General features: G+C 70.4%; 100 protein-coding genes (2 of these 100 cut by a window edge). 42 read left to right on the forward strand and 58 right to left on the reverse strand.

The features are described 5' to 3' along the window. From ACMW4R_RS07550 to ACMW4R_RS07560, 3 genes are all read right to left on the reverse strand, one after another. A protein-coding gene (locus ACMW4R_RS07550) for an FAD-binding oxidoreductase (RefSeq protein ID WP_418299572.1) crosses the window boundary here: on the reverse strand, positions 1-1,037 show its 5' portion. The gene continues 394 nt to the left of window position 1, outside the view; the window shows 1,037 of its 1,431 coding nt (coding positions 1-1,037); its start codon is at positions 1,035-1,037; the stop codon falls past the left edge of the window. Further along, positions 1,034-2,686 carry a thiamine pyrophosphate-binding protein gene (locus tag ACMW4R_RS07555; RefSeq protein WP_058614676.1) on the reverse strand — a complete coding sequence of 551 codons (1,653 nt, stop codon included), beginning with the start codon at positions 2,684-2,686 and terminating at the stop codon, positions 1,034-1,036. Before ACMW4R_RS07555 ends, ACMW4R_RS07550 begins: the two co-directional genes overlap by 4 nt. A 248-nt stretch (positions 2,687-2,934) precedes the next feature. Further along, complete coding sequence (locus ACMW4R_RS07560) at positions 2,935-3,372, reverse strand: GNAT family N-acetyltransferase (RefSeq protein WP_058630271.1); 438 nt, start codon at positions 3,370-3,372, stop codon at positions 2,935-2,937. A gap of 83 nt (positions 3,373-3,455) precedes the next feature. Here ACMW4R_RS07560 and ACMW4R_RS07565 point away from each other — a divergent pair, with 83 nt between their 5' ends. The 7 genes from ACMW4R_RS07565 to ACMW4R_RS07595 all read left to right on the forward strand — a co-directional run bounded on the left by ACMW4R_RS07565 (position 3,456) and on the right by ACMW4R_RS07595 (position 12,269). Then, positions 3,456-4,151, forward strand: coding sequence for a hypothetical protein (locus ACMW4R_RS07565; protein WP_058630272.1), 696 nt, complete (start codon positions 3,456-3,458; stop codon positions 4,149-4,151). Beyond that, positions 4,148-4,666, forward strand: coding sequence for an RNA polymerase sigma factor (locus tag ACMW4R_RS07570; RefSeq protein WP_418299573.1), 519 nt, complete (start codon positions 4,148-4,150; stop codon positions 4,664-4,666). Before ACMW4R_RS07565 ends, ACMW4R_RS07570 begins: the two co-directional genes overlap by 4 nt. Positions 4,667-4,900: 234 nt before the next feature. After that, positions 4,901-6,370, forward strand: a complete 1,470-nt coding sequence (locus ACMW4R_RS07575) for an aldehyde dehydrogenase family protein (protein WP_418299574.1) — start codon at positions 4,901-4,903, stop codon at positions 6,368-6,370. Positions 6,371-6,888: 518 nt separating this feature from the next. Further along, the gene (locus ACMW4R_RS07580; RefSeq protein WP_418299575.1) at positions 6,889-8,538 is read left to right on the forward strand and encodes an amidohydrolase; all 1,650 of its coding nucleotides are present in this window, start codon (positions 6,889-6,891) and stop codon (positions 8,536-8,538) included. Between the two features lie 105 nt (positions 8,539-8,643). Beyond that, positions 8,644-9,645, forward strand: a complete 1,002-nt coding sequence (locus tag ACMW4R_RS07585; protein ID WP_418299576.1) for a sugar ABC transporter substrate-binding protein — start codon at positions 8,644-8,646, stop codon at positions 9,643-9,645. Between the two features lie 66 nt (positions 9,646-9,711). Next, complete coding sequence (locus ACMW4R_RS07590) at positions 9,712-11,238, forward strand: sugar ABC transporter ATP-binding protein (RefSeq protein ID WP_418299577.1); 1,527 nt, start codon at positions 9,712-9,714, stop codon at positions 11,236-11,238. Continuing rightward, on the forward strand, positions 11,235-12,269 hold the full coding sequence (locus tag ACMW4R_RS07595) for an ABC transporter permease (protein WP_363337757.1): 1,035 nt from the start codon (positions 11,235-11,237) through the stop codon (positions 12,267-12,269). Before ACMW4R_RS07590 ends, ACMW4R_RS07595 begins: the two co-directional genes overlap by 4 nt. A 235-nt stretch (positions 12,270-12,504) precedes the next feature. Here ACMW4R_RS07595 and ACMW4R_RS07600 read toward each other — a convergent pair whose 3' ends face one another. Both ACMW4R_RS07600 and ACMW4R_RS07605 read right to left on the reverse strand, forming a co-directional pair. Further along, positions 12,505-13,323: a molybdenum cofactor biosynthesis F family protein gene (locus tag ACMW4R_RS07600; protein WP_418299578.1), complete on the reverse strand. Its 819-nt coding sequence runs from the start codon at positions 13,321-13,323 to the stop codon at positions 12,505-12,507. Between the two features lie 95 nt (positions 13,324-13,418). Further along, positions 13,419-14,900, reverse strand: a complete 1,482-nt coding sequence (locus ACMW4R_RS07605; RefSeq protein ID WP_418299579.1) for an APC family permease — start codon at positions 14,898-14,900, stop codon at positions 13,419-13,421. 157 nt (positions 14,901-15,057) lie between these two features. On the opposite strand from ACMW4R_RS07605, the gene ACMW4R_RS07610 reads away from it, so the two are divergent. Both ACMW4R_RS07610 and ACMW4R_RS07615 read left to right on the forward strand, forming a co-directional pair. Continuing rightward, a complete protein-coding gene (locus ACMW4R_RS07610; RefSeq protein ID WP_418299580.1) occupies positions 15,058-15,789 on the forward strand; it encodes an SDR family NAD(P)-dependent oxidoreductase in 732 nt (243 codons plus the stop codon). A gap of 31 nt (positions 15,790-15,820) precedes the next feature. Beyond that, the gene (locus tag ACMW4R_RS07615; protein WP_058628625.1) at positions 15,821-16,624 is read left to right on the forward strand and encodes an SDR family NAD(P)-dependent oxidoreductase; all 804 of its coding nucleotides are present in this window, start codon (positions 15,821-15,823) and stop codon (positions 16,622-16,624) included. Positions 16,625-16,753: 129 nt separating this feature from the next. On the opposite strand, the gene ACMW4R_RS07620 is transcribed toward ACMW4R_RS07615, so the two are convergent. The 7 genes from ACMW4R_RS07620 to ACMW4R_RS07650 form a co-directional block, all read right to left on the reverse strand. After that, positions 16,754-17,710, reverse strand: coding sequence for a helix-turn-helix domain-containing protein (locus tag ACMW4R_RS07620; RefSeq protein ID WP_058628626.1), 957 nt, complete (start codon positions 17,708-17,710; stop codon positions 16,754-16,756). 114 nt (positions 17,711-17,824) lie between these two features. Beyond that, positions 17,825-18,418 (reverse strand): TetR/AcrR family transcriptional regulator, encoded by a 594-nt coding sequence (locus ACMW4R_RS07625; RefSeq protein ID WP_418299581.1) that lies wholly within the window; start codon positions 18,416-18,418, stop codon positions 17,825-17,827. A 155-nt stretch (positions 18,419-18,573) separates the two neighbouring features. Then, positions 18,574-20,595 (reverse strand): primary-amine oxidase, encoded by a 2,022-nt coding sequence (locus ACMW4R_RS07630; protein ID WP_418299582.1) that lies wholly within the window; start codon positions 20,593-20,595, stop codon positions 18,574-18,576. A gap of 75 nt (positions 20,596-20,670) precedes the next feature. Continuing rightward, positions 20,671-21,492 carry an SGNH/GDSL hydrolase family protein gene (locus tag ACMW4R_RS07635; RefSeq protein WP_418299583.1) on the reverse strand — a complete coding sequence of 274 codons (822 nt, stop codon included), beginning with the start codon at positions 21,490-21,492 and terminating at the stop codon, positions 20,671-20,673. A gap of 60 nt (positions 21,493-21,552) precedes the next feature. Continuing rightward, complete coding sequence (locus tag ACMW4R_RS07640) at positions 21,553-22,518, reverse strand: ABC transporter permease (protein WP_058630322.1); 966 nt, start codon at positions 22,516-22,518, stop codon at positions 21,553-21,555. A gap of 57 nt (positions 22,519-22,575) precedes the next feature. Further along, positions 22,576-23,559: a sugar ABC transporter substrate-binding protein gene (locus ACMW4R_RS07645; protein ID WP_418299584.1), complete on the reverse strand. Its 984-nt coding sequence runs from the start codon at positions 23,557-23,559 to the stop codon at positions 22,576-22,578. Between the two features lie 44 nt (positions 23,560-23,603). Continuing rightward, a complete protein-coding gene (locus ACMW4R_RS07650; RefSeq protein ID WP_058630320.1) occupies positions 23,604-24,371 on the reverse strand; it encodes an ATP-binding cassette domain-containing protein in 768 nt (255 codons plus the stop codon). Positions 24,372-24,565: 194 nt separating this feature from the next. Between ACMW4R_RS07650 and ACMW4R_RS07655 the strand changes: the two genes are divergently transcribed. Genes ACMW4R_RS07655 through ACMW4R_RS07665 form a run of 3 tightly spaced genes read left to right on the forward strand, consistent with a single transcriptional unit; the run spans position 24,566 to position 27,021 of the window. Further along, positions 24,566-25,738, forward strand: a complete 1,173-nt coding sequence (locus tag ACMW4R_RS07655; RefSeq protein ID WP_418299585.1) for an ROK family protein — start codon at positions 24,566-24,568, stop codon at positions 25,736-25,738. 46 nt (positions 25,739-25,784) lie between these two features. Continuing rightward, entirely contained in the window at positions 25,785-26,378 is a 594-nt protein-coding gene (locus ACMW4R_RS07660; protein ID WP_418299586.1) for a TetR/AcrR family transcriptional regulator, read from the forward strand. 1 nt (position 26,379) lies between these two features. After that, positions 26,380-27,021 (forward strand): zinc ribbon domain-containing protein, encoded by a 642-nt coding sequence (locus tag ACMW4R_RS07665; RefSeq protein ID WP_058597789.1) that lies wholly within the window; start codon positions 26,380-26,382, stop codon positions 27,019-27,021. An 82-nt stretch (positions 27,022-27,103) separates the two neighbouring features. Here the strand turns inward: ACMW4R_RS07665 and ACMW4R_RS07670 are convergent, their stop codons facing one another. Then, entirely contained in the window at positions 27,104-27,808 is a 705-nt protein-coding gene (locus ACMW4R_RS07670; protein WP_058597790.1) for an IclR family transcriptional regulator, read from the reverse strand. A 97-nt stretch (positions 27,809-27,905) separates the two neighbouring features. Here ACMW4R_RS07670 and ACMW4R_RS07675 point away from each other — a divergent pair, with 97 nt between their 5' ends. Both ACMW4R_RS07675 and ACMW4R_RS07680 read left to right on the forward strand, forming a co-directional pair. Continuing rightward, positions 27,906-29,753 (forward strand): FAD-dependent monooxygenase, encoded by a 1,848-nt coding sequence (locus ACMW4R_RS07675; protein ID WP_418299587.1) that lies wholly within the window; start codon positions 27,906-27,908, stop codon positions 29,751-29,753. 269 nt (positions 29,754-30,022) lie between these two features. After that, positions 30,023-31,495, forward strand: a complete 1,473-nt coding sequence (locus ACMW4R_RS07680; RefSeq protein ID WP_418299588.1) for an NAD-dependent succinate-semialdehyde dehydrogenase — start codon at positions 30,023-30,025, stop codon at positions 31,493-31,495. A 207-nt stretch (positions 31,496-31,702) separates the two neighbouring features. Here ACMW4R_RS07680 and ACMW4R_RS07685 read toward each other — a convergent pair whose 3' ends face one another. The 8 genes from ACMW4R_RS07685 to ACMW4R_RS07720 all read right to left on the reverse strand — a co-directional run bounded on the left by ACMW4R_RS07685 (position 31,703) and on the right by ACMW4R_RS07720 (position 39,551). Beyond that, on the reverse strand, positions 31,703-32,704 hold the full coding sequence (locus ACMW4R_RS07685) for a LacI family DNA-binding transcriptional regulator (RefSeq protein ID WP_058597793.1): 1,002 nt from the start codon (positions 32,702-32,704) through the stop codon (positions 31,703-31,705). Beyond that, a complete protein-coding gene (locus ACMW4R_RS07690) occupies positions 32,701-33,495 on the reverse strand; it encodes a creatininase family protein (RefSeq protein WP_418299589.1) in 795 nt (264 codons plus the stop codon). Before ACMW4R_RS07690 ends, ACMW4R_RS07685 begins: the two co-directional genes overlap by 4 nt. 1 nt (position 33,496) lies before the next feature. Next, positions 33,497-34,099, reverse strand: a complete 603-nt coding sequence (gene folE, locus ACMW4R_RS07695) for a GTP cyclohydrolase I (RefSeq protein WP_058597795.1) — start codon at positions 34,097-34,099, stop codon at positions 33,497-33,499. Between the two features lie 21 nt (positions 34,100-34,120). Next, positions 34,121-34,894 carry an ABC transporter ATP-binding protein gene (locus ACMW4R_RS07700; protein WP_418299590.1) on the reverse strand — a complete coding sequence of 258 codons (774 nt, stop codon included), beginning with the start codon at positions 34,892-34,894 and terminating at the stop codon, positions 34,121-34,123. After that, positions 34,891-35,721 carry an ABC transporter permease gene (locus tag ACMW4R_RS07705; RefSeq protein ID WP_058597796.1) on the reverse strand — a complete coding sequence of 277 codons (831 nt, stop codon included), beginning with the start codon at positions 35,719-35,721 and terminating at the stop codon, positions 34,891-34,893. Before ACMW4R_RS07705 ends, ACMW4R_RS07700 begins: the two co-directional genes overlap by 4 nt. Continuing rightward, a complete protein-coding gene (locus ACMW4R_RS07710; protein ID WP_058597797.1) occupies positions 35,718-36,515 on the reverse strand; it encodes an ABC transporter permease subunit in 798 nt (265 codons plus the stop codon). Before ACMW4R_RS07710 ends, ACMW4R_RS07705 begins: the two co-directional genes overlap by 4 nt. Positions 36,516-36,556: 41 nt before the next feature. After that, complete coding sequence (locus ACMW4R_RS07715; RefSeq protein ID WP_418299591.1) at positions 36,557-37,672, reverse strand: ABC transporter substrate-binding protein; 1,116 nt, start codon at positions 37,670-37,672, stop codon at positions 36,557-36,559. Positions 37,673-38,111: 439 nt separating this feature from the next. Further along, positions 38,112-39,551, reverse strand: a complete 1,440-nt coding sequence (locus ACMW4R_RS07720) for an XRE family transcriptional regulator (protein ID WP_058595558.1) — start codon at positions 39,549-39,551, stop codon at positions 38,112-38,114. 113 nt (positions 39,552-39,664) lie between these two features. Here ACMW4R_RS07720 and ACMW4R_RS07725 point away from each other — a divergent pair, with 113 nt between their 5' ends. Next, positions 39,665-41,548, forward strand: coding sequence for a phosphoenolpyruvate carboxykinase (GTP) (locus ACMW4R_RS07725; protein ID WP_058595559.1), 1,884 nt, complete (start codon positions 39,665-39,667; stop codon positions 41,546-41,548). Between the two features lie 838 nt (positions 41,549-42,386). Here the strand turns inward: ACMW4R_RS07725 and ACMW4R_RS07730 are convergent. Next, positions 42,387-44,252 carry an ABC transporter ATP-binding protein gene (locus ACMW4R_RS07730; protein WP_418299592.1) on the reverse strand — a complete coding sequence of 622 codons (1,866 nt, stop codon included), beginning with the start codon at positions 44,250-44,252 and terminating at the stop codon, positions 42,387-42,389. 20 nt (positions 44,253-44,272) lie between these two features. Then, positions 44,273-44,485 (reverse strand): hypothetical protein, encoded by a 213-nt coding sequence (locus tag ACMW4R_RS07735; protein WP_058615291.1) that lies wholly within the window; start codon positions 44,483-44,485, stop codon positions 44,273-44,275. A gap of 283 nt (positions 44,486-44,768) precedes the next feature. Here ACMW4R_RS07735 and ACMW4R_RS07740 point away from each other — a divergent pair, with 283 nt between their 5' ends. Genes ACMW4R_RS07740 through ACMW4R_RS07750 form a run of 3 tightly spaced genes read left to right on the forward strand, consistent with a single transcriptional unit; the run spans position 44,769 to position 47,394 of the window. Beyond that, positions 44,769-45,710, forward strand: a complete 942-nt coding sequence (locus ACMW4R_RS07740) for an ABC transporter ATP-binding protein (RefSeq protein ID WP_418299593.1) — start codon at positions 44,769-44,771, stop codon at positions 45,708-45,710. Beyond that, entirely contained in the window at positions 45,707-46,573 is an 867-nt protein-coding gene (locus ACMW4R_RS07745) for an ABC transporter permease (RefSeq protein ID WP_058615289.1), read from the forward strand. The genes ACMW4R_RS07740 and ACMW4R_RS07745 overlap by 4 nt, the downstream gene beginning before the upstream one ends. After that, complete coding sequence (locus tag ACMW4R_RS07750) at positions 46,570-47,394, forward strand: ABC transporter permease (protein ID WP_418299594.1); 825 nt, start codon at positions 46,570-46,572, stop codon at positions 47,392-47,394. The genes ACMW4R_RS07745 and ACMW4R_RS07750 overlap by 4 nt, the downstream gene beginning before the upstream one ends. A gap of 357 nt (positions 47,395-47,751) precedes the next feature. Here the strand turns inward: ACMW4R_RS07750 and ACMW4R_RS07755 are convergent, their stop codons facing one another. The 14 genes from ACMW4R_RS07755 to sdhC form a co-directional block, all read right to left on the reverse strand. Then, positions 47,752-49,203 (reverse strand): MFS transporter, encoded by a 1,452-nt coding sequence (locus ACMW4R_RS07755; RefSeq protein ID WP_058598200.1) that lies wholly within the window; start codon positions 49,201-49,203, stop codon positions 47,752-47,754. 170 nt (positions 49,204-49,373) lie between these two features. Further along, positions 49,374-49,727 carry a Fe-S protein gene (locus tag ACMW4R_RS07760; protein ID WP_418299595.1) on the reverse strand — a complete coding sequence of 118 codons (354 nt, stop codon included), beginning with the start codon at positions 49,725-49,727 and terminating at the stop codon, positions 49,374-49,376. Between the two features lie 176 nt (positions 49,728-49,903). Further along, complete coding sequence (gene ribH, locus ACMW4R_RS07765) at positions 49,904-50,377, reverse strand: 6,7-dimethyl-8-ribityllumazine synthase (protein ID WP_058627452.1); 474 nt, start codon at positions 50,375-50,377, stop codon at positions 49,904-49,906. After that, complete coding sequence (locus ACMW4R_RS07770) at positions 50,377-51,645, reverse strand: bifunctional 3,4-dihydroxy-2-butanone-4-phosphate synthase/GTP cyclohydrolase II (RefSeq protein ID WP_058614399.1); 1,269 nt, start codon at positions 51,643-51,645, stop codon at positions 50,377-50,379. The genes ribH and ACMW4R_RS07770 overlap by 1 nt, the downstream gene beginning before the upstream one ends. Next, positions 51,642-52,298: a riboflavin synthase gene (locus tag ACMW4R_RS07775; RefSeq protein ID WP_058595526.1), complete on the reverse strand. Its 657-nt coding sequence runs from the start codon at positions 52,296-52,298 to the stop codon at positions 51,642-51,644. The genes ACMW4R_RS07770 and ACMW4R_RS07775 overlap by 4 nt, the downstream gene beginning before the upstream one ends. Then, positions 52,298-53,329, reverse strand: a complete 1,032-nt coding sequence (gene ribD, locus ACMW4R_RS07780; RefSeq protein ID WP_418299596.1) for a bifunctional diaminohydroxyphosphoribosylaminopyrimidine deaminase/5-amino-6-(5-phosphoribosylamino)uracil reductase RibD — start codon at positions 53,327-53,329, stop codon at positions 52,298-52,300. The genes ACMW4R_RS07775 and ribD overlap by 1 nt, the downstream gene beginning before the upstream one ends. 287 nt (positions 53,330-53,616) lie before the next feature. Beyond that, positions 53,617-54,480 carry an Fpg/Nei family DNA glycosylase gene (locus ACMW4R_RS07785; RefSeq protein WP_418299597.1) on the reverse strand — a complete coding sequence of 288 codons (864 nt, stop codon included), beginning with the start codon at positions 54,478-54,480 and terminating at the stop codon, positions 53,617-53,619. 180 nt (positions 54,481-54,660) lie between these two features. After that, the gene (gene trpS / locus ACMW4R_RS07790; RefSeq protein WP_081317241.1) at positions 54,661-55,665 is read right to left on the reverse strand and encodes a tryptophan--tRNA ligase; all 1,005 of its coding nucleotides are present in this window, start codon (positions 55,663-55,665) and stop codon (positions 54,661-54,663) included. Positions 55,666-55,903: 238 nt separating this feature from the next. Continuing rightward, the gene (locus ACMW4R_RS07795) at positions 55,904-56,752 is read right to left on the reverse strand and encodes an exodeoxyribonuclease III (RefSeq protein WP_418299598.1); all 849 of its coding nucleotides are present in this window, start codon (positions 56,750-56,752) and stop codon (positions 55,904-55,906) included. Between the two features lie 37 nt (positions 56,753-56,789). Continuing rightward, positions 56,790-57,989: a YihY/virulence factor BrkB family protein gene (locus ACMW4R_RS07800; RefSeq protein ID WP_193752626.1), complete on the reverse strand. Its 1,200-nt coding sequence runs from the start codon at positions 57,987-57,989 to the stop codon at positions 56,790-56,792. A 95-nt stretch (positions 57,990-58,084) separates the two neighbouring features. Further along, complete coding sequence (locus tag ACMW4R_RS07805) at positions 58,085-58,870, reverse strand: succinate dehydrogenase iron-sulfur subunit (RefSeq protein WP_058595522.1); 786 nt, start codon at positions 58,868-58,870, stop codon at positions 58,085-58,087. A gap of 1 nt (position 58,871) precedes the next feature. Further along, a complete protein-coding gene (gene sdhA / locus ACMW4R_RS07810) occupies positions 58,872-60,701 on the reverse strand; it encodes a succinate dehydrogenase flavoprotein subunit (protein ID WP_418299599.1) in 1,830 nt (609 codons plus the stop codon). A 46-nt stretch (positions 60,702-60,747) separates the two neighbouring features. After that, the gene (locus ACMW4R_RS07815; RefSeq protein WP_058595520.1) at positions 60,748-61,206 is read right to left on the reverse strand and encodes a succinate dehydrogenase hydrophobic membrane anchor subunit; all 459 of its coding nucleotides are present in this window, start codon (positions 61,204-61,206) and stop codon (positions 60,748-60,750) included. After that, a complete protein-coding gene (gene sdhC / locus ACMW4R_RS07820) occupies positions 61,206-61,640 on the reverse strand; it encodes a succinate dehydrogenase, cytochrome b556 subunit (protein ID WP_013583715.1) in 435 nt (144 codons plus the stop codon). Before sdhC ends, ACMW4R_RS07815 begins: the two co-directional genes overlap by 1 nt. Positions 61,641-61,861: 221 nt before the next feature. Between sdhC and ACMW4R_RS07825 the strand changes: the two genes are divergently transcribed. From ACMW4R_RS07825 to ACMW4R_RS07860, 8 genes are all read left to right on the forward strand, one after another. After that, on the forward strand, positions 61,862-62,977 hold the full coding sequence (locus ACMW4R_RS07825) for a mannose-1-phosphate guanylyltransferase (protein ID WP_058595519.1): 1,116 nt from the start codon (positions 61,862-61,864) through the stop codon (positions 62,975-62,977). 197 nt (positions 62,978-63,174) lie between these two features. Continuing rightward, positions 63,175-64,281, forward strand: a complete 1,107-nt coding sequence (locus ACMW4R_RS07830) for a BMP family lipoprotein (protein WP_241490533.1) — start codon at positions 63,175-63,177, stop codon at positions 64,279-64,281. 161 nt (positions 64,282-64,442) lie between these two features. Continuing rightward, positions 64,443-65,963, forward strand: coding sequence for an ABC transporter ATP-binding protein (locus ACMW4R_RS07835; RefSeq protein WP_418299600.1), 1,521 nt, complete (start codon positions 64,443-64,445; stop codon positions 65,961-65,963). Beyond that, positions 65,960-67,324, forward strand: coding sequence for an ABC transporter permease (locus tag ACMW4R_RS07840; RefSeq protein WP_418299601.1), 1,365 nt, complete (start codon positions 65,960-65,962; stop codon positions 67,322-67,324). The genes ACMW4R_RS07835 and ACMW4R_RS07840 overlap by 4 nt, the downstream gene beginning before the upstream one ends. Further along, positions 67,321-68,613 (forward strand): ABC transporter permease, encoded by a 1,293-nt coding sequence (locus ACMW4R_RS07845; protein WP_058595517.1) that lies wholly within the window; start codon positions 67,321-67,323, stop codon positions 68,611-68,613. The genes ACMW4R_RS07840 and ACMW4R_RS07845 overlap by 4 nt, the downstream gene beginning before the upstream one ends. A 42-nt stretch (positions 68,614-68,655) precedes the next feature. Continuing rightward, positions 68,656-69,057: a cytidine deaminase gene (locus ACMW4R_RS07850; RefSeq protein WP_058595516.1), complete on the forward strand. Its 402-nt coding sequence runs from the start codon at positions 68,656-68,658 to the stop codon at positions 69,055-69,057. Beyond that, a complete protein-coding gene (locus tag ACMW4R_RS07855; protein ID WP_418299602.1) occupies positions 69,054-70,343 on the forward strand; it encodes a thymidine phosphorylase in 1,290 nt (429 codons plus the stop codon). Before ACMW4R_RS07850 ends, ACMW4R_RS07855 begins: the two co-directional genes overlap by 4 nt. Before the next feature lie 23 nt (positions 70,344-70,366). Then, positions 70,367-71,473 (forward strand): adenosine deaminase, encoded by a 1,107-nt coding sequence (locus ACMW4R_RS07860; RefSeq protein WP_418299603.1) that lies wholly within the window; start codon positions 70,367-70,369, stop codon positions 71,471-71,473. A gap of 299 nt (positions 71,474-71,772) precedes the next feature. Here the strand turns inward: ACMW4R_RS07860 and ACMW4R_RS07865 are convergent, their stop codons facing one another. The 8 genes from ACMW4R_RS07865 to ACMW4R_RS07900 form a co-directional block, all read right to left on the reverse strand. Next, a complete protein-coding gene (locus tag ACMW4R_RS07865) occupies positions 71,773-72,621 on the reverse strand; it encodes a type IV toxin-antitoxin system AbiEi family antitoxin domain-containing protein (RefSeq protein ID WP_418299604.1) in 849 nt (282 codons plus the stop codon). A 243-nt stretch (positions 72,622-72,864) separates the two neighbouring features. Beyond that, positions 72,865-73,647, reverse strand: coding sequence for an alpha/beta hydrolase (locus tag ACMW4R_RS07870; protein ID WP_418299605.1), 783 nt, complete (start codon positions 73,645-73,647; stop codon positions 72,865-72,867). Positions 73,648-73,753: 106 nt separating this feature from the next. Next, complete coding sequence (locus ACMW4R_RS07875) at positions 73,754-74,905, reverse strand: mannitol-1-phosphate 5-dehydrogenase (RefSeq protein ID WP_418299606.1); 1,152 nt, start codon at positions 74,903-74,905, stop codon at positions 73,754-73,756. Beyond that, on the reverse strand, positions 74,902-75,339 hold the full coding sequence (locus ACMW4R_RS07880; protein ID WP_058612989.1) for a PTS sugar transporter subunit IIA: 438 nt from the start codon (positions 75,337-75,339) through the stop codon (positions 74,902-74,904). The genes ACMW4R_RS07875 and ACMW4R_RS07880 overlap by 4 nt, the downstream gene beginning before the upstream one ends. A gap of 103 nt (positions 75,340-75,442) precedes the next feature. Further along, the gene (locus tag ACMW4R_RS07885; protein WP_058595510.1) at positions 75,443-77,113 is read right to left on the reverse strand and encodes a PTS mannitol transporter subunit IICB; all 1,671 of its coding nucleotides are present in this window, start codon (positions 77,111-77,113) and stop codon (positions 75,443-75,445) included. A 104-nt stretch (positions 77,114-77,217) separates the two neighbouring features. Next, complete coding sequence (gene ptsP / locus ACMW4R_RS07890) at positions 77,218-78,915, reverse strand: phosphoenolpyruvate--protein phosphotransferase (RefSeq protein ID WP_081317240.1); 1,698 nt, start codon at positions 78,913-78,915, stop codon at positions 77,218-77,220. A 28-nt stretch (positions 78,916-78,943) separates the two neighbouring features. Next, the gene (locus ACMW4R_RS07895) at positions 78,944-79,219 is read right to left on the reverse strand and encodes an HPr family phosphocarrier protein (RefSeq protein ID WP_013583700.1); all 276 of its coding nucleotides are present in this window, start codon (positions 79,217-79,219) and stop codon (positions 78,944-78,946) included. A gap of 3 nt (positions 79,220-79,222) precedes the next feature. After that, positions 79,223-79,570 (reverse strand): PTS sugar transporter subunit IIB, encoded by a 348-nt coding sequence (locus ACMW4R_RS07900; protein WP_058629048.1) that lies wholly within the window; start codon positions 79,568-79,570, stop codon positions 79,223-79,225. 123 nt (positions 79,571-79,693) lie between these two features. Here ACMW4R_RS07900 and ACMW4R_RS07905 point away from each other — a divergent pair, with 123 nt between their 5' ends. Then, complete coding sequence (locus ACMW4R_RS07905; protein WP_418299607.1) at positions 79,694-81,667, forward strand: BglG family transcription antiterminator; 1,974 nt, start codon at positions 79,694-79,696, stop codon at positions 81,665-81,667. 93 nt (positions 81,668-81,760) lie between these two features. On the opposite strand, the gene wecB is transcribed toward ACMW4R_RS07905, so the two are convergent. From wecB to ACMW4R_RS07930, 5 genes are read right to left on the reverse strand one after another with little or no spacing between them, the layout of a single operon-like run. Then, entirely contained in the window at positions 81,761-82,906 is a 1,146-nt protein-coding gene (wecB, locus tag ACMW4R_RS07910; protein ID WP_418299608.1) for a non-hydrolyzing UDP-N-acetylglucosamine 2-epimerase, read from the reverse strand. Then, entirely contained in the window at positions 82,903-83,631 is a 729-nt protein-coding gene (xrtS, locus tag ACMW4R_RS07915) for an exosortase S (RefSeq protein WP_418299609.1), read from the reverse strand. The genes wecB and xrtS overlap by 4 nt, the downstream gene beginning before the upstream one ends. After that, positions 83,628-84,992, reverse strand: a complete 1,365-nt coding sequence (locus tag ACMW4R_RS07920) for a glycosyltransferase family 2 protein (protein WP_058612993.1) — start codon at positions 84,990-84,992, stop codon at positions 83,628-83,630. Before ACMW4R_RS07920 ends, xrtS begins: the two co-directional genes overlap by 4 nt. After that, complete coding sequence (locus ACMW4R_RS07925; protein ID WP_058595505.1) at positions 84,989-85,183, reverse strand: hypothetical protein; 195 nt, start codon at positions 85,181-85,183, stop codon at positions 84,989-84,991. The genes ACMW4R_RS07920 and ACMW4R_RS07925 overlap by 4 nt, the downstream gene beginning before the upstream one ends. A 4-nt stretch (positions 85,184-85,187) precedes the next feature. Continuing rightward, positions 85,188-86,447, reverse strand: a complete 1,260-nt coding sequence (locus ACMW4R_RS07930) for a choice-of-anchor G family protein (protein WP_058629044.1) — start codon at positions 86,445-86,447, stop codon at positions 85,188-85,190. Positions 86,448-86,774: 327 nt separating this feature from the next. On the opposite strand from ACMW4R_RS07930, the gene ACMW4R_RS07935 reads away from it, so the two are divergent. Beyond that, positions 86,775-89,231, forward strand: a complete 2,457-nt coding sequence (locus tag ACMW4R_RS07935; protein ID WP_418299610.1) for a helix-turn-helix transcriptional regulator — start codon at positions 86,775-86,777, stop codon at positions 89,229-89,231. A 120-nt stretch (positions 89,232-89,351) separates the two neighbouring features. Here ACMW4R_RS07935 and ACMW4R_RS07940 read toward each other — a convergent pair whose 3' ends face one another. Both ACMW4R_RS07940 and ACMW4R_RS07945 read right to left on the reverse strand, forming a co-directional pair. Then, the gene (locus ACMW4R_RS07940) at positions 89,352-91,022 is read right to left on the reverse strand and encodes a phospho-sugar mutase (RefSeq protein ID WP_058595502.1); all 1,671 of its coding nucleotides are present in this window, start codon (positions 91,020-91,022) and stop codon (positions 89,352-89,354) included. Then, a complete protein-coding gene (locus ACMW4R_RS07945; protein ID WP_418299611.1) occupies positions 91,019-91,852 on the reverse strand; it encodes a purine-nucleoside phosphorylase in 834 nt (277 codons plus the stop codon). Before ACMW4R_RS07945 ends, ACMW4R_RS07940 begins: the two co-directional genes overlap by 4 nt. A gap of 73 nt (positions 91,853-91,925) precedes the next feature. Between ACMW4R_RS07945 and ACMW4R_RS07950 the strand changes: the two genes are divergently transcribed. Beyond that, entirely contained in the window at positions 91,926-93,386 is a 1,461-nt protein-coding gene (locus tag ACMW4R_RS07950) for an NAD(P)H-quinone dehydrogenase (RefSeq protein ID WP_418299612.1), read from the forward strand. 191 nt (positions 93,387-93,577) lie between these two features. Here ACMW4R_RS07950 and ACMW4R_RS07955 read toward each other — a convergent pair whose 3' ends face one another. Together ACMW4R_RS07955 and ACMW4R_RS07960 are read right to left on the reverse strand one after the other, a co-directional pair. Continuing rightward, positions 93,578-95,344 carry a biotin carboxylase N-terminal domain-containing protein gene (locus ACMW4R_RS07955; protein ID WP_418299613.1) on the reverse strand — a complete coding sequence of 589 codons (1,767 nt, stop codon included), beginning with the start codon at positions 95,342-95,344 and terminating at the stop codon, positions 93,578-93,580. Between the two features lie 77 nt (positions 95,345-95,421). Next, positions 95,422-96,069 (reverse strand): Maf family protein, encoded by a 648-nt coding sequence (locus ACMW4R_RS07960; protein WP_058595498.1) that lies wholly within the window; start codon positions 96,067-96,069, stop codon positions 95,422-95,424. Positions 96,070-96,229: 160 nt separating this feature from the next. Here ACMW4R_RS07960 and ACMW4R_RS07965 point away from each other — a divergent pair, with 160 nt between their 5' ends. Genes ACMW4R_RS07965 through ACMW4R_RS07980 form a run of 4 tightly spaced genes read left to right on the forward strand, consistent with a single transcriptional unit; the run spans position 96,230 to position 100,507 of the window. Beyond that, entirely contained in the window at positions 96,230-97,483 is a 1,254-nt protein-coding gene (locus ACMW4R_RS07965) for a class I SAM-dependent RNA methyltransferase (protein ID WP_058595497.1), read from the forward strand. 60 nt (positions 97,484-97,543) lie between these two features. After that, a complete protein-coding gene (locus ACMW4R_RS07970; RefSeq protein ID WP_058595496.1) occupies positions 97,544-98,209 on the forward strand; it encodes a response regulator transcription factor in 666 nt (221 codons plus the stop codon). Next, on the forward strand, positions 98,202-99,473 hold the full coding sequence (locus ACMW4R_RS07975; RefSeq protein WP_153004642.1) for a sensor histidine kinase: 1,272 nt from the start codon (positions 98,202-98,204) through the stop codon (positions 99,471-99,473). Before ACMW4R_RS07970 ends, ACMW4R_RS07975 begins: the two co-directional genes overlap by 8 nt. Beyond that, on the forward strand, positions 99,470-100,507 hold the full coding sequence (locus ACMW4R_RS07980; RefSeq protein WP_081318137.1) for a hypothetical protein: 1,038 nt from the start codon (positions 99,470-99,472) through the stop codon (positions 100,505-100,507). The genes ACMW4R_RS07975 and ACMW4R_RS07980 overlap by 4 nt, the downstream gene beginning before the upstream one ends. Before the next feature lie 312 nt (positions 100,508-100,819). Here ACMW4R_RS07980 and ACMW4R_RS07985 read toward each other — a convergent pair whose 3' ends face one another. Further along, positions 100,820-101,050, reverse strand: coding sequence for an acyl-CoA carboxylase epsilon subunit (locus ACMW4R_RS07985; protein WP_363337672.1), 231 nt, complete (start codon positions 101,048-101,050; stop codon positions 100,820-100,822). Then, positions 101,047-102,636, reverse strand: a complete 1,590-nt coding sequence (locus ACMW4R_RS07990) for an acyl-CoA carboxylase subunit beta (protein ID WP_058595494.1) — start codon at positions 102,634-102,636, stop codon at positions 101,047-101,049. The genes ACMW4R_RS07985 and ACMW4R_RS07990 overlap by 4 nt, the downstream gene beginning before the upstream one ends. A 171-nt stretch (positions 102,637-102,807) precedes the next feature. Here ACMW4R_RS07990 and ACMW4R_RS07995 point away from each other — a divergent pair, with 171 nt between their 5' ends. The 9 genes from ACMW4R_RS07995 to ACMW4R_RS08035 all read left to right on the forward strand — a co-directional run bounded on the left by ACMW4R_RS07995 (position 102,808) and on the right by ACMW4R_RS08035 (position 112,969). After that, positions 102,808-103,590 carry a biotin--[acetyl-CoA-carboxylase] ligase gene (locus tag ACMW4R_RS07995; protein WP_418299614.1) on the forward strand — a complete coding sequence of 261 codons (783 nt, stop codon included), beginning with the start codon at positions 102,808-102,810 and terminating at the stop codon, positions 103,588-103,590. A 60-nt stretch (positions 103,591-103,650) separates the two neighbouring features. After that, positions 103,651-104,205 (forward strand): PH domain-containing protein, encoded by a 555-nt coding sequence (locus ACMW4R_RS08000; protein WP_058595492.1) that lies wholly within the window; start codon positions 103,651-103,653, stop codon positions 104,203-104,205. 210 nt (positions 104,206-104,415) lie between these two features. Beyond that, complete coding sequence (locus ACMW4R_RS08005; protein WP_418299615.1) at positions 104,416-105,549, forward strand: 5-(carboxyamino)imidazole ribonucleotide synthase; 1,134 nt, start codon at positions 104,416-104,418, stop codon at positions 105,547-105,549. A 107-nt stretch (positions 105,550-105,656) separates the two neighbouring features. Further along, on the forward strand, positions 105,657-106,124 hold the full coding sequence (gene purE, locus ACMW4R_RS08010; protein ID WP_058595539.1) for a 5-(carboxyamino)imidazole ribonucleotide mutase: 468 nt from the start codon (positions 105,657-105,659) through the stop codon (positions 106,122-106,124). Beyond that, on the forward strand, positions 106,121-107,584 hold the full coding sequence (locus ACMW4R_RS08015) for an LCP family protein (RefSeq protein WP_418299616.1): 1,464 nt from the start codon (positions 106,121-106,123) through the stop codon (positions 107,582-107,584). The genes purE and ACMW4R_RS08015 overlap by 4 nt, the downstream gene beginning before the upstream one ends. Continuing rightward, entirely contained in the window at positions 107,581-108,684 is a 1,104-nt protein-coding gene (locus tag ACMW4R_RS08020) for a hypothetical protein (protein WP_058629038.1), read from the forward strand. The genes ACMW4R_RS08015 and ACMW4R_RS08020 overlap by 4 nt, the downstream gene beginning before the upstream one ends. 51 nt (positions 108,685-108,735) lie before the next feature. Continuing rightward, positions 108,736-109,665: a glycosyltransferase family 2 protein gene (locus ACMW4R_RS08025; RefSeq protein WP_058629063.1), complete on the forward strand. Its 930-nt coding sequence runs from the start codon at positions 108,736-108,738 to the stop codon at positions 109,663-109,665. Positions 109,666-109,727: 62 nt separating this feature from the next. Beyond that, a complete protein-coding gene (locus ACMW4R_RS08030; RefSeq protein ID WP_058613004.1) occupies positions 109,728-110,255 on the forward strand; it encodes a hypothetical protein in 528 nt (175 codons plus the stop codon). Beyond that, positions 110,252-112,969, forward strand: a complete 2,718-nt coding sequence (locus ACMW4R_RS08035) for a hypothetical protein (RefSeq protein WP_418299617.1) — start codon at positions 110,252-110,254, stop codon at positions 112,967-112,969. The genes ACMW4R_RS08030 and ACMW4R_RS08035 overlap by 4 nt, the downstream gene beginning before the upstream one ends. A 54-nt stretch (positions 112,970-113,023) precedes the next feature. Here the strand turns inward: ACMW4R_RS08035 and ACMW4R_RS08040 are convergent, their stop codons facing one another. Continuing rightward, positions 113,024-114,445 (reverse strand): sugar nucleotide-binding protein, encoded by a 1,422-nt coding sequence (locus ACMW4R_RS08040; protein ID WP_058629061.1) that lies wholly within the window; start codon positions 114,443-114,445, stop codon positions 113,024-113,026. A gap of 5 nt (positions 114,446-114,450) precedes the next feature. Then, positions 114,451-114,681, reverse strand: the 3' end of a protein-coding gene (gene rfbB, locus ACMW4R_RS08045) for a dTDP-glucose 4,6-dehydratase (protein WP_058595487.1). It continues 768 nt past the right edge of the window; only the last 231 of its 999 coding nucleotides appear in the window; its start codon lies beyond the right edge, outside the window; it ends in the stop codon at positions 114,451-114,453.

Raw genomic sequence — 114,681 nt, forward strand, 5'->3', positions numbered from 1 at the left:
GCGAGGCGACGGGCTTCGAGCAGGCTGTCGGAGTCGCTGATCTCGGTCTCGGCCGCGCCGTGCGCGCGGCAGATGTCCGTGATCGCTTCGGCGGTCTCGTGAGCTGCGAGTCCGACGGTCTGGCCGACGAGCATCGCGGCGCCGGGGGAGGGGAGGCCGCTCGGGTGGAACGCCTCGATGATCTCGACGCTGCGCGCGTCGATCAGCTCCAGCACCTCGGGAGCCGCGGGGCCGGACACGATCGCGGTCACCGCGCGCCCGGCATCCTCGATGTCGTCGAAGCTCGCGCGGAAGGTGCGCGGCTGCCCGGGCGGCACCGGCTTGAGGCGCACGGTCGCCGCCGTGATCACGCCGAGCGTCCCCTCGGAGCCGGTGAACAGGCTCGTGAGGTCGTAGCCGGTGGTGTTCTTGCGCGTGCGCGCGCCGGTGCGCATCACGCGTCCGTCGGCGAGCACGACCTCGAGGGCGGCGACCACGTCGGTGGTCACCCCGTGCGCGACGCAGCGCAGGCCGCCGGCGTTCGTGGCGATGTTGCCGCCGATCGTCGACCACTGCGCGCTCGCCGGATCGGGCGGGAAGAAGAGCCCGTGAGCGAGGGCGGCGGCATCCAGATCCGCGGTGATCACCCCGGCCTCGACGTCGGCGAGGCGGTTGTCGACGTCGATGTCGAGGATGCGGTTCATCGCCTCGAGCGAGATCACCAGGCCGCCCGCGTAGGCAACGGCTCCGCCGGAGAGACCGGTGCCCGCGCCGCGGACGGAGACCCGGATGCCACGGGCGTGCGCCCACGCGAGAGCCGTCGACACGTCGTCTGTCGAGGCGGCCCGCAACACGGCGATCGGGAGGCCCTCGGGCTGTGCGCGCGAGCTGTCGACGGCGTAGGCGGCGAGGCTCGCGGGGTCGGTGAGGAGGCGGTCGCCGAGCGCGGCGCGGAGATCGTCGAGGTCCGTGGGGGCCGCGCCTGGAACCGGGGACGAAGCGGCATCCCGCCCCGCGCCGACGAACGCCGGGGCAGCGCCCCGTCCGTTGACACTCACGAGTTCACCTTGATGATCTCGCGCTGATACGGAGCGATCACGGAGCCGCTGATGCGCAGATCGAGCAACAGGAAGGGGCGTTGCTCGGGGTCTCTCCCCGTCCAGTCGGCGAGCGCGTCGAGATCGGCGACCTCTCGGACGACCACCCCCTCCGCGCCGAACCCGCGCGCGACCGCGGCGAAGTCGACCTCGGGGATGAGCATCGGCTCGCGCGCGAGACCCTTCAGGCCGTAGAGGTTGATCTCGGCGCCGTACGCGGCGTCGTTCCACACCACCGCGATGCCGTGGCCCGCGGCCGTGCGTACGGCGCTCTCGAGGTCGGCGATCGCCATGAGGCCGCCGCCGTCACCGGTGGTGAGAACGACGGTCGACTCCGGGCGCGCCGCGATGGCGCCCGCGACCGAGGGGAAGCCGAGGCCGATCGACTGATACGCGGTCCCGACCATCATCACGCGGTCGGGCGAGGCGACCGGCCAGTACATGTTCGACCAGCCGAGGAAGTGCCCGCCGTCCGAGACGACGATGCGATCCTCGGGGAGGAGCTCGCCGATCCGCGCGGCGGCGGAACGGGGATCGAGGCGGCCGTCCGGTGCCAATCCCTCGCCGGCCTCCTGCCCGCGCAGCGTCGCGACATCGACGCGGTCGCGCCACCCCGACGGCGCCGCCCCGCGAGAGCGCAGGCGGTTCACGATCTGCTCGGCTGCCACCGCGGCATCCGCTCGCACGAATCCGCCCACCTGGGCGTGCGTCGCGGTGGGGGCCACGTCGACCTGGAAGACCTGCGTGCCGGGGGCGAACAGCTCGCCGAAGCGCATCGTGAACTGGTTCAGGCCCGCTCCGAAGACCACGGCGACATCGGCCTCGCGCACGAGCTCCATGGCCCCTTCGGCGCCGAATCCTCCCGTGACGCCGAGGTCGTACTCGGAGGCGGGGAAGATGCCCCGACCGAGAGCGGTGGATGCCGTGATCGCCCCGGTCATCTCGGCGAGGTGCCCGAGCGCCGGGCCGGCGTCAGCGAGCCACGCGCCGCGGCCGGCGAGCAGGAACGGACGCTCGGCCGTCGCCAGGGCATCGGCGATGCGGTCGAGCGTGGCGTGAGCTGCCGGACCCTGCGGAGCCAGGGGAGCGGGGATCGTCACGGTCCCGGCATCCGTCAGCTCGCCGGCCTCGCGCGTGACCACGTCGTAGGGGATCGCCAGCACCACGGGAACGCGGTACGTCAGCGCGTGCTCGAGCGCGATGAGCACGGTGGCCGAGGCGTCGCGATCGCCGACCGTGTAGGTGCGCACGCCCACGGCCGAGGCGAGGGCGACCTGGTCGACGCCCCAGGGGCGCGGGCCGGAGGTGGGCTCGTCGCCGACCACCAGCAGGAGGGGGACGCGTGCCTGGGCCGACTCGGCGAGCGCGGTGAGGGTGTTCGTGAAGCCGGCGCCGTAGGTGGCAGTCGCGGCGGCGATGCGGCCGGAGGCTCGATAGTGCGCGTCGGCCGCCACGACGCCTCCGGCTTCGTGGCGCATGGCGGTGAAGACGGCGTCGGTGTGCCGGTGCAGGGCGTCGAGGAAGTACGCGTTGCCGTTGCCCATCACGCCGAAGACGTGGTCGAGGTGGCGGCCGAGGGTGTGGGCGACGTGCGCCGAGACGATGGGCATGCGGAAGCCTTTCGCGAAACAGTGACGGGAATGAGCCGTATGTGTCTCGCGCGGATCTCGCGCTACGTGCCCCTTTTTCGAGCAGCGACGCACGGCTTCGTGCGCCTGACACGGCGATCATATACGATCCGCGAGCCTCTGGGAGTCGTCGTGTCGGCTGACGAGGCCCGGATGCCGTGGGCCAAACTCCTGTGCTTCGGTCGGTGTCGGCCTCGACGGGCGCCGAGAGGCGGGACCGCGCCGTTTTCTCAGGAGTTTCGCTCGCCCGAGCCGGCGGGCTCCCGCGATGCAGGGAGTGCGAGGTCCATGCCGGGACCGTCGGCGGGCCGCCGGACGAAGCCGTTGCGTTCGTAGAATTCCGCACGCCCGTGCGCGGCGAACAGCTGCACGTCGTGCACGCCGCGACGGTGCGCCTCATCGACGAGGCACCGCACGATCGCGGCTCCGATCCCCGCGCCCCGTGCGCGCTCGGCCACGATCATCTCCGTGACGAATGCGTGCAGGGCCCCATCGCTGATCAGTCGACCCATTCCGACGAGCACGCCGTCGTCGTCACGCGCTGTGCAGATGGCCCAGGTGCCGGAGAGAGCCCTTTCGAACGTCTCCGGTGGCCATGATCCCCACCCCGTCTCGGCGTACAGGGCCGCGAACTCCGCCGCGGTCGGGGGATCGAGCGAGATGTGCACGAGCGAGAGGCTACCGCGGCGGCTGTCACGTTTCGCCGCGCCCGCGACAGGAACGGGGTGAAGAGAATGAGAGAGGACTCCTCATGAACCACGATCCCTTCGCGGCCCTCGCCGCGGCCGACCCGGCGCGCGACGTCTCGCTCCCCGCCTCCGACGTCCGTCGCATCGTGCGGGCGGCGACCACGCGACCCCGTCGGCGGCGCTGGATCCTTCCGACGGCGACGATCGCGGTCGTCTGCGCCGTCGGCATCCCGGGCGCGGCCGTCGCCTCCGGCTATCTCGCGCGCACGGGGTGGTTCGGCTCGCCGAACCCCGGCTCCCCGGAGGGGACGCAACCGGTCGGCACCGAGGCCGACGGCAGCGAGTGGATCGACACGTCCGCCGCGGACTACGGCGATTACGCCGTGACCCTCTGGCCCGCGTACGCGACCCTCCCGCCCGGCTACGACACCGCCGCGTTCGCCCGCGCCATCGCCGCGGACGCGCCCGAGGGACTGCGCCAGGTCACCGGCATCCGCAGCGAGTTCGAGCAGAACGCCCGGTGCGCGTGGCGCACCGAATGGCTGGATGCCGACGCCCTCGGCGACGCGGCACGAACGGCGGTCGCCGCGCAGACGTTGACCGAGGCGGCGACCTGGCCCGCGACGGTGGCGACCGACGGCGGCGGGATCGTGGACGAGGAGCGCGCGCTCGCCGCGGCCGCGACCGCCGGCGACCGTTCGGGGGTCGAGGCCGTCGACGCGTGGTGCGGCGAGATGCTTGAGGGGCGCGGACGATGACCCCCGACGAGGAACGGCGGCGCTTCGAGGCGGCGGTGGAACCGCTCATCCCCGACCTCCTGCGGTACTTCGTGCGCCGCGTCGACCCGCGCGCCGACGCCGACGACTGCGTGTCCGAGACCACGCTGGCGCTGTGGCGTCATCGTGGGCGCTTGCCGGTGGCATCCGGGGATCAACGGATGTGGGCGTTCGGGATCGCCCGGAACGTGCTCTCGAACCACGTGCGCAAGAGGGCGCGCCGCGCGCGCATCGACGAGACCCTCGAGCGGGAGGAGCGCGAGCCGGTCAGCGACGAGGCGTTCCTCGCCCTCGAAGCGCTGGGGACGCTCTCAGCCGGTGACCAGGAGCTGCTGCGACTCGTGCTGTGGGACGGTTTCGGTATCGCCGAGGCCGGAGCGCTCGCCGGAGTGCGGCCGGCGGCCGCGCGCAAGCGTTACGAGCGTGCCCGCGCACGGCTGCGCGCGGCGTTCGCCGAGCTCGAGCCGGGGAACGAGCGCGAGACGACGCCGCGCTGACCCCCGGCCGGGCGGGGTCGTGGCCGTTCCGCTGACTCGCGCCGAATGGCCGCGCGCGCCGTGTCGCGCCGGGAATTCGGCGCGAGTCAGCGGGGAGGGGGAAGGGGGAGGGGAGAACCGGCGCGGTGGGTCTAGGGGCGCGCGCGGGCGGACAAGAGGTGGCGGCACGGCGGGCGGAAGCTGACGGAGCGGGCCCGCGCACGACGGCCCGGGACACGAATCGAAGGAGCCGAGATGTCCGACCCCACCCCCGCCCTGGCCGATCCCGAGGTCGAGGCCGCCGCCGCCTCGACGAACGTCGACGACGCGGCCCTCCTCGCCCGCGTGCAGGCCCCCGAGGGACAGGGGAGGGAGATCCCGGATGCCGCGACGCGCGAGGTCATCGGACGAGCACCGGTGCACACGGTCGCCGACGTCGACGCCGCCGTGGCCCGCGCCCGCGCGGCGCAGCCGGGGTGGGACGCCGTCGGGCATGGGGAACGGCGTCGCCTGCTGCTGGCCGCGGCCGACCGCATCGAGGCGAACGCCGAGGCGCTCGCGCGTCTGCTCTCGCGCGAGCAGGGGAAGCCGCTCGACGGACCCAACGCCCGGTTCGAGGTGGGCGCGTGCGCCGCGTGGCTGCGCACCGCCGCCGGCACCGAGCTGGAGCCGGAGGTGGTCGTCGACGATGGAGAGGTCTACGCCGAACTGCACTACCGCGCCCTCGGCGTCGTCGCGGCGATCGGTCCCTGGAACTGGCCCATGATGATCACCGTCTGGCAGATCGCCCCCGCACTGCGCATGGGTAACACCGTCGTGGTCAAGCCGAGCGAGTACACGCCGCTGAGCGTGCTCGCCCTCGTCGACGTGATCAACGAGGTGCTCCCCGACGACGTGCTCATCGCCGTCTCGGGCGACCGCGACGCCGGAGCGCGCCTGACCGCGCACCCCGACGTCGACAAGGTCATGTTCACCGGATCCACGGCCACCGGCCGAAAGATCATCGAGAGCTCCGCGGGCAACCTCGCCCGCCTCACCCTCGAGCTCGGCGGGAACGACGCCGGCATCGTCCTGCCCGACGTCGACCCCGCCGCGATCGCCGAGGGGCTGTTCTGGGGTGCCTTCATCAACACCGGCCAGACCTGCGCCGCGCTCAAGCGCCTCTACGTGCACGACGATGTCTACGACGCGGTGGTCGACGCGCTCGCAGGATACGCCGCGCACGTGCCGATGGGCCGCGGTCTCGACGAGGGGACGGTGCTGGGCCCGCTGCAGAACAAGCAGCAGTTCGACATCGTCGACCGACTCGTTCAGGATGCCAAGGCCTCCGGCGGCCGTGTCGTGCTCGGCGGGGAGCCGGCCACCGACCTCGGCGAGCTGTTCTACCGCACCACGATCGTGGCCGATGTGGCCGACGGCGTCGCTCTCGTCGACGAGGAGCAGTTCGGGCCGGCCCTGCCCGTCATCCGGTACTCCGACGTCGAGGACGCCATCGCGAGCGCGAACGGCCTCGATGTGGGTCTCGGGGCCTCGGTGTGGTCGAGCGACCGCGATGCCGCCCGCCGCGTCGCCGCGCGCCTGCAAGCCGGCACCGTGTGGATCAACTCGCACGGTGGCGTGCACCCGATGATCCCGTTCGGCGGGGTGAAGGGCTCGGGCTACGGCCTCGAGTTCGGCGTCGAGGGGCTCAAGGCCCTCGGCGTGCCCCAGGTCATCAACGGCTGAGCGGCATGGGCGGTGCGTGCCCCGCCGGATCCCGGCGCGCCCCGCCGGACCCCGGCGGACCCCGGCGCGCCCCGTCGTCCCGCCCGGCCCCGCCCGGCCTCGCGCCGTTCCGTCCGGCCCCGCGCCGTCCCGCCTCAGCCCCGCATAAACACGATCCGCTCACGGAAACACGTGCACAGCGTGTTTCTGCGAGCGGAGAGCGTTTATGCCGGGGCGGAGCCGTGATCGCCGAGCGGTTCCGGCGCGGGTCGTGCGTCCGTCGTCAACGCGGACGCATCCGTGGTCAAGTCGAGCGGCTCGGTTGCGCGGAGGATGTCCTCAACCGGATCGGAACCCCGTGACCCCGCAGCCCGGCTCGCTCCGTACCGCAGCACCGCCCCGCACCGCAGCACCGCCCCGCACCGTACCGCAGCACCGCCTCGCACCGCCGCCGTCGCTCCACCCGCACTCGCTCCGCCCGCACTCGCTCCGCCGTATCCGGGTCGTCCACCGACCCCGCCGAACCCTCGGGAGACTCCATGACCGTCGCCGACCTCATCCTGCGGGGTGCCGTGGTGCACACCGCCGACCGCTCCCGCCCGACCGCGACAGCGCTCGCCATCGCCGACGGGCGTCTGCTCGCGGTGGGGACGGACGATGAGGTGCTCGCCACCGCGGGGCCCGCGACCGAGATCCGCGACCTCGACGGCGCGACCGTCGTCCCCGGTCTCGTCGACGTGCACAACCACCACCTCATGGCCGGCGAGGCCGACCTCTTCCAGCTCTCCTTCCCTCCCACCGCGGGACTCGACGAGGTGCTCGCCGCCGTCCGCGCGTACTCCGCCGGACTCGGCCCCGACGAATGGGTCGTGGGCGAAGCGTTCGGCAGCGTTCTGCTCGACGACTTCTCGCGCGCCGAGACCCGCGCGCGCTTCGACGAGGCGGCGGGCGGACGTCCCGTCGTGCTGACCGACGACAGTCACCACAACCGCTTCGCGAACTCCGCGGCGCTGGCGGCAGCCGGCATCCGGTCCGACACCCCCGACCCCGCCCAGGGGCGCATCGTGCGCGACCCCGAGTCGGGTGAGCCCACCGGACTGCTCATGGAGGCCGCGACCCTGGCTGTCACCGAGGCGCTCGACCGGAGCCTCGCCCGCACGCCCGAGCGCTACCGCCGCGCGAGCGCCCGCGCGATCGAGATCCTGCACTCCTTCGGCATCACCGCTTTCCAGGATGCCGCGGCCACCGTCGAGATCATGGGGGCGCTCCGCGACCTCGACGACACCGGCGATCTGCACGCGTGGGTCGTGTCGTCGCTGCTGTCGAGCGAGTTCCTGTTCGCGAACACGCCCGTGGGCGACGAGCTCGTCGCACGGCGCGAGGAGTTCCGCACCCCGCACCACCGCCCCGACTTCGTCAAGGTCGCGCTCGACGGGGTGCCGCCCACGCACACCGGGGCGTTCCTCACCCCCTACCTCCCGAGCGCCGACCACGGCCACGCGCACTGCGGGGTCACGACGATGGCCCCTGACGAGCTGACCGACTGGCTCACCCGCACAGCCGCCCAGGGGCTGGGCGCGAAGATCCATTGCACGGGAGACGCCGCCGTCCGTGTCGCGCTCGACGCGATCGCGGTGGTGCGCTCCGGCGGTGACACGAGCACGCGCTATCAGATCGCCCACGGCCAGTTCGTGCATCCGGACGACCGGCAGCGTTTCGTCGACCTCGACGTCTCGGCCGACATCTCACCGTTCCTGTGGTTCCCGGGCGTGATCCCTGATGCCATCGCCCAGGTGCGTGCCCAGCCCGAGGCCGCGCATCTCCAGCCCAACCGCGATCTCGTCGATCGCGGCGTGCTCGTCGCGGGAGGCTCCGACTGGCCCGTCAGCGTCTCGCCCAACCCGTGGGAGGGCATCCAAGGGCTCGTGACCCGGGCCGACCCCCTCGGTCGGGCGCCCGGCACGCTGTGGCCGGAGCAGGCGCTGACCCTCGACGAGGCGTTCGAGGTGTTCACCGTCAACGCCGCCACGGCGATGGGGCTCGGCGACATCACCGGTTCGCTCACCCCCGGCAAGTCGGCCGACTTCGTCGTCCTCGATCAAGACCCCTTCACCGTCGACATCGAGCGAGTCGTCCACACCCGCGCGGTCGAGACCTGGTTCGCGGGCCGGCGCGTGTGGACGCCCTGAGGTCTGGCATCCGCGTTCCGCCATCCGGGTCCTCCGAAAGCTTCCCCCCAGCACCACCCGCACGACAGCACCCGTCACCCGCATCACTTCACCGCTAGGAGCATCATGAAGCGCCCTCTCCGCCTGACCGCGATGGCCTCGGTCGTCATCGCCGGACTCGCCCTCTCCGCCTGCAGCACGACCGCCGCCGACGACGCCGGGAGCGGGGCCACCGCCCCAGCCGAGCGCGGCCCCGTCAAGAAGATCCTGTTCGACTACCCCTTCACCGCTCTGCCCGTGTACGGCGCCATCGTCAACATCGTCGAGGCGCGCGCCGCGGAGAAGGGCGTCGAGGTGAGCTTCACCAACGACGAGATGGACCTGCAGAAGCAGGTCAGCCAGCTCACGTCGAATCTCGGCAGCGACGTCGACGCCGTCGTGTCGTTCCCCGTCGATCCCGCCAGCCTCGAGTCGGTCGCCCAGCAGTACCGGGCCGCCGGGAAGTACTGGGTCACGTACGGCGGAGACATGACCAACCAGGACGCCACCCTGCAGTTCAGCTTCTACCAGTCCGGCTACGACCTGGGGAAGGATGCCGCGGAGTGGGCGCTGAAGAACGTCGGCCCGAACGCCGAGGTCATCGTGCTCAGTGAGACCGAGCGGCAGATCGGACAGGAACGCACGCAGGGTCTGCTCGACGGCCTGAAGGAAACCGGCCCCGACCTGCAGATCGTCGGCGAGCAGCAGGCGGTGACCCCGGATGACGGGCTCTCGGTCACCACGACGCTCCTCGCGCAGCATCCGAACGTCAACGTCGTCGTCTCGGCGGTCGGCGACGCGGCGCAGGGGGCGTACCAGGCGCTCGTCGCCGCGGGCCGCGCCGAGAACGACCCGAAGACCTACGTCGGCGGTCTCGACCCCAACCTGTTCCTCCTGCAGAAGATGCGGGACGGCAACTTCTTCCGCGCGGCCACCTACTTCTCGCTCAAGGACCTCGTCGACAACGTCATCGACATCCCCGTCGCTCTCGGCGAGGGGAAGACGGATGCCAGCGTCGACCTGCCCGTGAAGGTGGTCACCGTCACCGACCCCGACCTGTCGAGCTACATCACCGAGCTCGGCGGCTGACGCCCGGTGGGGCGGGTCGACCCCGCCCCACCCCCTCCTTCGCCCTCGACGAGATCGGAACCAGTCATGTCTGTCACCGTGCGCGGTCTGACGAAGCGGTACGGGGCGACCCTCGCGCTCGACGACGTCACCCTCGACATCCCCGGCGGGCGCATCCACGCGCTGCTCGGCCACAACGGCGCCGGGAAGTCCACCCTCATCGCCTGCCTCGGCGGCGGTGTCGCCCCCACCGCCGGCACCATCGAGATCGAGGGCGCCACCTACGATTCCCTGACCCCGAGAACCTCCATCGCCGCCGGAGTGGCGGTGATCTACCAGCACCTGAGCCTGCTCGAGAACATGACGGTGGCCGAGAACCTGTTCATCGGTCAGGAGCTGACCGCCGCGGGGCTGATCCGCCGCGGGGAGCAGCGCCGTCTCGCTCGCGCGGCGCTCGATGCGGTCGGCGCCACGGGTATCGACCCCGACGTGAAGGTCGCGACGCTCCCGATCGGGCAACGGCAGCTGGTCGAGATCGCGAAGGTGGTGCGTCGCGACGCGCGGCTGATCGTCTTCGACGAGCCGACCGCCGCCCTGTCGCGAGGGGAGGCCGCGCGGTTGGGAGAGCTCGTCCGCGACCTGGCCGGCCGGGGGATCGCGATCCTTTACGTCACGCACCTGTTGGGGGAGGTTCTGGCCCTCGCGGATGCGGCGACCGTCATGCGCAACGGTCGCGCGGTCTGGTCGGCCGAGGGGGCCCAGCTCACCCGCGCGTCGCTCGTCGCGGCGATCAGTGACGGGCACGGAGCGACCAACGACCGCCCCGCACCGCCGCGCCGCGACGAGACTCCGGTGCTCGAGGTCCGTGGGCTCACCGCTCCCGGCCTCAGCCCGATCGACCTCACGGTCGCGCCGGGGGAGATCGTCGCGTGCTACGGGCTCGTCGGTTCCGGACGCACCCGCTTTCTCAGCACGATCTTCGGGCGCATCCCGCGCTCGGGCGGCACGCTCGCGATCGACGGCGTGTCTCGGGAGACACGTTCGCCCGCCAAGGGGCTGCGCGCGGGGATCGCCCTGGTGCCCGCGGACCGCGCGCGTGAGGGACTGTTCGCCGCCCTCCCGGCACAGGACAACACCGTGATCGACGCGATGCGTCGGCTCGGATCCTGGGGCCTGCGCTCGCTCAAGGCGGAGCGCGGGGTGTTCGACCGCGTGGCCGGCACCCTCGCTCTGCGCCCGCGTGCGGCCGACCTCCCCGCGGGTCGGTTCAGCGGCGGCAATCAGCAGAAGATCCTGCTCGGGCGCTGGGTCAACGACGCGGCCCGCACCCGGGTGATCCTGCTCGACGACCCGACGCAGGGCGTCGACGTCGGTGCCCGCAAAGACATCTACGACGCGATCAAGACGCTGGCCGCCGAGAAGGGCATCGGCGTGATCGTCGCCACGAACGAACCCGAAGAGGTCGTCGACCTCGCCCACCGCTGCCTCATCTTCGCGAGAGGCGCCGTCATCGACGAGGTCGACGTCGCTCAGACCACGGCCGACGGTCTGCTCTCGGCCGTCCACACCGCCCCGGCCGCCCCCGCCGAACTCACCGAAGGAACCCGCCCGTGACTGACTCGTCCGTGACGCCCCCGCCCGTCACAGAGAACCGCTTCATCCGCGCCGCCGTCGAAGGCGTCGTGCGCACCCCGCTGCTCATCGTGCTGATCGTCCTGGTCATCGGCGTGCAGATCGCCACCGATTCCTTCTTCGGATGGCAGAACATCCGCGGCATCCTGCAGGACAGCGCCGTGATCGCGATCGTCGCCATCCCCGTCGCGATGCTGCTCATCGCGGGATACATCGATCTCTCGGTGGGTTCGAGTCTCGCTCTCGGCGGGGTCGTGGCATCCCTCGTCATGGACAAGGGAGCCGGACAACCGGCGGTCGCGATCGTGCTCGCGATCCTCGCCGGGGCGGTGGTCGGGCTCGTGAACGCCGTGATCATCACGGTGTTGGGCCTGAACTCGTTCATCACCACGCTCGGCACCCTCACCGCGGTGCGCGGGGTGGCGCAGCTGATCAGCCCGACGCCGCGCAACAACTTCGGCGACCAGTTCGGACTGCTCGGCGTCGGCACGGTCGCGGGCGTTCCCCTGTCGGTGTGGATCGCGGTGCTGCTGCTGATCGCCGCGGGGATCTTCCTCTCGCTCACCCCCACCGGGCGGCACGTCTACGCCGTCGGCGTCAACCGACAGGCCGCGTACTTGTCGGGCGTGCCGGTGCGGAGACTGCCGTTCGCGCTGTTCGTGCTGTCGGGGGCGATGTCGGGCTTCGCCGGGACCATCGTCGCGGCCCGGCTCAACAGTGCCCCGGCGGGACAGCTCGGTGCCGGTTTCGAGCTCGTCGTGCTGACGGCGGTCCTGCTCGGCGGCGTCGCGCTCACCGGCGGCGAGGGGACGATCTTCGGCGTCGTCGTAGGCGTGCTGTTCTACGGCGCGCTGAACAACTCGCTCGTGCTGCTGGGCGTCACGACGTTCTGGCAGGCGGTGGCCAGCGGCCTCGCGCTGGTGGCGGCCATCGGTCTCAGCGCTCTGACGCACGTGCTGCGGATGCGGTTGGCGACGGCGCGGGCGCAGAGGTTGGTGGCGCTGGCCGCCTGAACCTCGTTCCTCGCAAAGCCGCGCTCCCTCGGGGGCGCGGCTTTCGCGTGCTCCGATCCGGTCCTGTGGTGGGCGGAGGGTGAGGGGTGGAGGGAGGATCAAAGCGGCACGGGTGTCCTCCGTTCGTCCCTGGCCCTCTGCTCGTCACGGGCGGCCCCGGGGCTCGTCCCGAGCCACCCGCGCACACGAAAGAGCCGCGCCCCTCTCGGGGACGCGGCTCTCACTCGACGCCGTCTCAGCGCTCCAGCGGACGCGCGGGGTCGTACTCGACCGGATGCACGGTGTTCGAGAGCAGGCGTCCGTGCGCGCCGAAGGTGAAGTGCGTGGCACCCGAGCCCGACTCGTCGGTGCCGAACAGCACCCCGTGGGCGCGCAGGGCCTTCTGGTCGCGGTGGTCCGCGATCGTGACCGAACCGCACGGGATGACCTTCTCGCGCCACGTGAACACGTAGATGCCGGGGCGCACACGCCACACCGTGTTCTCATCGGTGTCGGCGAGGCCCTGCTCGGGGCCGGCGAGGCAGTGCCACGAGTACCAGTGCGGTGAGAGGTACACGTGCTCGTACGCGTGCACGGTCGAGTACACCCACAGCACACGGCGGCCGATCAGCTCGTCGGTCGGCGCCGGGGCCTCACCGTGCTGGTCGAGCTCCTCGATGCGCGCGGGTGAGAAGCTCATCTGCACCGCGGTACGCCCGGGGGCGGCGGTGCCGAGGGTGCTGACCACGGTGAGCGCGTGCCCGCTGCGCAGGTCGAGGATCAGCGTCACGGCCTCGTCGGGGCGCGCGGCGGGGGTGTACTGCGCGTAGTAGAGGTCCTCGTCCACCTCGATGACCTCGACGGCGTCACGTCCGGTCTCGGGGCCGGCGGTCCACTCCACGGCATCCGCGTCGAAGCGGTACGCCGTTCGTGCGCCCTCGTCGTCGACGGTGGTGAAGGTGCGCCCGGCGAGGGCATCGGTCAGGTCGGCCTTGGCGGCGTCGAAGCCGGGCGCGAGCCCGTCGAGCGGCAACCAGGTGCGCGTGTCGGACAGGTTCAGGGTGTCGGTCGTCATGCGATCTCTTTCTGTGGAGGGAGGGGAGGAGCGGGACGGATGCCACGGCCCCACGCCACGCGGGCGTCGGGTGGGCACGGAGGTGGCATCCGCGGTCAGAGTCCGGGAACGGGGTCCTTGCCCTTCTCGGCCGAGGCCACGTTGAAGGACTCGAGGTCGTCGGAGAGTCCGGCGTAGACGGCAGGCTTGCGACGACGCAGGAACGCGGCGTACCCGATGCCCCCGATCGCCGCGAGCACGAGCAGCAACGGCATCAGGCGGATCGCGGGTTCGCTCGAGCCTGCGACGATGTCGAAGTTGGCGACGGCCAGGACCACGATCACCGACAGGGCGACGAAGCCGATGCCGGGCGCGATCAGCGTGCTCCACCAGCGGCGGTCGCCGCGGCGGCGGAAGAACACCACGATCGACAGGGCCGCGAGCGCCTGCAGCACGATCACGGCGAGCGTCCCGAAGCCGAGCATCGCGGGCACGAGGTTGAGGATCGGGTCGAGACCGGCCAGTGCGAAGATCCCCGCGACGATCGCGGCGAAACCGGCCTGGACGATGCCCGCGAGCTGCGGGGCGCCCGACGGGCGTGTGCGGGCGAGGGCGAAGGGCAGCACACGAGCGCGGCCGAGGGCGTAGAGGTACCGGGTCGCGGAGTTGTGGAAGGCGAGCATCGCGGCGAACAGGCTCACCAGCAGCAGGATCTCCATGACGACCGTCAGCTGCGGGCCCAGGTAGGTCGCCGCGAGGCTGAAGATGAGGTCGCCGGTCGCGAGGTGCTCCTGGGCGGTGCCCTGGGCCTGAGCGACGCCGGTGGCACTGACGACGGCCCAGGTGGTGACACCGAGGATCACGCCGATGGCGATGATCGCGGTGTAGGTCGCGCGCGGGATGGTCTTGAGCGGAGTGCGCGCCTCTTCACCGAACAGCGCGGTCGCCTCGAACCCGAGGAAGCCCGTCGCCGCGAGCAGCAGCCCGATCGGGAGCGAGCCCGAGAAGACGGCCTCGGGTGAGAAGGCGCCGAGGTCGAAGCCCGTCTGCACGAGCACCGACACGTCGAACACCACGAGCATCAGCACCTCGAGTACGAGGGCGACACCGAGCACCTTCGACGAGAAGTCGACGCCCGTCCGTGCCATGACGAAGCACACGATGATCGAGAGCAGGCCCCACACGTACCAGTGCAGGTCGAAGCCCGTCAGCCCCGCGATGATCGACTGCATGAAGAAGCCGCTCGTCCCGATGGTGCCGACGACGAAGAAGTTGTAGCCGAGCGTGGCGATCAGGCCCGCGATGAGGCCGCCGGTGCGCCCGAGGCCCTTGACGACGAAGGCGTAGAACCCGCCCGCATTCACCAGCTGCTTCGACATCTGCGCGTAGCCGACGGCGAACAGCAGCAGGATCGCCGCGATGATGAGGAACGATGCCGGGGTCCCACCGCCGTTGCCGAGCGCGATCGCGAGCGACGCGACGACGACGATGCCGGTCAGCGGCGCGACGGCGGCGAGAACGAGGAAGACGATGCCGGCGACACCGAGCGCGCCGCGCTGCAACGCGGTGGAGGAGCCGGCGGAAGTCGGGTCGGTCATGGCGAGTCCTTCGGTTCGGTTTCCGAGCGGGCGTCGATGCCCGCTGCAGCGATCTTGCTCCGCCCGGACGCCGCGGACTTGACCGCCGGTGAGGGGGCCTGTTGCGTCCGTGCAGGGACGGATGCCGAGGCCTCGGGACCCGCACAGGATGGGCGGCATGGACCTTCAGCTGACCTCCCGCCGCGCCCTCGTCACCGGTGCCGCCGGCGGAATCGGGCGTGCCGCCGTCGAGGCGCTCGCCGCCGAGGGCGCGCGCGTGGGCGCGATCGACGTCGACCCGCGGGTGCGTGAGCTGGTTCCGCCGACGGCCGTCGCCGACCTCACGGATGCCGAGGCGGCGGCCGCCGCGGTCGAGGCGTGCGCGCGCGATCTCGGCGGAATCGATGTGGTGGTCCTCGCCGCCGGTATCTCCGGCCCCGTCGGCACCCCGCTCGATCGCACAGCCCTCACCGACTGGGAACGCGTCTTCGCGGTCAACGTCACCGGTGCGTTCCTCACCCTCCGCTCCGCGCTCCCGTGGCTGCGTCGGTCGGACGCGCCCGCGGTCGTCGTCGTGGCGAGCGATTCGGCGCTCGTCGCGACCGCCGGGATGGTGCCCTACGCCGCGTCGAAGGCCGCGCTGCTGCAGCTCGCCCGAGCCGCTGCCGTCGAGCTCGCCCCGGAGGGGATCCGCGTCAACACCGTGTGCCCGTCGATCGTCGACACCCCGATGAGTCGCGGAGATCTCGGGATGCCGAACGGCTTCGCCGCCGCGGAGTACCCGGTGCAGACGCCGGCCGAGGTGGCGGACCAGATCGTGCTCTTGGCATCCCCTCGTCTGCGACCGGTGTCCGCGGCGACCTGGGTGTCGGATTTCGGTGTGAGCGCGCGATCGGGTTTCCCGGCGTGAGCGGACAAGCGTGAACGGAGAAGGAGGAACGATGAACGACGAACTCCACGGACAGGTGGCCCTGATCACGGGCGGTGGGACGGGGATCGGCGAGGCGGTCGCCCGTCGACTCGCCCGCGAGGGGGCGCACGTGTTCGTGACGGGCCGACGCCTCGAACCCCTCGAGCGCGTCGCGGCCGAGATCGGCGGTACCGCGATCGCCGCGGACGCTGCTCGCTCCGCGGACGCCGCAGCGGTGATCGCGCGCATCCTCGAGGAGCGCGGGCGGCTCGACATCGTCGTCGCCAACGCCGGCGGGCACGGCTTCGCCACCGTCGCCGACACCGACGACGACGCGTGGGAGGCGGCCCTGCGCGCCAACGTCACGACGGCGTTCGTCGTCGTCCGCGCGGCTCTACCCGCTCTCATCGCGGGGCGCGGCCGGGTGGTCGTGATGTCGTCGATCGCGGGGCTGGCGGCCGGTCCCTCGGTCGCGGGCTACACCGTGGGCAAGCACGCACTGATCGGGCTGACCCGCTCCCTCGCCCGTGATTACGGGCGGAACGGCGTGCGGATCAACGCCGTCTGCCCGGGCTGGGTGGCGACGCCCATGGCCGACGAGGAGATGGACGCCTTCGCCGCGGCGGCGGGGCTGATCGACCGCGAGCAGGCTTACGCGACGGTGACGCGAGACGTGCCCCTCGCCCGCCCCGCCGAGCCGGACGAGATCGCCGCGGTCGTGCGCTTCCTCGTGTCGGGTGAGTCGTCGTACATCACGGGCGCGACGATCGTCGCCGATGGTGGGGCGCATATCGTCGACGTTCCGACGATCGCTTTCGACCACGCGGGGATGTGACCGCGCGGCCGGCGGCGCCGTCCGCCGGTCGCCCGGTGTCCCATTTCTGGTCGGTGGAAGGCCCCTCACCTCACCACTTCTGGGACAAGCTCCGTCAGAAGTGGGACATGGGGAGGGCGCGGGCCCGCGTCACCGCCCCGCGCGGCACTCGCTCGGCGAGAAGCCGAACGCCGACTTGAACGTGCGGCTGAAGTGCGCGGCATCCGGGAATCCCCATCGCGCGCCGATCGCCGACACCGACTGATCGGCGAGCAGCGGATCCGTCAGGTCGCGGCGGCAGCGCTCGAGGCGGCGTGAGCGGATGAGTGCGGCGACCGTGGTGCCCTGCCCCTGGAAGAGCGTGTGGAGGTGCCGCGTCGAGATGTAGTGCGCGGCGGCGATCGTTCCCGGTCCCAGGTCGGGGGAGGCGAGGTGCGTGTCGATGTGCTCCTCCACGCGGCGGCGCAGAGCGGCGTGCGGATCGGTCGCGGCGACATCGCTGCCGAGCTCGTGCGCGTACACGGTCGTCAGCAGGTCGAGGGCCGTGTGCACGAGTCGCGATCCGGACGGGCTCGCCACCTGATCGAGGTGGGTCCCGAGCTGCGCGAGGAAAGGGGCGACGACGCCCCCGAGTCCTCCATCGCCGGGGACGCGCACGGCCGTCAGCTGAGCGAGGGCGGACGACGGCAGGGGGAGGGCGCTCGGCGCGAACATCGTCACGATCGTGCGGAACTCGCCGCTGAAGCACAGCGTGTAGGGCCGCGAGGTGTCGTAGACCGCGAAGTCTCCGGGTCGCAGGAGTGCTTCGCGACCGTCCTGGATCAGCAGACCGGTGCCGGCGAGCATGAGGCTCATCTTCATCGCGGGGCCGTCGGCGCGCGCGATCAGATCGGGTGTGCGTTCCACCACGTGCGGCGAGGCGGCAACGGTACTGACGTGGATGCCATCGGCCGAGGCCGCGCGAATGGAGCCGCGGAATCGATCGGGGTCGGCCGCGGTGACGTGCAGCGGGACGAAGCTGTCGTCGACCGCCGCGCGGAACGCGGTCAGGTCGGCGGCATGGATGGCGGTGACACCCGATCCGGGTCGGGTCATGACGATCGACATGGGAGACCTCCTCGTTTCCCTCGACATTCGGCTCCCGCATCATTTTTATCCGACGCTTGTAGAGCCAAAGTTTCCCGAATATTACCTCTCTGTATCGGCGGCCGCGAGTGCCTCTCAGCGCAACATGTCGACGAGCGCGTCGACGGTGGCACGCATGCGCTGCTCGCGCGCGGTCTCGGGGAGCAGGATGCCGTTGGCCTGCATCCCGTTGACCGCGTGCAGGATCGCGTCGCTCACGGCCTGCACGTCGAGGCCGTCACGCACCTCGCCCTGCGCCTGTGCCTCGGCGACCATCTCGCCGAACGCCCGCTGCCATTCGCCCATCAGATCGCGGAACAGCCCGGCCAGTGCGGGGTCGGCCGCTGCGTATTCGAGGAACGCGATCACGATGCGCGCCTCCAGCGCGCGTTCCTCGTCGATCGGCGCAGCCTCGAGCAGGAAGGCCCGGAGTGCGGCGAGCCCCGTCGCGCCGGACGCGGTACGGTGCGCGGCGGCGCGCGCGTTCGTCGCGGCGAAGACGTGCGCGAAGGCGGCGGTGAGGATCGCGCTCTTGTCCGGGAAGTAGTGCGTGACGCTGCCGTTGGCCAGGCCCAGCTCGCGCGCGAGCTCCCGCATGGTCGTCGCCTCGATGCCGCGCTGGGCGATCAGGCGCCAGGTCGCCAGCACGATCTCGTGTCGGCGGGCTTCGTGATCGACCAGTCGGGGCATGGACGTCCTCCTTCGTGTCCGGATGCCGCGGGGGAGCGCCCAGACCGGCTCACCCTATCCGGCGGGCCGGGATCGGTCGGTCAGCGCTACCGCGCATCCTTCGCGGCATCCGTCATCGTCGGGCCGGCAGAGGCGCCACGACGGCCGGCCGCCGCTCAGTGCGCGCAGCGGCAGGTCGCTCCGTCACCGCAGCACCCGTCGCTGCCCTGCGCGTGCGCCTGCGACGACTCGGGCAGGTCGAGCGCGGGATTGCGGTCGAGGAATCCGTAGGGCTTGAGCCAGAACCCGGCGTAGTCGACCGGCATGATGGGCCAGTCCTCGGGCCGCGGCACGTGCGTGAGGCCGAAGGTGTGCCAGAGCACGAGGTCGGCACCGTCGATCGAGCGGTCGTCGGCCGTGTATGCGGGCAGCCCCGCGCCCCCGGCGTGCGCGTTGGGGTAGCGGCCGGCGGGCCACCGCTCCTCGGGGTCGTACGCGGTTCCCCACAGGTGCTTCGTCGCGAAAGCGGCGCGCGCAGCCACGGTCGAGGCCGGGTCGGCCATCAGCAGAGCCGTGGGCTGGGGAATCAGGTGGTACGCGGTCGGCTTGCCGACATAGTTCGTACGGTTCGTCGACTGCACCTCCCACACGCGCGCCACCGAGGTGTCGGCCTCGCGCTGCGCCTCCTGCTCGGTGCGCAGCGGGGTGTGCGACCACGTGAAGGCGTTGCCGAACGGGTTGTCGTCGCCCATCGGGATGCGCACGGCGTCCACCTCGAACAGGCGGTTCTCGTCGCCGTCGATCGCCATGTCGAGGCGCGCCGAGAACAGGTGCTGGTGCACGGGAGCGAAGACCCCGGGGGCGATCTCGGGCGCGTGCCGGTTGGTCAAGCCGGGCTCACCGCCGCCGACGAACACGATCCCGGTGGCCTTGGCCTCGACCTGGATCGAGCCGTCGAGGTAGAAGTACCAGAAGAAGCCGTAGTCGTAGTTGCCGATCGTCGCGAAGTACGACACGACCAGGCGGCGCGAACGCCGTACGTGCGAGCCGACCGGGCCCGGCTCGGTGTGCTTCCACAGCACGCCGTAGTCCTCCTCATGCATGCATACCGCGTTCGGAATGCGCATCGCGTGGCCGCGGTCGTCGGCGACGTGCCCGTCGAAGTAGTGGATGACGCCGAGGCAATCGCATCCGAGTTCGAGGTGGTTCGCGTTCTTGCCGAGCAGGTACTCGCCCGCGTCGAAGTAGCTGATCCAGAACCGCGTGTTGCTGGTGTCGCCGTACGGCACGACCATCTCGGGCACGCTCGCGCGCGACAGCACCGGGCGATCGTCGAAGCGCACGTCGTGCAGCACGAGTCCCTCGCGGGCGTTGAAGTCGACGCGCAGCGTCCAGTTCTCCCACTGCACGTGCGACCCGTCGACGTGGAAGCTCGGGCCCTCGGGCTGCGTGATCTCGATCGGCTTCAGCGTCGTCCGCGCGGGGCCGGTGGTCTCGGGGTCGTACCTGCCGCTGCCGGCCGGCACGGGGGTGTCGCCCTCGTCCTCGATGCCGATCACACGGTTCGCGGTGAGGTCGATGTGCACGATGAGCCCCTCGACGGGGTGTGCCCAGGCGATGTCGTCCTCGCTGTCGCGAAGGAACGTGAGGGATCGGATGACGCGACGCCCGACCTCGTTCTCGCGTCCGACGAAGCCGGGGGCCAGGGGGGTGCAGAACGCGAGGTCGATCCGATCGGCCAAGCCGCGGCGGCCCATCGCGGCGCGCCACTCGGGAGATGCCTTGACCAGTTCGGCGGCGCGCTCGTACTCCTCGAAGAGATACTGCGGTTGACCGTAGGGGGCGGAGTCGGCGGCGTACCGGCGGCTGTGGACCACCGCACCTGCCGTGATCGACACGACGGCCTCCGTCACCTCTCCGGTGGCGGTGTCGAGCAGGGTGACATCGGCGCGTCGGTCGATCGGGTCTCCCGGATGCCACGACGCCACCGCCTTCTTGTCGGGCTCCGCCGGCAGCAGCATCGGCACCCGCACGGTCTCGCCGAGCAGACCGGCCGCGACGAGGACGTCGCGCGTGCGCTCGATCTCCTCCGCGGTCAGCGGATCCAGCGGGTGGAAGGCGGGGCCGGCGCCGATCGCCGTTCGGGCGTCGGGATTGCCGCCGGGCTGCGGGGGAGCGGAGGGAGCGTGCTCGTGCATACCGACCACCCTGCGGGACGGATCGCGCGCGCGTTTGTCTGCGCGCGCGACACCGATGCCCGTCGGTGCGCGATGTCAGGCTCCGGCCAGCTCCCGCAGGACGCTCTCGAGGATCAGGCGTTGGCCCACGAGGGTGGGGTGAACGCCGTCGGGGAGAAGCCACCCGGCCGGCGCGCCCTGAAGCTGCGTGTGCACGTCAACCACTATGCCGTCGTGCGCTCGGACGGCGTCCGCGATCTCCGCGACATCGGCCTCCCGCCAGGTGATGCTCTCCTGCTGGAAGGGTTCCCACACGTCGGCATCGGCCTCGACGACCGGAGGAGGGGTGAGGCACACGTGCGCGGCCTCGGTCTCGGCGGCGATCAGATCGGCGAGCAGTCCCAGGTTGCGGCGGGTCTCCTCGATCGACTGCATACGAGCGCGGATGCTGCCGTGTCGGCGGGCGTCGTTCGTTCCGAGCATCTGGATGACCCAGGTCGGCCGCGCCGCGGCGATCAGGTCGATGCGCGCCACGGCCTCCTGCGTGGTGTTGCCGGTGATGCCCGCGTTGACGACGCGGATGCCGTCGGCCGGACGATGGAGATCGAGGTAGGCCTGCAGGTGGTACGCCCACGACAGCGAGTCGTCGGTGATGGAGTCCCCGAGCGCGAGGATCCGATCCCCCGCCGCGAAAGGGAGGCGGTCGGCGAGATCGGCGTCGACGAGGGCGGCGGAGGCCCGGACGTCCGCGGCGAAGGCGGCGTGATACCCGGCGAGGGTCGTCTCGTCGACTCCGGCGAGCAGAGCGGCGAAGGGTGCAGCATTGGTGGTCCCGACGCCCGCGCGCTGGACGAACGCCTGCCCGGCGGGGTGAACGAAACGAGCAGTCACGCGATGCGGGTCGGACATCTCGGTCATGGGGCGGTCCTTCCAGGACGAGGGGGGACGGAGCGGCGGGAACGGGGCGGTGATGCGGGGTCAGGTGGAGCGCACCGCGAACCGCCGCTTGCGACGCAGGTGGTCGACCGCGACGGCGGTCACGAGGATCACTCCGGTCGCGACGTTCTGCCACTGCGGGTTGGTGTTCGTCAGGGCCAGGGTGTTGTTGATGACGGCGAACAGCAGCGCCCCGAGCGCCGTCCCGGCGATGGTGCCGACGCCGCCGAAGAGGCTCGTGCCACCGATGATCACGGCGGCCAGCACCTGGAACGCGAAGCCCGTGCCGCCCGCGCCCGGGTCTGCGGTGGCCACGCGGGAGGCGAGCAGGACGCCGCAGAGACCCGCGACGACCGCGCTGATGACGTACAGCGAGATGTTCATTCGCGAGGCACGGATGCCGTTCGCCCGTGCGGCGGTCGCGTTGCCACCGAACGCCCGGATGTTGTAGCCGAACACCGTGTGCTGCAGGACCACGTGCGCGGCGATGCCCACCGCAATCGCGTAGAAGACCAGGAGGGGGATGCCGAACAGGTTGAGCTGCGCAAGGTCGGTGAAGCCGCTGGGGAAACCGAAGCGGGGGATGCCGCCGGTGGCCACGACGACCACACCGCTCGCGGCGAAGAGCATGCCCAGGGTGGCGATGAACGGAGGGACGCCCACCCAGGTGATGAGGGATGCGTTGACCAGGCCGAGCGCCGCGCAGACGGCGAGGGCGACGACGATCGCGAGCGGCCAGGGCACGCCCGCGTTCATCGAGATGCCCACGGTGACTCCGCCGACGGCGAAGAGCGAGCCGATCGAGAGATCGAGGCCGCCCCCGACGAGGACGAGCGTGGCAGCGCTGGCGCCGATGAAGTACAGAGCGCTCGACCGGAGGATCTCGACGATGTTGGCCGGGGCAAGAGCCTGGGGGTTCGCCGCCTGCGCGACGAGGATCAGCAGCACGATGATGAGGATCAGGCCCAGCTGCGGGGCGGCGCCGAGGCGCCGAACGACGTTACGCACGGGTGGGGACTCGCTCTCTGAGGTCGGGACCCGGCCGGGGCCGGGTCCCGACGCCGGTCACTTCGCGGGAAGGTTGCTCTTGTCGTAGAACGTGCTCGTGGTGGCGATGAAGGCGGGAAGAGTCTGGCCCTCGGAGAGCTCCTTGACCGCTTCGACGGCCTTCGTCCCCGACTCGCACCAGCCCTGCTCGCCGACACCCAGCAGGCTGCCGTCCTCGATCGAGGCGCGGTGATCGTCGGTGAGATCATTGGCGACGACGTTGACCTTTCCGGCGAGTCCGCGCTCCTTCACGGCGGTGATCGCGGCGGCGACGGAGGTTCCCTCGATGGGGAACAGCGCCGTGATCTCGGGGTGCGCAGTGAGCATGTTGCTGAACAGTTCGGGAGCCTTCGTCGGATCACCGTTCGTGTAGTCGCTCGCGACGACCTTCATGTTCGGGAAGTGCTCTTTCGCGTAGTCGGTGAAGCCCTGGATCTCCTGCACGTGCGGGGTGGTGCTGGCCGACCCCGAGAGGATGCCGACCTGCGCGTTCGGGTCGGTCTTGCCCAGCCCCTCGGCGATGAGCGCGCCGAGCTGCGTGGCATCCGTCCCGACCTGCGTCTGCTGGCCGGTACTCGGGTCGCCCGCGTTCTGGGCGACCACGTAGATGCCGGCGTCGCGGGCCTGCTTGATGACGGGGGTGAACAGTTCGGGGATCGTCGGGAAGACCACGAGCGCGTCGGTGCCGTTGGCGATCGCCTGGGAGATGAGGTCGATCGCGCCCTGGTTGTCGACGGCGCTGCCCGAGGTGCCGACCTCGACCGGGGTCCAGCCGTTCTTCTTCGCGGCGTCCTCGAAACAGCGCCCGACGTCATCGAAGGCGGGGTAGAAGGGCGCGGGGTTGACGTACGTGATCGTCTTGACTTCGCGGAGATCGCCCGAGGCGGACGAGGAGGCGGCGATCGAGCCGCCCGAGAGCGCGCCGCACCCGGTGAGGGAGGCGACGAGGGTGGCGCTGGCGAGCGCTGTGGCGGCGAGACGCCGAATAGGGGTAGGGGACATGCGAGGACCTCTCTGTCGTTCGTCGGGTGTGGTGCGGGTGCCGGTCAGGCTGTGGTGTCCGCCGGGGCGGTTCCCTCATCGCCGGTGACCGCTCCGGTGATGAGGCCGATGATCTCGTCGCGCGTGGTCCGAGCCCGTTCACGGACTCCGGCGACGCGGCCGAGGCGCATGACCTGGATGCGATCGGCGAGGTCGAAGACGAGCGACATGTCGTGGCTGACGATGATCACGGTGTTGCCACGCTCTCGGAGCGTTCGGATCATGTCGGCCGCCTGAGCGGTCTCGCGCACCCCGAGCGCCGCGGTGGGCTCGTCCAGCAGCACGATCCGTCCGCCCGTGCGCATCGCCCGTGCGATGGCGACGATCTGCCGCTGCCCGCCCGAGAGCATGCCGATCTCGGTTCGCACCGACGCGACCGAGACGCCGAGCTCGTCCAGGAAGGCGCGTGTCTCGCGCTCCATCGCTCGACGCCGGACGAAGGGGCCGCGGCGCGGGTACTGGCCGATGAACATGTTCGTGGCGACGTCGAGCACCTCGACGAGAGCGAGGTCCTGGAACACGGTGGCGATGCCGGCCGCGCGGGCGGCGGCCGGATTGGTGAATACCTGCTCGACACCGTCGACGCGGACACTGCCCTCGTCGGGTCGGTAGACCCCGCTGATGGTGCGGATCAAGCTGGACTTGCCCGCGCCGTTGTCTCCGACCACGGCGAGGATCTGGCCGGCGTGGGCCGCCAGGTGCACGTCACGGAGCGCCGCCACGTGGCCGAAGCGCTTGGTGATGCCCTGCAGTTCGAGACTCGGCACAACCATGGTGAGTCAGCCCTTCCGATCGTCGGTGACACGGGGGATGCCGCGACGAGTCGGGTGAATCGTCGAGGCGAGGCTCAGTAAATACTTCGTTTACCGAACCTGTCAAGACAAATCTTGGACACGAAGCGCATGAATACTTCATCGACCGAAGTGTTCTATTGGCTGGGGCGACGATGACGGGTTATGTTCCCGGCATGAGAACCTTCGCCGACGTCGCCGGAGACGACGCGGCGAGCACGCGTCACCGGGTGCTCGCCGCCGTGCGCGACCACGGTCCGATCAGCCGTGCGGAGCTGGCCCGCCGCACGGGTCTTGCCGCGTCCACCATCACGACGGCGACGCAGGGCCTGGCCGTGGAGGGGGTGCTGCACGAGACGGAGGATGCCGGCGAGTCGGTGTCGCGAACGGGGCCACGGGGGCGGGGGCTCAGTGTGGATCCCGCCCTTGCCTCGGTTGCGGGTGTCGACTTCGGCTTCCGCACGGTCCGTGTGGTCGTCTGCGACCTGCATGCCCGTGCCCTCGCGACACGGGAGAGTCGGCTCGCCGAGCGGTACTCGAGCGAGGAGGGGTTGTCGGTCGCGGCCGAGCTCTACCGCGCGGCGGTGGCGGAGCTTTCCGCGGGTCAGGGTGCCGTGGTGACGGTGGGCGTCGCCCTGCCCGGCCCCATCGACGCGGTGCGACGACGTGTCATCGGCTCTTCGGTGCTCCCGGGGTGGTCGGAGGTCACTGCGGGCCGACTCGCCGACACGTTCGGTGTCGACACCGTCGTGGAGAACGACGCCAATCTCGCCGCCCTGGGTGAGCACGTCTTCGGTGCGGGACGCGACGTCGCGGACTCGCTCACGGTGAAGTTCCACAGCGGGATCGGAGCAGGACTGATCGTCCGCGATCGACTGGTCGGCAGCGCCGGATCGGGTGAGATCGGGCACTTCGCCGTCGCAGCGGACGGACCCGTGTGTCGATGCGGGAAACGCGGATGCCTCGACACCTTCGCCGCGATCCCCGCCCTCCTGGAGGCGGTCGCCGGCGGGGCCGCGACGCCCGACGTGCGTTCGCTCCTCGCGTGCACGGCCGCCGGTGATGCGCGCGCGTCGCGGATCGTCTCCGACGCGGCGGAGCTCGTCGGCGACGCCGCCTCCCGGGCGTGCCTGTTGTTCGCCCCGCAGCGGGTGATCGTCGTCGGCGCGATGGCCGAAGCGGGCGATGTCGTGCTCGAGCCGTTCGCCCGCGCGCTGCGGCGGGGGCTTATCCCCGACACGCCGTCTGCGCCCGAGATCGTACGCGGCGAGCTCGCCGAGAGGTCGACCGTGATGGGGGCCGTCGCTCTCGCGCTCACCGCCTCGGGATGGCTTCCGGTCGCTAGCTGACGAGGCTATTATCGAGCGATAACACCGCCTCCCGGAAGGACCGCGGATGCCGACCCCCCGACGCCGTCCCGCGCGCGACGCCGAGCTGCTCGCCGCCTCCGTGCGGGCCTTCGCCGCGCGCGGATACTTCGGGACGTCCACGGGGCAGGTGGCGGCGGAGATGGGGGTCTCGCAGCCGTACGTGATCCGCACGTTCGGGTCGAAGCTCGAACTCTTCGTCCGCACTCATGCGTTCGCCGCGGCCGAGATCGTCGAGGTCTTCCGCGCGGCGATGAGCGGCGGCTTCCACGGCGAGCGTCTCGGCGCGGCCTATCGAGAGCTCGTCCTGTCGAACCCGTCGGCGCTGCTCGTGTGGGCGCACGCCTTCTCCGCGGCGACCGCGGAACCGGCCATCGGGGCCGAGTCGCGCCGCCAGTTCGACGACGTGTACCGCACCCTGCGAGACGCGGGAGCGTCCGATCTCGAGCTGTGGGCCTTCATGGGGCGCGGGATGCTCATCAACAACCTCCTCCTCATGGAGGCCCCGCGGTACTCCCGCGACCACGATTTCGCACCGCTCGTCGACCTCGTGTTCGGCGCGCGGCCCGGATCTTCCCCCCACCCGGCGCTCTCGGCGCCCCCGCCCCCCGATCAGGAGTGACATGAGCGATCTCGTCCCGTTCACCGACAACTTCAGCGACCTCTCGAACCCCGACGGCTATCAGTTCGAGTTCCGCTGCGAACGCTGCGGCAACGGCTACCGGTCGGCCTTCCGGTCCGATCCGCGTGCCGCCGGTCAACGGCTCGCCCGCGGCATCGGCAACCTGTTCGGCGGGCAGGTGTCGCAGTTCACCTCGATGGCGGATCGGCTCCTCGATCGCGGCACGAACTCGCCGGCGAAGGATCAGGCGCTGCGAGCTGCGACGGCCGAGATCGCACCGAAGTTCCACCAGTGTCGCGCGTGCAGCGACTGGGTCTGCGACGACGTCTGCTGGAACGACGGCGTCGGGCAGTGCGTGCGCTGTTCGCCGATCGCGGTCGAGGAGCTCGCGCAGCTGCAGGCCGAGGCGCGACGCCGACAGGTGCAGGAACGGCTCGAGACGGTCGACCTCGTGGGCGGAGTCGATCTGAAGTCGCAGGCCCGCCCGCGCTGCGGTGCGTGCGGCGCGCAGTCGCACGGCGGCAAGTTCTGCGGGGAGTGCGGATCGCCACTCGTGGTGGTCGCGACCTGCACCGGTTGCGGTTCTGAGAACCCGTCGGGCGCGCGCTTCTGCTCCTCGTGCGGCACGGGCCTCGCGTCCTGAGGGTCCGCGTGGTCCGCTGACCCGCGCTCGGGCGAAGCCGTGCGGAGCGCCCGCGGAGCGGGGCGCGAGCTACAGCGCCCGGCTACAGCGCCTCGCGCACGGCCGCGGCGGCGGATGCCAAGCGCGCGGCGATCGCGGTGTCGTCGAGGGCGGTCGCGACGTAGACCGCGGCGACCGCGGCGGGCTGGCGCCCCTGCACGCTCAGCGGCACGGCCACCGCGCGCAGCGACGGCACCACCTCGTCGTGACTCGTCGCCCACCCGCGCTCCGCGGCGTCCGCGACCTCGGCCGCGAGGCGCGCGTCGACCGTGTCGGGCCAGCGACGCGGGGGAAGCTGCGACAGGATCGCGCGGCCGGGCGCGCCCCGGGTCACAGGATGCCGAGCCCCCGGCCGCTGCGCCACAGCGGTGACGGCATGTCGCGGCTCGACGCTGGCGAGAGTGACGCACTCGTCGTGGTCGAGCACGACGAGGAAGCACGTCATTCCCAGCTCATTCGCCGCCGCGGTCAGTTCGGGCAGGGCCTCGGCCTGCAGGTCGGCGGCGACGCCCGCGGCCAGCGCGGCGAGGCCTGTTCCCAGGCGCACCGCGCCCGCGGCATCCCTCGTCACGAGCCCGTGGTCTTCCAGGGTGCGCAGCAGGCGATAGGCCACGGAACGATGCAGCCCGACGCGCGCGGCGAGGTCGTCGATCGAGAGCGGAGTGCGCGCGTCCGCGAGTTCTTCGAGCAGGCGGATGCCACGGCTCAGTGTCTGCGACGCGGGAGACGCGTCTTGCCGTGCGGGCATGAGCGAGCTAACCTCTCGTTCGATAGAAGAACGGTGCGTTCGAATATAGAACACACACGTCACGGTAGCAAGCCCGACATCGACGTCAGGAGCAACGATGCAGTTCCACCACCACGGTTACGTCTCCGGTGACCCGCGCGTGCACAACGCCGCGGGCACGGGAATCGACCGTCCGACCGACCTGCCCGACCGCGTCGACGTCCTGATCGTCGGCTCCGGCCCCGCGGGCATGCTGCTCGCCGCACAGATGTCGCAGTTCCCGCAGCTCGCCACGCGCCTCATCGAGAAGCGCGACGGGCGTCTCACGCTCGGTCAGGCCGACGGCATCCAACCGCGCAGCGTCGAGACGTTCCAGGCCTTCGGCTTCGCCGATCGGATCACCGCCGAGGCTTACAACATCGGGTGGATGAACTTCTGGGCGCCCGACCCCGACGACCCGCAGCGGATCATCCGCACGACCCGCACCGAGGACTACGGCTACAAGATCAGCGAGTTCCCGCACCTCATCGTCAACCAGGCGCGCGTGCTCGACTACTTCGCCGAGGCCGCCGCGAACGGGCCGGCGCGCATCACTCCCGACTACGGCGTGGAGTTCCTCGGCCTCGAGGTGCACGACGACGACGTCGAGGTGCGGGTGCGCACGGCGTCGGGGGAGCGCACGATCCGCGCGAAGTACGTCGTCGGCTGCGACGGGGCGCGCAGCGGGGTTCGCCAGGCGATCGGCCGCACCCACGTCGGGGCCGCCGCGCAGCACGCGTGGGGCGTCATGGACGTGCTCGTCGAGACCGACTTCCCCGACTGGCGCATCAAGTGCGCGATCAACGCCGCCGCGGGCAACATCCTCCACATCCCGCGCGAGGGCGGGTACCTCAGCCGCATGTACATCGACCTCGGTGAGGTCGCGGCCGACGACGACCACCGCGTGCGGCAGACCCCGATCGAAGAGGTGATCCGCCGGGCGAACGAGATCCTTCACCCGTACACGATCGACGTGAAGCAGGTCGCTTGGCACAGCGTGTACGAGGTGGGTCACCGGGTGACCGACCAGTTCGTCGACGACCTCGAGAACCCCCGCGTCTTCCTGACCGGTGACGCCTGCCACACGCACAGCGCGAAGGCGGGCCAGGGCATGAACGTGTCGATGCAGGACGGCTTCAACCTCGGCTGGAAGCTCGGCCACGTGCTGACCGGTCTGGCATCCGCCGACCTTCTGCGCACCTACGACGAGGAGCGTCGCCCGGTCGCGCAGCAGCTGATCGACTTCGATCGCGAGTGGTCGTCGCTCATGGCCCGTAAGCCCGGCGAGATCACGGACCCCGACGAGCTGGCGACCTACTACCTCGCGACCGCGGAGTTCCCGTCCGGCTTCGGCACGCACTACGCCCCGTCGCGGATCGTCGCGGCGGATGCGGCGGGGGAGCTGGCATCCGGATTCCCGGTGGGCAAGCGCTTCAAGAGCGTCGAGGTCGTGCGGGTGTGCGACGGCAACGCCGTGCATCTCGGCCACCACGCGCGCGCGGACGGCCGGTGGCGCGTGTACGCCTTCGCGGATGCCGACGGCTCGGCGCTGGCGACCTGGGCGACGGAGGCGCGAGCCATCGTGGAGCGGCTCACCCCCGTCGGAGCCGACCTCGACGCGGTGTTCGACGTGAAGGCGATCTATCCCGGTCGATGGGAGGACGTCGTCGACGTGCCATCGCTGTTCCGCCCCCGTTCGGGACCGCTCGGGCTGACCGACCTCGAGAAGGTGTTCGCCGCCGCGCCTTCGGCCTGGACGAGCAGCGACATCTTCGCCGAGCGGGGGATCGGCGCCGAGGGGGCCGTGGTCGTCGTGCGTCCCGATCAGTACGTCGCGCACGTCCTGCCGCTCTCGGAGCCGGAGGGGCTCGAGAGGTTCCTCGCGGGGGTGATGGCCGTGCCGGCGGCCGCGGCATCCCCCGCATAAACGCGATCGACGCGCAGAAACGCGAGCACACCGTGTTTATGCGAGTGGATGGCGTTTATGCGTGATCACGGCGGCGTCGGGGCCGCGCGACGATGCCCCGACCACCCCGACCACCGCGACGGCCGCAACCACCCCCGCCCGCAACCACACCACCCGCAGCCGTCCACAGCGGCGACCCAGAAGCTCGCTTTGTACGCCACGTATATCGGCGCCGAGACGCGCGCTGACCAGAATGAGCGGGAACGCCCCGCCCCGACACAGGAGGACCCATGACCGATTCGCGCGAGAGCGAGCTGCTGGCATCCGTACCCACCGGCCTGTTGATCAACGGCGAGTGGCGCGCGGCCGAGGGCGGCAAGACCGTCGCCGTGTACGACCCGGCGACCGGCGACGTGCTGATCGAGATCGCCGATGCGAGCGTGGATGACGGCGTCAAGGCGATGGATGCCGCGGCCGAGGCGTTCCCGTCCTGGGCGGCGACGCCCGACCGTGAGCGTGCCGAGATCCTCCGCCGCGCCTTCGACCTGCTGCAGGAGCGCAAGGAGGACATCGCGCTGCTGATGACGCTCGAGATGGGCAAGCCGCTCGCCGAAGCGCGCGGCGAGGTCGTGTACGGCGGCGAGTTCCTGCGCTGGTTCAGCGAGGTCACCGCGCACACCCAGGGCCGCTACGGAGCGAACCCCGAGGGCACCGGTCGCATGATCGTCACGCAGCACCCCGTGGGGCCCTGCTACCTCATCACCCCGTGGAACTTCCCCCTCGCGATGGCCACCCGCAAGATCGCCCCGGCGCTCGCCGCCGGCTGCACGGTCGTCATCAAGCCGGCCACCCTGACGCCGCTGACGACGCTGTTCTTCGCGCAGATCCTGCAGGACGCCGGTGTTCCGGCCGGTGTCGTCAACGTCGTCACGACCACGAACACGGGTCCCGTCTCGGAGCGGATCATCTCCGACCCGCGCCTGCGCAAGCTCTCCTTCACCGGGTCCACCCCGGTCGGCGTGAAGCTCCTGCAGCAGGCGGCGCCGGGTGTACTCCGCACCTCGATGGAGCTCGGCGGCAACGCCCCGTTCGTCGTCTTCGAGGATGCCGACCTCGACAAGGCGGTCGACGGCGCGATGCTCGCGAAGTTCCGCAACATCGGACAGGCGTGCACCGCCGCCAACCGCTTCATCGTGCAGCGCAGTGTCGTCGAGGAGTTCACCGCCCGTGTCACCGAGCGCGTGCAGGGCATGAAGATCGGCCGCGGCACCGAGGACGGCGTGCAGATCGGACCCCTGATCGACGACCGCGCCGTCGACAAGGCCAAGACCCTGGTGGGGGATGCCGTCGAGCGCGGCGCCACGGTCACCACGGGCGGTTCGCCCATCGACGGCCCGGGCACATTCTTCGAGCCGACCGTCGTGTCCGACGTGCAGCCGGGCAGCGACATCCTCCGCGAGGAGATCTTCGGACCCGTGCTCGCGATCGTCCCCTTCGACGACGAGGACGACGCCGTGCGTCTCGCCAACGACACCGAGTACGGCCTCGTGTCCTACGTCTTCACCGAGTCGCTCGCGCGCGGTCAGCGAATGATCGACAAGCTCGAGACCGGGATGATGGGCCTCAACGTCGGCGTCGTCTCCAACGCCGCGGCCCCCTTCGGCGGCTGGAAGCAGTCCGGCCTCGGCCGCGAGGGCGGCGACGAGGGCATCCACGAGTACCTGCAGACGAAGTACACGCTGACGGCCAACCCGTACGCCTGACCGGGCCGCAGAAGACACCGGATGCCACGACCCCGGTGCCCCGCGAGGGCCCGAGGTCGTGGCATCCGCCGTTCTCCGGCTCGCGACGCGGGCGAAACTCCTGAGTTTCGGGCGACGGAGCCGTGCGCGGGGTCAATCCGTTCGGGCGCGTCGCGACTTCTCAGGAGTTCGGCCCGCGCGGCCCGAGAGCTTGGCACAGGAGCGGGATCAGCGCCGGGTCGACTCGCCGGGCACCAGCTCGACCGGTACGACGGCGCGGTCGCCTTCTCCGCCCGACATGAGCGCGTCGAGGATGTCCATCGCGCGACCCGCGATCTTGGCCCAGTCCTGTCGCACGGTGGTGATCGTGGGGGAGATCTGGCGGGTCCATGCGACACCGTCGAACCCGCACAGCAGGATGTCGTCGGGGACGCGCCGCCCCTCCTGAAGGGCCCGGAAGAACGCCCCCACCGCGTGCAGGTCGCTCACGGCGAACACGGCGTCGACGTCGGCATCGGTCTCGAGCAGTTCGGCCATGGCGCTCTGCCCGCCGTCCATGCCGTAGTTCTCGCCGATGATCAGCACGTCGTCGGCCGCGAAGCCGCGATCGGCGAGCCCGGCGAGGAATCCCTCGCGCCGCTCCTTCGTGGAGGGCAGGTACCCCTCGCCGCCGAGCATGGCGAAACGGGTGCCGCCGGCATCCACCAGGTGGTGCGCGGCGGCGCGACCGCCGCCGAAGTTGTCGGAGCGCACCCACCCGCCGATGAGCGCGGAATCCGCCGGTTCGTCGCACGCGACGATCGGCACGGGGCTCGCCTGCAGCCGGTGCACGCCCGACCGGGGCGGACGCGAGGGCGAGAGCAGCACGCCGTCGGTGGTGCGCACGAGGTTCTCGAGCGCGTCGAGCTCGTTGTCGGGCTCGTAGTCGGAACCAGCGAGCACGAGCGACCAGTCGCGCTGCGCGCCTTCCCGTTCGAAGGCGTGGGCGAGTTCGGCGTAGGCCGGATGCCGCACGTCGGGCAGCACGATCCCCACGGTGGTGCGGTCGGTGCGCCGTCGCCCGGACGTGCGCGGGTATCCGAGTCGCTGCGCGGCCTCAAGCACGCGGTCGCGCAGCTTCGGGCTCACCCCGCGGTTGCCGGTGAGGGCGTTGCTGGCGGTCGCGAGACTGACTCTCGCCTCGGTCGCGACCTCTTGGAGGGTCGGCGTTCGGCCTGGACCGTCGGTCATTCGGCATCCCCCCGCCGCGAGTGTACCCACTCGTCCGGGAGGAGGTGCGCCGCCACGGCGCGCACGATGTCGGCCAGCGCCGCGGCTTGCGCGGCGAACGCGCGCTCACCCCAGCCGGCGTCGGCGGTCGTGGGGTCGCCGATCACCCCCGAGGCGGACAGGTCGTCGACGTGCCAGGGCACGCTGACCGTTCCGAAGGGGCGTGTGAGCGAGTCGGCCGCAGCGGTCACCTCATCGAGACCGTCGGCGCGGGCGGCATCCATGTCGACGGAAGCCGGGTCGAGCGCGAGCAGCACGCTCGTCTCGTAGTGACCCGCGTGGGCGTCGAGATCGCCCGTGGTCACGCCCTCGGCGAGCTCGGGCGGCAGCGCGAGTCCGGGCACGTGCACCGCGAACGCCGCGAGGCCCCGCCGCTCGCGGAGCTGACGGCAGGCGACGTGCAGCAGCTCCGGGTTGCCGCCGTGGCCGTTGACGAACAGAAGGCGACGGATGCCGCTGGCGGCCACGCCGCGACCGATGTCGTCGGTCACGGCCAGCAGCGTTCGCGGTGACAGGCTGACCGTGCCGGGGCGTCCGGCGTGCTCGGGAGAGAAGCCGAACGGCACGGCGGGCAGGACCCAGGTGGCGACGTCCCTCGCCACGCGGGCGCTCGCCGCCGTGGCGAAGGCCGCCGCGATCGTGGTGTCGGTCGTCACCGGAAGGTGCGGTCCGTGCTGTTCGGTCGCGCCGATGGGGACGAGGGCGACCCCGCCCCGCGCGGCGATCGCGGCGACCTGCGTCGAGCTCGTCACGTCAGTGCATCCCGAGCAGCACCCGTGCCTCGGCCCGGGCGGACGGGTCGGTGTCGTACACCCCGCGCGAGGCCAGAGAGAAGGCCGTGGCGCCGACGGTGCGTTCCCCGCGCGCCCACATGCACGCGTGCTGCGCGGTCAGTCGCACGAGCACGCCCTTCGCGCCGAGCGTCTCGGAGACGACCTCGGCGATCTGGTCGGCGAGGCGCTCCTGCATCTGAGGACGAGCGGCGAGCACGCGCAGCATCGCGTCGAAGTCACCGATGCCGGCGAGTGAGCGGTCGGGGAGGTACACCACCGACACCACCCCCTGGAACGGCAGCAGGTGGTGCTCGCACATCGAGGAGTACGGGATGTCGTGCACCGCGACGGCCCCCGGGTACACGCCCTCGATCGGCTCCCCGCCGCCCAGCGCGCGGTGCGGGTCGCCGTACATGCCCGAGAAGAGGTCGAGACCGGCGTGGGCCACGCGACGCGGGGTGTCGACGAGGGTGGGGTGGTCGGTGTCGAGGCCGATCGCGCGCATGTACATGCGGATCCCCTCCTCCGCGGCATCCAGATCGGGGGCGGTGTGGGTGGCGGCGACGGCGGTGAGTTCGGTCATGGGAGTCGGCCTTTCGGGGGATCAGTGGAACAGGAGTGCGCTGGCGCGGTCGACGTAGGAGTGGAACTCCGGGGAGGTGGTCATCTCGAGGGTGCGAGGCCTCGGGAGGTCGATGTCGATGACCTCTTTGATGCGGCCCGGGCGCGGGCTCATCACGGCGACCTTGTCGCTCAGGAACACCGCCTCCTGCACGCCGTGCGTGACCATCACGGTGGTCGCCTGCTGCTCGCTCCACAGGCGCTGCAACTCGACGTTGAGGCGCTGCCGGGTGACGTCGTCGAGCGCACCGAAGGGCTCGTCGAGGAAGAGCACGCCGGGTCGCAGGGCCAGGGCGCGGGCGATCGCGACGCGCTGCCGCATTCCGCCCGAGAGCTGCCAGGGGCGGGCCTTGGCGAACTGTTCGAGCCGCACGAGGTGCAGCAGCTCGGTGACCCACTCCTTGTCGACGGGGAGTCCGGCGATCTCGAACGGGAAGGCGATGTTGCGCTCCACGGTGCGCCACGGCAGGAGGGCGTGGTCTTGGAAGGCGATGCCGTACGCGTGGGTGCGCCGGAGAGCGGAGGGCGCGAGGTCGTTCACCGTGGCCTCGCCGGAAGTCGGCGTGTCGAGCCCCGCGAGCATGCGCAGCACCGTGGATTTGCCGCACCCCGAGGGACCGAGGAGCGAGAGGAACGACCCGCGCGGGGTGTCGAGGTCGACCCCGTCGACGGCGACGACCGTCTCGCGGCGGGTGGCGAAGTGGCGCGTGAGTCCGCGGATGTGGACGCCGGACGCGGTCATACCGGACGCGGTCATGCGGGGCCTTTCTGAGCGAGGGTCGAGTCGCGCGGGGGGAAGCGGCCGGCGAGCAGGAGCGTTTCGGCCGCGACGACGAGCCCGTAGGCCGCGAGCGACAGCAGCACCGTGACGACGACGAGCGTCCAGAGCAGGCCGTAGTCGGAGTACGACTTGCTCGTCAGCAGGTTCGCGCCGAGTCCCTCGAACGAGAACAGGAACTCGTACAGGGTGGCGGCGGAGACGGTTGCGGGGGCCGCGAGTTTGAGGCCCGCGAACAGCGAGGGGAGGGATGCCGGCAGCTGCACGAACCGCAGGAGCGTCCATCGTCCGCCGCCGTACGCGCGCACGAGGTCGGAGGTCTCGGGAGTGGTCGAGGTGAGCCCCGCGCCGATGTTCATCAGCAGGGGGAAGAAGGTGACCACCGCGGCCACGACTGCCGCGGTCAGGATGCCGGAGCCGAAGACGGCGTAGATGACGGGCGCCATGGCGATCAGGGGCACGGTCTGCAGCAGGAGGGCGAGGGGCAGGAAGATCGAACGGAGCGCGCGCGACACCGTCAGGGCCACGGCGCCGATGAAGCCTGCGCTCACCCCGAGGAGCAGCCCGACGGCGCTGTGGAGGAGCGTCACCCCGATCATCGGCGCGAGGGCGGCGCGCCGCTCAGCGGCATCCGCGGGGTTTCCCGCCCCGTCGACGAAGAGGTAGCGCCACACGTCGATCGGGGTCTTGGCGAGGTACGGGCTCAGGCCGGACAGGGAGATCGCGAGCTGCCAGCCGACCAGCAGCAGGGCGGCGGTGGCGAGGGTGCACAGGGTCGTCCAGACCCAAGTCGGTAGGCGGGTCATCGGGCACCTCCCGTGTGCGTGGTCCAGGGTGCGAGGAGACGCCCGAGCAGGGCGATCGCGCCGTATCCGAGGGCGGATACGACCGTCGCCAGCAGGGCGATGGCCCACATGCCGGTGTAGTCGCCCACGTACTGCTGCGAGATGAGCAGCCGGCCGGCGCCCTCGTCGACCCCGACCGTGAAGAACTCGCCGGTCATGGCGCCGAGGAAGGCGGCCGGGGCCGCGAGCTTCAGAGCCGCGAGCAGAGCGGGGATCGCCGAGATCACGCGCACCTTCCGGATCGCCGTCCAGGAGCTTCCGCCGTACGCGTGCACGAGGTCGATCTGCGCGGGGGCGGCGGAGCGCAGCCCGAGCAGCACCCCGACGATCAGCGGGAACTCGACCGCCAGCAACGCCAGCACGACACTGACCCCGCGGCTTCCCGACGGGGTCAGCAGGACGACGATCGGGGCGATCGCGGCGGCCGGCGCGCACGCGGCGACGACACCGAGCTGCGAGGCGAGCGGTCCGAGCGGCGGTGCCACCATGACCAGGATGCCGAGCACCAGCGCGATCACGACGGCGATGCCGTAGCCGGTCACCGCCGCCCCCGCGGTCGCCGCAAGTCCCTCGGCGTACGCGCCGCCGAACAGTCCGGTGATCGCGCGGGCGAAGACCGGGAGCGGCGGGGGCACCGGCCCCGGAGTGCCGTTGGCTCGCTGGTACACCGTCACGGCGACGACGTGCCAGGCGACGATCAGGACGCCGAGGCCCGCGACGCCGAAGAGGACGCCGCGCACGGGAGTGGGGATCATGTCGTGGCGTCCTCTCTGGTCGGTGTGTCGGGTGGGGCTGTTCAGGATGCCGGCACGGTGAAGCCGGGGATCAGGTCGGGGTTCTCGGCGTAGACCTCCTGGAGGAGCGACGTATCGAACATGCTCGGGTCGGCCGTGATGCCGGCCGCGGCGAGCGAGGAGACCGCCTGATCGATCAGCTCCGGCGTGAGCGTGAAGATGCCGTTCTTCACGGTGTCGGGCGTGAGCATGAAGGAGGGCAGCACGGCCGCGGAGTCGACTTGCAGCTGACGGTCCAGGCCGTTGTCGGCGCCACCGTGCTTCATGGCGATGTCGGCGATGGCATCCGTTCCCTTGCTGAGGGCGCTGTTCCAGCCCTCGATGCTGGCCTTCATGATCGCCTTGATCTCGTCGCGGTTCTCGGACAGCTCCTTGTCGCTGACGACCACGGCGTCACCGAACTGCGCGTAGTTCGCGTCGGCGAAGGACATCGTCACCACATCGCCGCCGGCGTTCTTGACGGCGATGGGGTAGTTGGTGAGGAAGCCGATGAGGGCATCGACCTCGCCGTTCATGAGCGGGTCGACGCCGTTGGGGACGGAGACGAACTCCACCGTGTCGGCGGGGAGGTCGTTGGCCTTCAGCACCGCCTCGACGGCGAGCTTGCCGCCCGCGTCGACGCCGATGCGCTTGCCCTTGAGGTCGGCGACGGTGCGGATGGGGTTCTTCGCGAGCGAGACGAAGCCGACCGGGTTCTTCACGAACTGCGCGCCGATGATCTTCAGCCCGGCGCCGTCGTTGATGGCGCCGGTGATGCCGGTGAGGTCGGATGCGAGACCGATCTGCGCCTGGCCGCCGAGGACGAGGTCCCACGAGTTGGTGTTGCCGCCGCCGGCGATGAGGTCGACCTTGTCGAAGCCGGCGTCGGTGTAGTCGCCGTCGTCCTCGGCGAAGTAGTAGCCGGCGAATTCGTAGTTCTTGATCCAGCTCAGGGCCACGCTGGCCGTGCCGAACGAGCCGGAGGTGGAGGCATCCGTCGAGGCGCCGGGCGAGGAGCACCCGGAGACGGCGAGGGCGAGGGCGAGGACGCCGGCGGCTGCGGCGGCTGTGCGCCGACGGTGGCGGCGCAGCGCGGTGGGCGGGTGGGCGGGGAACAGGGCGGTGCGAAGGTGTGACATGTCGGGAGCCTCCGTATCGGTGAGTGTCCCGCCAATGTAAATGTTTTACTTTTCGTGAATAGGCCATCCGTGTGTCGATTTGATTTCATGCCGCGGGCATTCGCCGCGGGCGACCTCCGCCGTCGTATCGGGTCGCCGCGTTGCGGTGCCGCGCTCCGGAGTTCTCGAGCACGATCGCCGCGCCTGTGGTCTGATCCTGACGATCTGCCGCCGATTCTCCGGAGCGCGGCCCACCGCCACTCGACCCCGCCCGCCCCGGACCCGCCCGCCGGCTCCGGCGCCCGCCGGCTCCGGCGCCCGCCGGCTCCGGCGCCCGCCGGGCCGAACTCCTGACTTTCGTCCGTGGGTGGCGCCATCCGGGTCGCCGAAGAAGGACGCCACTCCTTTTCTCAGGAGTTTGGCCCACCGCGCTCGCGGGCCACCGCGTGCGCGGCCCGTCTCAGTCGCCCGCGTGCCGGTCCAGGAACGCGAACACCTCGGCGTCGTCGACGCCGGGGAACATGCCGCGGGGGAGCGGCGAGAACATGTGCCGGTGCACGCGGGCACTCGGCCACGCCTTGCCCGACCAGCGCTCGGCCGCCTCGGAATCGGGGCGACGGCAGCACGACTCGTCGGGGCAGCGTGAGACGCCACGCGTCGAGGTCTCGCGACCGCGGAACCAGCGCGCGTCGTCGAACGGCACCCCCACGGTGATCGAGAAGTCGCCATCGGATGTCGAGCCGGTCTGGGTCGAGCACCAGAACGTCCCGGCGGGGGTGTCGGTGTACTGGTAGTGCTCCGTGGTGCGGTTGTGCTCGTCGAAGGCCGATCGCGCCGAGAACTTCTTGCACACGATCTGACCCTCGACCGACCCGGTGACGTCGGTGGGCAGGGGGAGGCCGTCGTTCTCGTAGACGCGCGAGATGGCCCCGTCGCCGTCGACGCGGAGGAAATGCAGACGGATGCCGAGATGCGCCGTCATGAGATTCGTCATCCGCATCGCGGCGGCCTCGTGCGTGACGCCGAACGCGTCGCGGAAGTCCTCGACGGCGAGGTTGCGGTCCTTCTTCGCCTGAGCGAGGAATGCGACCGAGCTCGTCTCGGGCATGAGGCAGCAGGCGGCGTAGTAGTTGATCTCGAGGCGCTGCTGGAGGAAGTCCGCGTAGTCGGTGGGCGGCCGGTGACCGAGCAGGCGGTGCGCCATCGCCTGCAGGGCCATCGAGCGCAGACCGTGGCCGCCGGGGATGGATGCCGGGGGAAGGTAGATGCGTCCGTTCTCGAGGTCGGTGACCGAGCGGGCGGAGTGGGGGAGGTCGCTGACGTAGATCAGCTCGAAGCCCAATTGCTCGGCCATGATGCTGACGGTGCGGTGTGTCAGCGCCCCCGTCCCGTGGCCCGCGGCTTTGAGCTGCTTCTCGGCCAGCTTCTCGATGTCCGGCAGGTGGTTGTCGACCGCGCGCATGCGCAGACGCATCTCGGTGTTCGCGCGTCGGGCTTCTTCGGGGCTCGCGATCGTCTCGCGCTCGCGGCGCTGCAATTCGCGATGCAGGCCCAGCACCGCCTCGATCGTCTCGTCGCTGGTGCCCTTGGTCACCTTCATGGGAGGGATGCCGAGCTGCTGGAAGAACGGGCTCGACTGCGCGCGCTCGAGCTCGATCTCGAGTGCCGCGCGCCGGTTCGGGGGCTCGGTCGAGAGCAGCTCGGTGACCTCGGTCTCGGTCGCGCGGGCGATCTCCTGCAGGAGGGAGAGCTTCGGCTCGCGCTTCCCGTTCTCGATCAGGCTGAGCTGGCTCCCCGCGACGCCCACCAGCGCGCCGAGCTCATCCAGGGTGAGTCCGCGAGCGAGTCGGTGGTGGCGGATGCGGTGTCCGAGGGTGGTGAGTTCGAGCGACGAGGCCATTCCTTGACCATATCGAAAGATCAGCGGTTTTTATGACTCGATTTTGCCTAAAGATCGGCTGATAGCCCGTCAGAGTAGGGGAACACCACAGAATTCCGCTCAAAGGAGACGACATGGCCCTCGCCGACATCTTCGCCCGCCCTACCGGCCGCGCCGCCGCGACCGCCCCCGTCGCCCGCCCCGGTTACGGCGCGCGTCCTGACGTCGACGGTCCCGGCATGCCCGGCCTCCTCGCCTGGGTCGACCAGGTCGCGGCGCTCACCCAGCCCGATCGCATCCACTGGGTCGACGGTTCCGCCGCCGAGAACGACGCGCTCCTTCGCGAGATGGTCGACGAGGGCAAGCTCATCAAGCTCAACCCCGAGTGGCGCCCGGGCTCCTACCTCGCGCGTTCGCACCCCGGCGACGTCGCCCGTCTCGAGTCGCGCACCTACATCGCCTCCGAGCGCGAAGAGGACGCCGGCCCCACCAACAACTGGATCGCCCCGGCCGAGATCCGCGAGACGCTGAACGGCGTCTTCGAGGGGTCGATGCGCGGTCGGACGATGTACGTCGTCCCCTTCTCGATGGGCGCCGTCGGAGGCCCCCTGAGCCACATCGGCGTCCAGATCACCGACAGCGCCTACGCCGTGGCATCCATCGGCGTCATGACCCGCGTCGGAAGCGCCGTGACCGCGCAGATCGCCGCCGGTGCTCCGTGGGTGAAGACCGTGCACTCGGTCGGTGCGCCGCTCGCGCCGGGTGAGGCCGACGTCGCGTGGCCGTGCAACGACGAGAAGTACATCGTCCACTTCCCCGACACGCTCGAGGTCTGGTCGTTCGGGTCGGGCTACGGCGGCAACGCGATCCTCGCCAAGAAGTGCTTCGCCCTGCGCATCGCCTCCGTCATCGGTCGTGACGAGGGCTGGCTCGCCGAGCACATGCTCCTCATCCGCGTGATCGATCCGAAGGGCAAGGCGTACCACGTGGCCGCCGCGTTCCCCTCGGCGTGCGGCAAGACCAACCTCGCGATGCTCCGCCCCACGATCCCCGGTTGGCGCGTCGAGACCCTCGGCGACGACATCACCTGGATCCGTCCCGGCGAGGACGGGCGCTTGTGGGCCATCAACCCCGAGGCCGGCTTCTTCGGTGTCGCTCCCGGCACCGGTGAGTCGACGAACGTGACCGCGATCGAGACGCTGTGGGGCAACACGATCTTCACGAACGTCGCGCTCCGCCCCGACGGCGACGTGTGGTGGGAGGGCCTGACCGACGAGGCGCCCCCGCAGCTCATCGACTGGGAGGGCAAGCCCTGGACCCCCGCGTCCGGTCGTCCCGCCGCGCACCCCAACTCGCGCTTCACGGTCGGCGCCGCTCAGTGCCCGCAGATCGCGGAGGACTGGGAGGCCCCCGAGGGCGTCCCGCTCGACGTCATCCTGTTCGGCGGACGCCGCGCGACGAACGTCCCGCTCGTCGTCGAGGCCACGGACTGGTCGCACGGCGTCTTCCTCGGCTCGACGGTGTCTTCGGAGAAGACCGCCGCGCAGGAGGGCACCGTCGGCGAACTCCGCCGCGACCCGTTCGCGATGCTCCCGTTCTGCGGGTACAACATGGGCGACTACTTCGGCCACTGGCTGAATGTGGGGCAGAAGCTCCGCTTCGACCGCGCCCCGCGCATCTTCCAGGTCAACTGGTTCCGCAAGGGCGACGACGGCCGCTTCCTGTGGCCCGGCTTCGGCGACAACGCCCGCGTGATCGACTGGATCATCCGCCGCGTCGACGGACAGGTCGACGCCGTGGACAGCCCGATCGGACGCCTGCCCCGTGTGGACGACCTCGACCTGTCGGGTCTCGAGATCCCCGCCGCCGACCTCGACGAGCTGTTCGCGATCGACCGTGACTCGTGGCTCGCCGAAGCCGACCTGACCGAGGAGTTCTTCGACACCTTCGGTTCGCACCTCCCCGCCGCGCTCCGCGCCGAGCTCGCCGCTCTGCGCTACCGCCTGCAGCGCGCCTGAGCCCGCTCGCCCCGCCCGCCTCCCCGCGGTCGGGGCCGAGCCCTTCGAATCCGATGCCCCTCCCGTTCTTGGCGCGCAGGAGGGGCATCGGTACGCCCGCCCCGGGCGTGACCCCGCGCATGGCGGGCGCCCCGCCGGCCCGAGCCGTCGCACGGGCGTTGCCGCGGCGCCGGGGCCGTTGCGCTGGCGTTCGCGCGGCGCCGAGCTGTCGCGCGAGCGTTCGCGGCACCGAGCCGCAGCGCTGCCGTTCGCGCGGCGCTGAGCTGTCGCGCGAGCGCTCCCGCGGCACCGGTTCGTCGCATAAACGCTGTTTGCTCACGGAAACGCGTGGAGAGCGTGTTTCTGTGCGTGGATCGTGTTTATGCGTGCTGGCGGGCGAGGGGCGGCGCGGGAGCCCGCGCGGACGGTGCGGGCGATGCCGGGGGCGTCCGTTCGCCGGTCGGCGATGCCGGGGCGCGTCTGCGCGGGGCGTCCGCGCCGTCGCGGTCACGCATAAACGCTGTCTGCTCACGGAAACGCGTGGAGAGCGTGTTTCTGTGCGTGGATCGTGTTTATGCGTGCGGGCGGGCGAGGGGCGGCGCGGGAGCCCGCGCGGACGGTGCGGGCGATGCCGGGGGCGTCCGTTCGCCGGTCGGCGATGCCGGGGCGCGTCTGCGCGGGGCGTCCGCGCCGTCGCGGTCACGCATAAACGCTGTTTGCTCACGTAAACGCGTGGAGAGCGTGTTTCCGCGCGCGGATCGTGTTTATGCGTGCGCGCGCGCCCGCCCCCGAAGCCCCGAGCCGCCCGCGGCCAGCAGCGACCCACCCCGCGCCGGACCACCGGCCGAAGCCGACCCCGCTACACCAGCAGCTGGTGCTTCGCCAGATCCCGGTACAGGGGAGTGGATGCCACGAGCTCGCTGTGCGTGCCCTGACCGACCACCCGGCCGTTCTCGAGCACCACGATGAGGTCGCTGTCGACGACCGTCGACAGGCGGTGCGCGATGACCAGGAGCGTGCGGTCGGTCGCGACGGCGTCGATCGCCTCGCGCATGCGCTGCTCGTTGACGCCGTCGAGCGACGAGGTCGACTCGTCGAGCAGCAGCACCGGGGGAGCCGCCAGCAGGGCGCGTGCGATCGCGAGGCGCTGACGCTCTCCGCCCGACAGCATCACGCCGTCCTCTCCGACGGGGGCGTCGACGCCGAGCGGGCTCCGCTCGAGCACGTCGCCGAGGTTGACCTCGCGCAGGACGCGTTCGCAGTCGGCGTCGGATGCCGCGGGCGAGGCGAGCCGCAGATTGTCGGCGATCGTGCCGGCCAGGGTCGGGGCGTCCTGCTCGACGTACCCGAAGCGGGCCCGCAGCTCGTCGCGCGCGAGGTCGCGGGCATCCACGCCGTCGACGAGGATCGCGCCGTCGGTCGGGTCGTAGAAGCGCTCGATGAGCGAGAGGATCGTGCTCTTGCCCGCCCCCGACGGCCCCACGAGCGCCACTCGCGACCCGCGGGGCACCGTGAACGACACCCCACGCAGGACCTCGCGGTCGCTCTCGGCGGAAAGGTCCTCCGCCTCGAGGTGCACGTCGGCGAGGACCGAGCGGGCCTCCCGAGCCGCCGCCTCGCGTGCCTTCACGACGTGCTCGGGGTAGCGGAACCGCACGTCGCGGAACTCGAGGGCCGCGGCATCCGGAACCGACGTCGCCGCTCGCGGCTGGTCGCCGTCGCTCTCGAGGGGGAGATCGAGCACCTCCTGGATCCGCCCGAGCGCGCCGAGCGCCTGATTCACCGACGTGATCGCGCCGATCGCGGAGGCGAGGGGCTGCACGAGAAGGAAGAGGAAGATCACGAACGTGACCAGGGACGCGACGTCGATCGCTCCGGATGCCACCCGGTACCCGCCGACGCCCAGCACGACGAGCAGCGACACCTGCAGGGCGACGAAGGCGATCGGCACGATCAGGGCCGACACCCGCGCGATCCGCACCCCGGCGTCGTAGGCGGCGGTCGCCGTCTGCGTCACAGCCGCGGTCTCGCGGTCGGTCGCGCCGGCGGCGCGAATCGTCCGGATTGACCCCACCGCTCGCTCGACCCCCGACGAGAGCTCCCCGACCCGTGCCTGCTGATCGGCCGAGGCCGCACGGATGCGCGTGCTGAGCAACACGACCACCGCCAGCGAGGCACCGACGACCACCACGATCAGTCCGAGCAGCAGCGGGTCGATGAACGCCATGGCGATCACCGCACCGACGAGGATGAGCGCGTTGCCGACGGCATCGGCGAATCCCTGGGTGAGGACGGCGTACAGCAGCGTGGTGTCGGTGCCGACGCGCGAGACGATGTCGCCCGTGCGACGGGCGTCGAACTCGCTGATGGGCAGGCGCAGGATGCGGGCGATCAGGCGCTTGCGTGACGAGTACACCACCGCGGTGCCCGTGCGCTGCAGGAGGTAGTGCTGGAAGCCCGAGATGACCGACGACAGCACGACGAAGCCCACGAGCAGCCACACGAGGGTGCCCAGCGGTACGGCGTTCTGCACGCGCGTGATGACCTGGCCGACCAACAGTGGCTGCGCGAGCGTCGCGGCGGCGCCGAGCACGCTGAGCACGGCGACCGCGGCGAGGGTGCGCTTGTGCTCGAGCAGGAACGGCAGCAACTGGCGGAACGACGCGCGCGGCCCCTCGGGGGTGCGGCGGCCGCGCCGGCCACGCGCGGGGGCGGGAGAAGACATGCGGACCTCGTTCTCTGGCATCAGATTCGACCGTACTTCTTGTGCGCGGCTTGTTTGGACACGCCCAGGGCACTGGCGATCGCGAGCCAGGACGACCCGCGCAGGCGTGCGCGGCGCACCTGCGCCTCCTCGAGGCGCGCGATCTCGTGGCGGAGGACCGCAAGGCGGCGGAGCTCGGCCAGGGGTTCGTCGTCGCCGAGCCCGCCGAGGGCGGTGCGAATGGTGTCACTCATGCGTCAATCTTCGTTGACGCGCCGTCAAGCGTCAACATCTGTTGACTTCGCTGCGAGCGAAACGTCGGATGCCACGACGCTCGGGCCCGCGGCATCCGACGTCATGGTTCGACCGCCACTGGCCGCGCCGCCGACGGCCTCGGTCATTCGCCGACCGATGCGTCGCGCATCCCGGCCGCCCGGCGCACCCCCGGCCTCGCTCGCGACCGTCACGCCCGGAGCCCGGCGGGGACGCCGTCTGAGACGGCCGGGCCGTGTCGGAGCCCCTGGATATGGTGGACCGGTGCCTGAGCCCGTGATCGCCGCAAGAGACCTCGTCAAGCGCTACCGCGCGAAGGGGAAGCCCGACTTCGTCGCGGTCGACGGGCTGTCGTTCGAGGTGGCGCCGGGCGAATCCTTCGGCCTGCTCGGGCCCAACGGCGCGGGCAAGTCGACGACCATGAAGATGATCGGCGCCGTCTCGACGCGAACCGCGGGCGACCTGAGCATCCTCGGCCTCGACCCCGATCACTACGGCCCCGAGATCCGTTCGCGGCTCGGTGTGATCCCCCAGCAAGACAACCTCGACGCCGAGCTGAACGCGCGCGAGAACCTCTACGTCTACGGTCGCTACTTCGGTCTTCCCGGCAAGGTCTGCGCGCAGAAAGCCGAAGAGCTCCTGGCGTTCGCGCAGCTCGAAGACAAGGCGACGAGCAAGGTCGAGCAGCTCTCCGGCGGCATGAAGCGCCGTCTCACGATCGCCCGGGGGCTCATCAATGATCCGCGCATCCTGCTGCTCGACGAGCCGACGACCGGACTCGACCCGCAGGCGCGACACGTGCTGTGGGACCGCCTCTTCCGCCTCAAGGAGCGCGGTACGACGCTCGTGCTGACGACGCATTACATGGACGAGGCCGAGCAGCTGTGTGACCGGCTCATCGTCGTCGACAAGGGCCGGATCATGGCCGAGGGCTCGCCCGCCTCGCTCATCCGCCAGCACTCGAGCCGCGAGGTGCTCGAGGTGCGATTCGGCTCCGATCGCAACGAAGAGGCCGCCCGCGCCCTCGGGGGCATCGGCGACCGCGTCGAGGTGCTTCCCGACCGCGTTCTCGTCTACGCCCACGACGGCGAAGCCGCGCTCGAACGCGTCGTGGCCGCGGGGTACACGCCCCTGACGTCGCTCGTCCGGCGATCGAGCCTCGAAGACGTCTTCCTCCGCCTCACCGGACGGTCACTGATCGAATGAGCACACCCCAGACCCCGGATGCCGTCCGCCACCCCTCCGCCGACGAGTTGCGCGCCGAGGCGCTCGCCTGGGCGCGCAAGCCGCGCCGATACGGCTCCTGGTACGTCACCGAGCACATGGTCCGCACGATGCGCGCCTACGGGTGGACGATCGTCGTCGGCGCCCTCGGCCAGCCGATCCTCTACCTGCTCGGTCTGGGACTCGGCCTCGCCGCGCTCATCCAGGGCCAGATCGACGACGGCGGGCGTGCCGTGCCCTACCTCGTCTTCATCGCGCCGGCGCTGCTGGCCACGGCGGCCGTGGGCGTGGCATCCGAGGAGTTCACGTACCCCGTCATGTCGGGCTTCAAGTGGCGTCGCTACTTCTACGGCTTCAACGCCTCGCCGCTGTCGTCGCCGCAGATCGCGAACGGCGTCGTCCTGGGCGCCTCGGCACGCATGTTCGTCGGCGTCGCGGCCTATTACCTCTTCATCTGGCTCTTCGGCGCGGTCCCCGAGCCCGCCACGGGATGGCTGTCGATCCCCGTGGGCCTGCTCGCCGGGGTGAGCTTCGGCGCGCCCCTCATGGCCTTCGCCGCTTCCCTCGAAGAAGACAAGGGTCAGTTCGCTCTCGTGCAGCGGTTCGTCTTCGTCCCGATGTTCCTGTTCTCGGGCACGTTCTACCCCCTGTCGACGCTGCCGTGGTTCCTGCAGCCCATCGGATGGGTCTCGCCGCTGTGGCACGCGACCGAGGTCGGACGCATGCTCACGTACGGTCCCCTCGAGCCGCTTCCCGCGCTCGGACACCTGGCGTACCTGCTCGCGCTCGCCGCGGGAGGATACCTGGCGGCGCGACGCATCTTCGAACGGAGGCTCGCGGCATGAGCGCCGCCACGACTGTGCGACCCACGCGTCGCCGCGGCGGCGTCGGAGCCCTCTGGGCAGGCAACCCGCAGGCGGTGCTCCAGCGCAGCTTCCTGGCGGCGCGCTCGTCGAACTGGGTCGTGGTGGTGTCGGGCTTCTTCGAGCCGGTGCTGTACCTGGCGTCGATGGGCATCGGCCTGGGCGCGCTCGTGGGTGAGGTCCAGACTTCCACCGGCACGGTCGTCCCCTACGCCGCGTACATCGCCCCGGCGCTCCTCGCCGTTTCCGCGATGAACGGCGCCGTCTACGACTCGACGTGGAACGTCTTCTTCAAGCTCAACTACGGCAAGCTCTACGAGGGGATGCTGTCGACCTCGCTGGGTCCGCTCGACGTCGCGCTCGGCGAGATCCTGTACGCGCTGATGCGCGGGCTGGTCTATGCGTGCGGCTTCATGGTCATCATGCAGCTGTTCGGGCTGAATCTCGCGCCTACGGCGATCCTGGCCCTTCCCGCGGTGGTGCTCATCGCGTTCGGCTTCGCGAGCCTCGGCATGGCGATCACGAGTTACATGAAGACGTTCCAGCACATGGACTGGATCACGCTGATCATGCTGCCGATGTTCCTGTTCTCGGCGACGTTCTTCCCGATCACGCAGTATCCCGAGTCGATCCAGTTCGTCGTCCAGGTGTTCCCGCTGTGGCACGGTGTCGAACTGATCCGCGGTCTCACGACCGGGTCGCTCTCGCTCGCGCTGCTCTGGCACGTCCTCTACTACGTCGTCATGATCGCGGTCGGCCTGTTCTTCACGACCAAGCGCCTGCGCGCCCTGTTCCTCGACTGACCGCGCGCGCGGGCCGCGGTCCCGTGCGCTCCCGCGCGCCCCCAAAGGCGGCCCCGCCTCCCGCCCCGCCGCTCGTGCCCGAGCCGCGGGTGTGCCGGGCTCCGGAACAGCCGGCCGTTCCGGCGTGCGTGAGGGCCGAAACACGGCCGCGCCCGCCGAAAGTTCCGGAGTCCGGCACGCGCGATCCCCACCGCACCGACACCGCGCGCCCGCCCCACCGCGCCCACACCGCGCGCCCGCCCCACCGCGCCCGCCCCACCCCGCGCCCCACCCCACCGCCCGTCACCCCGCCCCCGTAAAACGACGGATGCCACGAGGCACAGGCCCCGTGGCATCCGATGTCCTGCGATCAGGCGTTTACGGCGCGATCGCCCCGGCGGCGATGTTCTCGTCGTAGTCGACGTCCTTCGTCTCGGGGGAGAGCACCACGGCGATGAGGGTCAGCACGCCCATCGCCGACAGGTAGACGCCGACGAGCCACGGGTTGCCGTCGCCGGCCGCCCACAGTGCCACCGCGACGATCGGCGCGAGGGCCGCCCCGAGGATCGACGACACGTTGTACGAGATCGCCGAGCCGGTGTAGCGCACGTTGGTCGGGAACAGCTCGGGCAGGACGGCGCCCATCGGCCCGAACGTCGTCCCCATGAGCAGGAAGCCGATGATGAGGAAGGCCTGGACGAGGACGCGCGTGAAGCCCGCGTCGGTCTGCGGCGTGAGGAAGAACGAGAACGTGAGACCGAACACGATGATCGCGATTGTCACGCCGATCAGCAGACGCTTGCGCCCCAGACGGTCGGCCACCGGTCCCGACAGCATCGTGAAGATGCCGAAGAAGACGACGCCGATGATCTGCATGATGACGAAGTCGGTGTAGCCGAAGCCCAGACCGGGGACGTACGTGGCCGGGTCGAAGGGGGTTCCCGCCTTCTCCGCGGCCGCGGCGGCGCCGGCCTCCGTCGGCTTCGTGCCGTACGAGAGCGTGAAGCTCGTCATGAGGTAGAACAGCACGTACGTCGCCAGCATGATGAACGTTCCGAGGATCAGCTGCTTCCAGTTACGACGGATCGCCTCGCCGAGCGGGAACTTCTTGATCACGCCGGTCTTCTCGGCCTTGGCGAACGACTCGCTTTCGACGAGCTTGAGTCGCACCCAGAGGCCGACGATCACCATGACGGCCGAGAACAGGAACGGCACACGCCAACCCCAGGCGAGGAACTCCGCCGAACGCTGGGCCGTGCCGTCGGGGTGGGGCAGGGCGAAGTTGATGATGAGGAAGATGCCGTTCGCGATGATGAAGCCGATCGGCGCCCCCAGCTGCGGGAAGGTGCCGTACCAGGCACGCTTGCCCTTCGGGGCGTTCTCAGTGGCCACGAGGGCCGCGCCCGACCACTCGCCGCCGAGGGCGAAGCCCTGCGCGAGACGCATGATCAGCAGCAGGATCGCCGCCCAGACACCGATCTCGTTGAAGGTCGGCAGGCAGCCGATGAGGAAGGTCGCGACACCCATCGTGAGAAGGGATGCCACGAGCGTGGCCTTGCGACCGAAGCGGTCGCCGAAGTGGCCGAACACGATCGCGCCGAGAGGTCGGGCGACCATGGCGGCGCCGAAGACGCTGAACGACAGCAGCAGAGAGGTCGTGTCGTTGCCGGTCGGGAAGAAGAGGACGGGGAAGACGAGGACCGCGGCGGTGGCGTACGCGTAGAAGTCGTAGAACTCGATCGTCGTGCCGATGAGGCTCGCGGTGATGACACGGGAGCGCGGATTGGCGGGAGCGGACGACGCGGGGGCGGTGGGGGATGAGGAAGTCATGATGGCCTGACGAGAGAGCGATCTGTTGCGTCCGTCGTGGGAGCGCGGGGTGGGGCGGGACGGATGCCGGGGGTGCTGGCATCCGGGATCGCCGAACAGCACCCGGAGGCGATCCCGAGTGGGGACCGCCGACCGTTCAGTCTATGCGCGCGCTGAGAGGACGCGGGGCGTCAGCGCCAGAGCACCGCGAGCGCGGCGTTGAGCAGGGTCAGGATGCCGACGAGCCAGAACACCGCGGGTGCCACGTCGGCACCGCGCTTCTGCCGCGCCGAGCCGATGCCGAGGAGCGCGCCGATGACGAGGAGCACGACGAGCTTCACCGCGATCTTGACGTAGTTCGGCTCGTGGTCGAGCGCCCAGGGTGCCGCGAGGGCGAGGCCGGAGACGAGGGAGATCGCGAGGGCGTAGTTCATCAGCGGTGTGACGCGCACGCGCCGCGCGACAGCCTCGACGACCCACGCGCCGAAGAGGATCGCGAACCCGACGAGGTGAACGAGGACGACGGCGTGACGCAGGATCTCCATACCGGTCAGGGTAGGGATGCCGCGGCTCCGACGCCAGGAAGGCGGGCCTCACCGCGGGCCAGGGCGGTGGGGCGGGAAGCGCCATTTCTGAGCTTGTCGAAGGGCCGCCCCCGACCCGCGCCTCCCCGGTGGCTTCGGCGGGCTCAGCCACCTCCGCCGAGCCCGTCGAGTGAGCGTCAGCCGCGCAGCTCCCGCAGCACCAGAGCGGTACGGATGGCCGCATCCGCGGCCTCCTCGCCCTTGTCCTCCTTCGACCCCTCGAGGCCGGCACGGTCGAGACCCTGCTGCTCGTCGTCGAGGGTCAGCACGCCGAAGCCGACGGGCTTGCCCGCGTCGAGGGCGACGCGGGTGAGACCGTCGGTCGCCGCCGATGAGACGAACTCGAAGTGTGGCGTCCCGCCCCGGATGATGACGCCGAGGGCGACGACGGCATCCGCCCCGCCGTCGAACGCGGCTTTCGCGGCGACCGGCAGCTCGAAGGATCCCGGAACGCGCACCACGCGGTACGTCGCGCCCGTGGCATCCAGGACTCTCTTCGCTCCGGCGATCAGGCCGTCGGTGATGACCTCGTGCCAGGTGCCGGCGATGACGACGAGGTTCAGGCCCGACGCGTCGACGCCGCCGGTCTCGGGTGCTCCACTACCGGCCATCAGGCGCTCTCTTCCTTCATGTGCGCGAGGGCGTCGCGCAGGTCGTCCTCGGCGATGATGTGACCCATCCGGTCGCGCTTCGTCTCGAGGTACTGGTGGTTGTTCGGGCCGACTCCGACGAGGAGCGGAACCTGCTCGACGACGTCGAGGCCGAAGCCGCGGAGCTGGTTCACCTTGTCGGTGTTGTTGGTCAGCAGGCGCACCTGTTCGACACCGAGGTCGGCCAGGATGCCGGCCGCGGCGGCGTAGTCGCGCGCGTCGGCGGGAAGGCCGAGGGCCAGGTTGGCATCCACGGTGTCGAGACCGCGCTCCTGCAGGTTGTAGGCCCGAAGCTTGTTAATGAGGCCGATGCCGCGTCCCTCGTGGCCGCGCATGTAGATGACGATGCCGCCGTCTTCGGCGATGCGGTCGAGCGCCGCGTCGAGCTGGGGACCGCACTCGCACTTCAGCGAGCCGAACGCCTCGCCGGTCAAGCACTCGGAGTGCACGCGGACGAGCGGGGCCTTGGTACCCAGTTCTCCCGAGACGACCGCGATGTGATCGGTCCCGGTGACGCGGTCCTTATAGGCGAGGAAGCGGAAGGTGCCGTGCGTGGTGGGTACGTTCGACTCGGCGCGCAGGCTCACGCGGCGCCGCGCGGGGGTCGACGCAGGCAGGGGATCGGTTTCGTTCAGGTAGCCGATGAGCTGCTCGATCGTGATGACCGGGATGCCGTCCCGCTCGCCGAGCTCGAAGAGCCCGGGCAGGCGCATCATGCTGCCGTCTTCGGCGACGACCTCGGCGATCGCGGCGACCGGCTCGAGGCCCGCGAGCTTCATGAGGTCGACCGCCGCCTCGGTGTGGCCGGCCCGCTCACGGACGCCGCCGTCGACGGCTCGCAGCGGGAGGATGTGCCCGGGGCGGATGACGCTGGTCGGCACCGATTCGGGGTCGGCGAGGACGTTGAGCGTGCGAGCGCGGTCGGCAGCACTGATGCCCGTCGTCACTCCGGACGCGGCGTCGACGCTCACGGTGTAAGCGGTGCCGCGCGCATCCTCGTTGACCGCGACCATGGGCGGCAGGTCGAGGCGGTCGGCCCACTCGGCGGGCATGGGCGCGCACACGTACCCGCTGGACCAGCGGACCGTCCAGGCCAGGGCTTCGGGGGTCGCGAGTGCCGCCGACAGGATGACGTCGCCCTCGTTCTCGCGGTTCTCGTCGTCGGCGACCAGGATCGGCCGGCCGGCGCGCAGGGCCTCCAGGGCCTCGGGGATGGGGGACAGGCTCATCGGGAGCCCCTCTCGGTCGATGCGGCCGCAGCCGCGGGATTCTCTGATGTGCGGAAGGCGAGCATGCGCTGCACGTGGCGCGCGAGGATGTCGGTCTCGAGGTTGACCGGTGTTCCGGCCTCGGCTCGGCCGAGGGTGGTCGCGGCGAGCGTCTCGGGGATGAGCGACACCTCGAGCCACTGCTCCGCCTCGTGGGCATCGCTCACGGCGCTCACGGTGAGTGAGACGCCGTCGATCGCGATCGATCCCTTGTCGACGACGAGGGGAGCGAGGTGATTCGGGATGCCGATGCGCACGACGCTCCACTGAGCACCGGGACGCACCTCGCGCACCACGCCCGTGCCGTCGATGTGGCCCTGGACGATGTGACCGCCGAGGCGTCCGTGCGCCGCCGTCGCGCGCTCCAGGTTGACCGGGCGGCCCGGTGCGACGTCGGCGAGAGTCGACATGTCGAGCGTCTGCTTCATCACGTCTGCGGTGAACCAGTCCTCGCCCTGGTCGACGACGGTGAGGCACACGCCGCTGACCGAGATCGAGTCGCCGTGGCCGGCGTCCGAGACCGAAAGGGGAGCGCGCACGGTCACGCGCACGCCGTCGCCCGACGGTTCGACCGCGGTGATGGCGCCCATCTCTTCGACGATTCCGGTGAACATCAGTGATCTCCCTGCGTTGGGGTGGTGGGGTGGGTGACGATCAGCAGATCGTCGCCGAGGGTCTGGACGGATGCCACGGCCAAGCGCCGGGCCGCGTCGATGGTGGGGACACCCACGTCGCCGAGGGCGAGGCGCGAGCCGCCGAGCAGCACCGGCGCGACGTAGACGAGCAACTCGTCGGCGAGGCCGTCCCGGACGAAGGCGCTCGCGAGGGTCGGACCTCCCTCGACGAAGACGCGCTGGATGCCTCTCCCGGCGAGGTCGGCGAGGACGGTCTTCAGGTCGTGCGTCGCGAAGAACAGGGGCTCTCGCGGGTGCCGACGGACAGCGGCATCCGGAGCCGTCTCGCTCTCGCCGATGATGACAGGCACGGGCTGGGCCGCGAGGAGCGTGCCGTCGTCGTCGCGTGCGGTCAGAGCCGGGTCGTCGGCGCGCACGGTTCCCGTGCCGGCGACGATCGCATCGGCGGCGGCCCGGCGGGAGTGCACGTCGCGACGAGCGGCCGGCCCGGTGACCCACTGGCTCGTGCCGTCGTCGGCGGCGGCGCGGCCGTCGAGGCTCTGCGCCCACTTGACGGTGACGTGCGGCCGACCGGTGCGCTGCAGGGCCACCCAGTCGTGGACGAGCTCCTCCGCGGCGTCCTTCTCGACGCCGCGCTCGACGTCGACCCCGGCTGCGCGCAGCCGGTCGGCTCCACCGGCGGCTGCCGCGGTGGGGTCGTCGAGAGCGAAGACGACTCGGCCGACACCGGCGTCGATGAGGGCGACCGCGCACGGGCCGGTGCGCCCGGTGTGGTTGCAGGGCTCGAGGGTCACGACCGCCGTCGCGCCACGGGCCGCGCCGGGCGCGAGCTGCGAGAGGGCGTCGACCTCGGCGTGCGGGGTCCCCGCGCCGCGGTGGTACCCCTCGGCGAGGATCTCACCGGTCGGCGAGAGGATGACAGCGCCGACCTGCGGGTTGAGCCCGCGCGGGCCGCGCCGGGCGAGCTGGAGCGCTCGCCGCATGGCGTCGATCTCGACGGCGGATGCCATTTCCCTGTCCTTCCCGCGGCGTCGGGGCAGGGCCAGCGGGAAGGCGCGATGCGCCGTCCGTGCTGCCTCCTATCCGGACTAGCGTCGGTCACCCGTCGCATCACCGTCGGTCCCGGAATTCCACCGGATCGGCCCCACCGCACAAGCGGAGGGGTTCGCGGACTGTCACCGCCGGTTCGGATTCTCACCGACCCCGGAGCACGTTGTTTGCACTTCGAAGTGTAGTCAACGCGGTGTGGCCGGTTTCATTCCCCGACATGGATTGACATGCGGCGCCGGCCGCGCGGCTACTTCAGAAGCCGTGAAAGCCGCCGATCGGCGAGCAGCTTGCCACCGGTCTGGCACGTCGGGCAGTACTCGAGCGAGTTGTCGGCGAAGAACACGCTGCGCACCTCGTCGCCGCAGACGGGACACGCCTCGCCACGTCGACCGTGCACGCGCATGCCGCGCCTCTTGGCGTCCTTCAGCTCCGCCGGCGGCTTGCCGCGCGCGGCATCGATCGCCTCGGCGAGCGTTTCGACCATCGCCCGGAAGAGCCGGTCGACCTCCTCGTAGGTGAGCGTCGCGGCGAGAGCGTAGGGAGACATCTTCGCCGCGTGCAGGATCTCGTCGGAGTACGCGTTGCCGACCCCGGCGATGATCGACTGATCGCGCAGCACGCCCTTGATCTGCGTGCGGCGACCGGTGAGCAGCTCGCCGAACGCGGCGCGGTCGAAGCCGTCGCTCAGCGGGTCGGGACCGAGCCGCGCGATACCGGGCACCTCGTCGGGGGCGTGCACCGCGTACACGGCGAGCGACTTCTTCGTGCCCGCTTCGGTGAGGTCGAAGCCCGAGCCGTCGTCGAAACCGACGCGCAGGGCGATCGGGGTCTTCCCGGGCTTGATGACCGTGGAGGGCAACACGTCGTACCAGCGCAGCCAACCCGCTTTCGCGAGGTGGAAGATCAGGTGCACCCCCGCGTCGGTCGAGACATCGACGAACTTGCCGTGACGATCGACGGCGGTCACTGCCGAGCCCACCAGGGCCGTCAGGGGCGGGTCGTAGGTCTTCAGGGCATTGATCGCCGACACAGTGGCCTTCGCCACGTGCAGCCCCGTGACACGGCCGCGCAGGAACTCCACGAGCCCCTCGACCTCAGGCATCTCCGGCATGCGCCCATGCTGCCACGGGCTTCCGACATCGCCACGCCCCTTGCATCGGCGCGCTGCGCCCCGGTTCGTCGAGGCAGGGGGCGCCGGATTCGGAGATGCGTCGTGGATTCGGGCGACCTAGAGCCCTGGCATCCGGATCTGCTGCCCGTTTCCGAATCCGCTGCGCGGCAGACCTCTCGTTCAGCCCCGGCGCAGGAGCCCGATGCGCTCGTACACGTCCGAGAGGGTCTTCTCGGCCACGGATGCCGCCCGCTCCGCGTTCGTCGCGAGCACACGGTCGAGCTCGGCGGGGTCGGCGATGAGCTCGAGCGCACGCTCGCGCACCGGCTCGAACTCGTTCACCACCACCTCGGCGAGGCCCTTCTTGAAGTCGCCGTACCCACGGCCCGCGTACTCGTCCTCGATCGCCGTGATGTCGCGGCCGGTGAGGGCGGAGTAGATCACGAGGAGGTTGGAGACACCCGGCTTCTCGTCGCGGTCGAAGCGCACGGACCCCTCCGAGTCGGTGACCGCCCGCATGATCTTCTTCGCGCTGACCTTCGGCTCGTCGAGCATCCACAGCACGCCGGCGTCGGACTCGGCCGACTTCGACATCTTCGAGGTGGGGTTCTGGAGGTCGTAGATGCGGGCCGTTTCGCGCTGGATCATCGGCTTCGGCATCGTGAACGTCTCGCCGAAGCTCTTGTTGAAGCGTTCGGCGAGGTCGCGGGTGAGTTCGATGTGCTGCTTCTGGTCGTCGCCGACCGGCACGACGTCGGTTTGGTACAGCAGAATGTCGGCGGCCATGAGGACCGGATAGGTGAAGAGGCCGACGTTGGTGGCATCCGCTCCGTAGCGTGCCGACTTGTCCTTGAACTGCGTCATGCGCCCGGCCTCGCCGAATCCGGTCATGGTCGACAGCACCCACTGCAGCTCCGCGTGCGCGGGGACGTGCGACTGGACGTAGAGCGTCGATCGCGAGGGCTCGATGCCCGCGGCGATGTACTGAGCGGCCGTGCGGCGGGTCTTCTCACGGCGCTCGGCGGGGTCGCCGGGCTGGGTCAGGGCGTGCAGGTCGACCACCGAGAAGAAGGCGTCGTACTCGTCCTGAAGCTGACGCCACTGCAGCAGCGCACCGATGTAGTTGCCGATCTGAAGGCTGTCGGCGGAGGGCTGCATTCCGGAGTAGAGGCGCTGCTGGGTCACCCCTCGATCCTAGGCGTCGAGCACGCCGCGCCCGACCCCGCGGCGAGCATCGTGGCGAGCGCCGCAGCAGAGCGCGCGGCACTCTGCCCCCGCGCCCTGGACGCAGACGAAATCGCAGCGCGCGGCGCCCCGCTCCCGCGCGGTGGACGCGTGCCCGCGGTCAGCGCCCGACACCCGCGCCGTGGACGCGTGCCCGCGGTCAGCGCCCGACACCCGCGCCATGGACGCGTGCCCGCGGTCAGCGCCCGAGCGCGTAGTCGACGATCACCGGGGCGTGGTCGCTCCAGCGCGTGTCGTACGAGGGGGCGCGGTCGACGCGGTACGCGATGACACGCTCCGCCAGCGCGGGCGTGGCGACGTGGTAGTCGATACGCCACCCGCTGTCGGTGTCAAACGCCTTCCCGCGCATCGACCAGAACGTGTACGGCCCCTCGACCTCGCCCATCTGTCGGCGCCCGACGTCGATCCAGCCGAGGCCCGTGCCCACCGAGCCGTCGACCCCCTCGACTCTCTCGCCGGCGGGCCCGAAGAAGCGGTCGAAGTACGCGCGCTCGCGGGAGAGGAAGCCCGCGTTCTTGCGGTTGCCACGCCAGTTCTTGATGTCGAGCTCGCGGTGCCCCACGTTCAGGTCGCCCGTGACGAGTGCGAGCTCGCGCTCGGCCTTGAGGGTCTGGAGACGCTGCTCCATGGCATCCAGGAACAACCACTTCGCGTCTTGCTTGGGGGTGTCGACCTCGCCACTGTGCACGTAGGCGCTGACGATCGTGACGGTCTCGCCGTCGATGTCGAAGTCGGTCTCGATCCACCGCCCGGACGCGTCGAGAGGCTCGGGACCGAGGTGCGTGCGGGTGTCGACGCCGGGGAGCCGGCTGATGATCGCGACGCCCGCGCGGCCCTTCTGTAGGGCCTCGTCATTGACGATCTCCCACCCGGGCAGGGCCTCGGCGAGCTGGTCGGCGGTGGCGCGCGCCTCTTGCAGGGCGACGATGTCGGCGCCCGAGGCTTCGAGCCACTCGGTCATGCCCTTGCGGACGGCGGCACGGATGCCATTGACGTTGATGGAGACGATGCGTACGGAACGAGCCACCCCACGAGCCTAACGGGGGCCTCCGACATCGGGCCGGTCAGTCGGGGAGGAGCGACGTGCGACGCGGCGCGGGCACAGCAGCCTGCGCCTGAGCGAGGTTCCTCCGGGCCGCGGCGACCCGTCGGCGTGCCCGCCAGCGCCACGGCCAGCGGGCGGTCGCGGCCGCACGCTCGGCCTCGCGCACCCCCACCTGCGCGGCGATGACGAGAGCCGCCTGCTCCATCGCGAGCCTGTCCTCGGGCGAACGCAGGGGCACATCACGGTCGCCCGCCGCGACGGCGATCCAGGCAGCCGACACGAGGATGACGATCCCGATGAGGCGGAACCAGAGGAGGAAACCGATGAGGGCGGCGAACGTTCCGAGGAGGGGGTTCGTCGGGGTGTAGACGAGGAGGAATCCCGCACCGATCTGCAGCACGACCATTCCGCCGGCGCCGACGAGTGCGCCCGGCCAGGCCCGCCGCCAGCTCAGGCTCGTCCCCGTCAAGAAGCGGAAGAGCGCGGCGAGCGCCAGGGTGTTGACCCCGAAGGCGACCAGGGCCGAGATCGCCCGCGCACCGATCGTCCACCCGGGTGTCTCGCGATCCCACCCGAGGATGCCGAACACGAGGTCGACGGCGCCTGTGGTGATGGAACCGAGCAGGGCGCCGACCAGGAGCGCGAGCCCGAACAACAGCGATGCGACGAAGTCACGGGCCTTCAACAGCGCGTAGTTTCGCATGTCGAAGGGGAGGCCGAACGTGTCGCGTACCGCGCGGCGGGTGAAGGTCACGAACCCGATCGCCGTCCAGATGACGACGATCGCCGCGATGGCACCCGTGATGCCGAGCAGCTTCCCGCTCTCCTGCGCGACGGCCTCGACCTTGTCGGGCTGCACCAGGCCGTTCTTGCTGATGAGCCCCGGGATGTAGCTGTTGATGATGCCGATGAGTCCGTCAATCGCAGCCTTGCTTCCGCCCAGCCAGATCCCCACCGCCGCGAACGACAGGTACAGCGCGGAGAAGACGGCGAACAGCCCCTGGTAGCTCATCCCCGCGGCGAGCAGGAAACCGTTGTGCTGGAGGAAGTGCCGCCAGACCCGGATCGGGAACCACTGCACGACTTTGGCCGCCCGTGCGAGCGGTTCGTCGAGGCGCTCCCGCACCGCCAGCTGAGCCGCGTCGAAGCGGTCGCGCAGCGTGCGCTCCTCTTCGCCGGCCGCGGGGAGCGGGCGCGGGTCGTGGCGGCTGTCGGTCACGCGTCGAGCCTAATGAATGGATGCCGCGGGGTCGGGCCCGCAGACGCCGAACGGCGGGTCCGCCTGCGCGCACCCGCCGTTCGAAGAGGGAGGGATCAGCGACCGCCGCGGAGGACGGCCTGCTTGACCTCGGCGATGGCCTTGGTGACCTCGATGCCGCGGGGGCACGCCTCGGTGCAGTTGAAGGTGGTGCGGCAGCGCCACACGCCCTCTTTGTCGTTGAGGATGTCGAGACGCACGTCGCCCGCGTCGTCGCGCGAGTCGAAGATGAAGCGGTGCGCGTTGACGATCGCGGCGGGACCGAAGTACTGACCGTCGGTCCAGAACACGGGGCACGACGAGGTGCACGCGGCGCACAGGATGCACTTCGTCGTGTCGTCGAAGACCTCGCGGTCGACGATCGACTGGATGCGCTCCTTGCCGGGCTCGGGCTTCGAGTTCGAGATGAGGAACGGTTGCACCTCGCGGTAGGAGGCGAAGAACGGCTCCATGTCGACGATGAGGTCCTTCTCGAGCGGCAGGCCCTTGATCGCCTCGACGTAGATCGGCTGCGAGATGTCGAGATCCTTGATCAGGGTCTTGCAGGCCAGGCGGTTGCGGCCGTTGATGCGCATGGCATCCGATCCGCAGATGCCGTGCGCGCACGAGCGGCGGAACGACAGCGAGCCGTCGACCTCCCACTTGATCTTGTGCAGCGCGTCGAGCACGCGGTCGGTCGAGTACAGCTCCACGTCGTAGTCGACCCAGCGCGGTTCATCGTCGACCTCGGGGTCGAAGCGGCGGATGTTGAAGGTGACGAGGAACGACTGGATGCCGGTGTCCTCAGGAGTCTGCTCGACCTCGTCCGAGGTGTCGACCTGCTCGATGACGGTGGATGCCATCTCAGTACTTCCTCTCCAGCGGCGGGTAGCGCAGCTCCCCGGCCTCGTTCTTGGTGAAGACCACGGGCTTCCAGCCGAGCTCGATGTGATCGGCGGGGTGCGACGAGTGGGGGTCGCCCGACAGGTACGCCATGGTGTGCTGCATGTACTTCTCGTCGTCGCGCGTGGGGAAGTCGTCGCGCATGTGACCACCGCGGCTCTCTTCGCGGTTCTGCGCCGAGTAGACGACGACCTCGGCCAGATCGAGCAGGAAGCCCAGCTCGACGGCCTCGAGCAGGTCGGTGTTGAAGCGCTTGCCCTTGTCGTCGACGTGGATGTTCTTGTAGCGCTCGCGCAGGTCGGCGATCACGTCCATGACGTGGGCGAGGGACTCGTGCGTGCGGAACACCTGCGCGCCCTTGTCCATCTCGTCCTGCAGCGTCTTGCGGAGCACCGCGATGCGCTCGGTGCCGCTGTTGTTGCGCAGGCCCTCGATGAGCCCGCGCACCTCGGCGGCGGGGTCTTCGGGCAGCGGCACGAAGTCGGCGGTCTTGACGTACTCGACCGCGTTGCGGCCGGCGCGCTTGCCGAAGACATTGATGTCGAGCAGCGAGTTGGTGCCCAGGCGGTTCGAGCCGTGCACCGACACGCACGCGCACTCGCCGGCGGCGTAGAGGCCCGGGACGACGGTGTCGTTGTCGGCGAGAACCTCGGCCTTGATGTTGGTGGGGATGCCGCCCATCGCGTAGTGAGCGGTCGGCATGACCGGCACCGGCTCGACGACCGGGTCGACACCGAGGTAGGTGCGGGCGAACTCGGTGATGTCGGGGAGCTTGGTCTCGAGCACCTCGGCGCCCAGGTGCGTGCAGTCCAGCAGCACGTAGTCGCGGTGGGGGCCGGCGCCGCGCCCCTCGGCGACCTCTTGGACCATGCACCGCGCGACGATGTCGCGGGGTGCGAGGTCTTTGATCGTGGGGGCGTAGCGCTCCATGAAGCGCTCACCGCTGGCGTTGCGCAGGATCGCGCCCTCGCCTCGAGCACCTTCGGTGAGAAGGATGCCGAGCCCGGCGAGGCCGGTCGGGTGGAACTGGAAGAACTCCATGTCCTCGAGCGGCAGGCCCTTGCGCCACACGATGCCGACGCCGTCACCGGTGAGGGTGTGGGCGTTGGAGGTGGTCTTGAAGATCTTGCCGAATCCGCCGGTCGCGAAGATGACGGCCTTCGACTGGAAGACGTGCAGCTCGCCCGTCGCGAGGTCGTAGGCGACGACGCCGGCGACCTGCGTCTTACCCGCGGCATCCTTCACCGTGATGAGGTCGAGCACGTAGAACTCGTTGAAGAAGTTGATGCCGAGCTTGACGCAGTTCTGGAACAGCGTCTGCAGGATCATGTGGCCGGTGCGGTCAGCGGCGTAGCATGCGCGACGCACCGGGCTCTTGCCGTGATCGGCCGTGTGGCCGCCGAAGCGGCGCTGGTCGATCTTGCCCTCGGGCGTGCGGTTGAACGGCAGGCCCATGTTCTCGAGGTCGATGACGGCGTCGATCGCCTCTTTGGCGAGGATCTCGGCGGCATCCTGGTCGACGAGGTAGTCGCCGCCCTTGATGGTGTCGAAGGTGTGCCATTCCCACGAGTCCTCTTCGACGTTGGCCAGAGCCGCGGCCATGCCGCCCTGCGCCGCACCGGTGTGCGAGCGGGTGGGGTAGAGCTTCGAGATGACGGCGGTCTTCGCGCCGGGGCCGGCCTCGATGGCCGCGCGCATGCCGGCGCCGCCGGCACCGACGATGACGACGTCGAACTGGTGGTAGTGGACGCCGTCCTTGACGATCGAGTCCGAGGAAGTCTGAGTGCTCACGTGTGCGATACCTCTGGTGTCAGGGGAGAGAAGGGATGCCACGGGCTTACGCCGCCTGGCACACGTCCCACAGGGAGCTGCTCTCGGTCACGCCGAGGCAGGGGTCGAAGGTGAAGACCACGAGGGTGCCGAGCAGGATGAGGAACCCGGCCGACAGCCAGAGCGACCACACGAGGACCTTGCGGACCGTGGCGTTCGTCACGTAGTCGTTCACGATCGTGCGCATGCCGTTGGCCCCGTGGATGAGGGCCAGCCACAGCATCAGGACGTCCCACCACTGCCAGAACGGCGAGGCGAGCTTGCCCGCGACGAAGGCGAAGTCGATCTGGTGGATGCCGTCGCCCGTCATCAGGTTGACGAACAGGTGGCCGAAGATGAGGACGATCAGCAGCACGCCGGAGGCGCGCATGTAGATCCATCCCCACTTCTCGAGGTTGGAGCCCTTCTTGCGCACGCTGGGGGTGCGCGGGGCGGGGATCGTGCTGGCTTCCTGGGCGACGGACATCAGTGGCTCCCGGTGACGGCGCTGAAGACGTTGATGAGGTGGCGCGGGGTGAAGCCGAGCATCGTCACGACCCAGAGGCCGAGCACGCCCCACCAGAGCTGACGCTGGTGACGCGTGGCCCAGGGCCAGAAGTCGACGAGGATGATGCGCAGACCGTTGAAGGCGTGGTACGCGATCGCGCCGACGAGGGCGACCTCGCCGAGCCCCATGATCGGGTTCTTGTAGGTGCCGATCACCGCGTCGTACGCCTCAGGCGACACGCGGATGAGCGCCGTGTCGAGGATGTGCACGAGGAGGAAGAAAAAGATCGCCACACCCGTGATGCGGTGCAGGACCCATGACCACATGCCCTCGCGACCGCGGTACAGCGTTCCGCGTGGCCTCTTCGAGGTGGTCTCTTTCACCGACGGCGTGGCACGTGCTGGTGCTGACACGGTCGTCCTCCCTGATCGAACACGGTGGGGGAGCCGGCAGAGGCCCCAGGCGTCACACGGGCGCGAGGAAATACTACGTCCGAGCTATGAATCGAGGGGATTAGGGCGGCCTAACACTCTCTCGACATCGAGATACTTTCGGCCCTGCTCCGTGGCGCGCGTCACGTGTCCGCACACCGCCCGACAAGGGAGGGAAACACGATGCCACTAGGGTCGGTGCCATGGCAGACCCCGCTATCGACGACTTCTACGCCGTGATCCCCGCCGGGGGGATCGGGAGCAGGCTCTGGCCGCTCTCGCGCGCCGACGCCCCCAAGTTCCTCCACGACCTCACGGGGTCGGGGCAGACGTTGCTGCGCGACACGTGGGACCGCCTCGCTCCGCTGTCGGGAGAGGGCCGCATCGCCGTGGTCACCGGCCGCGCACACCGCGCCGCCGTGGAGCGCGAGCTCCCGGGCGTCCCCGACCACAACGTCTTCCTCGAGTCCGAGCCCCGGGACTCGTCGGCCGCGATCGGCCTCGCCGCCGCGATCCTCGTGCGCCGCGAGCCCGACGTCATCATCGGCTCGTTCGCGGCCGACCACGTCATCCGCCAGACGCGCCAGTTCGAGTTCGCGGTGCGCCAGGCCGTCGCCGTCGCGCGCGAGGGATACATCTGCACGATCGGCATCCAGCCGAGCGAGGCCTCGGTCGGGTTCGGCTACATCAAGCAGGCCGGCGAACTGATCGTCGACGGTGCCCCCGAGGCCTATATGGTGGAGCGCTTCGTCGAGAAGCCCGACCTCGACACCGCCAAGCAGTACTTCGAAGACCGGGCGTACCTCTGGAACGCGGGCATGTTCATCACCCGCGCGGACGTGCTGCTCGCCGAGCTCGCCGTAAACGAGCCCGAGCTCCATGCCGCGCTGCTCGAACTGGCCGAGGCCTGGGACGATCGAGATCGTCGTGGTCCCGCGGTCGATCGCCTCTGGCCGAGTCTGAAGAAGATCGCCATCGACTACTCGGTCGCCGAACCCGCCGCCGAGAAGGGGCGCCTCGCGGTCATCCCCGGTCACTTCGACTGGGACGACGTGGGCGACTTCGCGAGCCTGTCGAAGCTCAACTCCCACGGACGCAACGAACTGGCGATCCTCGGCGAGGGAGCGCGCGTGCTGGCCGACGCCTCGAGCGGCATCGTCGTCACCCAGACCAAGCGCGTGATCAGCCTCATCGGCGTGCGCGACATCGTCGTGGTCGACACCCCCGATGCCCTCCTGGTCACCACGGCCGAGAACGCCCAGCGCGTCAAGGGTGTCGTCGACGCGCTCAAGCTCACCGGTCGCGGCGACGTCCTGTAAGACACCGGATGCCAGGAGGCCTGGCATCCGGTTCCTCGCCGTGGAGTGCCGTGTGGCGGACGGATCACGCGAGATTGCGTCTTTGTAACCATTGCCGCGCACGGGGCCTCCCGGTGCACAAGCGGATCGTCACAGTGGGTAACGTGACGGGATCGTCCCCCGAACCCGTTGGGGGCCCCCGTCTTGGAGGACCATTCGTGAAGACCACGAAGAAGGCCGTTTTCAGCGGTCTCGCCATGATCGGCACCGCGGTGCTGCTCGCCGGCTGCGGCGCTGCACCCGAGAGCAACGGTTCGTCCGCGGCCGCCGGTGCCAGCGACTACCTGCCCTGCATGGTGTCCGACTCGGGTGGATTCGACGACAAGTCGTTCAACCAGCTCGGCAAGGAGGGCCTCGACGCCGCCGCCTCCGAGCTCGGCTCGAAGAAGCCCATCGAGGTGCAGTCGCAGTCCGAGACCGACTTCGCGTCGAACCTGCAGAACCTCGTCGACCAGGGCTGCAACACGATCATCACCGTCGGCTTCCTGCTGGCTCCCGCCGCTCTCGAATCGGCGAAGGCCAACCCCGACCTGCAGTACGTCTCGATCGACGACACCGTCGACCAGGACTTCGACGGCAAGACCGACGCGCCCAACATCAAGCCCATCATCTTCGACACCGCCCAGGCGGCGTACCTCGCCGGCTACCTGGCGGCGGGCACCTCGAAGACCGGCGTCGTCGGCACCTTCGGCGGCATGAACATCCCGACCGTCACGATCTTCATGGACGGCTTCGCGCAGGGCGTCGAGAAGTACAACGCCGACAACGGCACCTCGGTTCGCGTCGTCGGTTGGGACCGCACCGCGAAGGACGGCTCGTTCACCGGTGGCTTCGAGGCCAACGACACCGCGCGCCAGACCGCGCAGGCTCTCATCGACCAGAACGTCGACGTGCTCCTGCCCGTCGGTGGCCCGATCTACCAGTCGGCCGCCGTCGCCATCCAGGACGCCGGTCGCGAGATCGCCATGGTCGGTGTGGACGCCGACGTGTACGAGACCGACACCGACCCGAACGTCCAGAAGATCCTGCTGACCTCGATCCTCAAGGGAATCGACGTCGGCACCAAGGACGCCATCGTCGCCGCGGGTGAGGGCAACTTCGACACCGCTCCGTTCATCGGCACGCTCGAGAACGACGGCGTGGGCCTGGCGCCTTACCACGACTGGTCCGACCGCGTGTCGTCCGACCTGACCGCGAAGGTCGACGCCCTCAAGGCCGACGTCATCAGCGGCAAGATCAAGGTCGAGTCCTACCTGGCCGGCTGAGAGAACCCACTCTCCGGGGGAGGTCGGCGTCTTGCCGGCCTCCCCTCCTCATGAAGCGGGCGGATCCCGCCCGCTTCGCCAGACTCCGATCCGCCCACAAGGCCGGTCGGTCTCGTCGGATGCCTCCCGCGTCCGATGCCACAGAACTTAGGATCGGGAACATGAAGCTCGAACTCCGCGGGATCACGAAAACCTTCGGATCCCTGGTGGCGAACGATCACATCGACCTCACCGTGGAGGCCGGAGAGATCCACTGCCTGCTCGGCGAGAACGGTGCCGGCAAGTCCACCCTCATGAACGTCCTCTACGGCCTCTATCATGCCGATGGCGGAGAGATCCTGCTCGACGACGTCGTCCAGCACTTCTCCGGCCCCGGTGACGCCATGCGCGCCGGTATCGGCATGGTGCACCAGCACTTCATGCTCATCCCCGTCTTCACCGTCGCCGAGAACGTCATGCTCGGGCACGAGCCCACCAAGATCGGCGGGCGCCTCGACCTCGCCGCTGCGCGCGCCAAGGTGCGCGAGATCTCGGACCGCTTCGGGTTCGACGTCGACCCCGATGCCCTCGTCGACGACCTCCCCGTCGGCGTGCAGCAGCGTGTCGAGATCATCAAGGCGCTCTCGCGCGATGCCAGGGTGCTGGTCTTCGACGAGCCCACCGCCGTCTTGACGCCGCAGGAGACCGACGAGCTGATGGCCATCATGCGTCAGCTGCGCGACGCGGGCACCTCGATCGTCTTCATCACGCACAAGCTGCGCGAGGTGCGCGAGGTCGCCGACCGCATCACGGTCATCCGCCTCGGCAAGGTCGTCGGAGAAGCCGAGCCCACCGCATCCAACGCCGAACTGGCCTCGCTCATGGTGGGCCGCGCCGTCGAGCTCACGGTTCAGAAAGAGCCACCGACCCTCGGCGAGGTCGGCCTGCGGGTCTCGAACCTCACGGTCGTCGACGCGATCGGTCAGCTCGTCGTCAATGACGTCAGCTTCGACGTCCGTCGCGGCGAGGTGCTCGCGATCGCGGGTGTCCAGGGCAACGGGCAGACCGAACTCACCGAAGCGCTGCTGGGCCTGCAGGAGCGCGTCGAAGGGTCCATCGTGCTCGACGGCTCCGAGCTGAACGGCCGGAGCGTGCGCGCCGTGCTCGACGCGGGCGTCGGCTTCGTCCCCGAGGACCGCAAGGAAGACGGTCTCGTGGGGGAGTTCTCCATCGCCGAGAACCTCATGCTCGACCGCGCCGACGGGGCGCCGTTCATCAAGGGCGGAGCGATCCAGCTCTCGACGCTCGCCGACTTCGCTCGCGAGAAGGTGTCGGAGTTCGACGTGCGGACGCCCTCGATCGAGACCCCCGTCGGGCGTCTGTCGGGCGGCAACCAGCAGAAGGTCGTGCTCGCGCGCGAGCTCAGCCGCGACCTGCGGCTCTTCGTGGCGGCGCAGCCCACTCGCGGTGTCGACGTCGGGTCCATCGAGTTCATCCACAAGCGCGTCATCGAGACGCGCGACTCCGGCGTCCCCGTCATCGTCGTCTCGACCGAGCTCGACGAGGTCACGGCCCTGGCCGACCGCATCATGGTCATGTATCGCGGTCGCGTCGTGGGCATCGTCCCCGGAGACACCTCGCGTGACGTGCTCGGCCTCATGATGGCCGGCGAAGCGCCCCAGAACGAAGGAGTCGCCGCGTGAGCGATTCGCACAGCCCCCACGACCCGACCGCCGCGCGCGCGGATCGCGCCGCCGAGGTCGCGGAGGCCGGTCAGGCCGACCTCGCGCTCGAGGGCAGCGCCGTCGTCGATCCCGTCTCGGGCGCCCGCACGGTCGCTCCGGAGCCGGCGGCCGATGAGAACCGCTGGCGTCGCGCCTTCCGCGAGATCGCGACGGGCAACGCGATCATCTCGGTTCTCGCGGTGGTCCTCGCCCTGATCGTCGGCGCGATCATGATCGCCGCCACCGACGAGAACGTGCAAGCGGCCTCCGCGTACTTCTTCGCCCGTCCGGGCGACACGCTCTCCGCCATCTGGACCTCGGTGTCGGGTGCGTACTCGTCCTTCTTCCAGGGCGCGATCTACAACTTCCGTCGCCCGGAGTTCGCCACCGGCATCCGCCCGCTGACCGAGACGCTCACCTTCGCGACGCCCCTGATCGCGGCGGGTCTCGGTGTCGCCCTGGCGTTCCGCGTCGGTATGTTCAACATCGGTGGCCGCGGCCAGATGCTGGTGGCGGCCGCCGCGGGCGGCTGGGTCGCCTTCGCGTTCGATCTGCCGTGGGGCATCCACATGATCGTCGCTCTCGTCGCGGGTGTCGTCGCCGGTGCGCTGTGGGCCGGGATCGCGGGTGTGCTCAAGGCGCGCACCGGCGCGCACGAGGTGATCGTCACGATCATGCTCAACTACGTCGCGTTCTACATCGTGTACTACCTGCTGCGCACCCCCGGTCTGCTGCAGGCCCCGGGCTCGAACAACCCGACGACGCCGGCGATGAAGGACACGGCGGTGTTCCCCGACCTGCTCGGTTCGGGCTACAACCTCCATTTCGGCTTCATCCTCTCGATCGTCGCCGTCGCGGTGGTGTGGTGGATCCTCGAGCGGTCCTCGCTGGGCTTCCGCTTCCGTGCCGTCGGTCTGAACCCCCACGCCGCACGCGTCGCGGGCATCAACGTCAAGTCGATGTACATCTACGCGATGCTGATCTCCGGAGCCCTCGTCGGGCTCGCGGGTGTCGACCAGGTGCTCGGGACCGTCACCACCGGCTTCTCGAGCGGCATCGACGCCGGTATCGGCTTCGACGCCATCACCGTGGCGCTGCTCGGCCGCTCCACTCCCGTCGGCGTGCTGGTCGCCGGCATCCTGTTCGGTGCGTTCAAGGCCGGCGGCTTCGCCATGCAGGCCGCCAACGGCGTGCCCGTCGACATCGTCCTCGTCGTGCAGTCGCTGATCGTGCTGTTCATCGCGGCGCCGCCGCTGGTGCGCGCGATCTTCCGCCTGCCGAACCCCGGAGCGCGCCCCTCGAAGGCTCGCGTCGCCAAGAAGAAGGAGGCGGCCCGGTGACCACCACCGCCGCACAGCCCGAGGCTGCCGCGCCCGCGCTCGACAAGGCCGTCGTCGTCGGCTGGAAGGCGCCCATCGTCTACGGCGTGATCACGCTGCTGGCGCTCGTGCTCTTCGTCATCGCCCGCCAGGACGGCGACGCGGTCTTCCGCATCTCCAGCCCCGGCGAGTTCCTCCAGTTGCCCGAGGTCGTGCTCGGCGGCGTCGTCACCGGCATCGTCTGCACGGTGCTGCTCGCCGCGGTCACCGTGGTGAGCGCGCTGATGGTGCGCGCCCGCCGTCGTCCGCCCATCTGGCTCGCCGTCATCTTCGCGCTCGTCTTCATGGTCGGCTTCCTGACGTGGGCTGCCGCGGGTGCCACGACGGCGGTCATCCCGCTCACGGGCCTTCTCGCCGGTGGGCTCAGTCTGTCGGTGCCGTTGATCTTCGGTGCCATGGCCGGCGTGCTGAGCGAGCGCGTGGGTGTGGTCAACATCGCGATCGAGGGTCAGATGCTCGCGGGCGCCTTCACCTCGGCGGTCGTCGCGACCGCGACGGGCAACCCCTTCGTCGGTCTGCTCGCGGCTGCCGTGTCGGGCGTTCTCGTGTCGTTCGTGCTGGCGGCTTTCGCCATCAAGTACTTCGTCGACCAGGTGATCGTCGGTGTCGTGCTGAACGTGCTCGTCGTCGGCCTGACGAGCTTCCTGTTCTCGCAGGTCCTCTCGCCGAACGCCACCACGCTCAACTCGCCGCCGCGCTTCCCGCGCCTGCCCATCCCCGTGCTCGCGGACATCCCGATCATCGGTCCGATGCTCTTCAACCAGACGATCATCGTGTACCTGATGTACGTCACGGTCGCCCTGGTCTACGTCGGCCTCTTCCACACCCGCTGGGGTCTGCGCCTGCGTGCCGTGGGCGAGCACCCGCAGGCCGCCGACACCGTCGGCATCAACATCGCCAAGACCCGCTTCTGGAACGTCTCCCTCGGCGGCGCCATCGCCGGCCTCGGCGGCGCGTTCTTCACGCTCGGCTCCGTCGGCGCGTTCAACAAGGAGATGACGGCCGGTGCCGGTTACATCGCCCTGGCGGCGGTCATCTTCGGCCAGTGGGACCCGATCCGCGCGACGCTCGCGGCTCTGCTCTTCGGCTTCGCGTCGAACCTGCAGAACACCCTCGGCGTCATCGGTTCACCCGTGCCCAGCGAGTTCATGCTGATGCTGCCGTACGTGGTCACGATCTTCGCCGTCGCCGGTCTCGTCGGAAAGGTCCGCGGCCCCGCGGCCGCCGGTAAACCGTACGTCAAGGGCTGACCCAGCCCGCTTTCCCTTCACGAGAGGACCCCCTGCTCCACGATGACCGACATCGATTGGGACGAACTCCGTTCCGCCGCGACGGAAGCCATGCACCGCGCGTACGCGCCCTACTCCCGCTTCAAGGTGGGCGCTGCAGCGCTCGTCGCCGACGGCCGCATCGTCTCGGGGTGCAACGTCGAGAACGCCTCGTACGGCGTGACGCTGTGCGCCGAGTGCGGACTGGTGTCCGAGCTGCACATGTCGGGCGGTGGCCAGTTGGTCGCGTTCGTCTGTGTCGACGGTGAGGGGCGCACGCTCATGCCGTGCGGACGCTGCCGTCAGCTTCTGTTCGAGCACGCGATCCCGGGCATGCTGCTCGAGACCGTCAGTGGCATCCGCACGATCGACGAGGTGCTGCCCGACGCCTTCGGTCCGCGCGACCTCGAGGAGGCGGCGCGATGAGCACCGAGCAGTACGACGCCGTCGACATCATCCGCGCGCAGCGCGACGGGCGGGCGATCACCGAGGGCGAGATCCGCTGGCTGGTCGACGCCTACACGCGTGGCTACGTCATGGACGCGCAGATGTCGGCGTTCACGATGGCGGTCCTGCTGAACGGCCTCGGCCGTGACCAGATCCGTGTGCTCACCGACGCGATGATCGCCTCGGGCGAGCGCATGGACTTCGGATCCCTCGGCAAGGTCACCGTCGACAAGCACTCCACCGGGGGAGTGGGCGACAAGATCACCCTGCCGCTCGCCCCGCTGGTCGCCGCCTTCGGTGTCGCCGTGCCGCAGCTCTCGGGCCGTGGACTCGGCCACACCGGCGGCACGCTCGACAAACTCGAGTCGATCCCGGGGTGGCGCGCGGCGCTCTCGAACGACGAGATCATGGCCCAGTTGCGCGACGTGGGTGCGGTCATCTGCGCCGCCGGCACGGGGCTGGCCCCCGCCGACAAGAAGCTCTACGCGCTGCGCGACGTCACGGGCACCGTCGAGGCGATCCCGCTGATCGCGTCGAGCATCATGTCGAAGAAGATCGCCGAGGGCACCGACTCGCTCGTGCTCGACGTGAAGTTCGGCTCCGGCGCCTTCATGCAGGACATCGACCGCGCGCGCGAGCTCGCTGAGACGATGGTCGCCCTCGGCACCGACTCGGGCGTGAACACCACGGCCCTGCTCACCGACATGAACACCCCGCTGGGTCTCGCCATCGGCAACGCCAACGAGGTGCGCGAGTCGGTCGAGGTCCTGGCCGGAGGCGGCCCCGCCGACGTCGTCGAGCTGACCGTCGCCCTGGCGCGCGAGATGTTGACGCTCGCCGGCCGGCCCGACGCCGACGTGGAAGCAGCGCTGAAGGACGGCCGCGCGATGGACGTCTGGAACCGCATGATCCGTGCGCAAGACGGAGATCCGGATGCCGCCCTCCCCACGCCGCGCGAGACCCACACGGTCGTCGCCGAGCGCTCCGGCGTCGTCACCCGCGTCGAGGCGCTGCCCTTCGGCATCGGAGCCTGGCGCCTGGGTGCCGGACGCGCGCGCGCCGAGGACGCCGTCGTGCACGCCGCGGGCATCGACCTGCACGTGACCGTGGGACAGTCCGTCACCGTCGGTCAGCCGCTGTTCACCCTGTCGGCCGACGACGCGTCGCGCTTCGAGCGTGCCCTGGGTGCCGTCGAGGGAGCGCTGGAGATCGGCGACACCGCTCCGGCAGCGTCGCCGCTCGTGCGCGAACGGATCACCGCGTAATGGCATCCGGGAAGAAGGGCTCCATGGCATCCGAAGAATTCCGCATGGGGCGGACGAAGATCGCCGATCTGCCCAAGGTCTCTCTGCACGATCACCTCGACGGGGGTCTCCGCCCGCAGACGGTGCTCGAGCTGGCCGACGAGATCGGTCTCGACCTGCCCGCCGACGACGCGAAGGGTCTCGAGGCGTGGTTCTCCGACCACATCGACGGCGGCTCGCTCGAGGACTACCTCGAGAAGTTCTCGGTCACGGTCGGCGTGATGCAGACGCGCGAGGGCCTCGTGCGCACGGCGAAGGAGTTCGTCGAGGATCTCGCCGCCGACGGCGTCGTGTACGGCGAGGTCCGGTGGGCTCCGGAACAGCACCTCACCCGCGGCCTCAGTCTCGACGACGTCGTGGATGCCGTGCAGGAGGGTATCGAAGCGGGAGAGGATGCCGCCGACGCCCGCGGTCACGACATCCGCGTCGGCCAGCTGCTCACCGCCATGCGTCACACCGACAACTCGCGCGAGATCGCCGAGCTCGCCGTCGCGTGGCGCGGGCGGGGCGTCGTCGGTTTCGACCTCGCCGGAGCCGAGGACGGGTTCCTCCCCAGCCGTCACCGCGCGGCGTTCGAATACCTCGCGGAGCAGTTCTTCCCCACAACGGTGCACGCCGGCGAAGGGGCGGGGCTGGCATCCATCCGTTCCGCTCTTATCGACGGACGCGCGCTGCGTCTCGGCCACGGCGTGCGCATCGCCAACGACCTCGACGTCGTCTCGCGCGAGGGTGAGGAGGTGCAGGTCACCTTCGGCGACCTGGCCCGCTGGGTGCGCGACCGCGAGATCACCCTCGAGCTGTCGCCGACGTCGAACCTGCAGTCGGGGGCCGTCACGGCCTGGGGCGCCACGATGGACGCCCACCCGTTCGACCTGCTGTACCAGCTCGACTTCTCGGTCACCGTGAACGTCGACAACCGCCTGATGAGCGCGACCACGCTCACCCGCGAGCTGGGGCTGCTGGCGCAGGCGTTCGAGTACGACCTCGACGACCTCGAGGCGTTCCAGCTCAACGCCGCCGCCGGAGCGTTCCTGCCGGTGGAGGAGCGCGAGGAGCTGATCGAGATCATCTCGGAGGGCTTCCAGCGCTGAGTAGCGCTGTCAGAGGCGCGGGCCGTTCTCGGTCCGCGCCTCTTCGCGTCCCGGCGGGCGGGTTCGCCGCGGGAGCGTGCGAAACTCCTGAGTTTCGCGCTCAAGACGTCGGTGAGGCTCCGTTCGCACCCCCAACCGCTCACTTTCTCAGGAGTTTGGCTCGCCCGGCTGTTCGCCCGCCCACGCCGCACCCGGGCGACGCGCAGTGCCGGCCGGTGAACAGTGCCGGGGCGAGACTCCTGAGAATCCGGCCGCGCGGCGCCGGAAGCGGGCCTCGCCGGGGCTGCCCGGGCCAACACTCAGGAGTTTCGCCCGGGGATGCCGTGCGCCAGGACGCGCTCGAGCGTGGCGCGGACGCGGTCGGGGTGGTAGAGGATGTCTTCGGCGAGCAGGCGGAGCGTGACGTACCCACGCTCCAGCGCTGCCATGTCGCGACGCCGGTCGCTCTTGTGAACGCGCCAGGTGCCGTGGAACTGCTCGCTGTCGCACTCGATGATGAGCCACCCGTCCACGAGGAGATCCACCCGACCGACGCCGTTGATGCGCACCTGCAGATCCACCGCGCAGCCGAGGTGTCGAAGGAGCAGCCGGACGAGGGTCTCGGTCCCCGCCTCGGCGCGCGAGTCCAACAGTCCACGCAACACACGGAAGCGACGAGGTACGCGAGCGAAAACCTCGTCGATTCCGGCCTCGTCGACCAGCCCGAGGTGCCAAGCGCTGTCGAGCGTCGCGACGGCCGATCGCGGCGGTTGGCATCGGATCGCTTGCGCGAGGGCCTCGACGACGTCGACCGTGAGCCGCTCTCGTGCCGCCGCCGACGGACGCCAGTGATACACGACGCCGGTGGGTGTTGGAGGGCGGCGACTGGCAAGCGGGTCCTGCTGAACGTGGCAGCCGGAGCGGCGATGGACGAACACTCCCCGCAGGGCGAGGAGGCTGACGCAGGCCAGACGCCCGCCCATACGCGCGGCAGCGACGACGTCATCCTGCGTACCGGCTGCGACGTACCGGCCCTGCCGCACACGCGTGAGGATTCCGTCGGCGACGGCGCGGGCGAGAGAGCGACGCGACCAGCCCGCCGCGTGAAGGTCGCGTGTCGCCCACACCACCTCGTCGTTCTGCTGGTGCCCGATATCGACGGATGCCATCGCCCCACCCTGACGGTTCCGGCCGGCGTCGTCGGGAGACGGACGCAGATCTGTGGAGAACTGCGGTGGGAGGAGGAGCAGTGGGCCGCGCCCTCACGCGTGCGAAACTCCTGACTTCCGTGCTTGGACCGGCGCCCAGCCGCGGCACGCACGGGCGGCGGATGGATTTATCAGGAGTTTCGCCCGCGCTGGCGTCTGCCCCGGCGCGGGACCCGCGCGGGCGGCAGCGCGCGGCGCACCCGCCTACGGCTGCGGCAGGAAGCCGGCGAGCTCCTCGGCGATCACACGGTCGACCTCGGCAGGGTCCGCGGTGGGGGTGCCGTCGCCCGGCTGCGGGCCGTACGCACCGAACGACGCGTGTGAGGCGCCGGGGATCTCGACGAAGGTGGCGTTCGCGGGCAGTTCGGCCTTGGCATCCGCGATTTTCTGCGGGGTGCTCAGGCCGTCTTCGGAACCGGACAGGCTGAGTACCGGGATACCGGATGCCGAGAGGTCGTTCGCGCAGTACGAGGCGAACAGCACGAGCGCGTCGGCGTCGGCCGCGAGCTGGCACGCGCGCACCCCGCCCAGGGAATGTCCGCCGACCGCCCACACCGCGACATCCGGTGCGAGATCGGTGAACGTCGAGAGCGGGCGCGGGTCGAAGAACGCGAGGTTCAGCCACGGACGGGTGATGACCACCGTGACGCCGTCATCGACCACCGTGTCGGCGAAGGTCGCGATGTAGCCCTCGGCCTCCACCTTGGCGCCGGGGATGAAGACCAGGCCGTGGCCGGTCGCCCCCGACGTCGGCGAGAGCAGGATGCCTGCACCGGAGTCGGTGATCGTCAGCCCGGGATTCGCCTCGGCTTCGGCCAGCGGGCCCGCCTCGGGACCCATCACGCCGACCTGGCTGTAGATCAGGATGCCGCCGCCGAGCAGGACCACGAGCGCGCCCAGGCCAGCGAGGGTCCACCGCAGCCAGCGCCGGCGCCGGCGACGGCGGGGAGCAGGGGCGGAGTCGGCGGGGGTCGCGCGGTCGGTCACGTTTCGAGCGTATCCCCGTGCGCCGGAACGATACCGGCGCTGGACACGACGCCGCCGACGTGGCCCGTGGGCGGCACGTCGGCGGTGATGTCCGAGCGGAGACGCGTCAGGCGCCGATCGCCGCCTTTCGTGCGGCGACGATCTCGACCACGCGGGCGAACAGAGGGTGCGAGGGCTCCAGGCCCGTCACCTCGGAGGTGAACGCCTCGGCCTCGAGATCGCGCAGCATGCGCTGCAGGTCGACGGCCTGGACGTCTTCGGCATCCTGGAACTCGAGGGCGGCGGCCATCGCGGCGACGAGGGCGTCGACGGGGAGGCCGCGCTCGACCGCCTCGGCGGCGGGACCGACGAAGCGTTCGTGGCGCGAGAGCTTGCGCAGCGGCTGCCGTCCCACGCGCCACACGGTGTCGGGGAGAGCGGCGTTGCGGAAGCGGCGCAGGATCGTCGCGCGATACTCGCCCTGCACGTCGGCGTCGAGCTCGTGCTTCTCGACGAGCAGGGCGCTCGTCTCCTCGAGAGCAGCCTCGACCTTCGCCGCAATAGTCGGGTCGGCCAGGGCGTCGGAGATGCGGTCGATTCCCGCCTGCGCACCGAAGTACGCCGTGGTCGCGTGGCCGGTGTTGACCGTGAAGAGCTTGCGTTCGATGTACGGCTCGAGGTCGTCGACGAAGTGCGCGCCGGGGATGTGCGGCGGCGTGTCGCCGAACGGCGGACGCTCGATGGCCCACTCGTAGAACGGCTCGACGGTGACGTCGACACCGCCCTGCGCCTGCGCGGGGACGATGCGGTCGACCGCGGTGTTGGCAAAGACGGCTCGGGACGCCAGGGCGTCCCACGACTCGCCGGCGAGCTCGACCATGTGCTCGCGCAACTGGTCGGTCGCCCCGATCGCGTTCTCGCACGCCATGACCTGCAGGGGAGCGAGCGCCGGGTCGCGCAGGGCGAGGCCGGCGACGATGTGCGGAGCCACGAACTTCAGGATGGTGGGGCCGACGGCCGTGGTCACCACGTCGGCGGTGGCGATCTCGTCGACGAGAGCCTCGGCATCCACCGAGCTGTCGATCGCGCGGAAGTTCGTCACCTCCTTGTCGACGCCGCCCTCGCCCACCTCGTGGACCGTGTACGACGACGCGTCGTTAATGGCGGAGACGAGGGCGGCGGAGACGTCGGAGAACACGAGGTCGTACCCGCCCTCGTGGAGCAGCAGTCCGACGAAGCCGCGCCCGATGTTGCCGGCGCCGAAGTGGACGGCCTTCATGCGTTGACGGACCCGGAGAGCGCCTCGAACAGTTCCTCGGGCGACGAGGCCGCCTTCAAACGCGCGACGTCGTCTTCCTCCGAGAAGAGGATCGCGATCTGCGACAGGATCTCGAGGTGCTCGTCGCCCTTGCCGGCGATGCCGATCACGAAGGTGACGGGCTCTCCGCCCCAGTCGACACCGCCGTCGTAGCGGACGACCGAGAGGCCCGACTCGAGGATCGCCTGCTTGGTCTCGTTCGTGCCGTGGGGGATGGCGAGCTCGTTGCCCATGTAGGTCGACACGGTCTCCTCGCGTGCCTGCATGGCCGCGAAATACTCGGCGGTGACGGCACCGGTGGCCTGGAGCAGGTCGGCCGCTTCCTTCATCGCCTCCTCGCGGGTGGCGCTTCCGGGGTGGATGCGGACGGATTCGATGCGGAGGACGTTCGACATGGGTTCTCGCCTTTCTCGTCGTGCTGTCCAGCCTCGCAAACCGCGGGCCGGACGGGAAGACGGAGGGGCCGGGGTTGTGCCCCAGCCCCTCCGTGCTAGGGGATTACTTCGCCTGGTGCTGCGAGCGGACCATTTCGACGACCTCGTCGTACTTCGGCGAGTTCATGAAGTTGTCCACCGACACGTGCACCGCGTCGGGCGACTGCGCCTTGGCGCGGTCGGTGAGCTGGTTCTGCGTGATGATCAGATCGGCCGAGCCGTCGAGGTTCGCGATCGCCTGATTGGTGACCGTGACGCCCTCGATGCCGGCCTTCTTGATCTTGTTGCGCAGGACGCTCGCGCCCATCGCCGAGGAGCCCATGCCGGCGTCGCAGGCGAACACGATGGTGTTCAGCTGCTTGGTGGCCACGCCGCCTTCGAGCCCGCCCAGGGCGCCGTCGACGTCGCTCTCGGCGGCGTCGGTCGTGCCCGCGCCGGTGGTGCCGGCCGCACGAGTGCGCAGGGCGCCGAGGGTCGCGGACTCCTTGCCCTTGTTCGCGGCGGTCTGGTCGATGGCCGCGGCGAAGCTGTCGCCCTCGGCCTCCTGGTCGCGCTTGCGCGAGGCGCGGAGGATGATGCCGGCGATGAGGAACGTGACGACCGCCGCGACGACCACCGAGAGGTAGACCACCAGGACGTTGCCCACGCCGCCACCGGCGGCCGCGGCCGTCACGGCGATGATGCTGCCGGGCGCGGCCGGGAAGGCGAGGCCACCACCGAAGATCATGTTCACGGCCACACCCGAGGCGCCACCGGCGATGAGGGCCAGGATCGTCATGGGCTTGGCGAGCGCGTACGGGAAGTAGATCTCGTGGATGCCACCGAAGAACTGGATGACGATGGCGCCCGGAGCCGAGGCCTTGGCCGCGCCGATCCCGAAGAAGGTGAAGGCGAGGAGCAGACCCAGGCCGGGGCCGGGGTTCGCCTCGATCAGGAACAGGATCGACTTGCCCGATTCGGCAGCCTGTTCGATGCCCAGCGGGGTGAACACGCCGTGGTTGATGGCGTTGTTGAGGAACAGCACCTTGGCCGGCTCGACGATGATCGAGAGGACCGGCAGCAGGTTGAACTGCACGAGGAACGCGACGATGCTGCCGAGGACCGCGCTGATGCCGAGGAAGACGGGACCGAAGGCGAAGAAGCCGACGATCGCGAGGACCATGCCGAGGATGCCGGCGGAGAAGTTGTTCACGAGCATCTCGAAGCCGGGGCGGATCTTGCCGTCCCACAGCTTGTCCATCTGCTTGGTGATCCAGGCCGCGAGCGGCCCCATGATCATCGCGCCGAGGAACATCGGAATGTTGGTGCCCACGATCACGCCCATCACGGCGATGGTCGCGACCACGCCACCGCGCGCGCCGTAGACGATGCGTCCGCCGGTGTTGGCGATGAGCAGGGGCAGCAGGTAGGTGATCATCACGCTGACCAGGCCGACGTAGCCCTGGTAGGTGCTGCCGTCCTCGTTCGCGGTGAGGGCGGTCATGGCGCCGGGCCAGTTGATGGTCGCGGCGTTTCCGCCGCCGCCGAGGATCTCCGCGACGGGAGCCCAGTGCCAGGCCTCGCCGAACGGGCTCTTCGCCCCGAAGAAACCGGCGGGGATGAAGAGCATCGTGATGAAGCCCCATGCGATGAACGCCGCGATGTTCGGCATGATCATGCCGGAGAGGAACGTTCCGAATCGCTGAACCGCGATCCGTGCCCCTCCCGGCTTCTTGGCGGGTGACGTCGTCGTCATTGCTGTGTCTCCTTGGTGTGGTGCACGGCGGGGGCCGCGCTGTTGGGGGATGACGGCTCGCGCCGTGGTGCAGGTGGGGGCGGCTGTCACCGCCCCCGGGTGGTTCACGAGGCCGCGGGAACGGCCTCACGGGTCGAGGAAGCGGCCTGGGCAGCTTCGCGGGCGGATGCCGCGTCGTCGGCGGACAGGGCGGCCTCGGCGATGCGCAGGGCATCGTCGAGGGTGTGGCTGAGGAGGGTGGCGCGAACGTCCGCGAGCGCGGTGGGGGCCATCGACAGCGTGGTCGCACCGAGCCCGACGAGGACGACGGCGAGCAGCGGGTCGGCCGCCGCCTCCCCGCAGATGCCGACGGGCTTGCCGTTTACGCGGCCCGCCGCGCCGACCTCGCGGATGAGGCGGAGGACGGCCGGATGCCACGGGTCCTGGAACGACGCGACCGAACCGAGCAGCCGGTCGGCGGCGAGCGTGTACTGCGTGAGGTCGTTGGTCCCGATCGAGACGAAGTCCGCGATCTGGAGGATGCGGTCCGCCATCAGCGCGGACGAGGGGACCTCGACCATGACGCCCGTGGTCTTCAGGCCGTAGTCGCGGGCCAGCTCGGTGAAGTAGCGGGTCTCCTCGACGGTGGACACCATGGGGGCCATGACCCACAGGTCGGCCGGTCCGGCCTCGGTCTTGCGGGTCGCGGCATCCGCCTCCGCCAGTGCGGTCAGCTGCTCACGGAGGATGTCCTCGCTCGCGCGGAGGGCGCGCAGGCCGCGGAGGCCCAGGGCCGGGTTCTCCTCGTGTGCGTCGTTGAGGAACGGCAGCGGCTTGTCGGCGCCGGCGTCGAGCATGCGCACGACGACCTTCTTGCCGGGGAAGGCGCTGAGTAGCTCGGTGTACGCGGCGCGCTGCTCCTCGACGGTCGGGGCCGAGCTGGAGCTGAGGAAGAGGAACTCGGTGCGGAACAAGCCGACGCCCTCGGCCCCCAGCTCGACGGCCTCGGCGGCGCCGCCCGGCTTTCCGAGGTTGGCGAGCAGCGGCACCTTCGTGCCGTCGGCCAGGGCACCGTCGGTGATCGGAGCCGAGGCCGCGGCCGCGCGCGCGTCGGCGCGGTTCTGCGCACGTGCCAGGTCGTCGTCGCTCGGGTCGACCGTGACGACGCCGGCGGCGGCGTCCACGATCACGGACTGTCCGTCGACGAGGTCCTTCGCACCTGCGGCGCCGACCACCGCGACGATCGACTTCTCGCGGGCGAGGATCGCGGTGTGCGAGGTGGGGCCGCCCTCGGTCGTGACCAGCGCCAGCACCTTGTCGAGGTCGAGCAGGGCGGTGTCGGCGGGGGCGAGGTCCTTCGCGACGAGCACGAACGGGTGGCCGGGATCGGGGATGCCGGGGGCCGCGACGCCGCGCAGGCGCGCGATGACGCGCTGGGCGACGTCGTCGAGGTCGGCGGCGCGCTCGCCGAGGTAGCCGCCGAGGGCGACGAGCTGCTCACGGAACGAGGCGAAGGCGTCGTGCACGGCGAACTCGCCGGTCTTGCCGGCGGCGAGACGGCTGTCGACCTCGGCTTCGAGGGTCGGGTCCTCGGCGATCATCGCCTGCGCCTCGAGCACGTCGCGGGCGGCGCCGCCCGCCTGCGCCCCGCGGGCCTCGAGCTCGCGCGCGACGGCGCCGATGGCCTCGCGCACGCGCGCGGTCTCGTCCTCGACGCTCAGCTCGCTCTTCGCGTCCTTCGGGGCGGGCAGGGGCTCCGCCATACGCGCGATGGGTCCCTGGGCGACGCCCAGTCCGATTCCGACTCCACGGAGTTCCGTCATGGTGCTGTTCTTCCTTTGCTGGGCGTCTTTACGCGGCGTCGTGGTCGGTGGTCAGCAGTTCGCTGAGGCGGTCGATGGTGGCCTCGGCGGTGTCGCCGTCGGCGGTGAGGGTGACGTAGTCGCCGTACTCCAGGCCCAGCGCGATGATGCCGAGGATGCTCGCGGCGTTCACCGGCGACCCCGCGTCCTTGGCGATGGTCACGGGGATGCCGGACTCCTTCGCCGCCTGGGCGAAGAGTTTGGCGGGGCGGGCGTGGAGGCCGTGCGACGATCCGATGCGGACCGTCCGGGTGAGGCGGGGCATGCGTCACTCCTTCTCGTGGGTCAGAAGCGGTCGGGCGCTGAGCGTTCCCTGGGCGAGCGCGCCCTGGACGAGCGCGAGCGTGCGGCTGCCGTCGAGGTCGGTGAAGACGTCGGGGGGCAGCAGCACCACGTGGACGCCTCGCGTCGCGGCATCCCGTCGAATTCCGTCGAGATCCGCTTCGAGGTGCGGACCGACGAGGACGATGTCGCACGCATCGAGGTCGATCGGGAGCGAACGCAGCGTTCCCGCGGAGGCGGCGTAGTCGAGGCCGCGCTCATGGGCCGCGCGGCGTACCCGCTGCGCGACGAACGTGCTGGACGCACCCGCACCACAGACCACCAGGATCCTCATCGAACCCGCCTCCTTACCTCTCGATTGTCCAGAAGCCGCTCCCAGCGGACAACCAGGTTCGTTTCCCACCCCCCGGAACGTGGATGCCGGTCGCCCGCGCCGCCACCCGGGTCGCGTGGTTGGATGGAGGGAGCGCTGCCATACCGGGCGCGGCGCGGAGGACGGATCGTGACGACGAAAGCTCGCCAAGACCGCCTGCTGGCCCTGTTGCTGCGCGACGGGGAGTGGTCGACGGCTGCGTCCCTGGCGGACGCCCTCGGGGTGACCCCGCGGAGCGTTCGCTCCTACGTGACCGCGATCAACGCCCGCGTCGGTGGCGTGAGCGCGATCGAGTCGGGACCCCTCGGCTACCGGGCCGGCAGCGACGCCGCCGCCGCGCTCCGGGCGAACGGGGGATCGGATGCCGGGACCCCCCGCGATCGCCTCCACACCCTGGTGCGGCGCCTCCTCGACTCGGCCGACGGCATCGACGTCTTCGAGACGGCCGACGCCCTGCACGTCAGCGCGGCCACGCTCGAAGCGGATCTCTCACGCGTGCGGGGGCTGCTCGGCGGGACCGAGCTGACGCTCGAGCGCTCGGCATCCCTCGCTCGTCTCCGCGGGACCGAGGTCGCGCAGCGCCGCTTGCTGTCGAAGCTCGCGCACGACGAGATGGATGCCGGGCACTTCGACCTCGACGCGCTGCGGCGCACGCTCGGCGAGAGGTCGGTCGGAGCCCGGGCCTTCGGTCCCTTCAAGGCCGAGCTGGTCGCCGAGCTCGGCGCCCTGGGCTACTTCGTGAACGAGATCGGCATCGGCGACGTCGTCATGCACATCGCGATCGCCGCGGACAGGACCACCCGCGATCGCGCCCTCGGGTCGACCGGTGCGGACGTGTCGGATGCCGCGGCTGCGGTCGCGGACCTGTTGGACCGTCTGACCCTCAAGCACATCGGGGTGCAGCTCGGGCAGGGAGACCTCCGTCATCTCGCGACCCTGGTGCTCACGCGGATCGTCGCTCCGGGCGCCCCCGCGGCCGACGACGTGCGTTCCCGCCTGTCGCCCGAGGTCGAGGCCGCCGTTCGCGCGGTCGTCGAGGCGGCGGCATCCCAGTTCCTCGTCGACATCGCGCACGAGGACTTCATCCTGCGCCTCGCGCTCCACGTGCAGAACCTGCTGCACCGCTCTCGTGAGCAGGCGTGGTCGCGCAACCCCCTGACGCGGTCGCTGAAGTCGACGTACCCGATGATCTTCGAGGTGGCGGTGTACATCGCGACCGGACTTCAGGATTCGCTGGGCATCCCGATCCTCGATGATGAGATCGCCTACGTGGCGATGCATGTCGGCGGGCGCCTCGAGCGCAGCCGCCGCGCCGATCAGCTCCTCACCGCGACGATCGTGTGCCCGGGGTACTACGAACTGCACGAGCTGCTGCGCTCCAGCGTCGACCGTTCGCTCGGGCAGGCGATCGAGGTCGTCGGCGTCGAGACGCGCATCGATCCCGTCTGGGAGGGCATCGACACCGACCTGGTGCTCACGACGATCGACCCGCCCCGCACCGGCGACCGGTTCGTCCGCATCCAGCCGTTCCTCACCGACACCGACGTCGAGCGCGTGCAGGCTGCTGCCGGGCGCGTGCGGCGGGGGAGGCGACTGGCGCGTCTGCGTGCGGAGCTGGAGCGCTACTTCTCTCCCGACGCGTTCGTGCGCGGTCTCGACGGCGCCGAGGGTGAGGCAGGCGTCATCCGGGATCTGGGCGCGCTGCTGACGAACCAGGGGGTCATCGACGACGACTACGTCACCCGGGCCGTCGAACGGGAGGCCATTTCGTCGACGGCGTTCACCGACGCCCTCGCGGTGCCCCACGCGATGGGGATGACGGCGACCCAGACACGGATCGCGATCGGCATCGCCGACCCCTCGATCGCGTGGGGCGAGGGTCGCGTGCAGGTCGTGGCCCTCGTGGCGTTCAGCGAGGCCGACCGCGAGGCGTTCCAGACGGTGTTCGAGCAGTTCGTCGAGGTGTTCAGCGAGCGCGAGAGCGTGCAGCGCATCGTGCGACGCGGCACGGACTTCGCGGCGTTCCTCGACGAGCTGGTCGCGGTGATCGACGGCTGACGCCCGCGTGACCCGTCGGTGCGCCGCGCCGATCCGCCCGACGGTGCGTTCCCGCCCATGGCGGATGCGCCTTCGGGGAGGCCATGGCTGTCGTCAGCCCGCCAGCGAGTGGGCCCGTGCCAGACCGAGCAGGCGCTCGATCGCGTCGGCCGCTCTCGGAGCGGCTCGCCCGTCGCCGTACAGCTCCCGGGCGCGTGACATGCGGGTGTGAGCGGCGGGATCGTCGAGCAGGGCCGCCAATTCGGCGGCGACCACCTCCCGGCGCGTGCCGATGAGCCGCGCAGCACCGGCTTCTACGCCTTCCCCGCGTTCGGTCGTGTCGCGGACCACCAGGGCAGGCACGCCGAGCGCGGGCGCTTCTTCCTGTACTCCGCCCGAGTCGGTGACGACACAGTGGGCGCGGGCGAGGAGGCGACCGAACTGCGCGTAGGGCAAAGGTTCGCACAGGATCACGCGGTCGGTTTCGCCGACGGCGGCGAGGACCTCGCGACGTACACGAGGGTTGGGGTGCATCGGGAGGACAGCCACCACATCGGATCGCGCTGTCACCGTCTCCGCCACCGCGGCCACGACGCGAGCGAGAGGTCCTCCCCAAGACTCGCGACGATGTACGGTCACCAGCACCAATCTGTCCCAGCCGTGCACGACCTCTTCCATTGCGGGATCGTCGAAACGCTGCGGGTGGGTCCTCTGCCAGTGGAGGGCATCGATGCCGGTGTTTCCCGTGACCACGATGTCGTCGGGGGCGACGCCTTCCGCGCGCAGGTTCGCGGCCGCGCTGTCGGTCGGCGCGAGGTGGAGCGAGGCCAGGGGGGCGATCAGTCGACGGTTGCCCTCCTCGGGGAAAGGCGATCGCAGGTCGCCCGATCGCAGCCCCGCCTCGAGGTGGATCACGCGTGACCCCGCGTAGTATGCCGCGACCGCCGCGAGCGCTGCGCTGGCGGTGTCTCCCTGAACGACCACGGCGTCCGGCGCGGCCTCCGCCCAGCGGTGCGCGAGGGCACCGAAGATCGCGGACGACGTCTCCGCGAGCGACGCGCCGCTGCGGAAGACATCGAGATCGACGTCGGGTGTGATCCCGAACGAGGCGTTGACCTCGTCGGCCATCTGCCGGTGCTGCCCGGTGACGGTGACGGTCGTGTGCGCGGAAGCACGTCGTCGCAGTTCCGCGACCAGCGGCGCGCACTTCACGGCCTCCGGGCGGGTGCCGTAGACGACATCGATCCATGGACGGCTCATCGGCGGTCCTTTCTGCCCGGTCGGGTGCCGGAGCGGTGGCGGTCGCGGCGAAGAGGGGCCGCGAGAGGATCGGTGGGCGATGCCTCACTCGCCATCGCAGACGAGATCGTGGGCCCGCCCGTTCCGGCCGAGCGGCGGGCATCGTCGGCTCGTGCCCTCCCGCGTCGTCGAGGGGCGGCATCCGAGATCCTCGTGCGAGAGGACTCGCGCAGGGCGATGCGCAGGACGAGGACGATCGCCGCGATGAAACCGGCGATGACGAAGAGCGACCCCAGGTAGCGATGCACGAGGTCGAAGCCCTCTCGTCCGTACTCGCTGTACGCCCACGCGGCGGTGCCGAAGCGGATCACGTTGCTGGCCACCGCGACGATCACGCCGACGGCGAGACCCAGGCCGACGCGGGACGAGCGAGCGCGCGTCACGCCGAGCACGGCGACGGACAGGAGAACCAGCGGAACGACCAGGACGGTCGTCGAGCACAGGGTCGTGATCGTGAGCCCGGTGACCTCGCGCGTTCCGATGCCGAAGTACACGATCGAGCCCGACGCCACGGCGCGCCCGGGGGTGAGCATGGCGACGACGGCACGCGCGAGCTGTGCCTCTGCGTGGCGTGTGTCGCCCTCCGCGACGATCAACATGGCGGCGATCGCGAGAAGGAGGGCGACGAGGATGGTGCGTCGAGCTCGGCCGGCGCGCGGGCGGAGGGCGGCTGCGGCGATGCTCACGACTCGACCGCCAGCAGAAGACGGCCGGCCTCCGCGTTACGGCGTGTCTTCGTCCACCCGCGTCGCCCCGTCAGCATGCGTCCGAAGGCACGGATCACGCAGACGTAACTCTGATACATGTACAGCCAGTAGCCCACCCCCCACACCGCGGCGCGCCACAGCGGGTGCCGCTCCTCGCGCAGCACGTACACGAGCGGCCAGAGCGAGAACGGCAGGATGCCGGTGAGCACCCAGAGCGGCACGATCCACACGGACGAGGAGATCCAGCCGAGGATCCCACCCGGCGCGAGGGCTCCCGAGACGAGCATCGCCACGGCCACGCTCGGCCACAGCACCGATCCGGCGAGCTGGATGTAGGGGATCGCGAGGAAGTAGGCCGCTTCGAGGGCGCCGGCGTTGGTGAAGTTCCGGGACGAGTAGATCCGCGGGAGATAGCGCGCGCACTGCAATCCGCCCTGGCACCACCGCGTGCGCTGCGTGAGGAGCCGACGCGCAGACGGAAGTGCCTCCTGCGAGACCCACGTGTCGTGGGCGTACACCGTGCGGTAACCGGCGAGCATGATGCGGAGCCCGACTTCGTAATCCTCGAGCAGTGCGTGGCCCCATGGCTCCCCTTGCGCCGAGGATGCCGCGCGGAGCGCGCTCAGACGGGTGAACTGACCGTTTCCGCCGAGGCCGACCGAGACGGTGCGCATCCGCAGGACCTGCATCGCCGCGATCGTGGTGCGGAACTCGATGTCCTGCATCCGCACGAGGTAGCGCGCCCACGCCTGCCCGAGACGACCCCGGCCCCGCAGAGGGGCGGGGTCGTCTCTATTGCTCATTCGAACCGCGACCTGCACGGCGCCGACGTCGGTCGAGCCGAAGGCGGTCGGGCCGGACGCCTGGCGAAGGGCGTTCGGGGCGAGGGATCCATCTGCGTCGAGGACGACGACGATGGTGCGATCGTCCCCGGTCCCGCTGTCGCCCCGCAGAGCCCGCCACTGCGTGAGCTGCGCGTAGGCGGCGTTGAGAGCCGCTCCTTTGCCCGTGCGGGCATCGGGAAGACGGCGGATCACCGCGTGCACGAAGGAGTCGCCGGCGGCGATCGCCGCGACGATGTCGCCGGTACCGTCCGTGCTCGCGTCATCGATGATCCACACGTGCACGTCCGGGAATCGTTCGCGCATCCTCTTCAACGTCTCCGCGATCACCGTCGCCTCGTCCCGGCAGGGGATGAAGGCGTGCCACTCGAAGGCGCGGGGGTCGCCACCGCGCGCACGCCGGCGGCGCGCGAACGGGACGACGATGAGCGTGGTGTAGGTCAGGAACATCACCAGGAACACGAATGAGAGGGAGAAGAGGATGTCGAGCGGATTCACGGGTTCTGCTGGGCCTCTCGAGATGCCGACGCCTCGTCGCCGTGGCCGCGCAGCCACACGGAGCGCCACGCGAAGAGCGCCCCCAGTGCGGCCGCACCGGCCCCGACGACGACGAGGGTCGCCGTCGGGGCCGTCGAGCCGGTGACCGCGAGAATCGCGGCCCCTCCGCCCATCGCGCCGTTGCGGTACATCGCGTCAGCCCTGGACGGATGCCAGGCGGGTACGGCGACGCAGCGCGATCCCGGCCAGAACGAGCGCACCGATACCGAGGAAGCCGCCGGCGAGCGTCAACGACTCGGGCCCGGCGACCGGAACCGCGAGCTGCCCGGCATTCGGGCCGACCGTCGCGCTGGCGAGGTTCACGCTCGCCAGCGATCCGGACGGGCCGAGGCCGAGGCGCAGTGCGGTCTGCGTGAAGGATCCGTCGGAACCGGTGGACTGCACGTTGACCTGCATCTGCGCCAGCTGCGTCAATGCGTTGCTGAGCGGGGTGACGAGGGTGTTGCTGATCCCGTTCAGCACGGGGACGATCGTGGCCTTCGCCGTGTCGACGGCCGCTTGCAGGGCGATGCCCGCAGCCGCAGTGAGGAAGTTCGACTTCAGCTGCGTCGCAAGGGTGCTCGCGGCATCCAGGACGCCGTTCACCTGGCTGATGATCTTGTCGGCGACGGCCTGCGGGACGTAGGACAACAGGTCCGTGCCCGGGGGCAGATCGTTGACGCTGGCGACTCCGGCAGCCGAGGTGAGATCGTCGAGCGTGAGCTCGATCTTGCCCGACGAGAAGGGGTTCGTCAGCCCTGCGCCACTCGTGTTGGCGAGCGCGATCAGCGTGTCCAGCGCCGGGTTGACGATGGCGAGCGTGCCGGAGACGAGCGTGCCGTCGACGGTGAAACCGGCATCGGACAGAACGTACTGACCGGTTTGCGTGCCGTCCGCCGCTTGCTGGGCCGAGGCGGCCAGCACACCGAGATCCACCTGCACACCGACAGGTGCCGACGACGACCCGAGGCGGAAGGTCGCCGACTGGTTCGCGGTCGGCGAGCCGACGCTCGACGGAGTGACCGTGCCCACGCCGATGAGGCTGGGAGCGGCGGAGACAGCGCCGGAGAACGCAGATGAACTCCCGTCGTCGCGGGCTTGCGCGTACTGGCCGACGCCGCCGAGCTGGATGATGCCGTTGTCGCCGAAGAGGTTCGTCGACCCGGCGGAGATCCCGATCAATCCGGCGAGGGCGGAGGCATCGAGCGGCTGGTCGACGGTGACATCTCCGCTGGCGTCCGGGTTGACGGCCGACGCGCCGCGCAGCGCGAGAATCGCGTCCGTGACGTTGGTGCCGCCGATCGAGGCGCTCACGAGCCGACCGTTGGCTTGCGAAACGACGTCGGCGGCGCGAGCCGCCGTCGCCGGAACGGCCAGCGCGATGGCGACGGCCGTTGCCGCGGCAGCGCGAGCCAAGCGTCCCCGACGGGAGCGCGTAGGTGTGGTGTGCAATTGCGTACCTGATCTCTCTGGTCTCATCCGCATGCGTTCGACGCCCCCCTTGGGCGAGCGGACGGGTTGGAACCTACGAGCGGTGGTCGCCTCGCACATCAGTGGGGTGCACGGAATTCGATTTCGTGTCGGCTCCGCTTTCGGCGCTCCGCATACGGAGACGACTCAGTGACGGGTGCCGCATGTCAGTGCCGCAGACAGAAAACGCAACGGGGTGATAGAAGGGGTGAAGTCGTGCGTGCTGCGGGTGAGTGCGCCGTCAGGGCAGTCAGTAGTAAAGGAAGTGCTTCGGTGAGAACGGAACGTGTCTGGGGACGGAGCGATCTCATCCGGCGGGCGAACGATGCGCTCGCGCAGGGCAACAACGTGATCGTCGCGGGTGCGGTCGGAGTCGGAACCACCCGTTTTCTGAGTGCGGTGGAAGAGTCCCTTCCGGGACCGCCGATGGAGTTGGTCTGCCGGTCGGGGTCCTCTGCGGTCTGTCGCCTTGAAGGGGCGCCGGACGAGGTCGTCACCGACGCGGCCGGCGTGGACGCTGTCATCGCGAGGGCCGCGGACGAGGGGATCGTCGTCGTCGTCGACGACCTCGACGCCTTCGATGCGCCGCTCGTCGAGGGAGTGGTCGACGCGGTGCTTCGTCGCGGTGCGCGCCTGATCGCCACCATACGGACGTGCCCCGTTTCCTCGACGGCGGATGAGCGATTCTCCGCGCTGCAGGCCCTTTCCGCCGATCGCCGCAGCGTGAACATCACGCTCGGACCCCTGAACCTCGGGGATACGGCGCGGATGGCGGATTCACTTCGTGCCCGTCACTACGGGCGCGAACCCGCCGACGGTGCCTGGCATTTCGCGCTGCACCGCCTCACCGGCGGAAATCCGGCGCTGATAGAACAGGTCGTGGCCTTCGCTTTCGCGTCCGCGCGCATGGATGCGCTCATGCCTCTGGACCCGAGATTCGATCCGCTGCCCGGGCGCATCATCGACATCACGCAGACGATGCTCGCGCCCTTGACGGAGTCGCAGCTATGCGTCCTGGCCGTTCTGCGGCAGCTCGCGCCGATTCCGTTGTCGCATCTGCGAGCGACGGTCACCGCTCAGACCTTGGCGGTTTTGCGCGATCGCGGGGTCCTGACGGCCGCGACCGACAGGTCGGAGGTCGTTATCGGCGAGATGGCCGCCCGAGTGGCTGAGGATCGCCTGAACGCCGAGCTTCTGGGCGCGGCGAGAGAACGCATCGCGGCCGGTCTCGTGCGGCTGGCCGCCACCGGCACGCCCTTGCGTCCGCGCGCCGACTCATTCTGCGCGCGCTACGCCCCCGAACCCGAGGACGACTACGCGCGAGTGGCGCTGCGGCGTCTGCGGCGTTCCGCCGTGCTGGCGGTGGCGCGGTCGTCACGTCCCGCCGAGGCCATCCCGATCGCCGATGCTGTCCTCACAGACCCCGAGCACAGCGAGTCGCCGGTGCGTCCTCTGCTGGCGCAGGCACTCGCGTACGACGCGCTGGGAAGGAAGGACGCTGTCACCCGCGTGCTTTCGGAGCTGCCCGCCCCCGCGGACAGGAAGGACGCGGAGCTGATCGTCCTGACGGGCGCGCACCTCCTCGTCTCACTCGACGAGGGAGGAGCGCCCCTCCGCGACTGTCTCGGCGCCGCGGCAGACTGGTTCCCCGGTGACACGTCGTGGCTGACGATCCTGGGGTCCGGACAGGCGATCTTCCGCGCGATGACGGATCCGTCCGTCGACCTCTCGACGCTGCGCGTTCCCTTGGCGCTGCCGGGCGCCGATGAGGATGCTGTCGCGTATCGAGACGCGACGGCGGCGGTGTTGACGGCCCTCCAAGGACGCGGGGCGGACGCCGTCGCCCTCCTCGAGCAGCGTCGGCGGAGCGTGGGCCTCGACGCGGAGCCGAACCTCGAGATCTATCTCCGTCATGTCTTCGCGTCGATCGCCCTGGGGCATGACCTCCCCGCCGTCCGGGCTTCGGTCCGAGAAAGGCTCCTGACCGCGCGATGGGATGACCGCCAGGACCTCGTCACCTCGTTCGCCGTTCTCGCCGCCGCGCTGGACGCATTCGAGCGCACTCCTGATGGGATCTTCGCGAACATCAGTTATCTGGGTGCCACCCCGTCGGTGAACACGCGGGTGTGGGTAGATCTGCTCCGGGTGGTCGGGTACGCGATGTCGGGTGATGTCGTCGCCGCCAACGGGGCGCTCGTTCGTCTCGGACGGGTCCCCGACTCGTGGGCGGGAGGCTCGTTCGGGCCCGTGCGCGCGCTCGCGCGTTCGATGATCGAGGTCGCGGCCGGCGCGCCGGAGGCCGCTCTTCGCCGTGTTCTCCGTGAGCTTCCGGCCGCGGAGCGGTCGACGCCGCTCCTGCTTCCCCTGTTCCTTGAGCTCGCACTCGCCGCGGGGATGCGTCCGACCGACGTCCTCGCCCGTGTGAGCGGGTACGCGCAGAGATTCGACCTCCCTCGGATGGGTGTCCTCCTCGAGCGGGTTCACGGTCAGCTCGGCTCGTTCTCGCCGCGGTCCCTGGAGGTCCTGACCGCACGGGAGCGCGAGATCGTTCTCCTGGCGATCTCCGGGGAGTCGAACAGCGAGATCGCGTCACGGCTTCATCTGTCGATCAGAACGGTGGAGTCGCACCTGCACCATGCCCGTACCCGCTTGGGCATGGGGCGCTCCGAACGCTTCGACGTGCTTCTCACGGTGGGGGCACCCGGCGCAGCGGCGAGCGGCCGAGCGTGATCGGGGCAGCGACCGTTCCCCCTGGTGACGGCCTCTGAAGATCCGCTCGCACGGGACAACGGGGACAGGCGTCGCCTCGACGCGAGCGGGAGCGTCGAGGCGACAACCGTGCGCCACGGGTCAGCGCAGCGCGGCCAGCAACCCCTCCGCGCCGGCGCGCAGTGCGGCCAGACGCCGGTTCGCCTTCTTCGCCGAGCTCGCCTGCACGTCGAGGTAGAGCTTGAGCTTCGGTTCGGTGCCGCTCGGGCGCACGATGAGGCGCGAGCCGTCCTCGAGCCAGATTCGCAGCACGTCGCCCGGGGGCAACCCGTCGACCCCGCGCATCAGGTCGTCGATTCTCGACACGGCGACCTCGCCGACCGCGGACGGCGGTTGGGCGCGGAGGGATGCCATGATCCCGGCGATCTCGCTCACGTCGCTGACGCGCACCGAGATCTGGTCGCTCGCGAACGCGCCGAACGTCTCACGGAACTCGCGGAGCAGGTCGGCGACGGTTCGGCCTTCGCCGCGTGCCTCGGCGGCCATGCCCAGAAGAGCGACCGCGGCCGAGATCCCGTCCTTGTCGCGCACGACGTCGGGGTTCACGAGGTAACCCAGCGCCTCCTCGAAGCCGAAGACGATGCCCGGGGCGCGCGAGATCCACTTGAACCCGGTGAGCGTCGAGCGGAAGTCGAGACCGTAGTGCTCGGCCACGGCCTGCAGCCCGGGCGACGACACGAGCGAGCACGCGAGCGTTCCGCCCGTGCCGGCCGCGGCGGCGGCTCGCGCTGCGCGCCAGCCCAGCAGCAGACCGATCTCGTTGCCGCTCAATCGGCGCCATCCGCCGTCGGTCTCGGCATCCGGGATCGCGACCGCGAGGCGATCGGCATCCGGGTCGTTCGCGATCACCAGTTCGGCGTCGGCCGCGCGCGCGGTCTCGAACGCCAGATCCATCGCGCCCGGCTCTTCGGGGTTCGGGAAAGCGACGGTGGGGAAGCGCCCGTCGGGCTGGATCTGCGCCTCGACGACCACCGGCGCGGGGTAACCGGCCTCCGTGAGCACCCGCGAGACGGTCTCCCACCCCACACCGTGCATCGCGGTGTAGACCCAGCGGAGCCCCTCCGCGCCCGCCGGCGCCGGGGCGACGGCGGCGGTCGCGGCGACGTACGCCTCCACGACGGACTCCGGGGCGTTGGCGTACCCCACCGACCGCGGCAGGACCGTGACGTCGCCGTCGTCTGCCACGCGCTGGATGTGCGCGGCGATCTCGGCATCGGCGGGCGAGACGATCTGCGCGCCGTCGTCAGCACCGCCGAGGTAGACCTTGTAGCCGTTGTCGTCCGGCGGGTTGTGGCTCGCCGTGACCATGACGCCGGCATCCGCGCCGAGGTGCCGCACGGCGAACGCGAGCACGGGCGTGGGCAACAGACGCGGCAGGAGGATCGCGTGCAGCCCCGCCCCCGCGAAGATCTCGACCGAGTCGCGCGCGAACACGTCGGAGTTGCGTCGACCGTCGTACCCGACGACGACGGTCGGCGTTGCGTCCGGCTGCTTCTCGCGGAGGTACGCGGCGAAACCGGCCGCCGCCTGAGCGACGAGCACGCGGTTCATGCGGTTCGACCCGGCGCCCAGGGTTCCGCGCAGGCCCGCCGTCCCGAAGGCAAGGCGCGTCGAGAAGCGGTCCGCGAGGTCGGCGGCGGCCGCGTCGTCGCCGTCTTCGACGCGGGTGATGAGCGCGGTGAGCTCCTCGCGGGTGACGGGGTCCGGGTCCTGCGCCAACCAGGCGCGGGCCGCGGCGAGGTACTCGCTCACAATGCGTTGACCACGCGGGCGAGCAGCGCCGAGATGACGGGCTCCGCTTCGCGACCGGCCTCGAGGACCTCTTCGTGGCTGAGAGGCGTTTTCTGGATGCCGGCGGCCAGGTTCGTGATGAGCGAGAAGCCGAGGATCTCCATGCCGGCCTGGCGGGCCGCGATCGCCTCCAGCGACGTCGACATGCCGACGATGTGCCCGCCGATCGTCTTCGCCATCTGCACTTCGGCGGGAGTCTCGTAGTGGGGTCCCCGGAACTGCGTGTACACGCCCTCGTCGAGCGTCGGGTCGATCGATCGCGCCAGGTCGCGCAGGCGCTTGGAGTACAGGTCGGTGAGGTCGATGAAGGTCGCGCCCTCGAGAGGGGAGTCGGCCGTGAGGTTGATGTGATCGCTGATCAGCACGGGCTGTCCCGGCTTCCACGTCTCGCGGATGCCACCGGCTCCGTTCGTGAGGATCATCGTGGTGGCGCCGGTGGCGGCCGCCGTGCGCACGCTGTGCACGACCCGGCGCACGCCATGGCCCTCGTAGTAGTGGGTGCGCGCGCCGATCACGAGGACGTTCTTGCCGCCGGGGGTGCGGACGCTCCGGAGCGTGCCGACGTGACCCTCGAGAGCGGGCTTCGAGAAACCGACGACCTCGGTCGCGGGGAACGACGCCGTCTCCTCGCCGATGAGCTCGGCGGCGCGGCCCCAGCCCGACCCGAGGGTGACCGCGATGTCGTGGTGCTCGACACCGGAAAGGCGGGCGATGTCGGCCGCCGCGGCCGCGGCGACCTCGAACGGGTCGACGGCCGGATCGTCGAGCGGGTGAGAAGTGCTGTTGGACATCCCCCCACTCTAGAAACTGCGGGGCTCGCGGGCCACCTGTGCGGCGCATCGGCATCCGCTGAGCGCTGACAGAATGGATGCCATGGTGCAGAGCTTCGAGCGCAAGCAGTCCGTCGCGATCGTCGGCGGTGGCCCCGGCGGCTACGAAGCGGCTCTCTCAGCCGCCCAGCTGGGCGCCGACGTGACCCTGGTGGAACGCGCCGGCGTGGGCGGTTCGGCCGTCATCACCGACGTCGTGCCCTCGAAGACGCTCATCGCGACCGCCGATGCGGCCGTCGCCATCCGCAACGCCAGCGAGCTCGGTGTGCAGCTGTTCGCGCGCGACGACCGGGGCAAGCCCCTCACCCCCGAGGTCGCGATCAACCTCGCGGCGGTCAATCAGCGCCTCCTCTCGCTCGCGCGGCAGCAGTCCGACGACATGCGGGCGTCGCTGCTCGAGGCGGGCGTCCGCATCATCGCGGGTCACGGGCGGCTGGACGGTTCCGGCGCCGTGGTCGTGTCCACCGAGGCGGGCGGCACCGACTTCGATCGCATCGAGGCCGAGACCCTCGTCGTCTCGGTCGGGGCCTCGCCGCGCGAGCTCCCCTCGGCCAAGCCCGACGGCGAGCGCATCCTCACGTGGACGCAGCTCTACAACATGAAGTCCGTTCCCACGCACCTCATCGTCGTCGGCTCAGGTGTCACGGGAGCCGAGTTCGCGTCGGCGTACATGAACCTCGGCGCGAAGGTGACGCTCGTCTCCAGCCGCGACCAGGTGCTCCCCGGTGAGGATCAGGATGCCGCGGCCGTCCTCGAGCGCGTCTTCCAGCGCGGCGGTATGACGCTGTTGGCGAAGGCCCGCGCCGATTCGGTCGTGAACACCGGTGACGGTGTCACCGTGACCCTCGCGGACGGCCGCACGATCGAGGGCAGCCACTGCCTCATGGCGGTCGGCTCCATACCCAACACCGGGGGCATCGGCCTCGCGGAGGCGGGGGTGCAGATGACGCCGTCCGGTCACATCCGCGTCAACCGCGTCGCGCGCACCTCGGTGCCCAACATCTACGCGGCGGGCGACTGCACGAACTTCTTCCCCCTGGCATCCGTGGCATCCATGCAGGGTCGTCAGGCGATCTTCCACGCGCTCGGCGACATCGTGATCCCGCTCGAGACGCGCCGGATCACGGCGAACATCTTCACCGCTCCCGAGATCGCGACCGTGGGGTTCAGCGAGCAGGACGTCGTCGACGGCAAGATCGCCGGCGTCGTGAAGAAGCTGCCGCTGTCGGCGAACCCCCGCGCGAAGATGCAGGGCATCACCGACGGGTTCGTGAAGCTCATCGCGCGCAAGGGCAGCGGCACCGTCATGGGCGGGGTCATCGTCGGACCGAAGGCGTCCGAGCTCATCTACCCCTTGGCGATCGCGGTCGAACGCCGGCTGACCGTCGACCAGGTCGCCCGCGTCTTCGCGGTCTACCCCTCGCTCACGTCGAGCATCACCGACGCGGCACGCGCGATGCACATCGTCGACCGCGACGATCCCGGCGAGGACTGAGCAGGGCGGATGCCGCGGCCTCGCGGCATCCCGCCGCCCTCTGTGTGTCCCACTTATGGCGGTGCATGTCCCGTTGGTGGGTGTTATGGGCGGTTGAACCGGCCATAAGTGGGACGAGGGGTGAGGCGGATGCCGCGAAAACGACGGCGCCGCAACCCCGGAGGGGTACGGCGCCGCGTTGAAGCGGGGCGTCAGCTGATCAGCAGCAGCTGGTGACCCGCCGACACCGTCGTGCCGGGATTCGCGTCGATTCCGGCAATCGTGCCGTCCTTGTGCGCCTGGATGGGCTGCTCCATCTTCATCGCCTCGAGCACGACGACCAGGTCGCCCTTGACGACCTGCTGTCCCTCCTCGACGGCGACCTTGACGATCGTGGCCTGCATGGGCGACTTCACCGCATCGCCGGTGGCGCCGGCGGTGGGGGAGGCCGAGTGCGACCGTCGCGACGGCGGGGCGGCGGCCGGACGCCCGGGCTTGGCCGCGGGAGCCGCGATGCGGTCGGGGAGGCTGACCTCGAGGCGCTTGCCGCCGACCTCGACGACGACGGTGTGCCGGCCCTGCTCCTCGGCGGGGGCCTCGAGCTCGCCGTCCCACGCCGGGATGTCGTTCACGAACTCGGTCTCGATCCAGCGCGTGTAGACGCCGAATCGGCCGTCCTCGGCGGTGAACGCGGGGTCGCGGACGACCTTGCGGTGGAACGGCAGCACCGTCGGCATGCCGGCGACCTCGAACTCGTCGAGCGCTCGCCGCGAGCGCTCGAGCGCCTCGGCGCGGTCGCGGCCGGTGACGATGATCTTCGCGAGCAGCGAATCGAAGGCCCCTGAGACACTGTCGCCCGCCGTCACACCCGAGTCGAGACGGATGCCGGGACCCCCGAACGTCTTGAAGACGTGGATGGGTCCGGGCTGGGGAAGGAAGTTGCGGCCCGGGTCCTCGCCGTTGATGCGGAACTCGATCGAGTGGCCGGTGGGGGCGGGGTCGTCGTAGCCCAGCTCCTCACCCTCGGCGAGGCGGAACTGCTCGCGCACCAGGTCGAGGCCGGTGACCTCTTCGGAGACGGGGTGCTCGACCTGGAGACGAGTGTTCACCTCGAGGAACGAGATCGTGCCGTCGGCGCCGATGAGGAACTCGCAGGTACCGGCTCCGACGTAGCCGACCTCCTTGAGGATGGCCTTGGATGCCGCGTACAGGATGCCGTTCTGCTCGTCGCTGAGGAACGGCGCGGGCGCCTCCTCGACGAGCTTCTGGTGCCGGCGCTGCAGCGAGCAGTCGCGGGTCGACACGACGACGACGTTCCCCGCGGCATCCGCGAGGCACTGCGTCTCGACGTGGCGCGGCTTGTCGAGGTACTTCTCGACGAAGCACTCGCCTCGACCGAACGCCGCGACGGCCTCGCGCGTGGCCGACTCGAACATCTCGGCGACCTCGTCGAACTCGCGGGCGACCTTGAGGCCGCGTCCGCCTCCGCCGTAGGCGGCTTTGATGGCGATGGGGAGGCCCACCTGCTCGGCGAACGCGATGACCTCGTCGGCGCCGGACACGGGGCCCGGGGTGCCGGGGGCGAGCGGGGCACCGACCTTCTCGGCGACGTGACGCGCGGTCACCTTGTCGCCGAGCGCTTCGATCGCGTCGGGCGAGGGCCCGATCCAGACCAGACCCGCGGCGATCACGGCGCGAGCGAAATCGGCGTTCTCGGCGAGGAAGCCGTAGCCGGGGTGCACGGCGTCGGCACCGGAACGACGGGCGACCGAGAGGATCTTCTCGATCGACAGGTAGGTGTCGGCGCTCGTGGAGCCGTCCAGGGCGTAGGCCTCGTCGGCCAGGCGGGTGTGCAGGGCGTCGCGGTCCTGATCGGCGTAGACGGCAACGGAGGCCTTGCCCGAATCACGGGCGGCGCGGATGACTCGGACGGCGATCTCGCCGCGGTTGGCGACAAGGACCTTGGCGATCTTCGGCATCCTCCCAGCCTAGCGAGGGGGTACCCCGGTCTTTTGACCCTCCTCGACAAGAAACGCCGAAAAACGTGTGCGAGACCCTACGAACGATTCCAGAGGCTCGTCCACGAGACCCCGAGCTCTCGGACGAGTCGGCGCACGGTGGACAGCGACATCCCGACAACGGTCGATGGATCGCCCTCGACTCGCTCGATGAAGGCGCCGCCGAGACTGTCCACGGTGAACGCCCCCGCGACCAGCAGCGGCTCGCCGCTGGCGACATAGGCGGCGATCTCGTCGTCGTCCACATCGGCCGCGAAGGTCACGCTCGCCTCGGCGACCGCGTGCGCCTCGGTGGGCGTAGCGCCGGGGGCCACGCGGAACACGCTGTGTCCCGAATGCAGGATCCCGGTGCGTCCCCTCATGCCGCGCCAGCGTTCCGTGGCGGCCTCGGGCGTGTACGGCTTGCCGAGGATCTCGTCGCCGAGCTCGAACATCGAGTCGCCCCCGATCACCACGCCGTCGAAGCTCGGGTCCTCCTCGTGCAGACGGAGGGCGACATCGGCGGCCTTGCGCCGCGCGAGGAGCAGCACGTGCTCGGGAGCGGGAAGACGTCGACCGCTCGCTGCCTCGACTTCCGCGATCACGGCCTCCTCGTCCACCTGCGGCGCCCGCGCCTCGGGCTCGATGCCGGCCTGCCGCAGGAGCATGAGACGAGCGGGAGAAGTGGATGCCAGGCACACGCGCATGCGTCCACGGTACTCATCCCGGCCCTGGCGGCGGAGGTGGCTGAGCCGGTCGAAGCCACCGGACCCTTGGACGGGCGCCGTGTCCTGGCGGCGGAGGTGGCGGAGCCGGTCGAAGCCACCGGACCGGCGATATCCCGGCCGCGTGTGACAGGCTCGGACCATGCACGACGGCGACCTCATCGATCTCGACATCACCGGCATCGCCCACGGGGGAGTGTTCGTCGGTCGTCACGAGGGCCGCGTGGTCTTCGTACCCGACACCCTTCCCGGGGAGCGCGTGCGGGCGCGTGTCACCGACACGCGCAAGAAGGCGTTCTGGCGGGCCGACGCCGTCGACGTGCTCGAGGCTGCTCCCGAGCGCCAGCGGCACGTCTGGGCGGCGGCCGACATCGACGTGGTGCCCGAGGATCGCCCCGGTGGGGCCGAGTTCGGTCATATCGAGCTCGGGCATCAACGACGGCTGAAGGAACGCGTCATCCGCGAGGCTCTCGAACGCGTGGGCAAGCTCGACCTCCCGGTCGACGTGCGCTCGGCGGGGACCGCCGACGATGTCGAGGCGGCGGACGGCACGGGCTGGCGCACGCGCCTGAGCTTGCACGTCGACGAGGGCGGTCGGGTCGGCGCGTACGCGGCGCGCTCGCACCGCGTCGTCGAAACCCCCGACCTGCCCTTGGCCACGGCCGAGGTCGCGCGGGCCGCTCTCGCCGTGCGCGGAGCGCGACCCGGACGCGTCGACCTCGTGCAGCCGGCCGACGGACGCGTGCGCGTGCTGGCGCGTCCGGACGGCGACCGCTCTCGTCCGACCCCCGAGGTCGTCGAGGAGCGGGTCGGCGAGCGCGTGTTCCGGGTGGACGCGGGAGGCTTCTGGCAGGTGCACCGGCTGGCCGCGCGGACCCTGGCCGGTCTCGTTCGAGACGAGCTGACGGCGGCCGGGGGAGTCGACCCCGAGGGGCTCCATCTCGACCTCTACGGCGGTGTCGGCCTGTTCGCGGCGACGCTCGCCGAGATGGGCGGTTCGTCGACGCGCGTGATCAGCGTCGAGTCCGACCCGCGCGCGACAGAACACGCCGGAGAGAACCTCGCGGAGTGGATCGGGGCGCGGGCCGAGACGGCCCGGGCGGATCGATTCGTCGCGGCGCTCGCCGCCGGCGCGTCGGAGCGAGAGCGCGAACGTCTGTCCCGCGGCGTCGTCCTGCTCGACCCGCCCCGCGCGGGCGCCGGGCGCGAGGTCGTCGAGGGCATCGCGGCGTTGGCACCGGCGACGGTCGTGTACGTCGCGTGCGACCCGGTGGCGCTCTCGCGCGACCTGGCCACCTTCGCCGAACACGGTTACGTCGCCGCGAACGGCATCCGCGGAGTCGATCTCTTCCCCCACACCCATCACGTCGAAGCGGTCGTCGTTCTGCGCCGATGACCCGCCGATCGGGGGATGTCCAGACCGTGCGCCGAGAAATCCCGTGGATACGATGAGGGGATGACGCGCGTCGCCCTCATCGATGATCACGAGTCGGTTCGTCTCGGTCTCGAGGCGGCGCTCACCCAGACCGCCACGACCGAGGTCGTGTTCTCGGGTGCGAACGTCGCCGCGTACCTCGACTGGCGTCGCGCAGCGGTCCAGTCCCCGGCCGACGTCGTGGTTCTCGACCTCACCCTCGGCGACGGTACGACCGTCTCCGAGAACGTCGACCGTGTCGTGCGCGACGGCTCGAGCGTGATCATCCATAGCGTCGCTGACCGCCCGGCGGCCGTGCGCGAGGCCCTGGCCGCGGGAGCGGCGGGCATCGTGAGCAAATCGTCCCCGACGCACGAGGTGCTCGGTGCGATCAGGACGGTTGCGCGCGGCGACCTGCTCGACAACGTCGAATGGGCCAGTGCCGTCGAGGGCGACCGTGCCTTCGCGGACGCGCAGCTGTCCGCCCGCGAACGGGAGGTCCTGCGCCTGTACGCGGCGGGACTGCCGCTGAAGGCCGTCGCCGACCGTCTGGGCGTGGCGTATTCCACCGCGAAAGAGAACATCACGCGCGTCCGCGTGAAGTACGTCGAGGTCGGCCGTCCCGCCCCGACGAAGGTCGACCTGCTGCGGCGGGCGATGGAGGACGGCATCCTGCAAGACGCCCCCGAAGCCGGGAACGATGTCTGACAACCTCCGCTCGGAGGCCCAGCGGACGGTTCTCGAGGAGGCCTGGGGGCGGATCCCGCACTCGCGCGAATCCCGTGACGACCCCGGCTCGTTCACCCAGAACCGCATCGAACGCGTCCTGACGATCTTCGTCGGCCCGGCGTCTCTCGCTCTGGGAGCCCAGGCGCTGGTGGCGGCTTTCGGCCGCGCCGACGAGCGCGACGGCTGGCACCTCCCGTTGGCACTCGGGGTCTTCGTCCCGCTCGCCGCGATGATCGTGGCATGCGCCGTCGGGCGTTTCGCGCGGGTGTTCACCGGACTGTTCGCCGTCGTCTTCATGGTCGCTCTGGCGCTCTGGCCCGTCGCGACAGCCGGAGGGCCATCCCCGTCGCCGTTGGAGAACCCCTGGATCTTCTACCTGATCAACGTGGCGACCGTGGCGGCCGTCGTCGCCTTCCCGATGTCGCTGCAGGTCTTCTGGACGGTTGCGGCTCCTCTTCTCTTCGGTGTGGTGCGGCTGATCCAGGCCGGCGGCCGCAGCGAGTTCTTCGTTCCGGTCGCCCTCGACGTGTCATTCGCCCTGATCCTCGGCAGCGTGCTGGTGACACTGGTCTGGATGTATCGCTCGATCGCCACCCACGTCGACGAGACGCGCGCGCAGGCGGTGTCGAGCTATGCGGAGGCAGCCGCCACCGCGGCGACGGAGAACGAGCGTGTGGCGGTCGCCGCTCTCATGCACGACAGCGTCCTGGGAGCTCTCCTCGCGGCGGAGCGGGCTTCGACGCCGCGGGAACGCACGCTCGCGGTGAGCATGGCGCGGGAGGCGCTGACTCGCCTCGCGAACGCTGAGAAGGATGCTCTCGAGGGCAGCGACGCGCCGGTGGATGCCACGGGCCTCGCCGACGACATTGAGGCATCGGCACGCGATTTCGGCGTGAACCTCACCGTTCGACGGCGACTCGACGATGCCACGCCGCGTGTCCCGGGACGGGTTGCGCGCGCGCTCGTCCTCGCGGCCATGCAGGCGGTCGCCAACGCCGTCCAGCACGCCGAGGCGCGCGGGCTCGCCGTCGAGGTGTCGGGCTATGCCGATCCCGGGAGCGTCGTCGTGCGGGTGCGCGACGCGGGTGCCGGATTCGACCTCGACGCGATCCCGGCGGATCGCCTCGGCATCCGCGGATCGATCATGGCGCGCGTGACGGCGGTGGGCGGACGCTCGGACATCGAATCCGGGCCTTCGGGCACCACCGTGACGCTCGAGTGGGAGAGCGGGGACCGCTGGTGACCGTCCGCGCCGTGCTGTCCGTGATCGCGCTCGCCTTCACGGCGTATCTCGCGGCGCGCGGTCTGCTGTGGACGAGTCCCGAGACGGTGGAGCGGGGCTGGTTGATCATCGCCGCACTGGTGCTCTACCTCCCGATCGCGTGGCTGTGGATCCTGTTGCCCGGTTCGCGTCGTCCTGGCGCCCCGGTCGGAACGCCCGGCGAGCGATCGACGATTCCCGGGTGGGCCGCGGTCCTCGCGCTCGTGGCGTCGGCCGTGGTGCCGAACGCGGCTTTCCTCGCCGTCGTGCCCGACGGGCGGACGCAGCCCTTCGTCACGTGGGTCATCGGCGGTATCGGCGCCCTCATGACCATCGTCATGGTTCGGCACCGGCCGATCGTCGCGTGGATCGGCATGGTGGTGCTCGCCGTGTCCGCATCCGTGTGGCTCGGGGTGCTGTCCGCGCTCAGTCTCGGACTCGTCGGGTCACTCGTCTGGGTCATCCTGGCCCAGCTCATGTCGATCGCCCTCGACCGCACCGCGCGCGACGCGGCCCAGTTGTCCGACCTGCAGCAGGCGGCGTCCGCGTGGCAGGCCGCGCAGAGCGGCCGCCAGCGGGAGCGCCGACTGCACGTCCAGCGCGCACTCGCGATCGCTGGACCGGTGCTCGCTCGCGTGATCGAGACGGGCGGCAACCTCCGCCCTTCCGAGAGGGATACCGCGCGCCTGGCCGAGCAGAGCCTCCGCGACGAGCTGCGGAGTCCGCGTCTGCTCGACCAGGGCGTGCGCGCGGAGATCGACGCCGCACGGCGCCGCGGCTCGGCGGTCACTCTTTTCGACGAGGGCGGCCTCGACGGTCTCGATGCGCCGGCGCTCGGGGAGATCCGGGCCGAGCTCGCCGACATCCTGCGCGGCGCCGTGTCGGAGCGGCTCATCATCCGCACCTCGCCGCACAACGGGATCGCGGTCACGGTCGTGGGCCGCTCGACCGGCGAGGGTGCCGGCGGCGACGACGACGAGGTCGACCTCTGGCGCGAGATCCGTCGCCCCCGTTGAACCACCCGGGGCATCCGCTCCTTGGGAATCGACCGTGGTGTCCGGCCGCCTGTCCGCAGGCCCCCGGACACCGAATACTCGGCATGCGTTCTGATCGCCGGTCGTCATCGCGCCGGAGTCGAACAAGCCAGGGGGATGGGGGTGAGGGGCGGCGATAGCGCCGGCCCCTCACCCATGCGGACGGTTACCCGAAAACCGGCCGCGGTGGCCGGAACCGGCTCGATGAGCGGTCCGGCCGAACGCACAAAGCGTTCCAGCTCCTCCAGTATCCGCGAGGTGGTCCGGTGCGTCTGTAGGTATTTCGGGGGACAGTCAGCCGGTGAATCCGCGCCAACCGGCGTCGCGGTTCAGCGGGGCGCGCAGACCCCGCGCAGACAGCTCCCAGCTCGACCGTGCCGCGGCCTCGGGTGCGGTGGCATCCGCCCTCTCGCGGGCATAGGCTTCGCCCGCCACGACGATCGCGGCCGCGAGTTCCTCGGGCGTGGGAGTCCCGCGCACGACGCGCGCGACGGCCTCGGGCGGGTCCAGCGGGGTGTCGCTCACAGCGGGATGTTCCCGTGCTTCTTGGCGGGCAGGCTCGCGCGCTTGTTGCGCAGCGCCCGCAGCGCCTTGGCGATCGACACGCGCGTCTGCGCGGGCTCGATGATGCCGTCGAGCTCGCCGCGCTCGGCGGCGAGGAACGGGGATGCCACGTTGTAGGTGTACTCGTTCGCGAGGCGCGTGCGCACGGCCGCGACGTCTTCGCCGGCCTCTTCGGCCCGCTTGATCTCGCCGCGGTAAAGGATGTTGACCGCGCCCTGGCCGCCCATGACGGCGATCTCCGCGGTCGGCCAGGCGAGGTTGATGTCGGCACCGAGCTGCTTCGAGCCCATGACGATGTACGCGCCGCCGTACGCCTTGCGCAGGATGACCGTCACCAGCGGCACGGTGGCCTCGGCGTAGGCGTAGAGGAGCTTCGCGCCACGACGGATGACGCCGGTCCACTCCTGGTCGGTGCCGGGGAGGTACCCGGGCACGTCGACGAGGGTCACGATCGGCACCGAGAACGCGTCGCAGAACCGCACGAAGCGCGAGGCCTTCTCGCCCGCGTCGATGTTCAGCGTGCCGGCCATCTGCGAGGGCTGGTTGGCGATGATGCCGACGGTGCGGCCCTCGATGCGACCGAACCCGATCACGATGTTCGGGGCGAACAGCGGCTGCACCTCGAGGAAGTCCCCGGCGTCCACGATCCCCGAGATCACCGTGTGGATGTCGTAGGGCTGGTTGGGCGAGTCGGGGATGATCGTGTTCAGCGAGCGATCGGCATCCGTCGTCTCGAACTCGAACGGCGTCTCGTACACCGGGATCTCGGCGAGGTTGTTGTCGGGCAGGTAGCCGATCAGGGTGCGCGCGTAGTCGATCGCGTCGTCCTCGTCGTCCGCGAGGTAGTGCGCGACGCCCGAGCGCGTGTTGTGGGTGTGCGCGCCGCCGAGTTCTTCCATGCCGACGTCTTCGCCGGTCACGGTCTTGATCACGTCGGGGCCGGTGACGAACATCTGGCTGGTCTTGTCGACCATGATGACGAAGTCGGTGAGCGCGGGAGAGTACACCGCGCCGCCGGCGGCGGGACCCATGATGATGGAGATCTGCGGGATCACGCCGGAGGCGGCGGTGTTCAGGCGGAAGATCTCGCCGTACTTGCCGAGGGCGACCACGCCCTCCTGGATGCGCGCGCCGCCGGAGTCCAGGATGCCGATGATCGGGATGCCGCTGCGCAGCGCGAGCTCCATGACCTTGATGATCTTGTCGCCGGCGACCTCGCCGAGCGAGCCGCCGAAGGTCGAGAAGTCCTGCGCGTAGACCGCGACGGTGCGGCCGTGGATCGTGCCCGTCCCCGTCACGACGGAGTCGCCGTAGGGACGGGACTTGTCCATGCCGAAGGCGGTGGTGCGGTGGCGCACGTACTCGTCGAGCTCGACGAAGGAACCCGGATCGACCAGCATCTCGATGCGCTCGCGGGCGGTGAGCTTGCCCTTCGCATGCTGCTTGTCACGCGCGGCGGCTTCGGCGTCGACGACCGCCTCCTGGAACCTGTTGCGCAGGTCCGCGATCTTGCCGGCGGTGGTGAAGAGATCGGGCTGGTCGGTCACGCCTTCCACCCTAGCGACAGCCTCGTCGCCGACGTTGGAGGGTGCGCACAAGCGAATAGGCGAGGCGCTGTGGCATCCGTCCAGTCAAGCGTGTGGGCCGCTGCCCGCACCCGCCGGAACGAGGAAGCGCAAGCGGATGCCGCCGCGCCGGCGATTGCCTAGGGTGTGGGCATGCCGATCCCTGAAGCCGGATACCCGCGCACCGCCGCCGTCAGCCCCCGCGTCCAGGTGGTCGAGACCACCGATTCCACGAACGCCGACGTCGTCGCGGCCGTCACGGCGGACCCCGCCGGCTGGCCGCACCTCTCTCTTCTGGTCACGCGCGACCAGCGTGCGGGCCGCGGGCGCCTCGATCGGACGTGGACCGCTCCCGCGGGAACCGCGATCGCCGTCTCGGTCGTCGTGGACGCCTCCCGGGTGCCGCTGCCGCTGCGGGGCTGGATCCCTCTGGTGGCCGGAGCGGCGATGACCCGCGCGGTGCGCGGCCAGCTCGGCGGGCACGGCGGCACGGTGGAGTTGAAGTGGCCGAACGACGTGCTCGTGGAGGGCGGCAAGATCTGCGGCATCCTGGCCGAAGCGGTGCCGGGGACCTTCGACACCGTCGTCGTCGGAGCGGGGGTCAACACCCGGATGAGCCGGGCGGACCTTCCCGTGGCGACCGCGACGTCCTTCGGGGCGCTCGGGGCGGAGTGCGACGAAGACGAGCTGATGGCGGACTACGTCTCGGGGCTCGCGGAGTCTCTCGCAGCTCTCGCGGCCGGGCACGAGGACCGCGTGCACGGCGACGTCGAGAAGCTCTGCGCGACGGTCGGCCGCGATGTGTCGGTCTCGATGCCCGACGGGACGACACTGTCGGGTCGCGCGACCCGGCTCGACGAGGCGGGTCGACTCGTCGTGGAGGCGGGAACGATCGTCGAGGCGGTGTCGGCCGGCGACGTGGTGCACGTGCGCTGAGGCGCCGGGCGTCCCGCGTGTGCGCCGCGGGCTGCGGCGCGCGACCCGCACAATGAGAGGGTGACCCAGCCGACCAGCTACGGAGGACGCCCGCGCATGCCGGCGCCCGGTGCCGCAGCCCCCGAGCTGCGCATCGCGCGGATCCACGCGCACGCGCGACGTCTCGCGTGGTCGGCGATCGTGCTGATCGGCGTCGCCGGGTCGACGGCGTACTTCTACGACAATCTGCCCGCACCTTTCGAGAACTGGATGCTGCTGAGCACGGCGGCCGCGCTCGTGCTGCTCCTCGTCGTGGTCCCCTACCTCGTCTGGCTGTCGCACACGTGGACGATCACGACCCGGCGCGTGATCGAGCGCTCGGGCTTCTTCGGCTCCCGCACCCAGGAGATCTCGCACGTGCGCGGGTACTCGATCCAGATGCGGCGCGGCGTTCTGCAGCGCCTCTGGGGTGCGGGGACGCTCACGCTGTCGAACGGCGTCGAGCCTCCGTTGCGGTTGAAGAACGTCCCGAACGCCGTGCTGTTGCACGAGACCCTGGTCGACCAGGTCGAGGTCAACCAGATCCTCGCGCACCGCGACTCCCAGGCGTTCGGTTCGGGCTCGGTCGGTCTCTGACGCGGGCTGCGGGCCCGGCGCCGGACATGGCCGTGCCCGTCGAAGCCACCGGCGTCCGAGGGAGTTCCGGTCGCTTCGGAAAGCTCAGGGACCCCCGGTTGCGTCGAGGTGGCTGAGCCCGTCGAAGCCACCGGGACCCCCGCGCCGGGCCGCCTCGGCTCGCGCCCCCGTGAGCAGCCCGACAGAATGGATGCCGACGAAGGGAGCGGCATGACGCTGCGAGTCGGAGTGATCGGTGGCGGACAGCTGGCGCGGATGATGATCGCGCCCGCCGTCGAACTGGGGATCGACATCCGTGTCCTCGCCGAGGACGAGGGGATGTCGGCCGCGCTCGCCGCGTCCGCGGTGGGCGACTACCGCGACGCCGAGACGGTCCTGGCTTTCGCGCGTGACGTCGACGTGATCACCTTCGACCACGAGCATGTCCCGCAGGACGTCCTCGCCGCCCTCGTCGACGCGGGGGTCTCCGTCCACCCCGGACCCGCTCCGCTCGCCGTCGCCCAGGACAAGCTCGTCATGCGGACGCGCATGGCCGAACTGGGTCTTCCCCAGCCCGACTGGGCGGCCGTCGCCGACTCCGCCGAGCTGCAGGACTTCCTCGACGCCCACGGCGGTCGCGCCGTGGTGAAGACGCCCCGCGGCGGCTACGACGGCAAGGGCGTGCGCGTCGTGGCCGCGGCGACCGAGGCCGACGATTGGTTCGCCGCCCTCGCCGAGGACGGCCACGGGGGATCGCTCCTCGTCGAGGAGCTCGTCGACTTCACGCGCGAACTCGCGCAGCAGGTGGCGCGCCGGCCGTCCGGCGAGGTGCGGGCCTACCCCGTCGTCGAGACCGTGCAGCGCGGGGGAGTGTGTGCCGAGGTCGTCGCGCCCGCGCCCCGCGCCGACGCGCGTGTCCAGCGGGTCGCCGCCGACATCGGCGTCGCCGTGGCCGAGGGCCTCGGCGTCACCGGGATGCTGGCGGTCGAGCTCTTCGAGACCAGCGACGAGCGCATCCTCATCAACGAGCTCGCGATGCGTCCCCACAACAGCGGCCATTGGACGCAGGACGGCGCGATCACCAGCCAGTTCGAGCAGCACCTGCGGGCGGTCCTCGACCTCCCCCTCGGAGGGACGGATGCCACGGCCCCCTGGTCCGTCATGATCAACGTGCTCGGGGGGCCCGCCGAAGGCACACTCGAGGAGCGATTCCCCGCCGCGCTCGACGCGCACCCGCACGCGAAGATCCACACCTACGGAAAGGCCCCACGCCCCGGCCGCAAGGTCGGACACGTCAACGTGACGGGCGACGACCTCGACGACGCCGTGTACGAGGCACGCGCGACGGCCGCCTTCTTCGATTGAGCTGAGCGTCTGAGCGCGCCGTTCCGCCTTCTTCCAGCGAGCCGCCCTAGCCTGGACCGGTGACCCGGCCGCTGCATTCTTCCGAGACGCCCGTGGTCGGCGTCGTCATGGGCTCCGACTCGGACTGGCGCGTCATGAACGCCGCCTCCGAGGTGCTGACCGAGTTCGGCATCCCGCACGAGGTGGAGGTCGTTTCGGCCCACCGCACGCCCGACAAGCTCGTGAGGTACGGCCGCGAGGCCCGGAGCCGCGGGCTTCGCGCGATCATCGCCGGTGCCGGGGGAGCCGCTCACCTGCCCGGCATGTTGGCATCCGTCACCGCTCTTCCCGTGATCGGCGTTCCCGTGCAGCTGGCCACTCTCGACGGACTGGACTCGCTGCTGAGCATCGTGCAGATGCCGGCGGGGATCCCGGTCGCCACGGTGTCGATCAACGGGGCGAAGAACGCGGGGCTCCTCGCCGCACGCATCCTCGGGTCGGCGGACGCCGAGATCGCGGACCGTGTCGAGGCCTACGCCCGCGACCTCGAGAGTCAGGTCGAAGACAAGAACCGACGGCTCAAGGAGTCGCTATGACCCTCGCGCCCCCGCGCGCGTCGTCGCGCTCGCCGCTGGTGGAGCAGCGTCCGCTGCGCAACCCCGATCTCGGGTCCGCCGCGGTGATGACGCGGCGCGGTTGGTGGCTCGTCATCGCGAACCTCCTGATCCCGGGCTCCGCGCAGGTGCTCGCGGGCAACAGGCGTCTCGGACGCTTCGGCCTCGCCGCGACCCTGGCGCTGTGGGTCGGGCTCGTGCTCGTCGCTCTCGGCGCGCTGTTGGCGCCGAGCAGCCTGTTCGCTCTGGCGACCGGCTCGTTCATCCCCGAGTTCCTGTCGTGGTTCCGGTGGGTTCCGCTCACCGTGGTGCAGGTGGTGCTCGTCGGCTACGCCGTGCTGTGGATCGTGCTGACCATCGACACGCTGCGTCTCGTCCGCCTCGTGCGGACCGGACCCTTCGCGCGCTTCGGGATCGCGATCGTGTCGATCGGCCTGACGAGCACGCTGGTGGCCGGAGCGGGCTGGGCGGTGCAGACCGCGGGGACGACCCGCGACGCCTTCGCCGACATCTTCGCGCAGTCGGCCCCGGTCGTCCCGCCTTCCGACGGCTACTACAACATCCTGCTGCTGGGCGCGGACTCGGGCGAGGGCCGGGACTCCATGCGCTTCGACAGTATCTCGGTCGTCTCGATCAACGCCGCTTCGGGTGCCGTGACGATCACCGGCATCCCGCGCGACATGCCCAACTTCCCCTTCGCGCCCGGACCCATGCAGGACAAGTACCCGAACGGGCACGAGGGCAAGTTCGACCCGGACTGCGGGTGGGGCAGCGGCATCAACCAGCTGCGCACCGAGGTCGAGGTCTGCCAGGACGGCAATGCCCTGTATCCGGATGCCAAGGCACACGGTTCCGAGCCGGGCATCGAGGCGACCAAAGACGCGGCAGAGGGCATCCTCGGCATCCAGATCCCGTACTACGTGCTCATCGACATGAAGGGCTTCGCCGACCTCGTGGACGCCCTCGGTGGAGTCGACATCACGGTCGACGAGCGCCTGCCGAAGGGCGGTCCCGCGTATGACGGGCAGCCCGTCGACGACTGGGCCTTCGGATGGATCGAGCCCGGCGCGCAGCACATGGACGGCGACACCGCCCAGTGGTACGCCCGTTCGCGGTACACCACGAGCGACTTCGACCGGATGCGGCGTCAGCGTCAGCTGCAGGAGGCGATCCTCGCGCAGTTCACCCCGCAGAACGTCCTCACCCACTTCCAGGACGTGGCGTCGGCGGGGACGAACATCGTCGAGACCGATCTTCCCCAGGGGCTCATCGCTCCGACGCTGGTGGATCTCGCCCTCAAGGCGAAGGACCAGCCCGTCTCGACCATCGAGCTCACGCCCGAGGGCGGGGTCGACGAGTTCGACCCCGACTACGCCCAGGTGCAGCAGATCGTGCGCGACAAGCTTCATCCCCCGACCGAAACGGAGAGCCCCGCGCCGTGACCGTCACCCTCCGCGTCGTGCTGGACCAGCTCGTCGCCCCCACGTCCCGCGACCTCGCCGAGGCGTCGGTCTCGCTGACGCAGGCGCTCATCGACACCGCCCCGCGTGGATGCGACGTCGCGAGCATCGTGCCCGCACCCGGGCTTCCCGACGACGCCGGGGTCACCGGTCTGTCGGCCGAGACGCGCCTCCCCATGCGGCGGCGCGAGCTCGCGGCGTCCTGGCAGTTGGGCGTCGCCCCCGGCGTCGGCAAGGGGCTGATCCACTCACCCACCGCCCTCGCGCCGCTGGTGCGCCACGACCGTGTCAACGAGACGCACCAGATCGTGGTGACCCTGTGGGATCTGCGCGCCTGGGAGACTCCCGAGGAGTTGCCCCGCGCCGAGGCGCTCGCCGCCCGCGCCCTGCTGTCGCGCGTCGCGAAGCACGCCGATGCCGTCGTCGTCCCGACCCACGCGATGGCCGCGCGGCTGGGCGAAGTGGCCAAGTCCAAGCTCGTGGCGAAGGTCCGCGTGATCGGGGGAGCCCCCGCCGCCGGGATGCGCGTCCCGTCCGACGTGGTCGGACGCCTGCGCGCCCTCGAGCTGCCGACATCGTTCCTCGCGCTCGCGGGCGGCCGTGCGCCGTCCGACGGACTCGCCGACGCGTTCGCCGCGGTCACGGCGGCCGGCTGGGCCGGCGACGTCGTCGTCCTCGACGTGCCCGAGGGGGAGGAGCCCGCAGTCCTCGAGATCGCCGTCGCCGCCGGGGTCTCAGAGGAGCGCGTGCACGCCCGCGGTTCGCTCGACCAGTGGGACCGCGCCGCGGTGCTCTCGCACGCCGCCGCGTTCGTGACCGGGTGCGCACGGACGGACTGGCCCTGGCGCGCCGTGGACGCTCTGGCCGTCGGCATCCCGATCGTCGCGGTCGACACCCCCGTCCACCGGGAAGTACTGGCGGATGCCGCGGCCCTCGCCCCCTCGGACGCCCTCGGGGGCGCGTTGGAGAGGGCCCTCGGGGAGGACGGCGCGCGGCTGCGCGTGCTCGCCGGCGACCGCGCCAAGGGCTTCGCGTGGGAGGCCTGTGCCGACCGGATCTGGGCGCTGCACGCCGAACTCTGAGACCGGCCCGGTGCCGCGTCTCGGCACTCTCCGGCCCCTATGCTCGGACGCATGCCTGCACGCGCCGGGATCGTCGTCCGCACCCGCCACCGCCCGGCGTTCCTCCGCCGGGCGCTGGGGGATGTCGCCGCGCAGCGGTTCGAGGACTGGAGGTTGGTCGTCGTCAACGACGGCGGTGACGCGTCCGAGGTCGACGCCGTCGTCGCGACCGCCGGGCTCGGCGATCGCGTCGAGGTGATCCACATCCCCGCGGGGGAGGGCGGGCGCTGCGTCGCGGCGAACGCGGGAGTGCGCGCCCTCGACACGGAGTACGTCGTTCTCCACGACGACGACGACCGCTGGCATCCCGCCTTCCTCGAGCGCACGGTCGCCTGGCTCGACGCGCACCCCGCGCACGCCGCGGTGTCGGCCGCGACCGAGATCGTGTACGAGGAGAACCGCGGCGGCGCGTGGGTCGAGGTCGGCCGAGCTCCGTTCTGGGCGGGCATGAACCGGATCTCGCTCGGCGAGATGATGAGCGTGAACCGGGCCGTTCCCATCTCTGTCGTCTACCGCCGCGGCGTGCACGACGAGGTCGGCTGGTACGACGAGACCCTGGATGCCGTCGAGGACTGGGACCTCTACCTGCGGATCCTGCGTACGCACGAGATCGGTTTCCTCGCGGGGGAGCCGCTCGCATTCTGGACGCAGCGGCCCGACTCGGTCGGTCTCGACGCGAACAGCATGTTCGGTCTCGCGGCCGAGCACGCCCGCGACGACGCGGTGGTGCGCGACCGTGCTCTCGCCGAGTGGGTGCAGCGCGAAGGCCCCGGGCTGCCGCTGTACCTCTCGTCCCTCCAGACGCAGCTGGCCGCGCACGTCGACGCGGCCGTCGACCGCCTGCGGGCGGAACTCCGTGAGGACGTCCGGCGCGAGATCGACGCGCATCAGCCCCTGCTCTCGCGCGTCCGGCGGCTTCGGCGGCGGCTCGGGCGTCGATAACGGGGCTCTACCGATTGTCGGCAATATTCCCATCTGTCACTTAAGCCACGCATAATGAACGCGTGAAGCACCTACACGACGCCGCTGTCCCGTCTCGTTCGAGGCGGGCGCGCGTCGCGCTGCCCGCCCTTCTCCTCGTCGCCGGCGTCGTGACGCTGTCGGCCTGCGCGACGCCCGTCGCGGGCGCTCCGACACCGTCGCCGAGCCTCTCGCCGTCGGCGTCGCCCACCGCCAGCCCCACTCCGATCGTGACCTCGACGCCCCAGCCCGAACCGAGCGAGAGCCCGACGTCCGACACGCCGTACAACGGCGAGATCCTCGTGGTGACCTCCGAGGTCCGTGACGGCGCCCTCGAGGTGACCGCGATGGTACCCGGGGTCGCCGAGTCCGGCGGCACGTGCACGCTCACGCGCGACGACACGCAGGAATCGGTCTCGGTCGCCGGAACGGAAGGCAAGGGCGTCACCTACTGCGGCCTGATGTCCATCCCCGTTGCGAGCGGCGAAGAGAAGGTGTCCTTCCACGTCGGATACGAATCCCCGCAGCTGCGCGCGCTCTCCGCGACCGCGACGATCGAGCCAGGGCAGTGATCGTCCGCACCCGCCGCCGCAGCGTCGCGGCGGTCATCGCCGTCTGGGCGTGCGTGATCGCCGTCCTCGTGGCCGTCCCTGTCGCACTGCCCGCGACGGTGAGCCCGGTGGGGGCCGCCGCGGCCGCCGACGCGTCGGACTGGAACGCCGGCAACATCATCGACGATGCGGTGTTCTACGACGGCGACGCGATGAGCTCGAACGACATCCAGGCGTTCATGGAACGACAGGTGCCCTCGTGCCGTTCCGGGTACACCTGCATCAAGGATTACCGCCAGAACACCGACAACCGGCCGGCGGACAAGTACTGCAACGGATATCAAGGTCAGCCGAACGAGAGCGCGTCGACCATCATCGACAAGGTCGCGCGCTCGTGCGGGATCAGTCAGAAGGCGCTTCTCGTGCTCCTGCAGAAGGAGCAGGGCCTCATCACGTCGACCGCTCCGTCCGACTGGAACTATCGGGCGGCGACTGGGCAGGGATGCCCGGACACCGCCCCGTGCGATGACTCGACGGCGGGCTTCTTCTACCAGGTCTACTACGGGGCCCGTCAGTTCGAGGTCTACCGCTTGAACCCCACGTGGTGGGGTTACCAGCAGGGCCGCTGGAACAACATCCTCTACAACCCGGACGGCGGCTGCGGAACACAGCGCGTCTACATCGAGAACGCCGCTACCGCCGGCCTGTACATCTACACGCCGTACGTCCCGAATCGCGCCGCGCTCGACAATCTCTACGGCACCGGCGACGGATGCTCCGCCTACGGCAACCGCAACTTCTGGCGCACGTTCACCGACTGGTTCGGCTCGACGCGCGCGGGTGGCCGCCCCTTCGGCAACATCGACGCCATCGAGGCGTACCCCGGTGGCATCCGTGTGCGTGGTTGGGCGATCGACCCGGATACCACCAGCCCCATTCAGGTGCAGGCTTCACTGGGCGGCGTCGTGACGACGCTCACTGCCGACGGCGATCGCGCGGATGTGGGCGCCGCGTACCCCGGGAGCGGCAACCGACACGGCTTCGACGCGCGTGTCCCGGTCACCCAAGGGGGCACGGGCCAGGTCTGTCTGTACGCGGTCAATACCGGACAGGGATCGAACGTGACCCTCGGATGCCGCGACATGCCCTTCTACACGGGATCGCCGGTGGGTGCCGTCGACGTCGTGAAGGCATCGTCGGGATCGGTGACGGTGTCGGGGTGGGCCCTCGATCCGGACACGGCCTCGTCCATCGCCGTCCACGTCTACGTCGACGGGGTCGGCACCGCGTTCACCGCGACCTCGAAGCGCCCCGACCTCGCGGGCCCCTATCCGGTCCACGGGACGGCCCACGGTTACAACGTCACGCTGAAGATCCCTTTGGATGCCAAGCAGCTCTGCGTGTACGGCATCAACACGGGGCGCGGCGACAACGCGACTCTCGGGTGCCGCAACATCATGACCCCCGCAGCGCGGGACATCGGGCGCGCCCCCATCGGGAGCCTGGACGGAATCGATGTGGCGGGGACCTCCGCGCGCGTGCGGGGATGGGCCATCGATCCCGACACGAAGAAAGCCATCCCGGTGCACATCTACGTGGGCGGGCAGGGCAAGGCGTACACCGCTGACGATGCGCGCAGCGACGTCGGTGCCGCCTACCCCGCGTACGGCAGCGCGCACGGCTTCTCGGAGGTCGTCGACCTTCCGACGGGGGACAGCACGGTGTGCGCCTATGCGATCAACACCGCGGGCGGCAACACGACCCTCGGCTGTCAGAGGGTGACGGGCAAGGACAAGGGGCAAGCTCCGGTCGGAAGCCTGGACTCGGTCACGGTCTCGGGGCGCAGCGCGACCGTGTCGGGTTGGGCGATCGATCCCGACACCGTCCGTCCCATCGCGGTTCGCATCTCGGTCGATGGGAAGAGCACCCGGGTGACGGCCAACGCGTCGCGACCCGACGTCGCCGCGGCTTACCCCCTCTACGGTCCGGCGCACGGATTCTCGCGAGCCGTGGACATCCCGATCGGACCGTCGAAGGTCTGTGTGACCGCAATCAACACCAGCGGCCCCGACACCGACCTGGGGTGCAAGTCGGTCGCCACGCGCGATGAGGGGCGCACTCCGGTCGGAAGTGTCGACGAGGTGCGCGTGGCCGGTAACACCGCGACCGTTCGTGGCTGGGCGATCGATCCCGACACCGCCAAGCCGATCGCCGTGCACGTGTACGTCGGGTCATCGGCGACGGTGCTCACGGCGGACCGCAGCCGTCCCGACGTCGGCGCGGTCTTCCCTCTCTACGGTGCGGCGCACGGTTTCCAGTCTTCCGTGAAGCTCCCCGTCGGCACCTCGAGGTTGTGCATCTACGCGATCAACACGGTCGGTGCGAATCCCCTGCTGGGATGTACCACCGTGACGGGCGCGGCGGGCGCTCCGGTCGGCAACCTCGACGCTGTCAGCGCGGGAACGGGATCGGTTTCGGTGCGCGGGTGGGCTTTCGACCCCGACGTGAAGGCACCTGTGTCGGTCCGAGTATCGATCGACGGCACGACCACTTCCGTCCGGGCGGACAAGTCCCGCCCCGACGTGGGCGCGGCGTTCCCCGCTGCGGGTTCGATCCACGGTTTCGAGCAACGGCTCACGGCGAAGAAGGGCAAGCGTCAGGTCTGCGTGAGCATCCCGGACGACAAGGGCGCGTTCAGTGTCGATCTGGGATGCAAAACGGTCACGGTGGGCTGAACACGACGAACCCCGCTCCACCCTCGGGTGAAGCGGGGTTCGTCGTGTTCGCGGTCAGCCGCGCGCGAGGTAGGCCCGCAGGCTCTCCGTGGCATCGCCGAGTGCGATGCCGACAGCGGTCGTCCCCGTCGTGTCGAGGACACTGTTGTGCGGGCGGGGCGCGACGGGCGAGGTCGCGCCGGCGAAATACTCCGCGGTGCTCACGCCGGTGACCCGGGCGGGATCGTGGCCGGTGAGCTCGTAGACCTGACGGGCGATATCGCACCAGGATGTGGGGGCGCCCTGCCCCGTCACGTTGTAGACGCCGAAGGCGGCAGCCCCGCGCACCAGGCCGTGGATCGTCGCCGCGATGTCGGACGTGAAGGTGAGACGACCCACCTGGTCGTCGACGACGCGCGGATCGATTCCCCGCTCGGCGAGAGACGCCATCGTGCGTACGAAGTTCGCACCCTCACCGATCACCCAGCTCGTGCGGACGATGTAGTGCCGGGGGACGACCGAGACGATCGCGTCGCCGGCCGCCTTGGTCTGCCCGTAGACGCCCAGGGGTGCGTACGGCTCATCGGTGCCGTAGGCCCCGTCCTTCGTTCCATCGAACACGTAGTCGCTCGAGACGTGGACGAGGGTGATCCCGTTGGCGGTCGCGATGCGGGCCAGGGCGGCCACGGCGGTGACGTTCGCCGCCCACGCCTCGGTGCGACCCTCGGGTGTCTCAGCGACATCGACCTTCGTGTACGCGGCCGCGTTGATGATCGTCCCGTAATCGCGCCAGCGGCGCGCGGCATCCAGGTCCGGCGAGGTCAGGTCGAGGTCGGCGCGCGTGGCGTACTCGATCCACGGGTGGTCGCCGAACTCCTCACGCAGGGCCCGGCCGAGCTGGCCGTTGGCGCCGGTCACGAGGATCTTCTTCGGGGGCATGGGCACGACGTCGGCGAGGCGCGGGTGGTTCTTGTCCTTCGCGCTGATCTCCACGTCGTCGAGGGGGATCGGCCAGTCGATCGCGGCGGTCTCGTCGGCGAGGTTGAGGAAGGTGTAGGTGGCGTCGGGCGACCAGTGGTCGTTCACGAGGTACGTGTACGCGGTGTCGGGTTCGAGGGTCTGGTACGAATTGCCGACGCCTCGCGGGACGAAGATCGCCGTCGACGGGTCGAGCTCCGTCGTGAAGACCGCACCGAACGAGTCGCCCTCGCGGAGGTCGACCCACGCGCCGAAGATCCGTCCGGTCGCGACCGACACGTACTTGTCCCACGGTTCGGCGTGGATGCCGCGGGTCGTGCCCACCGCGTCGTTGAACGAGATGTTGTTCTGCACCGGACCGAAGTCGGGCAGGTCGACACCCGCGGCGGTCATCTTCTCGCGCTGCCAGTTCTCTTTGAACCATCCGCGCGCGTCGCCGTGGACGGGGAGATCCAACACGACGAGCCCGGGGATCGGGGTTTCGCGCACGGACAGCGCCTTGCCGAAATCGATCGACACCGCGGTCACTGCCCCTTGCTCGCGTAGAAGGCCTCGACGCCGTCCTTCGACGGAGCCCACCAGGCCTCGTTGTCGCGGTACCACTGGATGGTGGCCGCGAGTCCGGATTCGAAGTCGCCGTACGTCGGCGTCCAGCCCAGCTCGGTCCGCAGTTTGGTCGAGTCGATGGCGTAGCGCAGGTCGTGGCCGGGGCGGTCGGTGACGAGGTCGTACGCGTCGGCGGGCTGACCGGCGAT

This window comes from Microbacterium sp. S1037, from assembly GCF_048381605.1.
Taxonomy (GTDB): Bacteria; Actinomycetota; Actinomycetes; order Actinomycetales; family Microbacteriaceae; genus Microbacterium; species Microbacterium testaceum_B.

What these genes read in the sequence shown, in the direction of transcription:
- ACMW4R_RS07555 (WP_058614676.1), bottom strand. Translation starts at nt 2,686, where the DNA reads ATGCCCATCGTCTCGGCGCACGTCGCCCACACCCTCGGCCGCCACCTC.
- ACMW4R_RS07565 (WP_058630272.1), top strand. Translation starts at nt 3,456, where the DNA reads ATGAACCACGATCCCTTCGCGGCCCTCGCCGCGGCCGACCCGGCGCGC.
- ACMW4R_RS07570 (WP_418299573.1), top strand. Translation starts at nt 4,148, where the DNA reads ATGACCCCCGACGAGGAACGGCGGCGCTTCGAGGCGGCGGTGGAACCG.
- ACMW4R_RS07575 (WP_418299574.1), top strand. Translation starts at nt 4,901, where the DNA reads ATGTCCGACCCCACCCCCGCCCTGGCCGATCCCGAGGTCGAGGCCGCC.
- ACMW4R_RS07580 (WP_418299575.1), top strand. Translation starts at nt 6,889, where the DNA reads ATGACCGTCGCCGACCTCATCCTGCGGGGTGCCGTGGTGCACACCGCC.
- ACMW4R_RS07585 (WP_418299576.1), top strand. Translation starts at nt 8,644, where the DNA reads ATGAAGCGCCCTCTCCGCCTGACCGCGATGGCCTCGGTCGTCATCGCC.
- ACMW4R_RS07590 (WP_418299577.1), top strand. Translation starts at nt 9,712, where the DNA reads ATGTCTGTCACCGTGCGCGGTCTGACGAAGCGGTACGGGGCGACCCTC.
- ACMW4R_RS07600 (WP_418299578.1), bottom strand. Translation starts at nt 13,323, where the DNA reads ATGACGACCGACACCCTGAACCTGTCCGACACGCGCACCTGGTTGCCG.
- ACMW4R_RS07605 (WP_418299579.1), bottom strand. Translation starts at nt 14,900, where the DNA reads ATGACCGACCCGACTTCCGCCGGCTCCTCCACCGCGTTGCAGCGCGGC.
- ACMW4R_RS07610 (WP_418299580.1), top strand. Translation starts at nt 15,058, where the DNA reads ATGGACCTTCAGCTGACCTCCCGCCGCGCCCTCGTCACCGGTGCCGCC.
- ACMW4R_RS07615 (WP_058628625.1), top strand. Translation starts at nt 15,821, where the DNA reads ATGAACGACGAACTCCACGGACAGGTGGCCCTGATCACGGGCGGTGGG.
- ACMW4R_RS07620 (WP_058628626.1), bottom strand. Translation starts at nt 17,710, where the DNA reads ATGTCGATCGTCATGACCCGACCCGGATCGGGTGTCACCGCCATCCAT.
- ACMW4R_RS07625 (WP_418299581.1), bottom strand. Translation starts at nt 18,418, where the DNA reads ATGCCCCGACTGGTCGATCACGAAGCCCGCCGACACGAGATCGTGCTG.
- ACMW4R_RS07630 (WP_418299582.1), bottom strand. Translation starts at nt 20,595, where the DNA reads ATGCACGAGCACGCTCCCTCCGCTCCCCCGCAGCCCGGCGGCAATCCC.
- ACMW4R_RS07635 (WP_418299583.1), bottom strand. Translation starts at nt 21,492, where the DNA reads ATGACCGAGATGTCCGACCCGCATCGCGTGACTGCTCGTTTCGTTCAC.
- ACMW4R_RS07645 (WP_418299584.1), bottom strand. Translation starts at nt 23,559, where the DNA reads ATGTCCCCTACCCCTATTCGGCGTCTCGCCGCCACAGCGCTCGCCAGC.
- ACMW4R_RS07650 (WP_058630320.1), bottom strand. Translation starts at nt 24,371, where the DNA reads ATGGTTGTGCCGAGTCTCGAACTGCAGGGCATCACCAAGCGCTTCGGC.
- ACMW4R_RS07655 (WP_418299585.1), top strand. Translation starts at nt 24,566, where the DNA reads ATGAGAACCTTCGCCGACGTCGCCGGAGACGACGCGGCGAGCACGCGT.
- ACMW4R_RS07660 (WP_418299586.1), top strand. Translation starts at nt 25,785, where the DNA reads ATGCCGACCCCCCGACGCCGTCCCGCGCGCGACGCCGAGCTGCTCGCC.
- ACMW4R_RS07665 (WP_058597789.1), top strand. Translation starts at nt 26,380, where the DNA reads ATGAGCGATCTCGTCCCGTTCACCGACAACTTCAGCGACCTCTCGAAC.
- ACMW4R_RS07670 (WP_058597790.1), bottom strand. Translation starts at nt 27,808, where the DNA reads ATGCCCGCACGGCAAGACGCGTCTCCCGCGTCGCAGACACTGAGCCGT.
- ACMW4R_RS07675 (WP_418299587.1), top strand. Translation starts at nt 27,906, where the DNA reads ATGCAGTTCCACCACCACGGTTACGTCTCCGGTGACCCGCGCGTGCAC.
- ACMW4R_RS07680 (WP_418299588.1), top strand. Translation starts at nt 30,023, where the DNA reads ATGACCGATTCGCGCGAGAGCGAGCTGCTGGCATCCGTACCCACCGGC.
- ACMW4R_RS07685 (WP_058597793.1), bottom strand. Translation starts at nt 32,704, where the DNA reads ATGACCGACGGTCCAGGCCGAACGCCGACCCTCCAAGAGGTCGCGACC.
- folE (WP_058597795.1), bottom strand. Translation starts at nt 34,099, where the DNA reads ATGACCGAACTCACCGCCGTCGCCGCCACCCACACCGCCCCCGATCTG.
- ACMW4R_RS07700 (WP_418299590.1), bottom strand. Translation starts at nt 34,894, where the DNA reads ATGACCGCGTCCGGTATGACCGCGTCCGGCGTCCACATCCGCGGACTC.
- ACMW4R_RS07705 (WP_058597796.1), bottom strand. Translation starts at nt 35,721, where the DNA reads ATGACCCGCCTACCGACTTGGGTCTGGACGACCCTGTGCACCCTCGCC.
- ACMW4R_RS07710 (WP_058597797.1), bottom strand. Translation starts at nt 36,515, where the DNA reads ATGATCCCCACTCCCGTGCGCGGCGTCCTCTTCGGCGTCGCGGGCCTC.
- ACMW4R_RS07715 (WP_418299591.1), bottom strand. Translation starts at nt 37,672, where the DNA reads ATGTCACACCTTCGCACCGCCCTGTTCCCCGCCCACCCGCCCACCGCG.
- ACMW4R_RS07720 (WP_058595558.1), bottom strand. Translation starts at nt 39,551, where the DNA reads ATGGCCTCGTCGCTCGAACTCACCACCCTCGGACACCGCATCCGCCAC.
- ACMW4R_RS07725 (WP_058595559.1), top strand. Translation starts at nt 39,665, where the DNA reads ATGGCCCTCGCCGACATCTTCGCCCGCCCTACCGGCCGCGCCGCCGCG.
- ACMW4R_RS07730 (WP_418299592.1), bottom strand. Translation starts at nt 44,252, where the DNA reads ATGTCTTCTCCCGCCCCCGCGCGTGGCCGGCGCGGCCGCCGCACCCCC.
- ACMW4R_RS07735 (WP_058615291.1), bottom strand. Translation starts at nt 44,485, where the DNA reads ATGAGTGACACCATTCGCACCGCCCTCGGCGGGCTCGGCGACGACGAA.
- ACMW4R_RS07745 (WP_058615289.1), top strand. Translation starts at nt 45,707, where the DNA reads ATGAGCACACCCCAGACCCCGGATGCCGTCCGCCACCCCTCCGCCGAC.
- ACMW4R_RS07750 (WP_418299594.1), top strand. Translation starts at nt 46,570, where the DNA reads ATGAGCGCCGCCACGACTGTGCGACCCACGCGTCGCCGCGGCGGCGTC.
- ACMW4R_RS07755 (WP_058598200.1), bottom strand. Translation starts at nt 49,203, where the DNA reads ATGACTTCCTCATCCCCCACCGCCCCCGCGTCGTCCGCTCCCGCCAAT.
- ACMW4R_RS07760 (WP_418299595.1), bottom strand. Translation starts at nt 49,727, where the DNA reads ATGGAGATCCTGCGTCACGCCGTCGTCCTCGTTCACCTCGTCGGGTTC.
- ribH (WP_058627452.1), bottom strand. Translation starts at nt 50,377, where the DNA reads ATGGCCGGTAGTGGAGCACCCGAGACCGGCGGCGTCGACGCGTCGGGC.
- ACMW4R_RS07770 (WP_058614399.1), bottom strand. Translation starts at nt 51,645, where the DNA reads ATGAGCCTGTCCCCCATCCCCGAGGCCCTGGAGGCCCTGCGCGCCGGC.
- ACMW4R_RS07775 (WP_058595526.1), bottom strand. Translation starts at nt 52,298, where the DNA reads ATGTTCACCGGAATCGTCGAAGAGATGGGCGCCATCACCGCGGTCGAA.
- ribD (WP_418299596.1), bottom strand. Translation starts at nt 53,329, where the DNA reads ATGGCATCCGCCGTCGAGATCGACGCCATGCGGCGAGCGCTCCAGCTC.
- ACMW4R_RS07785 (WP_418299597.1), bottom strand. Translation starts at nt 54,480, where the DNA reads ATGCCGGAGATGCCTGAGGTCGAGGGGCTCGTGGAGTTCCTGCGCGGC.
- ACMW4R_RS07805 (WP_058595522.1), bottom strand. Translation starts at nt 58,870, where the DNA reads ATGGCATCCACCGTCATCGAGCAGGTCGACACCTCGGACGAGGTCGAG.
- ACMW4R_RS07815 (WP_058595520.1), bottom strand. Translation starts at nt 61,206, where the DNA reads ATGTCCGTCGCCCAGGAAGCCAGCACGATCCCCGCCCCGCGCACCCCC.
- ACMW4R_RS07825 (WP_058595519.1), top strand. Translation starts at nt 61,862, where the DNA reads ATGGCAGACCCCGCTATCGACGACTTCTACGCCGTGATCCCCGCCGGG.
- ACMW4R_RS07835 (WP_418299600.1), top strand. Translation starts at nt 64,443, where the DNA reads ATGAAGCTCGAACTCCGCGGGATCACGAAAACCTTCGGATCCCTGGTG.
- ACMW4R_RS07850 (WP_058595516.1), top strand. Translation starts at nt 68,656, where the DNA reads ATGACCGACATCGATTGGGACGAACTCCGTTCCGCCGCGACGGAAGCC.
- ACMW4R_RS07855 (WP_418299602.1), top strand. Translation starts at nt 69,054, where the DNA reads ATGAGCACCGAGCAGTACGACGCCGTCGACATCATCCGCGCGCAGCGC.
- ACMW4R_RS07860 (WP_418299603.1), top strand. Translation starts at nt 70,367, where the DNA reads ATGGCATCCGAAGAATTCCGCATGGGGCGGACGAAGATCGCCGATCTG.
- ACMW4R_RS07865 (WP_418299604.1), bottom strand. Translation starts at nt 72,621, where the DNA reads ATGGCATCCGTCGATATCGGGCACCAGCAGAACGACGAGGTGGTGTGG.
- ACMW4R_RS07875 (WP_418299606.1), bottom strand. Translation starts at nt 74,905, where the DNA reads ATGAAGGCCGTCCACTTCGGCGCCGGCAACATCGGGCGCGGCTTCGTC.
- ACMW4R_RS07880 (WP_058612989.1), bottom strand. Translation starts at nt 75,339, where the DNA reads ATGTCGAACGTCCTCCGCATCGAATCCGTCCGCATCCACCCCGGAAGC.
- ACMW4R_RS07885 (WP_058595510.1), bottom strand. Translation starts at nt 77,113, where the DNA reads ATGACGACGACGTCACCCGCCAAGAAGCCGGGAGGGGCACGGATCGCG.
- ptsP (WP_081317240.1), bottom strand. Translation starts at nt 78,915, where the DNA reads ATGACGGAACTCCGTGGAGTCGGAATCGGACTGGGCGTCGCCCAGGGA.
- ACMW4R_RS07895 (WP_013583700.1), bottom strand. Translation starts at nt 79,219, where the DNA reads ATGCCCCGCCTCACCCGGACGGTCCGCATCGGATCGTCGCACGGCCTC.
- ACMW4R_RS07900 (WP_058629048.1), bottom strand. Translation starts at nt 79,570, where the DNA reads ATGAGGATCCTGGTGGTCTGTGGTGCGGGTGCGTCCAGCACGTTCGTC.
- ACMW4R_RS07905 (WP_418299607.1), top strand. Translation starts at nt 79,694, where the DNA reads ATGGAGGGAGCGCTGCCATACCGGGCGCGGCGCGGAGGACGGATCGTG.
- wecB (WP_418299608.1), bottom strand. Translation starts at nt 82,906, where the DNA reads ATGAGCCGTCCATGGATCGATGTCGTCTACGGCACCCGCCCGGAGGCC.
- ACMW4R_RS07925 (WP_058595505.1), bottom strand. Translation starts at nt 85,183, where the DNA reads ATGTACCGCAACGGCGCGATGGGCGGAGGGGCCGCGATTCTCGCGGTC.
- ACMW4R_RS07945 (WP_418299611.1), bottom strand. Translation starts at nt 91,852, where the DNA reads ATGTCCAACAGCACTTCTCACCCGCTCGACGATCCGGCCGTCGACCCG.
- ACMW4R_RS07950 (WP_418299612.1), top strand. Translation starts at nt 91,926, where the DNA reads ATGGATGCCATGGTGCAGAGCTTCGAGCGCAAGCAGTCCGTCGCGATC.
- ACMW4R_RS07955 (WP_418299613.1), bottom strand. Translation starts at nt 95,344, where the DNA reads ATGCCGAAGATCGCCAAGGTCCTTGTCGCCAACCGCGGCGAGATCGCC.
- ACMW4R_RS07960 (WP_058595498.1), bottom strand. Translation starts at nt 96,069, where the DNA reads ATGCGCGTGTGCCTGGCATCCACTTCTCCCGCTCGTCTCATGCTCCTG.
- ACMW4R_RS07965 (WP_058595497.1), top strand. Translation starts at nt 96,230, where the DNA reads ATGCACGACGGCGACCTCATCGATCTCGACATCACCGGCATCGCCCAC.
- ACMW4R_RS07970 (WP_058595496.1), top strand. Translation starts at nt 97,544, where the DNA reads ATGACGCGCGTCGCCCTCATCGATGATCACGAGTCGGTTCGTCTCGGT.
- ACMW4R_RS07975 (WP_153004642.1), top strand. Translation starts at nt 98,202, where the DNA reads ATGTCTGACAACCTCCGCTCGGAGGCCCAGCGGACGGTTCTCGAGGAG.
- ACMW4R_RS07995 (WP_418299614.1), top strand. Translation starts at nt 102,808, where the DNA reads ATGCCGATCCCTGAAGCCGGATACCCGCGCACCGCCGCCGTCAGCCCC.
- ACMW4R_RS08005 (WP_418299615.1), top strand. Translation starts at nt 104,416, where the DNA reads ATGACGCTGCGAGTCGGAGTGATCGGTGGCGGACAGCTGGCGCGGATG.
- purE (WP_058595539.1), top strand. Translation starts at nt 105,657, where the DNA reads ATGGGCTCCGACTCGGACTGGCGCGTCATGAACGCCGCCTCCGAGGTG.
- ACMW4R_RS08015 (WP_418299616.1), top strand. Translation starts at nt 106,121, where the DNA reads ATGACCCTCGCGCCCCCGCGCGCGTCGTCGCGCTCGCCGCTGGTGGAG.
- ACMW4R_RS08025 (WP_058629063.1), top strand. Translation starts at nt 108,736, where the DNA reads ATGCCTGCACGCGCCGGGATCGTCGTCCGCACCCGCCACCGCCCGGCG.